Here is a 107208-nt window from a genome sequence, read left to right as displayed (position 1 = left end):
TGGCCCGCGACTACGAAACCCTTCCCACCCGCTCCGAAGCTTTGGTGAACCTCGCCATGACCGACCTCATGGCCCGCCGCCTCACCGGCGAGAACCCCATCTCCTGGCGCGACCCGAAGAAAACCGCAGAACACCCGATTCCGGGATGAAACATCGGACGAAAACGACCTCTTAGCCTGTGGTTCATGACTCTGGATGCCGAACTGAAGGCTCTTGCCGTCCAAGAGGATCTGCCCGCCGACCTCGTGTGGCGTTTGCTCGGGCATCCGGAGGCCCGGCGCTCGGCGGCTCTTCTGCGCAAGGACCTGACTCCGGAGCTGATGGAGGAGATCATCAGGCTCGGCTCCGCCCGCACCCTCGCCGCCAACGGCTTCGTGCCCGCCGTGCACAGGGCCCGTTTCGCGGACAGTCCGGAGCCGCCGGTCCGGGCTGCGGTCGCGGCGAGCATCACCGACGAGCCGGCCGGAGTGCTGGAACGCCTGGCGGCCGATCGGGATCCGTCCGTGCGCTGGTTCCTCGCGATGAACGAGCATCTGCCGCCCGAGCTGTTGGCGGTACTGGCCGAGGATCCGGAGCCGAGCGTGCGGGCGTCGGTCGTCAGTCACTGCCGGAACGTACCCGAGCCGGTGCGACGGGCTCTGCTCACGGACTCCGATCCGGATGTCCGCAGGGATGCCGCTTCGGTGTATTCGCCGCCGGCGGACCTGCTGCCCGCTCTCCTCGCCGATCCACAGACCCGTGCCGTCGCCGTCAGGTACGCCGGTCCGTCCGCGGAGCTGGCCGCCGACCCGGATCCCTGGGTGCGCACGGCCGTGGCCGGCCATCCGGACCTGCCCGCCGAGCTGCGGGACCTGCTCACGGGTGACCCGGACGTCTTCGTACGGAACGAGATCGCGGCCCGCTCGGACACTCCCGCCACGCTGCGCGACAGCATCGTGGGCACCCTGACGACGGACAGCCCCGTCGCCGACTGGTTCCTGTCCTTCCGCCGGAACACCCACACCTGCCCTCCGCGTGCGCCGGCTCCGCCCGGGCTCACGCGAGAGCAGGCGGAAGCCCTCCTCGCCCGTGCCGGCCTGTAGACGTGCGTACGCACGCATGCATGTACGTACAGGCGTACGTACGCGACGAAGCGGACAGGTGGGCCGGTTCATGCGGCGCCGAGGAAGCCCGGGTCGGCGCCGTGGAACCGGAGGCACGAGTCGCGGCCGAGGCCCAGGAGTTCCGCCATGGGCACCGCGCGACGGCTGGTCGCCGGCAGGTCCTGGCGGGCCTCGGCCGACCACAGCGGCGGAAAGAACGACAGCCCCTGCCTCCCGTTCAGCGCGGAGACCTCACCGCGCCAGCCGTCCCACCGCAGGTCCCCGTACAACTCCGCCAGTCCCCCGGCGAGGATCCAGGACAGCCAGGCCGAGTGGCCGGCGCCCAGGGCCTCCCAGCCGAGGGCCTCGGGGGCGAAGTAGACGACCTCGCCCGGCTCGCCGGGCCGGCCGGCCGCACCGGGATCGCCGCCGTTGAGGGCGAAGACTCCGCCCAGCACATCGTGCGCGACCACCAGGCCCGCCCCCGGCCGCCATGCGGGGTCGAAGGCCGAGGGCATCGCGTTGACCTCGGCCAGGCCGGGCAGTCCCCCGGCGCCGGGGGCGCCCGGACTCCCGAAGACCCGCAGCCACCCGCTGTCCACGAGCAGCCCGCCGCAGTTCAGCACGATCCCGCCCAGGTTCGACCGGGCAGAGACCTGCAGCTGCCGCAGGCCGGCGCGCCCTGCCTCGGCATCAGCGGGCAGCACCTCGACGGGAACCCCGGTACCGGACAGCTCCTCAAGGAGGACCGGCCAGGCCGGATCATCGACGTCGACCAGCTCATGGATCTCGCGCATCCCCGCATCCTCGCACCACCTCCACGCGGTACAAGGGCGAGCCGCTGCTCCGGGAAGAGCGCGACTCCCTGCTCCGGGCCGCCGGACTCGGCCCGACTCACGTCACCGGTCGAGCACCTCCGTGTTCTGGCAGGCCACCAGGAGCCACTGCCCGTCCTCCTTCGCCATCACGTAGAGGGGGGTGCCCGCGTTCCCGATCGGCTCCCCTCCCAGCGTGAGGTACTGCGCGTGCGCCTTGACGGCGGCGACGTCGGGGCGGATGAACAGCACGTCCACCACGTCGTAGGTCGCGGTCGCGTCCGTCATGGCGCCCGGCAGCACCTGATGGGTGAAGGACGAGATCTCGTCGCGACCGGTCAGGCGCTTGCCGTGGCCCGTCGTCCAGATCGCGTCGGCCCGGAACAGGCCGACGAACTCCTCGGGCAGCTCGTTCTGCTGCGAATGTTCGAGTCTGGCGATCACCTTCCTGATCGCCTCGATCTCGGCCGCGCGCGTCCACTGGTCCATCTGCGTCGTCTCCATGCCGACCATCCTTGAACCTCAACCACACTTGAGATCAACCCCCCGGCCCCAAGGACGATGGGCGTCTACCATGCGGGGTGGACTCTCTGACACGACTCGTACCCCCGCCGCCCGAGCCCCTCGACGCCCGCGGGGACTGGTCGGCCGCCGAGCGGGAGCTCGGCGTACGGCTGCCGGAGGACTACAAGGCCCTCGTCGCGACGTACGGGTGGGGCGAGTTCTGCGACTTCCTCTACCTGCGCACGCCCTTCGGCGACAGCCCGTACAACGGCCTGAAGTGGCAGAGCGGAGACCCTTCGGCCCCTCCCCGATGGGACGGGCAGGCGCGCTACCCCTACCCGCTGCACCCCGAACCGGGCGGTCTCCTCATCTGGGGCACCACGATGGACGCGGACCGGCTGTGCTGGCCGACCGCCGGCGATCCGCGCAGCTGGCCCGTCGTGATCTGGAGCCGGGACGGCGACTACGAGACCATCCCCAAGAGCGCGGCCGAGTTCCTCGAAGGCTGGAGCAGCGCGCAGCTCCGGTCCGACCTCCTGGGCGGCATGGAGCCGGACCTCGCACCCTGGTTCACCACCTACCACCCCCGCACCTACCGGTGCCTGCGCCTGTCCGAAGGCCCCCTCCCCCACCCCGAGCGCCTGCGCGCACTCCGCGACGCCCTGGCCCCCACTGCCGACCGCGGATCCTGGCGGGCGGAGGACGGCCGGTCGGGGCAGGACCACTTCGCGACCGTCGACACCGACTGGCAGCTGACCTACGACATGGCCCGGCCCCACCAGATCCGCGTCGCCTACCCACCCCACGACCACGAGCGGGCCCGGCGGGACCTGACCACCGCCGTCCACCGCATGGGCTGCGACATCCTGGAAATCAGCGCGTCGGACGGGACCCCCTTGACCGCCTGGGGCTCGCCCACGGACGACTGCAACTGACGATGGGGCCGTGTGCGGGGGATTCCGGTGCGCGACAGGCCGCTGAAGGCCTGAACTCGTGCTTGTGCCCCGGCTCCCGGTCGCGTTCGATGGCCGTCTCGGGCCGTGGAACACGAGGCGTGGGTCGGCCTCCTCGCCCGTCGGGAGGGGAGCCACCTTGAAGACGCGCCAGAAGGACCGGGGGGTGCCCGATCCTGATGCCCCCTGGAACGAGATCACAGCAGGACTGTGGATGGGCGGCCACCACTGGACCGATGCCCTGGGCAACGCCCACGCTGCGGTCGTCGGCACCGAGTTCGGGCTGGTCATCAGCTTGTTCAGCCGTCCCGGCCACGGACCCGGCCCGGGTGTCGAGCACCTGCTCGCCGAGATGCCCGACGCCCCGCTCACGGCCGGGCAGATCCACACCGTCCAGCAGCTCGCCCGGACCGCCGCCCGAGCGGTCCGCGCCGGGCGCACCGTCTTGGTCCGGTGCCACTCCGGCTACAACCGCTCCGGCCTCGTCGTGGCCCACGCTCTCATCGAGCTGGGCTGGGAGACGGCGACAGCCGTCGAGACCATCCGGAAGGAACGGTCCCCCATGGCCCTGAACAACCGGATCTTCGAGGAGTACCTCACCACCGGGCTCGATGTCGCGCAGCTCCTCAGCAGCTTGGACGCGCCCGCCTGACCTGACTCCGGGGAGGCGCGGGAGGCCATCAGCCCGTCGCGGAGGGCTGCCGGGCGGCGAGGAGGGCCAGGCCTCGGGCCGTGGAGGCGGAGGTGGCGGGGTCGGGGGCGGGCTGGTAGACCACGAGTTGCTGGCCGGGGGACGCGGATACGTCGAAGGCCTGGTAGGCGAAGGTCAGGGGGCCGGCGTCGGGGTGGTGGAAGTGCTTGGTGTCCGAGGTCTTGCCCCGGACGGTGTGGGCGGTCCACAGGTGCGCGAAGTGCGCGCTCCGGGTGGTGAGGTCGCGGACGAGGTGGCGCAGGGGTGCGCTGTCGGGGGTCAGGCCCGCCGTGTGGCGGAGGTGGGCTGCGACGGCCTCTGCCGTGTCGGCCCACCGGGCGTGGAAGCGCTGTGCCGCGGGGTCCAGGAAGACCATGCGGGCCAGGTTGTCGGCCGGTGTGAAGGGTGCGTAGAGGGCTCGGGCCAGCGCGTTGGCGGCCAGGACGTCCAGGGTCCGGCTGATCACGAACGCGGGGGCCGCTGTGTAGCCGTCGAGCATCTGCCGCAGGAAGGGGCTGATCCGCCCGCGGTCCACGGGGGCGGGCGGTCCCGGCAGGGTGGTTCCGGCCAGCCGGTGCAGGTGGGTGCGGGCGTCGGGCTCCAGGTGCAGGGCGCCTGCGAGGGCGTCGAGGAGCTGTGGGGAGGGACGGCGCTCACGTCCCTGTTCGAGCCGGGTGTAGTAGTCGGCGCTCATGCGGGCCAGGAAGGCGACCTCTTCGCGGCGCAGCCCGCTGACCCTGCGCCTGCCGTGGCTGGGCACAGCGGCGTCTTCGGGGCTCAGTGCCGCGCGGCGGGCGCGCAGGAACTCCCCCAGCTGGTTGTCGGGCATGCGGTCAGGTTAGGCGGTCGGGAGGGGTGTTGCCTGGGTGCGGTGTACCCAGGCAACACCCGTCCTGGCAGGCGGGCTGCCGGCTGCCCAGACTCGATGACGCCGACCGGTCCGGTCCGGTCGGGCCATACCCCGTTGTCGAGAGGGAGACAGCCAATGACAGAGGCAGCAGCCAAGGTCGTCGCGATCACAGGTGCGAGCAGCGGCATCGGTGAGGCGACCGCCCGTCGTCTTGCGGACGACGGCCATCACGTGTTCCTCGGTGCCAGGCGGACCGACCGGCTCGACGCGCTGGTCCGCGGGATCACCGCGCACGGCGGGAGCGCGGCCTTCCGCGCCCTGGACGTCACCAGCGCGGCGGACGTGCACGCCTTCGTGGCGGCCGCCCGCGAGCGCTTCGGCCGGCTGGACGTGCTGGTCAACAACGCGGGCGTGATGCCGCTCTCGCCCCTGGCCGCGCTCCGGGTCGACGAGTGGGACCGGACCCTCGACGTGAACGTCCGCGGAGTGCTCCACGGGATCGCCGCCGCGCTGCCGGTGATGCGCGCCCAGGGCGGCGGTCACCTGGTGAACGTCGCCTCCGTCGGGGCCTACGAGGTCTCGCCGACGGCGGCCGTCTACTGCGCGAGCAAGTTCGCCGTCCGCGCGGTCTCCGAGGGGCTGCGCCAGGAGTGCGCCGACGGCCGCATCCGGGTCACCCTCGTCTCCCCCGGGGTGACCGAGTCCGAACTCGCCGACTCCATCGGCGACCCGACCGCCCGCGAAGCGATGAAGGCCTACCGGGCCGTGGCCCTGCCGGCCGCGGCCGTCGCCGACGGCATCGCGTACGCCGTCTCCCGGCCGGCGGGCGTCGACGTGAACGAACTCGTGATCCGTCCCGCCGCCAGCGCCCAGTGACGTACGAGGACCTGCCGCGCCGCTTGCGGCGGGTGCCGGAGGGTTCCGGGTCAGGCGGGCAGCCGGCGTACGGCCGTGACGACGGCGGCCGCGCCGTCCTCCACCGCCATGTGCCGCGCGGCGGCTCCGGCGGCCCGCGCGTACGACGGGTCCGACGTCGCGGCGGCCAGCGCGGCGGCCAGCCGTTCGGCGGTGAGGCCGCTGAACGGGATCGGGGCCGGGGCCGCGCCGATCGCCGCGAGCCGCTTGGCCCAGAAGGGCTGGTCCGCGGCGACCGGCACGGTGACGGACGGGATCCCGGCGCGCAGGGCGGCCGCCGCCGTGCCCGCGCCGGCGTGGTGCGCGACGGCGGCCAGCCGCGGGAACAGCAGGGCGTGCGGGACGTCGCCGATGGTCAGGACGTCATCGCCCTCGGCGGCGAGTCCGGCGCTGCCCGACTGCAGTACGCCGCGCAGCCCGGCCCGGCGCAGGGCCCGCACGGCGATCCCGCTCAGCCGCTCTCCCTCGCCGGCGGCCATGCTGCCGAAGCCGATCAGCACCGGTGGCGGTCCTGCCGCGAGGAAGTCGTCCAGCCGTGCGGGCAACCGGTGTTCCGCGTCGACGTGCGGCCACCAGCTGCCGGTCACCCTCAGGTGGGGCGGCCAGTCGCGGGGGCGGGGCAGCAGCGCGGTGCTGAAGCCGTGGAGTACGGGCCAGTCGTGCCGACGCCGGTGGCGGCGCATGTGCGCGGCGGGCAGTGGGGGCAGTTCCAGGCGTTCGCGCAGGCGTTTCGCGGCCGGGGTGAAGACCCGGTCGGTCATGTGCTGGGCGAGGTGTCCGGCGGTCCGGTTGCCGATGCGGCCCAGTGAGCGGGTTCCCGTCACGGTGGGCGGGAAGTCGCCGGTCGGGTGGGTGGGCTGCAGGTAGACGCCGAGGCCCGGTACGCCGGTGGCCTCGGTGACGTGCCGGCCGAGCGGTGCGGTGGTGGCCGACAGCAGCATCAGGTCCGTGCCGCCGCCCTGGAGGACGGCGTCGGCGAAGCCCTCCCCCAGGTCGGTGACGAACGCGGACGCGGCCCGCAGCAGTTCGCGGCTGTTCCGGACGCTGCCGTGCGCCCGGGGGTCGGCGGGCAGCGGACGGAACTCCAGGCCGGCCGCTGCGGCCAGGGGTGCGAACGATCCGGTGGCGGCCAGGGCGACCTCGTGTCCGGCCCGGCGCAGGGCGGTCCCGAGCCCGGTGTAGGGGGCGACGTCACCCCGTGAGCCGGCCGTGGCGATCAGGATCCTCATGTGTCCTCCTGTGCGGGGGTGCTGGTGGGTGCGTGCGTATGTGTGACCGGGTGACGTGTGACGGGTGACGTGTGACGGGTGACGGGATGGCGGGACGCGTTGGCGTGGATCGCCCGGGCCAGGTACCCGGCCAGGCCCGGCCGCTGTTGTGCGGCCGGAACGACGAGGGCGAAGGCACGCGGGTCCGCGGTGAAGTCGTCGGCGATACGGCCGTGCATGTCGGGCGGGCAGGGTGTGAACCAGCGGGTCACGTGGAGGCGGTGGGCCTCGGCGACGTCCATGGCCCGTTCTCCGGCGGCCGGTTCGCCGTCGTCGAAGACGCACAGGAGTTCCGTCCGCCAGGCAGCCGCCTCCCCCATCAGCTGCTCCCAGTCCTCCTTCGTGTGGGCCGCCGCACGCGCCATGGCCTCCCGGTGTCCCGCGGAGTCCTGCCATTTCCGCTGTGCGTCGGTGGCGTAGCTGAGGTCGAAGGTGATCTCCCCGAACACCTCGAAGCGCTCCTGCGGCGTCAGGGACACGCCGGTCTGCTGGACTTCGATCGCCCGCTCGGCCACCGCCGTGAGGCGCTGCAGCCGGGCGATCTCCTGCGCCAGCTGCCGCTGCCGGGTCCGCAGCTGCTCCAGCGCGTTGGCCTGCGGGTCGGTGAGGATCTCGGCGATCTCGTCGAGGGTGAAGCCGAGCGCGCGGTAGAAGAGGATCTGCTGGAGCCGCGCGAGGTCGGCGTCGTCGTAGCGGCGGTAGCCGGCCCGGCTGCGGTCTCCGGGTGACAGCAGTCCCGTCCGGTCGTAGTGGTGCAGCGTGCGTACGGTCACCCCGGCCAATGCCGAGACCTGACCCACGGTGTAGCCCATGGACCTGCCCTTTCGTTCGGCAACAGCCTCAAGCCTGACGTAGGGGGAGGGTCAACCGGCGTGGTCGTTCGATGCCGCCGCCCACGAGTGACGGGCCGCCTCCCGGCTGCCTCCAGGCCGCCTCCCGCCCGGTCAGAGGTCGAAGAGGGTTTCCTTCTGGGGGGCCGAGTCGGGTGCGAGGACGGTGCGAAGGAGGGTGATGCTCTGCCGCCACTTCCTGCCGTCGGGTCCGTCGCGCCAGTGTTCGGCGAGTTCGGAGTCCTCGGCGAGGACCCGGTCGAGCGCTTCGACGGCCAGCGGCTGAAGGGCGGCGGCGAAGGGCGGCAGCGGTTGTTCAGGCCCGTAGCCCGTGCTGATGCGTTCGCCGCCCGGGTACTGCGCCGCGACGAGGGCGGCGGCCCCGACCGCCTCCTGGCCGTGGTGGCTTTCGAGGAAGTCCGGGACCCGGACGGCACGGTCGAGGGTCGCCCGCACGAGCTCCTCCCGTTCGTCCGGGGCCGCCTCGTCCAAGGCGAGGGCGAAGTCGGCGGCCTGGTCGTTGTCGAACGGGCCGACGTCCCAAGTCCCCATCGCGACCTCCTCGTCCTGGACGCGGGGCGCCGATCATCGCATCAGGCACTGACAAACGGCTCGTGGGGGCTCTTCGACACCGCTGTGCCCAGCAGGCGGACGTCGTACTCGGTCCAGCAGTCGGAGATCTCGACGCCGACCTCGCTGCCGCAGCGGGCGCAGAGCAGGTTCGGTCCGCCCAGTCCGTCCCGTCGGCAGCACCCGTAGAGCCGGGACGGGTCCGTGTGGGGCCGCAGCAGCACACCGTCGAGCGGGTTGATGACCCAGGTGGCGGCCGCGCCCGCGGGAGCGTACGGATCCGGGTCGCCGGAGAAGGAGCCGACCGGCACGGTCGACGGGCCGTACGTGTAGTGCTCCCGGCCGCTCACCGGCGGCTGCGGCGTCCACTCGCGCTGCTCCAGCGGGTTCGACAGGGGTGCGGTGCACGACCGACACCTGAATACGACCAGCACCCCTGAGACCTCTCCCGTCCGAACCGCGTCCCTCGTCGTCATCCGAGTCATCCGAGTCATCCAACCACCCGGGCCCCCGCCCGGAAACCAGGCCCCGCACCGGGGCACGGCGTGGCGCGGCGGTGCCGAGTAGGGTCGGCCGGATGACAGAGCACCAGACCCTCGTGGTGAACGGCGTCCGGCTGGCGTACCAGGTGGCCGGGCCGCTCGGCGGCGACCCGCTGCTGCTGTTGCCGGCCCTGGGCGAGACCGCGGACGACTGGGCCGCCGTACGGGACGTGCTCGCGCGGGAGCGCCGGGTGTACGCCCTGGACCTGCGGGGTCACGGCCGCAGCGAGTGGGCCGGCGCGTATTCGCTGGAGCTGATGCGGGACGACGTGCTGGGTTTCCTGGACGCCGTCGGCCTGGACCGGGTGGACCTCGTCGGGCATTCGATGGGCGGCGTGGTCGCGTTCCTCGTGGCGCAGCACAGCCCGTGGCGTGTGGTCCAGCTGGTGCTGGAGGACGCGCCTGCGCCCCTCCCCCGCGAGCCGCGCGCTCCGGTGCGGCCCGAGGGGGAGCCGGCCTTCGACTGGGCGGTGGTGCCGGCGCTCCGGTCCCAGCTGGACCGCCCCGACCCGGCCTGGCTGGAGGGCCTCTCCCTGATCACGGCGCCGACCCTGGTGGTGGCGGGCGGGCCGGACAGCCACGTCCCGCAGGAGGCGCTCGCCGAGCTCGCCCGGCGGATCCCGGACGCCCGGCTGACGACGATCCCGGTCGGCCATCTGGTGCACGCCGCCGCCCCGGAGGAGTTCACCGAGGCGGTCACCGCCTTCCTGGCCGACGTACCGGACGGCGAGGTCGCCCGGCGCTGGCTCGCCGAGGACGGCATCACGCAGACCGGCCCCGACGCCTGGTTCGACGCAGAGCCGCCCGTGCGGACGCTCACCGGGGAGGACCTGTGCAACGACCTCGGTTCGATGGCGTTCACCGATGAGGCGCTCGATCCGGCGGGCAGGTTGCGGGTGGCGCTCGGGCTGATGGACCTGCTCGGCGGTCACTTCCTGGTGACCTGGCAGATCCATTCGGCGCACCGCGGGCCCGAGGGGCCGCTGCCGGCGGAGCAGCTCTGGGACGGCTACCGCCGCAGGCTGGAGGCCGTCCGGGAGTACCCGGCGATCGGCGATTCGCTCTGGTTCGACTGGTTCGAGGTCTGGCAGACCGCCGAGGAGGCCTTCGCCGAGGTCCTCGGCAACGACCGCGACCGGCTGGAGGCCGGCGCCCCGGAACCGCTGCTGCGCCGGGCGCGCCGGGTCCTGGAGGTTTCGGGTCCGGTGCCGTGGAAGGCCAAGGCCGCCACCTGCGAGGCGGCGGCGCGGGTGCCCGAGCTGCACCCGGCCGTCTTCAGGGCCCTGCTGAGGGGCTACCACGATGTGTACGGGCAGCTCGAACCGGAACCCGCGCTCGCCCTGCTGGACCGGCTGGAACTCCCCGCCGGCACCGAGCACCGGGCCGCGCTGGGCCGGGTGCTCGCCGCCGGGCACCGCAATCACCACCGCAGCCCCGAGGCGTGGAGCGGGGCGCGGCAGCGCCCGGTGGCGGGGGCGTGAGCCGCTGAGCCGGTCGGCCTTGCGGGGCAGGACTACGACCATGGCCGCAGGCCGGCTGGGCCCCGGGTCGGATCCGGACGTCCGGCGCCACGGCATAGCGTGCTGACCGACCGACCGGATCACGTTGGTCCGTTCGCCGAGGAGGAGTCATGAGCACCATCACGCCGGTATCACTGGTCACCGGCGCCAACCGCGGCATCGGCCTGGAGACCGCGCGCCAACTCGCCGCGCTGGGCCACACCGTCCTGCTGTGCACCCGCCGCCCGGAGGACGCCGAGCAGGCCGCCGCCGGCCTTGCCCCCGGAGTGTCCGGCACGCTGCTGCCGCGCCGGCTGGACGTGACCGAGGACGAGGACGTCCGCGCCCTCGCCCGCGACGTGGAGGCGGAGTTCGGGCGCCTCGACGTGCTCGTCAACAACGCGGCCGTCAACTACGACACCTCCCGCCGCGCCGTCTCCGTCGACCTCGACGAGGTCGAACACACGCTGCGGACCAACCTCTTCGGCCCGTGGCGGACCGCGCAGGCGTTCCTGCCGCTGCTGCGCCGCTCGCCCCACCCGCGCCTGGTGAACGTCTCCAGCGAGTCCGGATCCCTGGAGGGCATGTCGGGCGGGACCCCCGCCTACGGGGTCTCGAAGGCCGCCCTCAACGCCCTGACCCGCAAGCTCGCCGACGAAGTGCGCGCCGAGGGGATCCTCGTCAACGCCGTCTGCCCGGGCTGGATCGCGACGGACATGGGCGGGCCGGGCGGCGGCCCCGTGGAGGAGGGCGCCGCCGGCGTCGTCTGGGCCGCCACCCTCCCCGACTCCGGGCCCACCGGCGGCTTCTTCCGGGACGGGAAGCCGCTCGCCTGGTAGGCCCGCGTCCAGCCCGTCAGGCGACCCGGGCGGCAGGGGCCGGCGCCTCGGCGCGCCCGGCCCGCTGCAGCGGGGGTCGGGGATCGGACAGGAACGGCTCGCGACCTGGGTCTGCTCGGGCCGCTCGGGCCGCTCGGGCCGCCATCATGTTCGGATGGCCCACGACATAGTGTTCTTCCTCGCCCTCGACGACGAGGCCGCCGCTGCCACGTACCGGGGAGGCCCTGGTCCGGACTTCGAGTCGGTGACCTGCCGCTTCATCGAGCCGGACAGCGCCATCGCCGAATGGGACATGTTCTTCGCGGCGCCCTCGGCCGAGGCCCCGCCGCTCGCGCGACTCCACGGATGGGCGTGGCCGGAGTACGTCATCGCCCCCGTGAACGACGGCGTCGAGATATTCGCCCTGCCGAAGCGGCTGACCCTGGCGCTGGCCGATGCGAGTTCCGCCGAACTCGACGAGCTCGCGGGCCGCTGGGGCAGGCGGCTCCGGGCCGAGGACGGCGACGGGATGACCGACGACGACCTGCCGGCGGTCCTGCGGGGAGTTGCCCGGCTCGCGGTGTCCGCGGTGAGCGCGGGCGGGGGCCTCTACAGCTGGAGTTTCTGACCACCCGCCTTCGAGGGGTCGTCGGGCCGCTCTACCGTTCGGCGGGGCCGCCGGCCCCGGTGTCGAGTTCGTGGATCCGCTCCTTGAGCCGTTCTTCGGCCCAGTCCAGGCCGACGTTCAGGTCGAACCAGTGCCGGTCCCTGCGGGGCTCGGGCGGTGCCAGGTTGACCGCCGCCCAGGAGAAGACCCCGAGGAGGACGGAGCGGCCGTGCTGCGCCGTGCGCACGGACAGTGCGAACGGCGCGGCGAGGGCGGCGCGGGTGAGCAGCAGGGTCTGTCCGTTCTCGGAACGGCGCCCGGCCGTGAGGAAGCGGGGCGTTTCGAGGATCTTGACCCACTCGACCACCGCGTCCGAGACCTGGGCGCGCAAGGACTCTTCGATGCCGGTCCGGACGGCGGCCGCGGGGTCCTCGCCCAGCCAGCCGAGCCAGTGGTCGGGGCCGGTCAGCTTGCCGAAGTCGTCCTGCGGGACCCCGTGACGGGGGTTCTCCCGGTACTCCCCCGTCAGCTTGCCGCTGCCGTCCACCAGCCACGCGCCGCGGACCGCCTCGGGAGGGACGTAGCCGTTCGGGTCGTCGACGTACGCCCTGTCGATCTCGGCGACGCTGCCGCCGGGATTCGCGGCGGCCTCGGCCGGCAGCGCGGGATCGTCCGGTATGCCCTTGCGTCGGCTTCGTCGGCCGAAAAGCCCCACGTGCCCCCACCCCTCACCGTCGGCCGTCCAGTCGCCCCGATTCTGCCGCACGGCGGCGGTCGGGGGGCGGCACGGCGCTGCCCGGCAGGCCCGCTGACGTGTGCACGCTGTACTGTTCCGCTGATCTTTACGCGGCGGTAACAGGACTGCGGTGCGGGCGAGGGGCGGACGAAGGATGAGAACGCGTGGATCGGGCGGCGAGCCCCAGCGCTTGGCCGTCCTCGACGGCATACGGGTGCTGGCCGCGCTGGCCGTGCTCTTCTACCACTACACCGTGCTGGCCAGCGCGTGGGGCCGGTCGACCACCGACGTCTTCCCGGTCGCCCGCCGGTTCGCCGTCTACGGCTGGCTCGGCGTCGAGGTGTTCTTCCTCGTGAGCGGGTTCGTCATCTGCATGAGCGCCTGGGGCCGCAGCGTGGGCGACTTCGCGGTGTCCCGGGTGACCCGGCTCTTCCCCGCCTACTGGACGGCCGTCGTCTTCACCTCGCTGGTGCTGTTCGCGTGGCCCGAGGTTCGGTCGTTCGCGGGGTACACCGATGTCCTGGTGAACCTGTCGATGCTGCAGGGCGGCCTCGACGTCCCGGACATCGACGACGCGTACTGGACCCTCTTCGTGGAGCTCAAGTTCTACGTGCTGTTCGCGGTCGTCGTCATGCGCGGGCTGACCTACCGCAACTGCGTGCTCTTCTGCGGGGTCTGGACCCTGGCCGGGGCGGTGGCCCCCACCATCGACAACGCGGTGCTGTCCTTCCTCGCGATGCCGTCCTCGTCCCCGTACTTCATCGCCGGCATGGCCTTCCACCTCATGCGCCGGTTCGGGCCGAACGCCGTGCTGTGGGCCGTCGTCGGCGTGCAGTTCCTCCTCGCGCAGCACCACGTGACCGCACGGATGGTCTCCAGCCTCGGCCAGTCGGCCGCGGAGCAGACTCCCTTCTGGCCGGCCCGCGCGATCGTCCTGATCGGCTTCGCGGTCATGGCCGCCCTCGCGCTCGGCACCCTGGACGGCATCCGGTGGCGCTGGCTCCGCCACGCGGGCGCGGTCACCTACCCCCTCTACCTGATCCACATGATGGTGGGGCTGACGGTCATCCACCACTTCCGCGACCGCGTCGCTCCCGTGCCCCTCGCCCTCGCCACCACGGCCGGGATGCTGGTGGTGGCCTGGGTGATCCACCGCTTCGTCGAACGCCCGCTGGGGCGGCGGCTGGGCGCCGGACTGCGCCGCGGGATCGAGGACATCCGGGCGGGGACCCCGCCCCGGCCCGTCCTCCACCGGGTGCCCGCGCAGCCCCTCGCGCCCGAGGCGGAACGGATCCCCACCCGCGGCCACTGAGCCCGAGCCCTCACTCCAGGAAGAGGGCTGCCAGGCGGGGCAGTCTGCGGCCCATTTCGTCGTCGTCGTCGAAATCGAAGTCCCAGGCGGGGTCGAGCTCCGGGTGGCGGATGGTGACGGAGCCCGCCGGGAGCCGGTCACCGGTCGCCGAGAGGTGCGCGTTCGAGGCGATGCCCAGCACGTCCTCGCCCTCCAGTTCCGTGCCGTCCTCCGCGCAGGCCCGGACGACGGGCAGTTCCGCCAGGGCGTCGGGGTCGGCGACCACGCGCTCGAAGACGTCGCGGCCCTGGGCGATCAGCCAGCCGCGGAAGTAGTCGAAGCCGTCGTCGGAGCAACCGCCGTTGGCGAGGTAGGCCGCGGCCCACAGGGGCTGCGTGTAGGAGTCGGCCATCAGGTCCCACAGCGCCTGCTCGGCGGCGACGATCTCCTCGACCGGCCGGGAGGCCAGCAGCGCGGTCGCCTCGCGCGCGACCGCCTCGCCCTCTGCCGGGTCGCCGTCTACCGCCTCGCCGTCTGCCGGGTCGCCGTCTGCCGGGTCGGATGCCTGATTGCGGGCCGCCTCGATGAGCTGCCAGAACTGCTGCTTGTCCATGGGTCAGAGCCTGCCACCCGGCACTGACAACGGACATCGGGCCGCTTCCGGGGCTGCGGGCCGCGGGCTGCGGGCCGCGGCCCCGCACGCCGTCACTTTATGATCTCGCTCCATGACCTTACGTTGCGTCCTGATCGGCTACGGCCGGATGGGGCAGTTGCATGCGAAGAAGTGGCGCGCCCTCGGGGTGGACGTCGTCGGCGTGGTCGATCCGCGGGCCGGTGAGCGGGCCGCGGCGGACGGGCTGCCCGTCGTCGGCTCCGTGGCGGAGGCGTTCGGTGCGGCTCCGGACCTGTGGGACGTGTGCGTGCCCACCGCGGCCCACGCCACCGTGCTCGGCACGGTCTGCGCCCTCGACCGGGACGCCGACCTGATCGTGGAGAAGCCGCTGTGCGCGCCGGCGGACGTGTCCCGCGTACGCGGTGTCCTCGCCGGGCACCGGGGCCGGGTGGTGGTGGGCGAGAACTACCACTCCTCGCATGTGGCCACCGCCGTCGCGCGGGCCGCCGCGCGGCTGGGGCTGACGGTGCGGCAGGTGGTGGTGGAGATGAGCAAGCACCGCGGTGCGGACGTGCGGGCGGGCCGCTTCGAGGACGAGTCCCTGGGCGCCCTCGGGTACGAAGGACCGCACCTGCTCGCCGTCCTCGCGGACTTCGGCGCCGCGGCCGGCACCGGGGTCTGGCCGGCCGGGGAGGCGGAGGTCGCCTTCCACGGGGAGCAGGATGCGGAAGACGGCCCGCCACGGTACGGCGTCGACATCCGGTACACCACCGCGCAGGGCCTGGACGTGGCCCTCGCCACCTCGGTCGCGGGCCGCATCAGCCACCCGCTCGGCCCGCACGCCCCGCGTCGGCGGCCGCTGCCCGTCGAGGACCGGACGACCCGGCACCGGGTGCTGGGCGTGCTGGGCACCGACCCCCGCGGCGACGCCTGGGAACTCGTCGGCACCTTCGAACCCGTCGCCGCCCTCCCGCGCGGCACGGCAACCGTCGCCGTCCGCCGCGCCGCCGCCGACGCCGTCACCGGCACCGCCGCCGGCGCCTGGCGGCCGGTGCGCACCCTCGCAGACGACAGCCTCGCCCGGCACCTCGCCCGGACCGTCGCCCACTTCACCGGGGGCGGGGACAACCCCGCGCCGCCCGACCGCGCCCTGGAACACCTCGCCCTGCTCCACGGCTGGTCCCGGCCCCGGTCCTCCCTCCTACTCCAAGGAACGACGCCATGACCTCCTCCCTCTCCCTGCCCGCCGGGATCGGCATGTCCCGCGTGCACGTCTACTCCAGCCAGGCGCCCGACGGGCAGTGCGGCGGCACCCCCCACATGCACCTGGCCTGCAGCGAGCTGTACGTCGCCCTCGAAGGGCGCGGCGCGGCCGAGTTCCTCACCCCCGACGGCGTCCGCCGCGTCGACCTGAACCCGGGCGACGCGGTGCAGTTCACGCCGGGGACCGTCCACCGGCTCATCACCGGTCCCGAGGACTCCCTGCGCATCCTGGTGGTGATGGAGAACGGCCACGTCAACGAGGAGGGCGACGTCGTCTTCACCTTCGCCGACTCCGACCTGGCCGATCCGGACCGGTACGCGCGGCTCGCCGCGGCGGACACGCCGGACGAGGCCCGCGCCCGCAGGGACCGTGCCGTACGGGGCTACACGGAGCTCGTCGAGGCCTGGCAGGCCTCACCGGCGCTGGGGCTGGAGCGGCTCCGTGCCTTCCACGGGCGCGCGGTCGGCCTGGTGCGCGGGCGCGCGGTGGCCTGGCCCCGGCTGATCGAGGAGGGTCCCGCCAGGATGCTGGCCGAGCTCACCGCCCGGGCGCGGGCCGTCGCCGCGGGCGACACCGGCCACCTCGAACGGGCGACCGTGACGCCGCTGCCCGCTCCCCGCCCCGAATCGATGGTCCCCCGCATGTGCGGCACCCTGTGGCCCTACCGCCCCTGACGCCGGTCCGCCGGTCCGCCGATCGTCCGGGCGGGCTGCGGCGTGCCCGGTGCGTCGGGGCGGGCCGGTTGTGGTGGGGTGGGGCGCGGAACAGAACGACCGCCGACCCGGGGCCGCCCATGTCCACAGCCATCACCGTCGCGCTGATCGCCGCCGCCCTCGTCGGCGGCCTGCTGGCGAACCACTTGCGGCGCCGTCATCACGCCGGGGAGCCGGGCGCGGACGCCGACGAGGCGTCGGTCAGCGATCTGGTCAGCCCGCTCGAAACGCTGGCCGTGCTGCTGGTCGCGTTCGTGATCGTCGTCGCGGCCGAGTCGTACGGTGAGGCCGGCGACGCGGTGGGCGCGGAGGCGCACCGGGTGGACCAGCTGTACGAGGTGGCGGACTACGCGCCCGAGCCCCAGCGCGAGCGGATGCAGGCGGCCGCGGTCTGCTACTCGCGCGCGATCATGACGTACGAGTGGCCCAGGATGGAGGCTTCGGGGACCAAGGCCCCCGAGGCGTCCGTCTGGTCGACCGACTTCCGCCGGCACTTCAAGGAGCTGGCCCACAAGGACGACAGCAGCTTCGCGCTGCTGGTGGAGGCGGACGACCAGCGGTCCGTGGCCCGGCAGGCCCGGCTGTCGGAGGCGAGTCCGGCGATCCCGGCGGTCGTGTACTGGTTCATGGTGCTGTCCCTCGCCGCGACCATCGGCGCCTTCGCCTTCGGGCTGCCGCGCAAGCGCGGGCCGGCGCACTTCGTGCTGCTGTTCGTGCTGGCGGGGCTGTTCACGGGGTCGCTGCTGCTGATCGAGGACATCGACAGGCCGTTCTCCGGAGCGATCAAGATCACCAGCGCGGCGATGGCGGACACGGCCGAGGACATCGGCGAGGACTACACCGTGGACCACCCGGGGCTCGCCCTGCCCTGCGACGAACACGGCGTCAGGACCCGCGTCCAGGCCGTCCAGGGGCTTGGACGGTGAGGTCTGCGCGTGGCGGTGACCTGGGGTGCCACGTCGGGCATCCACCCAACTCGCCCGTGATACCCGGCTGACAGATCGTCCCGGAGCTGCCTATGATGCCGCCGATGAAGAACTCCTCCTTTCTCGGATTGGGGGAATCGTCCGCGCAAGGTGAGTGCTGATGGCAGCTCACCTCGCGGAACCGGTTCCCGCCCGCCTGTTGATGTGGCAGCGCGTACGCGAGTACGCCGTGCCACCGTCCATGATCGAAATCGCGACCGCCCGCCGTGCGAACGGTGACTGGGCGGGAGCCTGCGCCGTCGCCCGGGTCGACGTCGACATCGATCTGCGCGCCGTGCGCCTCCGCCACGGCACCGACCTCGTCACCCGCCTCCGCGCGGACCTGCGCCGGCTCGCGCCGGACCTGCTGCGCTGGCACATGCCCCGGATCGCCCCCGACGGGCGGCTCCGGCCCGGCCTGACCGTGTCGCTGGCCCGGTACGGGGACCCCGGCGGCGCGGCACCGCACCTCGTCGTGCGGACGCCGCCGGCCTGGGCGGACGCGGGCCAGCGGATGTCCCTGGCGCTCTGGGAGGAATCCCGGGCGGACGCTCCCGGGCACCATCCGCACCCCCACCCCGACCGGCGCTTCCGGCTCGACCTGCACCGCCACCTCTGGGACGGCACCCGCAGCGCCGAACTGGCGCAGCGGTGCGGCGCGGACCCCGCCGGCCGCCGGGCGGCGGAGGCGGAGCTGCTGCTGCGGGCCGAGGGCCGCTCCCGCGGGGCCCTGACCGTACGGCTCGGCACGCGCAGCCGTGCCGTGCTCGAACTCTTCGCCCCCGACGACAGCCACGCCCCCGCGCTCCGGCCGGTACGGGAAGCGCTGTCGCCGCAGCGGATCGCGGAGCTCCCGGTGCTGCCGGAGGCCGCGGCGCGGACCCTTCCGGACCTGGAACTCCTGCGCGCCGGGCTGTTCCGCGCGGAACGGCTCCACCCGCTGGTCGCGGCGGCACTGCCGCCGTTCCCGCCGCCGGCCGCCGGACCCGGTCCGGACGCGGGCCCGGACCACGGGGCCGCGGACCCGCACCGGGTCGAGTGCCTGGGGCGGGAGCACCGGATCGCGCTGCGGGACGGGGTCCTCGCGGCCGTCGACCACGACCCGGCCCAGCTGGCCCGTGAGGAACTCCTCATGGCGCTGGGCGGGCCGGGGCTGCCCTGCCTGCGGGCGATCGACGCGGTGCACCACAGCCCCGAGGCGCTGCCCGCCGTCCGCGAGCGGCTCCGCCACGGTGACGTGACCGGGGCCCTGGCGGTGGTCGAGGGGCTGCTCGGCCCGGGCGCGGTCCTGCGCGAGGGGCCCCTGCGGGACGCCCTGGAGGACGCGGTGGCCGGCCGCCTCGGTCACGGGCTCTTCCGCTCGGGTCTGGTACCCGTCCACCCCGCGGCGGACGTGGCGGAGGAGGAGGGCCGCCGGCCACGGCCCGACCGCCGTCTGCCCCAGGAGCTGCGCCGCAAGCGCGGCAGCCGTACCCGGCCCCGGACCGGTCTGCCCGCCTGAAGGCCCCGTCGCACCCCGCACCGTACGCCTCTCGACCACGACGGGTCTCCCGTACCCGTACCCGTACCCGTATCCACGAACAGACCACCCAGGTGATGCCCATGACTTCCAGCACCCTCCTCTCCGTACCCGTACCTGTCGGCGTCCCCGTCGGCGCCCCCGTACCGCCGGCGGACGACCGGCCCCAGCTCGGCCTCGCCGAAGACCTCCTGACGCTCCTGCGCACGACCACCACCGAGCCGCGCCCCGACGAGCAGTTGGAGGCGCTGGCCCTCTCCGTCGCGGCGGACCTGCCCGTACTCCTGTGGGGTGAGCCCGGCATCGGCAAGACCGCCGCGCTGACCCAGCTCGCCGCCTCCCTCGACCTGCCCCTGACCACGGTGATCGCCAGCGTCCACGAGCCGACCGACTTCTCCGGCCTGCCCGTCCTGGGCGAGGACCCGGCGGTGAACGGGGTGCCCATGGCCCCGCCGCAGTGGGCCGTGGAACTGGTGCGCGCCGGACGGGGCCTGCTCTTCCTGGACGAGCTGTCCACCGCCACCCCGGCCGTGCAGGCCGCGCTGCTGCGCGTGGTCCTGGAGCGGCGGGTCGGGGCACTGCAACTGCCCCCCGGCGTGCGGATCGTGGCCGCCGCCAATCCCCGCGCGTCGGCCGCCGACGGCTGGGAGCTGAGCCCGCCGCTGGCGAACCGGTTCGTGCACCTGTACTGGGTGCACGACCGGGAGGTGGTGGTGCGCGGTCTCGGCGGGGTCTGGCCGCGCGCGGAGCTGCCCCGGCTGGACGCGGCCGCCCTGCCGGACGCGGTGGCGTTCGCCCGCCGCGCGGTGTGCGGGTTCCTGAACACCCGGCCGACGCTGATCCACCGGCTGCCGACCACCGAGACCCGGCGCGGCGGTGCCTGGCCCTCGCCCCGCAGCTGGGAGGCCGCGATGACGCTGCTGGCCTTCGGCACGGCCGCCTCCGTGTCCCGGGACGTGCTGGCGCTGCTGGTCCGGGGTGCGGTCGGGGACGGGCCCGGCCTCGAACTGCTCGCCCACATCGACCGGATGGAGCTGCCCGATCCGGACGTGCTGCTGGCCGACCCCGCCGCCGCCGAACTGCCCGGGCGCGGCGACCTGCGCCAGGCCACGCTGGAGGCGGTGGTGGCCGCCGTCGGCGCGCGCCCGGAGCGGGATCGCTGGGAGGCGGCCTGGAAGGTGCTGGTCCGGGCCTTGGAGACCGGTGCGCCGGATCTGCTGGTCGGCCCGGCGAAGGCGCTGGCCGCGCTGCGGCGCGACGGGTGGGAGGTGCCGGACGCGGTGGAACGCCTCTCCCCGGTGATCGGCCTCGCCCGGCGGGCGGAGGACTCGGTGGCCCGGACCCCGGGGGCCCGGACCGCCGCGGCCGCCGGCACCGGGAACGCGGCGGGCGGGTGCGCGTGACCGGGGCCGCGCGGCAGCCGAAGCCGCGCCCGGTGCCCGCGCGGGCGCGCCCGCTGCCCCGTCCGATGGCCCCTCCCCCGCCGCCGCGTCCGGTGCGGGCCGACGTGCCCGGTCCGCCGCCGGGGCCCGCCGTCCCGCTGGACACGGAGAAGCTGCTGGCCGCCCGGCTGCACGCGGTGGCGGTCCGGCCGTACCTGGCCAGCGCGCTGTTCGCCCTGCACGTGGTGGAGGACCGGTCGGTGCCGACCATGGCGGTGGACGCGTACTGGCGCTGCTACGTCTCCCCTGCGTTCGTGGCGCGGACCCCGCTGGAGGAGCTGGCGGGGGTGTGGGTGCACGAGGTCTCCCACCTGCTCCGGGACCATCACGGGCGGAGCGAGCGGTACGCGCGGGAGCACGGGCAGCAGGGGCAGCCCGGGCAGCGGCTCCGGCAGAACATCGCGGCGGACTTCGAGATCAACGACGACATCTACGGCGACGGCCTGCCCATGCCGGCGGGCGCGGTACGGCCGTCGATGCTGGAGCTGCCGGACGGGCTGCTGATGGAGGAGTACCTGCGCAGGTTCTCGATGGCGGGCCGTACTCCACGGCTGGCCTGGCTGGACTGCGGCAGCGGTGCGGACGGGCACGCGCGGCCCTGGGAGCTGGGGGCCGAGGGCGCGCACGGGCTGAGCCGGCAGGAGCGGGACGCCGTACGCTTCCGGGTGTCCGAGGCGATCACCGGTCGGCCCGGGGACGCCCCGGAGGGGTGGCGCCGGTGGGCGGACGAGGCGTTCCATCCCCCGCAGCCGTGGCGGCAGTTGCTCGGTGCGGCCGTCCGCGCGGCCGCGGGCGCCCCTGGCACGGGCGAGAACCACACCTACCGGCGCCCGTCACGTCGTTCGGCCGGCCTCCCCGGCGTCGTGCTGCCGAGCCTGCGGCGGATGCCGCCCCGGGTGTGCGTCGTGATCGACACCTCGGGGTCGGTGAGCGACGCGGAGCTGGGCAGCGCGCTGCTGGAGGTCGCGGCGATCTCCCGTGCGGTGGGCGGCCGGCGGGACCTGGTCTCGGTGATCTCCTGCGACGCGGCGGCGGGGGTCGCCGTACCGCTCTGCCGCGCGGAGAACCTCGAACTGATCGGCGGCGGCGGTACGGACCTGCGGTCCGGCTTCGCCCGGGCGCTGCGTTCGCGGACCCGCCCGGACGTGATCGTCGCCCTGACGGACGGGCAGACGCCGTGGCCGTCCGCACAGCCGCCCTGCCGCACGGTCGTGGGCCTCTTCCCGCGCCCGCTCCGACCGGTCGACGAGGACGACCCGGACTACGTCCCCGACGCCCCGCCCGCCTGGGCCCGGGTCGTGCCCATCGGGTAGTGGCCCCGCCCGGCCGGACTCGCCCGCCGAACCCCTTCGCCGACGGCGCCGGCAGGAGCAGGATGAGACCGGGCGGGGGGGCACACCGCCGGGTGGGGCGTGATCTCAGTGGGAAGAGGGGCAAATGGGCCGGCGGCACACTGACGTGGAGACCCTCGTGCGGCGGGGCACCGACGGGCGGCTGTACATGGCCGCGCAGGACGTCACCGCGCTGCTCCGCGACCTGGCGCGGACGTTCGACCTGCAGGCGAGTACCGGCGAGGCCGCCCCGACGGAGGGCCGGGCGACGCCGCGCCGCCTGGACGGGGACACCCTGCGCGCGGTCGCGGGCGTCCTGGACGCCCAGGCCGACGAAATGGACGTCCAGCTCATCGCGATGGCCGTACGGCGTTGAGGCGCCCCACGGCGGGAATCCGGAAGGGTCAGGCCGTCACGAGTTCCTCGGCGGCGAACCGTTCCACGATATCCCCGGCGCGCCGGTCGAGGTCGGCGTACTGCGCCTCCCGTTCGGCGCCCGCGACGGCCTCGCCGACCAGCAGGGTGCCGTCGGCGTCGAAGCTCTGCGGGCGCTCCTCCGCGTCGGTGAGCAGGCCGACGGTGGACCGGGAGAAGCCGCAGTAGTAGGCGATGCCCTCGCTCAGGTTGGTTTCGAGGAGGGTCCGCATGCCCTCCACGACGGGGTCGTCGGAGGTGGCTCCGGCCAGGGCCAGCCACAGCATGCGCTTGCCGGCGAGGCGGGGCTTGCTGCGGCCGTAGGCGAAGCCGTAGTTCCACACGCGGTCGATCCAGCCCTTGAGGATCGCGGGCACGTGCTGCCAGTACACCGGGAAGACGGCGACGACGACGTCGGCGTCGAGGATGCGCCGCATGTGGGCGTGCGTCTCGTCCGAGTACGGCTTCTCCCGGTCGCCCCAGTCCGGCTGGTCCGAGACGTTCATCCGCGGGTCGAAGCCCTCGGCGTGCAGGTCGAGCAGGTCGACGCGGTACCCGGCGGCTTCGAGCCGGGCGGCGGCCCGGCGGGCCGTGTGCGCGGTGAGGGAGTCGGTGCGGTGGTGGGCGACGACCACGAGGGCGGTCCTGGCGTCGTTGCCGTGCTGCGTCACGGTGTTCTCCTGACTGGGGGTTCGTCGGTGCGACGGGGTTCGGTGCGACGGGATTCCGTTCAACGGGATTCCGCTCGACGACTCCAGTACAGCCGTGGGGATGTGGATGATCCATGGGAGAAGCGCTCCGGAACATAGGAGATCGTCTACGCTGCGCCGCATGGACCCTCTGAGTACCCTCCTGAGCGGCATCCGGGCCGAGGGCTCGGTCGTCAGCCACGCCGTACTGACGGCGCCCTGGACCATCCGCTTCGCCGACGGCGCGCCGCTCACCATGATCACCGTGCTGCGCGGCGGCGGCACGCTGCTGCTGCCCGACGGCACCGAGCGGACCGTCGGCGCGGGTGACACGGCCATCGTGAACGGTTCCGCGCCGTTCCACCTCGCGGACCGTCCCGGCAGCGTCCACGGCGACCGTGCCGCGTACGAGATCGCCTGCTTCGGCCCGCGCGCCGAGTGCGCCGGCGAGGAACTCGCCGGCATCCACTGGGGGGCGGAGTCGCAGGAGGCGACCGCGCTGATCGTGGGCGCCTACCGCGCCTCGGGCCGCCGGCACGAGCCGCTGCTGCGCGCGCTGCCGCCCGCCCTGGTGGTGAAGGAGGACGCCGAGGTCTGCGCCTGGCTGGAGACGGCCGCCGCCGACGCCGCGCAGCTCTCGGCCGGTTCGCAGGCGCTGATGGACCGGCTCCTCGACTGGGCGCTGGTGTGCACGTTGCGCAGCTGGTTCGACCGGGCCGGCGCCGACGCGCCCAGCTGGTACCGGGGCCTCGCCGACCCGGTCCTCGCCCCCGCCCTGCACGCCTTCCACGACCGGCCGGCCGAGGCGTGGACCGTGGCGTCGCTGGCCACCCGGGCCGGCGTCTCGCGGGCGCTGTTCGCCAAGCGGTTCACCCGGCTGATGGGCCGGCCGCCCCTCGCCTACCTCACCGCGTGCCGCATGGACGAGGCCGAGGCGCTGCTGACCGACACCGACCTCAGCGTCGCCGAGATCGGAAGGGCGGTCGGCTACGCCGACGCCTTCGGCTTCAGTGCCGCGTTCAAGCGCCACAGGGGCCTGAGCCCGCGCACGTTCCGGGCCGCCGCGGCGGCCTGAGTCCCGCCATTTGCTTGAAATTTTTATGGATATGGCCGTGCTGGCCGGAAATCCTTGCTCAATTTGGTGACAGCCGCACTGATGTTTCATCATCGTGACTGCGCGTCATTTTCTGACGCGCAGTGAGGAGACGGGGCGCCGGGGGGTCCCCGTTCTCGCGCCCAGCGCGCCCAGCGCGCCCACCGCGCCCCGCCGTGGCTCCGTTCCCGCTTCCGTCACCTAGGCAAAGGCACATGTCCGCCCAGCAGCTCTCGGACCTCATACGTTTCGCCCGTCACAACTCGCCCTTCTACCAGGAGCTCTACGCGTCCCTGCCGCCCGACGTCGACCGCCTCACCGACCTGCCGGTGGTCGACCAGCGGGCGTTCTGGGAGGCCAACACCCTGCACGACAGCCGCGTCCTGACCGGCCCGCTCGGCGAGGCCACGGTCTACAAGACCGGAGGCACCACCGGGGCCCCCAAGTTCTCCGTCTACACGCGCGACGAGTGGCGCACGTTCGTCACCGCCTTCGGCCAGGGGCTCGTGGACACGGGCCTGCGCCCGGGACACCGCGTCGCCGACCTCTTCTACGCCGGAGAGCTGTACGCCAGCTTCCTCTTCGTCCTCGACTCGCTCGCCCACGCGCCCGTGGACAACGTCCGCCTGCCCATCGGCGGCGGCGCGCCGCCGGAGTCGACGATCCCCACGCTGCGCGACCTCGCCGCGCAGGTCCTGGCCGGGACGCCGACCACCCTCTGCCGGCTCGCCGAGCAGGTCGTCTCGTCCGGAGTCCGGCTCGACTCGGTGGAGTTGCTCCTCTTCGGCGGCGAGGCCCTCTTCGACGACCAGCGGCGCCTGCTGGCCACCGCGTTCCCGCACGCCGAGGCCCGTTCCGTCGGGTACGCCAGCGTCGACGCGGGCCTGCTCGGCCGCCCCGTACCCGGCCCGGACGCACGGGTGCACCGCGCGTTCACGCCGTACTCGGTCGTCGAGATCCTCGACGACTCCACCAGCGAACCCGTCACCGAACCGGGCCGGCCCGGCCGGGTCGTCGTCACCAGCCTGTTCCGCCGCCTCATGCCGATCATCCGCTACCCGGCGGGCGACCGGGCCGAGTGGACCGGCACCGGTCCCGGGCACTTCCGGATACTCGGCCGGGCCGAGGAGGGCGTACGGGTGGGCCCCGTCTCCCTCTACACCCAGGACGCCCAGGACGCCGTGGCCGCGGCGGACACCGCGGGGGACGTGGTCGGCATGCAGCTCGTCGTCCGCCGCTGGGACGGCCGCGACGGGCTGGTCCTGCGGCTGGCGACGGCGCCCGGTGCGCGGCACGGCCGGGAGGAGCTGGCCAGGGCCGTCGTCGCGGAGCTGGAGAACGTCCGGCCGCTGTATCCGGACAGCGTGCGCGCCGGGTTCGTGCACCCGCTGTCCGTGGAGTGGGTGCGCCACCGCGACCTCACCGTCAACCCGCGCTCGGGCAAGCTCGTCCGGGTCCTCGACGAGAGGCCGACCGCATGACCGCCACCGCCCCAACCGTGACGGAGATGGCGGACGGGACCGCCACGGAGCCCGAGACCGCGACCGCGACCGGGACCGCCACCGCGACGCAGACCGCGACCGGGGCCGCCACGGCGACCGGGGCCGGGCGGCGCCGTGCTCCGCTGGTCCTGCGCAACCGCGCCTTCGGCGCCGTGTGGCTCGGCCAGATCCTCACCCAGGCCGCCGTGCGGATGTTCCAGGTCGGCGTGGCCTGGTGGATCGTCGCCTACGCCGTGGACGACGCCCGCGGGCTCGCCTCCGGGCTGTTCATGGCCGCCTGCACCCTGCCCGCCGTGGCGCTGGCGCCCGTGGTGGCCGCGGCCGTCGCCCGGTTCGCGCACCGCTCGGTGCTGCGGACCTCCGCCGCCCTGGCCGGGACCGCCTCGGCGGGCCTCGCACTGTGGGCGTACGGCGACGCGCTGCCGCTCGCCGCCGTGTACGCCGCCGGTCTCGCCCTGGCTACCTGCCAGGCGTTCTTCGACCCCTGCCTGACCACCTCGGTGCCCGAACTCGTCGACGACGCCGACATCGAGACCGCCACCGGCTTCGAGCTGTCCACCCAGTCCCTGGCCGGCCTCGGCGGGGCGCTGCTCGGCGCCCTGACCGTCGACCGGGCCGGCGTGGCCGCCCTGGCCGCCGGCTGTGCGGCCGCCTACCTCGGCGCCGCCCTCCTCGTCGCCGGAGCCCGCTTCCGTACCGCCACGCCCGACGCCACGCCCGACGCCGCGGGCCACGCGCCGGACCCCGAGGCCGACGCGCCCGACCCGTCCCCGCGGCGGCGCACGCTGCGCGGCATCCTCGGAGAACTCCCGTACGTACGACGGATCCTGGTCTGCTTCACCGCGGCCAACCTCTTCACCACCGCCGTGTTCGTCGTCATCCCCCTCTACACCCGCTCGGTCCTCGGGGGCGGCGGCGCGACCGTGGCCCTGCTGGAGGCCTCCCTCGGCACCGGCGCGCTGGTCGGCGCCTTCACCGGCGCCCGCGTACCGGGGCGTCCCACGGTCGCCGGCGCCTGGTGCCTGGGCCTGATGGCCCTCGCCCTCGCGCTGCCGGGACTGTTCGCGCACCGGCCGGTCGCCGCGGGCGCTCTGGCCGTGGCCGGCTGGTGCGCCGGGGCCGTCAGCGTCCGCTTCGTGGCCCTCTTCCAGCGGCTGGTGCCGACGGCCGACAAGCCCGGCTTCTTCGCCGTGATGCAGGCCGTGCTGGGCGCCTCCCTGCCGGTGGCGTCCCTGGCGTTCGGCTTCGCCGGCGACTTCCTCTCCCCGCAGACCCTTTGCCTGGTGCAGGGCGCCGGCCTGGTCCCCGCGGCCTGTGCGCTGGCCCTGCTGAAGTCCCCCGCGGCCGAGCCCGCCGGAGGTGAGCGGTGAGCACCGTGACCACCCCCGTCATCACCCCCGTCATCACCCCCGCCGCCTGCTCGGACATCGCCGAACTGCGCCAGCTCTACTACGCCGTGTACGGACCGCACTACCCCGTGGCCCTCGGCACCGACCCGGCCGAGATGGCCCGGCTCATCGAGGACCCGTACTCCCTGTGGCTCGTCGGCCGCTGCCCCGCCACCGGGGCCCTGACCGCGTCCGCCGCCATCCACGGCGAGGCCGGCAGCCGCATCGGCCGCCTGGAGGGCATCGCCGTGCACCCCGAGCACCGCTCCGGCGGCCTGGCCGCCGCCCTGACCGGGGCCCTGTGCGCGGGCATGCTGGACACGGGGCGGCTGGACTCGGTGTACGCGACTGTGCGCACCGTCAGCGCCGGCCCGCAGCGGGTCGTCGCCCGCAACGGCTTCCGGCCGCTGGGCATCCTGCCCAACGCGGTGGATCTCCGCAGCCGCGAGAGCCTCGCACTCTACGCGCGTCACTCGGCCGGGGTGCTGGACCGGCGGATCCCCGTCACCGAAGTGCCCGCCCCCCTGCTGCCGTTGCTGCGCACCGCCGAGGCCGCGCTGGGCATCGGCTACCCCGGGGTGCGGGGCGTCCCGGCGGCGCCGGAGCCCAGGCCTCGGGGCGCCGCCGACCGGCTGGAGATGATCGAGGCGCCCGCCTTCGTACGGCGCCGCTTCCGCGAGCGGTTCCCGGGCGCCGAGGGCTGGTTCTACCCGCTGCACACCCCGAACGTGCTGCTCACGCCCGAGGACGGCCGGTTCGAGGTCTACGCCTACCTCAACCGCGCCGGAGGGTACTGCTCCCTGCTGACCGCCCACCCCGACCCGGCCGCCGCGGCCGCCTGCCTCGAACCCGTCACCCGGGCCCTGGCCCGCGCGGGCGCCGGCTACGTCGAGGCCCTGGTGCCGCTCGCGCACCAGGAGGTCCTCTCGGCCTTCCTGGCCGAGGGGTTCGTCGCCGGGGCCGTCTACCCGGCGATGCGCGCGGACGGCGACGGCTTCCACGACTACGCCGTCCTGTCCCGCTCCGGCGAGCGCATCGACTTCCGCGGCGTCGCCGTCGAACCGCCCCTCCAGCCCTATCTGGACTGCTACGTGTCGGCCTGGGCGTCGACGCACCTGCCCACCACATCCGAGGTCGCCCCATGAAACCCGTGAACCCCCATCTCGCGCCGGTCGCCGTACCCGACCCGGCCCTCCTGCCGCACGTACAGCAGCTGTGCGACCTGACCGACCCGTACGCCTTCGGGCCCGCGGAGGACGAGCTGTTCGCCGCCGCCATGGCGGAGACCAACGCCTGGCACGCCGAGCGCTCCCCCTTCTTCCGCTCCCTGTACGAAGCCACTCCCCCGGCGGCGCCGTACCGGACGCCGCTCGTCCACGCGAACTTCTTCAAGCGGCACGAGGTGCTCTCCGTCCCGCGCGAGGACGTCGAACTGCACCTGACCTCCTCCGGCACCACCGGCCAGAAGTCGCAGATGTTCTTCGACCACTGGACCATCCGCTCCGCCCAGCGGATGGTCGCCCGGATCTTCGAGCGCAACGGCTGGATCACCCCCGACCAGGACGTCAACTACCTCCTGTACAGCTACGAACCGGCCCCCTCCCTCAACCTGGGCACCGCCTTCACCGACAACTACCTGTGCGACTTCGCCCCGGCGCGCAGCGTCGAGTACGCCCTGCGCAACACCGGCGGCGACCACGAGTTCGACCCCTTCGGCTGCATCTCCGCCCTGCGCCGCTTCGAACGGGACGACGCCCCGGTCCGCATCCTCGGCTTCCCCGCCTTCCTCTTCTTCACCCTGGAGCGGATGCGGGCCATGGGGCTGCCCCCGCTGCGCCTGCCCGAGGGCTCCCTCGTCGTCCTCGGCGGCGGCTGGAAGGGGCACGCCGACCGGCGGATCGAGAAGGAGGAGCTGTACGCCCGCGTCACCGAGCAGCTCGGCATCCCGGGTGAGCGGATCCGGGACACCTTCGGGTCGGTGGAGCACTGCATCCCGTACATCGAGTGCGACCACCACCGGCTGCACGCCCCCGTCTGGTCCCGGGTGACGATCCGCTCCACCCGCACCCTCGAACCCCTGCCGTACGGGGAGCGGGGCTACCTGCACCTGGTGTCGCCGTACATCACCTCGGTGCCGGCGCAGAGCGTGGTCATGGGCGACCTCGCCTCGCTCCAGCCGGGCGACGCCTGCGGCTGCGAGCTCCGGACCCCCTGGTTCACCGTCCACGGCCGTGCCGGGGTGAGCCGCAACCGCAGCTGCGCGGTGGCCGCAGCGGAACTCATGAAGGGCATGGCGTGACCATGACGCAGACCACGACCGAGGCCGCCGCGTACGAGGAACAGGGCGACGGCGGCGCGCACCACTACTGGCAGGGCGCCTTCATCGGCGACGGGGAGGCCGGGCGGCGCCTGGCCGACCTGCCGGCCGCCGTCGAGGCCGCGCTGGCCGCGGTGCTGGAGACCGAGACCGTGCTGGCCGCCTGCGACGCCCTCGCCAGCGCCCTGCGCGACCCGGCCCACCCGGTGCGCGCCCGGCTCGCCGCGCACCTGCCCGCCGGGGAGGACCCGGCCGTCCTGGCCGAGCTCGGCGGCCTGCTGGACCGGCGGGAGCTGACCCGCAAGCTGCGCCGCGAACTGGGCAGCGCGGCTCCGGGGCGGCTGGACCGGGCCGACCCGCGCGAGACGGTCTACGAGGCGTGGGCGCCCGTCGGCCTGGTCGCGCACATCGCCCCCGGCAACGCCGCGACGGTCGCGCCGCTGAGCATCGTCGAGGGGCTGCTCGCCGGGAACGTCAACGTCCTCAAGACCAGCAGCGCCGACAGCCTCTTCACCCAGCACCTGATGGCCGAGCTCGGGGCCCTCGACCCCAGCGGCGCGCTGGCCGCACGGGTGGTCGTCCTGCGCTTCCCGTCCTCCCGGCAGGAGTGGCTGCGCCTGATGTGCGCGCCCGCGGACGCCGTCGCCGTCTGGGGCGGGGAGGGCGCCGTCGAAGGGGTCGCGGCGCACGTGCCGGCCGGGTGCCGGCTGGTGGAGTGGGGACACCGGATCTCCTTCGCGTACCTGACGGCCGACGCCTGGTCGGACGCCGGCACGCTCGACGCCCTCGCTGCCGACGTGTGCCTGCACGAACAGCAGGCCTGCTCCAGCCCCCAGGTGGTCTACCTCGACACCGAGGAGGAGGGGGAGGTGTTCGCCTTCGCCGAGCGTTTCGCCGCGGTCCTCGCGGCCCGCCCGCCGGCCGCGCCCGACGCCGCCCCGGGCGGGCCGGACCCCGCCGAGGCGGCCGAGGTGACCACCACCGAGCTGGTGGCCCGGCTGGAGGAACACCTCGGCCTGACCCGGGTGTTCGCCGCGCCCGACGGCTCGTGGCGGGTCATGGCCGACACCCGGTCGCCGCTCACCGCCTCGCCGCTGCACCGCAGCGTGTGGGTCAAGCCGCTGCCCCGCCAGCGGCTGATCGCCACCCTGCGCCCGATGCGCCGCTACCTGCAGACGGCGGGCCTCGCGGGCAGCCCCTGCGACATCGCCGAGCTCTCCCGCACCGCCCTGGCCGCGGGCGTCACCCGCGTCACGCCGGTCGGCGCCATGCTGGAGAGCTACGCGGGCGAACCGCACGACGGGGTCTACGCCCTCCAGCGCTACAGCCGCCGCGTCGCGGTCCAGGCCGACCCGGCCCGGTTCGCCACCACCGCCTGCCTCGACGACCTGGCGCGGCCCGTCGTACTGCCGCCGCCGGCGGGCCCGCTGCAGGGCAAGGAGGACGTGCAGGCACCGGCCCGGGAGCTGGGCCGGGCCGACGCCGAGCTGTACTTCCGCAGCGGCGGCAGCACGGGCGCCCCCGCCCTGTCGGTGTTCAGCTACGACGACTACGACACCCAGATGCACGCCGCCGCCCGCGGCCTGCTCGCCGCCGGCTACGACCCGGTCGGGGACCGCACCGCGAACCTCTTCTACTGCGGCGGCATGTACGGCAGCTTCATCAGCTTCTTCTCCGTACTGGAACGGCTCGGCGGCGTACAGCTCCCCCTGTCGGCGGGCCCCGACCACCGGGCGACGGCGCGGGCGGTCATCGACCACGGGGCCGACACCCTCTTCGGCATGCCCTCCTACCTGTGGCAGCTGCTGCACGCGGAGGCGGACGCGCTGCGCGCGTACGGGGGCCTGCGCAAGGTCTTCTACGGCGGCGAGCACTTCACCGAGGAGCAGCGGCGCACGCTGCGGACGGAGTTCGGCATCGAGACCGTCCGGTCGATCACCTACGGCAGCACCGACCTCGGCCCGCTGGGCTACCAGTGCACGGAGAGCTCCGGCGGCGTCCACCACCTGCACGCCGACCTCCACACGATGGAGATCGTGGACCTGGCCGAGGACCGGCCGGTGGCCCCGGGCGAGACGGGCCGGCTGGTCTTCACCACGCACGCCCGGCGCGGCCAGCAGCTGGGCCGGTACCTGATAGGCGACCTCGGCCGGGAGCTCCCGGGCCGCTGCCCGTGCGGCCGGCACGCGCCGCGCTTCGAGCTGATGGGGCGCACCGGGGACGTGATGCGGGTGGCGACGTACTTCCTCAACCACCGCCGCTTCCTGGCCCTGGCCGGGGAACAGGGGGGCCTGCGCGGCGAGATGCAGATCAGGCTCGACCGCACGGACGCGCGCGAGCGGCTGACCGTACGGGTGGAGCAGGCTCCGGCGACCGACCCGGAGAGCCTGCGGGAGGTCTTCCTGTCCGGCTACCCGGAACTCCGCTCGGCGGTGTCGGAGCGGCTGCTGGACCTGGTGGTCGAGCCGGTCGCCGGCGCCGCGCTGGACCGCAGCCCGACCAGCGGCAAACTCCTCGCGGTGGTGGACGCGCGCCACCACTAGGGAACCGTCCGCGAAGTCCCTCCCCCGGCTACCGCCGGGAGGTGCCCCCAGCCCCGCGACGCCCGGCCCGCGCTCTCAGCGCACCGGGCGTCGCGGCCGCCGTACAAGACGTTGCTCGTCCAGTGCAAGGCCACACGTACCCTGGCCAATACCGCCTGGGACGTCCGCGCCCATCACCCGTGCCCTGACCCGCCGCCCCGTCAAGGGAGCCCGCGTCACGGTGTGGGGCGCGGCGTTCAAGCCCGGCACGAACGACGTCCGCGAATCCCCGGCCCTGGCCCTCGCACACGCCCTCCAGCAGGCCGGCGCCACCATCACCGTCCACGACCCGCAGGCCGTGGCCACCGCCGTGATCCGCAACCCGGAACTCGACTACGCCGACGACCTGCCCGCGTCCCTGGACGGCGCCGACCTCGTCGTCCTGGCCACCGAATGGCCCGAGTACCAGCAGGCCGACCCCCACGCCCTCGTGGGCCGCCCCGGCACCCCCCTGATCGTCGACTGCCGCACCACCCTCGACCCCGAGGCCTGGCGCGCGGCCGGCTGGACCGTCCACCAGCTCGGACGCCCCGGCAAGTAGAACGCCTCCTTCGGTTGCGGGGCTGTCGCACGCCACCCGAGCGGCTCTGGCTCGCCCCGGCCCGGCGCGGACGAGGATTCGCCGACCGGGACCGCAGGGCGGTGCGGCAGGATGGGGGCGTGCAGACGACGGAGCTTGTCGGGAGGGCGGGTGCGCTGGCCGCCCGGGGTGGGCGGCGGGTGCTCGGGATCGCCGGGCCGCCGGGGGCCGGGAAGTCGACGCTGGCGGAGCTGGTCGCCGCGGCGCTCGGGCCGGAGCGGGCCGTGGTGGTGCCGATGGACGGGTTCCACCTCGCGCAGGCCGAACTCCGGCGGCTGGGGCGGGCCGACCGCAAGGGTGCCCCGGACACCTTCGACGCGGCCGGCTACGTCTGCCTGCTGCGCCGGCTGCGCTCCCCCGGGGAGGGCGTGGTGTACGCGCCCGCCTTCGACCGCTCGCTGGAGGAGCCGGTCGCCGGCAGCATCCCCGTCGGTCCTGCCGTACCGCTGGTGATCACCGAGGGGAACTACCTGCTGCACGACGCGGAGGGCTGGGCGCCGGTACGGCCCCTCCTGGACGAGGCCTGGTACCTGGCCCCGGACGACGCCCTGCGGGTGGACCGCCTGGTCGCCCGGCACGTGCGCCACGGCAAGGACCCGGCGGATGCGCGCGCGTGGGTGGCGCGTTCGGACGAGGCCAATGCCGCGCTCGTGGCCCGCGGCCGCCGCCGCGCCGACCTCGTCGTCGACTCCGCCTGGCGCTGACGGTCCAGCGGTGCTCGTCAGCAGTACTTGAAGGAGCTGATCTTGTCGTTGATCCACGACGGGACGGCCGGCCACTTCTCCCAGGGGCCGATCCTGAACTGCGCTCCGCCGTAGTCGTTGTGCTCGTAGAAGCAGATGGCGCTGCCCGTGTTGTTGAGCACCGACGACGTGATGTCCTGCATGCCCGACCACAGGCCGCCGCTCCGCTCCAGCTTCCCCATATCGGAGATGTTCTGGTTCGCCGCGATGGAGCCGTATTTGCCCGAGGGAGAACCACCGACGAAGTCGTGGTCGGCCCACAGGCAGACGTAGTTGCTGGGGCAGGCGCCGGGTCCCGTTCCGAGGCCGAGGATGGTGGCGGCACTGGCGGAGGTGGCCGCCGTCATGATCAGCCCGGTGACGGCCGCGGCGCACACCGCGAGCCTCAGCGTCTTCTTGCTCGAGTTCATCGGTCCGTTCCGTTCCTCAGCAGTACTTGAAAGAGCTGATCTTGTCGTTGATCCACGACGGGAGGGAGGGCCAGTGCTCCCCGGGGCCGATCCTGAATTCCAGGCCGCCGTAGTTGTTGTGCTCGTAGAAGCAGATGCCGCTCCCCGTGTTGTTCAGCACCGACGAGGTGATGTCCTGCATCCCCTTGTCCCCGCCGGGGTCGCGCTTCAGCTTCCCCATGTCGCCCACGTTCTGGTTCGAGCCGAAGGAGCCGAACTTGGCGTAGTTGACGAACTTGCCCTCGATGAAATTGCCTTCCGACCACAGGCAGACGAAGCCGCTGGGACACGACCCGGCTCCGTGACCGATGGAGAAGACACTGGCGGCGCTCGCGGACGTCGCCATGGTCATGATCAAGCCGGCGGCGGCCGCGACACTCAGCCCGAGCCTGGCCGTCTTTGCCGTGGAACGCTTCATTTTTCGGTTTCCCCTCTTCCGTTCAGCAGTACTTGAAGGAGCTGATCTTGTCGTTGATCCAGGACGGGACGGAGGACCACTTCTCCCTGGGCCCGATCCTGAACTCCAGGCCGCCGTAGTCGTTGTGCTCGTAGAAGCAGACGCTGTTCCCGGTGTTGTTGACGACCGAGGACGCCCGGTCCTGCATTCCCTTCCAGCGCGCCAGCTTGGCCTCGAAGAAGAAGTTCCCCATGTTGGAGACGTTCCCGTCCGAGCCCACGGCCCCGTAGTCGGAGCCGCCTCCCGGGTTCCCCCTGATGAAGTCGTTCTCGCTCCACAGGCACACCCAGTTGGCGGGGCATTTGCCGGGCCCGGTCGCGATGTCGGTCAGTACGTAGGCGCTCGCGCTCGTCGCGGTCGCGGCGACCACCCCGGTCACCGCTGCGGCGCCGACCGCGAGCCGCAGTGCCGTCCTGCGCAGTTTCGTCATTCTTCTCTCCGCCTTCTTCGTCCAGAGCACAGCCGGAACGCCCGTCCGAGCGTCACCGGTTGAAGTGGTGACGCAACCATGACAGCAACTCTCGTCACCGGTCAAGACGGTGACGTTCAGTCTGGGGCTCGGACGTCGTGAAACGCGGAAATTGAGTCATTCGACTGTGGTCCCCGACCGGTGGCCCGGACCATGCTGGGGCGGTCGCCCGGGTGCAGGTACACGGGCGGAGGGCATGCTCGGAGGGACCAGTGGTGGACCGTACGCCCGTCGTCTTCATCCACGGCGCATGGCTGCGCGCCTCGTCGTGGGAGTCATGGGCGGAGCGCTTCGCGATGCGCGGGTTCCGCACCCTGGCGCCGGCATGGCCCGGCGAGGGCCCCGGTGCGGGCCCGCCCGTGGCGGCCCCCGACGTGCTCGGCGGCGTGGGGATGGCCGCGCTGACGGACCACTACGCCGCCGTCGCCCGGTCGCTGGGCACCTCGCCCGTCCTCATCGGCCACTCGGTCGGCGCCCTGGTGGCGCAGCACCTCGTCGGCGCCGAGCTCGGCCGGGCCGCCGTGGCCATCGCCCCGGCCCCGGTGGGCGGCCTCGCCCTGCCGGCCGCCGCGGCCCGGGCGTGGAGGCCGCCCGGCCCGGCGGCCGGGCCGCTGGTGTCCCTGACGGCGGACCGGTTCCGCCGGGTCCTCGCGAACACGGTCGGATCCGCCGACTCCGACCGGCTGTTCACCCGGCACGCGATGCCCTCGCCGCGGCGGCTGCTCGCCGACCTCGCGGCGCCCGCCCCCGGAGCCCTGCCGGACACCGGGAACGCGGCCCGGGGCCCGCTCCTGCTGGTCTCGGGGCAGGAGGACCGGCTGGTGCCCGACTCCGTGACGCGTGCGGCCTACAAGCGGTACGGCGACTGCACGGCCGTGACCGACCTGAAGCAGTTCCCCGACCGCGGCCACTCCCTGGTCCTCGACGGCGGTTGGCGGTTCGTCGCCGACTACGTGCTGGCCTGGCTCGACGGACACGGCATCGGCGCGCGGCCCGCCCGCGCCGCCCGCTGAGCCGGCCGGCCTACTGGGCGGGAAGCCTGCCCAGGGCGTCGCGCAGGGCGGCGCGGGAGGTGATGCCGAGCTTGGGGAACACCCGGTAGAGGTGGGAGCTGACCGTGCGCGGCGACAGGTGCATGCGCGCGCCGATCTCCTTGTTGGTCAGACCGCCTGCCGCGAGGTCCGCGATCCGCCGCTCCTGCCAGGTCAGCGTGGGTGTCGGGGCCCCGCTCGCGGCCGCGGCCGGCCCGGCCGCGCGCAGTTCGGCCGCGGCCCGCTCGGTCCAGGCCGCGGCGCCCAGCCGTTCGAAGGCCTCCGCGGCCGCCGTCAGGGGCGGCCGGGCGGCCTTCCAGCCGTGCGTGTGCCGCAGCCGGACGCCGTGGGCGAGGCGGACCCGGGCGAGCTCGAAGGGGAAGCGGTCGGCTTCCGGGTGCGTGGTGGCGCGTACGTACAGGGCGTCCGCCTGCGCGGAGTCCGGGGCGGTCATGGCCAGGGCGCCGTACGTCAGCAGGGCCAGCCGGGGGGAGAGGGCCGGGAGGCCGGCCTCCTCGGCGGCGAGGGCGTGCCGGCGCGCCTGACCTGAACGGCCGGTGTGCAGGGCCGCTTCGACGAGGTCGAGGAGGGTGCGCGAGGCCTGGTGGACGCAGGGGGCGAAGGTCCCGGGCGGGGTGATGCCGATGGCGTGGAGGTACGCGGCTTCGTGGTCGCCCTCCCCGAGCGCGGCGGCGGTGCCGATGGCGTCGGCGATCTGCGTGAGGAAGCCGACCCCGCGCGGGCGCGCCCAGGCATCCACCACGGCCTGCAGCTCGCGGGCCTGCTCGGCGTCGCCGCGCAGGGCGGCCAGCAGTCCCAGATAGGCCCGGGTCTGATGGGTGAACAGGGCGTAGCCGTGCGACGTGGTCAGGTCCAGGCAGCGCTCACCGGTCCGCCGGGCCTCCTGCCATTCGCCGGCGGCGATCTGGTCCAGCATGATCAGGTGCAGCATGGTCATGCCGGTCGCGGCGGCGCCCGTCTCCACCTCGCGGTCCACGGTGCGCTCCAGGTGGGGGCGGAACCGGCCGAGGGTGTCGAGGTGGTAGGCGGAGACGGAGAGCCGGGTGAGGTCCCACGGTTCGAGGTCGCGCAGCCCGGTGTAGGCCTGTTCGAGCCGCTCGCGCGCGCCGGCGCCGCGGCGCACGACGTCGCTCCAGGTGTCCTCGTAGACGAGGGAGTCGCGCGGGACGCGGGTGTCCAGGGAGCGGAGCAGTTCGTGCGTGCGCCGCCACATCTCCTCGTCGCCGGCGTACTGGCTGATGGCCAGGAGCAGGTTCACCAGGCGGGCCGGTATCCCGTCCCGTCCGTGTGCTCCGCTCCCCTGCCGGCCGCGCCCGCGCAGCTCCTCGACGGCGGCGAGGACCTGGGGGTGCGTGGACCGGACGTCGCCGTCCTCGTAGAGCGCGGCGTAGGCCGTGGTGACCACGGAGGCGGCGGTGTCGGGGGTGCCGGACGCGGTGCCGGTGCGGACGAGTCTGCGGGCGTGGTCGAGGAGTCCGGCGTGCCCGGCCACGAACGCCGCGTCGCCCAGCAGCCTGGACCGCTCCTGCGGGGTCTCGCTCAGTTCGGCGGCCCGGGTCAGCCAGGCCACGGCGGTCACCGCGCCGCCGCGCCGGGTCGCGGACTCCGCCGCCGCCTCCAGCGCCGCGGCTGCCCTCGCGTCGGGGTCGACGGTCGCCGCGGCCAGGTGCGTGGCGTGCCGTTCCACGTCGTCCCGGTGCACCCGGGCGAGGGCCGCGTGGGCGGCGCGGCGCTCGTTGGGGGTGGCCATGCGGACCACGGTCGACCGCACCAGGGGGTGCCGGAAGACGAAGTCGCCGCCGGCCGGGTCGTCGTCCAGCAGGCCGCAGGCCGCGGCCGCGTCCACGTCCCGCATGCGGTAGCGCGAGCCGTGCGCCGGGCCGGTGGCCGTCCCGGCGCCGACGCCGTCCAGGGCGCCGCGCAGCAGCTCGGCCCGTACGGCGTCGTCGAGTGCCGCGACGCGCGTCCCGTACACGTGCTGGAGGCGCAGCGGCAGCTGGACGCCCGTGTACCCGAAGAGTTCCTGCGGGGTGCGTCCGGCGCGGCCGGCCCGTACGTGGGGCGGGAGTTCCAGCAGCGCGAGGGCGTTGCCCCGGGCCTCGTCCAGGACGAGGCGCCGGATCGGCGGGGCGAGGCCGGGGTGGCGCAGCTCCAGCAGCTGCTCGGAGGCCTGTTCGGAGAGGGCGTTCACGGCGAGTTCGGGCAGCGCGGCGGAGTCGAAGCCGGAGGGCACGTCCGAGCGCAGGGCGACCACGAGCTTCATGGAGCTGCCGGTGAGCCGGCGTCCCACGAAGCCGCAGACCTCGGTGCTGGAGCCGTCCAGCCACTGGCCGTCGTCGAGGAGCAGCAGGACGGGCTGTCGGGAGGCCACGAGCGAGAGCAGGTCGAGGACGGCGATGCCGAGCGTCATGACCGAGGGCGGGGTGCCCGCGCCCCGGCCGAAGACGACGTCGAAGGCCGGACGGTGGGCCTCGTCGAGCTGGTCGACGAAGGAGAGGAGCGGGTAGAGGAGCTGGTGCAGGCCGGCGAAGGGCAGCTGGGACTCGGCTTCGACTCCGGCCGCTCTGACCACCCGGTGCCGGGGCGCCGCCAGGTCCGCGACGTGGTCGAGGAGTGCGCTCTTGCCCACGCCCGATTCCCCGCGCAGGACGAGGGCCTGCCCCTCGGCGGCCGTCACGAACGCGGACAGCACCTCCCGCTCGCCGTCACGGCCGACCATCGACCGGGCGTTCAACTCCACCGTGCCTCAACTCCGTTCACCGCTGCCGCGGCGGACTCGGCCGGGCTGCGTGATCCAGAGCGTAGATGCCGTCCGGGGCACCGTCACGCGGCGGCCGGGCGGCCGCGGGGTGACGAGCGGCCGGATCAAGTCGGTGTGCGTGCCGCCGCTGGGTCAGCCCGGAAAGCGCGTCACCGTTTCGACGGGTGACTCCGCAGGATGGCAGGAGCGTGTGCCGAGGGAGGTCAGTGCCCGGCCGGGGCCGGGGAGGCCTTCCTGCGGGCGCGGTAGGCGGCGGCCTTGATCTTGTTCCCGCAGGACTCCATGCCGCACCACTGCCGCCGCATGCCGCGGGAGCGGTCGAGGTAGACGCGCGTGCACTCCTCGTTCCCGCACTCCTTGAGGAGGTGGACGTCGGGGCTGCTGAGCAGTTCGACGGTCTGCCGGGCCAGGGTGGCCAGTGCCTGCGCGGGCGTCGCGTCGGTGTGCCGTCCCGCCGGGGTGAGCTGGGGGGTCGCCGGGACCTGGCGCGCGGCCGCGTTGAGCACCCCGAGGGCCTGCCGGTCGAAGTCCTCGCCCAGACGGCCGTTGCCGACGAGCCGGTACACGGCCTCGCGCAGGGTGACCGCCTCCCTGACGTCGCCGTCCGCGGCAGGCGTGACCGTGTCCACGAGCCCGGAGTCCAGGTACCAGGCGTTGAGCCGGTCCGGGGCCACGAGCATCTCGAAGCGGGTCGACCGCCGGGCGCGCAGCGTCGCGACGAAGTCGAGGACCGGGTGCCCGCACACGAAGACATGGTCAAGATTCACATCACCATGCTGACAGGTGACGATGATGGGGGCAAGGCCGGCACCGCGGCGCCGGCGGGCGCCTGGGCCCGGCCCGGGTCAGGCGGACGCCGCCCCGGGCCCGTCGAGGAGTTCCCTGAGGAAGCCGTCCCAGTCCAGGCCGTCCGGCTCCGCCTCGGCCGGGACGGCCCGGTAGGTGGCCTCCAGCCAGGACGCCAGCCGCGCCGTCGGCACCTCGAACAGGGCCTGCGCCTCCGGCGACTCCAGCAGCAGCCACGAAGCCGGCCGCTCACGGGGCAGCGTCGGCCACATCCGCACCTCGCCGGATCCGCTCATCGCGGTGAGACCGCCGTGCAGCAGCTCACGGCCGATGTGCCGGACCAGGGCCCGCCCGCGTCCCGCCGCGAACTCGACCGTGACGACCGACGGCCGCGCCCGGTCGAACCGGAAGGTGGCCCGCACCGGCAGCCGGGTGAACTCGTCCGGCATCCGGTCCACCTCCAGGCACAGCGACGGCACCCGCTCGGGCTGCGGACGCACCGGCGTGTGCGACTGATCGGGATGCATGGCGGGGTTCCCTTCCGTAGGACGAAGCCTGCGCCGAGAACTCTCCGCCGGGAACCGGGGCCGCACATCCGTCACTTGACGGTGGACGGAGCCTGCAGTCGGGCGCGTGCGTCGCCGGCGCGTGCGTCGCCGGCGCGTCCGAGGCCGGCGCGTCCGAGGCCGGCGCGTCCGTCCAGCGCCGCCGGTCCATCCGCCCGGCCGGCCCCTCTCAGCAGCGCCTCCCGCAGCCGGTCGCGCGCGGCCGTCTGCGCTGCGATCCGCGCCTCCAGCACGGCGAGCCTCTGCCGGGCCACCGCCAGCCCCTTCGGGGAGGGCGGCCGGGCGGTGACGTCCCCGTCCAGGCACGGCAGGAAGACGCGTACGTCGTCCAGGGTGAGCCCCGCGTCCAGCAGGGTCCGGATGTTGCGGACCCGTACGACGGCACGCTCGTCGTAGACCCGGTAGCCGTTCGGCGCCCGCTCGGAGGAGATCAGCCCGGTGCCCTCGTAGTGGCGCAGGGCGCGGGCGCTCGTGGCGGTGGCCCCGGCCAGTTCCCCGATCAGCATGCGGCCATGCTCTCAGGCCACCGCCGCTCCCCCGTCGACCGGGACCACCACGCCGGTGAGGAAGGAAGCCGCCGGGTCCGCGAGCCGGCACACCGCCCAGGCGATCTCCTCGGGCCGTCCGACCCGCCCGAGCGGGGTCCGCGCCACCTGCCACGCCCGTACCTCGGCGGCTCGTTCGGGGCTGAGCCCCTGGTGCTCCCCGATCGGGGTGTCCACCGCGCCCGGTGCCACGGCCACGACCCGGACGCCGTGCGGGGCGAGCTCCACCGCCCAGCTGCGGGTGAGGGTGTCGAGCGCCGTCTTGGTGGCGGCGTAGACGGAGGCCCCGGGCCAGCCCCGCTGCCCCACGGCGGTGCTCACGTTCACGACGACCCCCGCCCCGGACGCCTCCAGCGCGGGGAGCGCTGCCCGGGTGAGCAGCACCGGCGCCACGAGGTTGACCCCCAGCTGCTCCGCGACGTCGTCCGCCGTCACCGCGCGCAGGGGGCCGGCGCGGACGATCCCGGCGTTGTTGACGAGCACGTCCAGCCGCCCGTGCGCGGCGAGCACCTCCCCGACGATCCGCTCCGGCCCGCCCGGCCCGGCCACGTCCCCGGCGAGCACCCGGATCCCCGGATGCCCGTCGGCCGTCCGCGCCAGCGGCCCTTCCCGCCGTCCGACGGCGACCACCAGGTCCCCGCCGGAGGCGAAGGCCCGGGCGGTGGCCCGCCCGATCCCGGTCCCGGCCCCGGTGACCAGGACGACGCGGCGGTCGCCGCTGCTGTTCGTGTCTGTGTCCATGCCCCCAGGGAACAACCCTGCCGCCAGTGGCAGGGTCAAGCCCCGGGCCGAGCCAGCCGACCGCTCCCCCGCCGCCCGGCCCCCGCCGTCGCCCCGGTCAGTGCAGTGCGCCGAAGGCGGCCGTGACGATCTCCATGCCGCGGTCGTCCCCCTCCCGGTCGCGGTCGAGCATCCGGTTCATGACGTAGGCCACCGTCAGGCGGGAGCCGGGGTCGCTCACGACGAGCGAACCGCCCCAGCCGCCCCAGCCGAAGGCGTCGCCGAACCTGCCGAAGCCCGCCGTCCAGGACATCGGGGTCCCGAGGACCCGGTCCTCGCCGCGGAACAGCTCCTGCCAGGCGGGCTCGCAGCCCCGGGCGGACAGCAGCCGCACCCCGCCGGCCGCGCCGCCGTTCGCCAGCACCGAGTGCAGGAGGGCGACGGAGCGGGCGTTGCCGAAGCCGTTCACCGCCGGGATCTGCGCACGGCGCCAGGCCGCCGAGTTGACGTCCTTGACCCGGACCACCGGGCCGACGGCCTCCGGGGTCACGCCGTCCGGTCCCGGTGGTGCGGTGGCGGCGTACTCGTCGGTCAGTGCCGGCGGCGGGACGAGCGGTGCGACGCGGTGGTCGTGCCGGGCGGGCAACCCGATGTGGAAGTCCGCGCCCAGCGGCCCGGCCACCTCCTCCGCGAGGAACGCGCCGATGCTGCGGCCGGTGACGCGGCGGACGATCTCACCGATGAGGAACCCGAAGGTGAGCGCGTGGTATCCGGCGGCCGTGCCCGGTTCCCATTCGGGGGCGCGTGCGGCCAGTCCCGCCGTGACCTTCTCCCAGTCGTAGAGGTCCTCGACCGCGGTCGCGGCGGGCAGGGCGGGGAGCCCCGCGCTGTGCGACAGCACGTGCCGTACGAGCACGCCCTCCTTGCCCGCCGCGGCGAACTCGGGCCAGTGGTCGGCGACCGGCGCGGCCAGGTCGAGCAGGCCCCGGTCGGCCAGGACGAGGGCGCACAGGGCGGTCATGTTCTTGGTGGTCGAGTTCACGGCGGTGAGGGTGTCGCGCTCCCAGTGGACGGAGCGTTCGGCGTCGACGTGACCTCCCCAGAGGTCGGCCACCGGCTCGCCGTCGAGGCGGACGGCGACGGAGGCGCCCACCTCGTGCCGGGCGAGGGAGGCGGCGAGCGCCTCGCGCACGGCTTCGAACCGAGGATCGCAGAGTCCTTTAACATCAGTCATGACCGGTACCTTCCGGCAGCGCGGGGCTTGCCGGCCCGACAGTTCCCGTACCGGTTCTGTCGGGCGGGGGAAGGACGCGGACGCGTGCTGGAGCGGCTGAACCGGGCGCTGGACCATCTGGAGGCCTGCCTCGACCAGGAGGTCGACATGGCCGAGGTGGCCCGGATCGCCGCGGTGTCCGAGTACCACTTCCGGCGGCTGTTCTCCGCACTCGCCGGGCTGCCGCTGCCGGTCTACGTGCGGCGGCGCCGGATGACGCTCGCCGGGGCCGAGGTGCTGGCCGGGGAGCTGACGCTGCTCGACGTCGCGGTGCGGTACGGGTACGGCTCGGCCGAGGCGTTCGGCCGGGCGTTCCGGTCGGTGCACGGCATCGGGCCGGGCGAGGCCCGGCGTACGGGTGCGGTGCTCACGGCGCAGCCGCGCATGTCCTTCCGCGTCGTGGTCGAGGGCAGTACGTCCATGCGGTACCGGATCGTGGAGAAGGAGCCGTTCCGGTTCGTCGGCAGGAAGGCCCGGGTGCCGCTCGTCCACGAGGGGGTCAACGCGGCGGCCGCCGCGCACCTGGAGGGGCTGGACGAACGGGCGGTCGTACGGATGAAGGAGCTGTCCGCCCGGTCCGACCGGCCGGAGCCGGAGGGGATCCTGTCGGCGGCGGTGTACCTGAACGACAGCCGGGAGGAGGGGGCCCTCGCGGACTACTGGATCGGTGTGGTGACCGCTCCCGGCACCGCGGCCGAGGACCTCGACGCCCTTGACGCCCTCGACGTCCTCGACGTGCCGGCCGGGACCTGGGCGGTCTTCGACGGCCGGGGACCCCATCCGGGCGCGCTCCAGGAGCTGTGGCGGGACGTGTTCACGCAGTGGTTCCCCTCCAACCCGTACACGAGCCGCCCGGGACCGGAGCTCCTGCGGACCAGCCCGGTGGAGGCGGACGCGGAGACCGACTCCCAGCTGTGGATCCCGGTCGAGCGGGTCCGCTGGAGCGCCGGGGCGTAGGCCGCCGCGTCAGCTCGTCAGGTCCTCGGCTCGTCAGCTCGTCAGCTTGTACGCGGCCGGGGCGGTCTTGTAGGGGGCGAAGTCCGCGTTGTCCTTGCAGCCGAGCTGCTGCCAGGTCTTCTCGTTGGTCACCGGGTCGGTGCCCGTCAGGCGGTACTTGCACGCGCCCTTGATGAAGTTGCCCCGCACGCCTCCGGGGAAGTCGATCTCCTTGTTCCACAGGTACGGCGACTGGTAGTTGTTCACCGCCGCCGTGGCGTTCACGTCGATGCCGCCCGGCGCGTAGATCTCGTAGACCCAGCCGGTCTTCTCCGCCCCGTACGTCGCGAACCGCTTGGCGACGCTCTGGTCGCAGCTGGTGCTGAGGTGGGCGCTGAGCTGGCCGCCGCCCTTGACGATGTACTCGGCGAGCGGGATGAGCTGGTCGCCGCGGGGGGTGAAGCCGGTCCGGAAGATCTCCTCGACGCTCTCCCTCGTGTCGCCGCGCCACAGGGTGTTGACGTCCTCGCGCCACTGCCAGCGCTCGTCGGAGGCGGTGGCGGCCACGGTGCGGGCGATCTCCGTGTTCGTCGTGGTGCGCCACCAGTCCCAGGCCCGGTACTCCACGACCGGGCCGCACGGGGCGCTGGTGTCCCCGTCGTCCGCCGCCGGCGCGGCGGCCGCGGCGGACGGCGTGACGGCGGCGGACAGGAGGAAGGCGGTGGCGGCGGCGAGGCGCAGAACGGCGTGCGGCATTGGATGACGACCCATCAGTCGAACGGCCAGGGGGCGAAACCCCCTCTTTATAGAGGGGGGACCGGCCGCCGGACCGCCGCGGAACGGTGATCCACCCGTGCGGGTGGATCAGTCGTACCGGGTAAAGGCTTCTGCGCCGCGGGGCGTTCGGCGGCCTTCGTCAGCCGGCCTGCGCCTGGGTGCGCCGGGCGTAGGCGCGGGCGGCGCGGGCGCGGTCTCCGCAGCGGGTGGAGCACCAGTGGCGGCGGCCGTGGCGCAGCAGGTAGCGGTTGCAGGGCGGGGAGGCGCAGGCCGTGAGGCGTTCGGCGTCGGGGCTCGTGAGGAGGTCCGCCGCGTCGGCGGCGAGGGCCGCGAGGGCGCGGTCGAGGATCTCGCTGGTGGGGCAGGGGGTCGAGCGGTAGGGGCCGTTCTTCTCGTCCCAGTGCAGCAGGGCGGCCGTGGGGGCCTTGCCCAGCGCGTCGTTGACGGCGGCCAGCGCGGCGGGCAGGGCGGGCAGGCCGTCGGCGCGGGCGGCGAACAGCGACCTGAGGTGCTCGCGCATCGAGCGGAGCTGCGCCGCGCACATCTCCCGCACGCCCGCGTCGGCGGGTGCGAGGCCGTGTGCGGTCAGCCACTCGTTCGCGCTCCCGGGGGTGCCGAGCAGGTCGGTGAACTGCCCTCCGGGCTGCGCGACGGCGCTGTTGACGAAGTCGAGGGAGAGGTGTTCCTCCGCCCCCGGCGCGGGTGTTGGCACGGATGCGCCGACCGGGATCTCACTCATGGGTCTCATGTTAAGCGTTGCGCCCATCCGTGAGACACCCCTATGATCATCACGGATCACCAACAACTCATCCGTGAGGTTCAGATGACTGACACCAGCACGCCCGTTGAGTCCATGCCCGTTGAGTCCATGCCCGTCCGCGTCTTCGGCGGGCCGACCGCCCTCTTCGAGTACGGCGGCCTGCGGTTCCTGACCGACCCCACCTTCGACGCACCGCGCGAGTACCCCGTACCGGGCGGCTCGCTGACCAAGACGGCCCCCGCCGCGGCCGCCCCGGCCGACCTGGGCCGGATAGACGTGGTCCTGCTCTCCCACGACCAACACCCCGACAACCTCGACGAGTCCGGCCGCGCCCTGCTCGCCGGCGTCCCCCTGACCCTGACCACGCCCGGGGGCGGTGAGCGCCTGGGCGCGGGGGCCAGGGGGCTCGCCGACTGGGAGTCGGTCGACCTCGACCGCCCCGGTGGCGGCACCGTCACGGTCACGGGCGTGCCCGCCCTCCACGGGCCGGGCGCGCGCGAGGAGGTCGAACCGTTCACCGGCCAGGTCGTCGGCTTCGTCCTCACCGGGCAGGACCTGCCCACGGTCTACGTCAGCGGCGACAACGCCTCCCTCGAACTGGTCGGGCGGATCGCCGAGCGGTTCGGGCCGGTGGACACCGCCGTCCTGTTCGCCGGGGCCCCCCGGTTCGCCCGCCTCTTCGACGGGGCGCTGATCGTCCTCGACAGCGCCCGGGCCGCCGAGGCCGCGAAGCTCCTCGGCGCCCGCCGGGTGGTGCCCGTCCACTACGACAGCTGGGGGCACTTCACCGAAGGACGGGACGACCTGGTCGCCGCGTTCACCGACGCCGGGCTGCTCGACCGCCTGGACCTGGGCGAACGGGGCTGAACGCCGCCGGCCGGGCGGCCTCGGGAGGAGGCCGCCCGGCCGGCGGGCGGGCGCGGAGGAAGGGGCGGCGTACCGCTGGGGGCGTACTACCTCGGGCAGGCGTCCTGGGTGACCTTGCCGCCCGACGTGGACGCGGTGGCCGGGTCCATGGACAGGCACAGGCCGGTCCAGTTGTTGACGAAGTAGTAGGCCGGCCGGGAACCGGTCGAGGTGGCGAGCTTGGTCGGCATGACGTTCCACATCTGGCTGCCGGAGAACCAGCGGGTCTCGCAGGGCCACCAGAACAGCTGGGTGCCGGCGGCCGGGGCGGTGCCGTTGTTGTACGGCATCGTCAGGCACTTGCCGTTGGCCGACTTGATCCAGAAGTAGCCCTTGCCGTCGAAGGTGTCCGGCTTGGTCGCCGTCCACTGGTGGCTGCTGGGCGGGCTCGACTGGCAGGGGCGCTGGGTGACCAGGCCGCCGTCCTTGGAGCCGTCGAACTCCGGACCGCGCACCATGCAGCGGTCCTGGTACTGGCTGTTGACGTACGTCTTGTCGGAGTTGACCAGCCAGATCGACCGCTGACCGCCCTTGACCATGTTGTCGTCGTTGTGGTCGATGATCGCGTTCACCAGGCCCCAGCCCGGGAAGTCCGTCATGATGATGCCGACGCGGCCCGCGCTGCTGTTGAGGTGCTTCATCAGGTTGTAGTTGACCGCGGGGACCTCGGTGTTCACACCGCCCCGGACCTCCCAGTAGCCACCGGCGACCAGGGTCGGGGAGAGACTGGGGAACTTGGACGCGGAGGAATAGGTCACGTACAGGTCATTGGCGGACCCGGTGATCGCCTTGTTGACGTTGCCCTTGACGTAGCCCCACTTCTCCCCGACGCTGTCCGGCTCCCAGTGGTCTTCCTTGCGGTCGTTGAAGCCCTTGAGACCGTAGGTGTCGTCGGCTCCGGCGTTGTCGAAGCTGCCCAGGACCACCTTGCCGCGGACCTGCCCGAGCGTGGGCACGCCCGCCCGGCCGCCACCCGACACCGAAGGCTGGTAGAAGAGACCGGGGTACTTCCGCACGTAGTCGTTGAAGATCGCCCGGACCGTGTCGGGGGTCGCCGAGTCCGGGTCGTTCTCGCATTCCGTGATGCCGGAGTCGCTCCCGTACACGCACTCGGCCTTCAGCCGCATCACGATCGACTCGGTCGGGTGCTGGCGGAGGAAGGCCTGCGCCTTGGTGAGGACGTCGTCGAAGTTGGCGTTCTGGTACTTCACGCCGTGGTGGATCGTGAAGGCGGCTCCCCCGGAGACGCGCGCCCGGATGTCGATGGCCCGGATGCCGCGGTCCAGCTGCGCGGCCAGGGTGTTCCCGCTGTCGCCGTAGTCCTCCTGCGTCGCCACCCAGGCCCCGCCGTGGATGGAGAGCGTGTCGTGGGTGCCGGGGATCGACATGTTCGAGAGCGCGGTGTCGCTCGCGATGCCCCACATCCACTCGGCCCGGTCCGCCTGCCCGAGGTTCTCGAAGGCGTCGCGGTTGGTCGAGCCGGCCGCCTCGGCGGTCCCGGGCGCGAGCAGTACGGCGCCCAGCGCGGCGCAGGCCGTCATCAGGGACGCCAGCCGGCGGGACCGCCGGCGCGGCGGAACGCCGGCGGCGTGGGGGGTGGTGCGGGACATTTCACTCCTGTGCGAGTAAGGGCGGCGATGCGATCCCCACCCTGACGGCCGCCCCTATCGTTCCGCTTACGTTCCGCTTACGTACGCGGCTGCCTCGTCCCGGACTCGGACGCGGAAGCGGAAGCGGACGATCCCGGATACGGGTCGGTCATCCGCGCCCCCCACGCGCCCAGGATCGTGCCCGTCGGAACGTAGCCGACGCAGGTCGCGGCGGTACCCGAGGAGTCCCAGGTGCCCATCCCGGAACTGATCATCCCGTGGCTGTTCACCCCGTACGCGGAGGCCCAGCTGAAGACCGGGCCGCCCTCGTCGTCGGCCGCGTACGCGGCGGACCCGTCGCGGGTGCACGCGGGGGTCAGCGTGACGTACGCGCCGTTGACCCACTTGCGCTGCGGCTGGCCGACGTACATCTCGCACCGGTACCCGGTCCGTACGCCGGTCTGGCACACCTGGTCACCGGGCTGGGAGGTCACCCAGCCCACGTAGGACTTCTGGTCGTCCAGCCTCCACAGCCTGCCCGCGGACCCGCCCGTGGGTGCGGTGTCGATGATGGCCGTGTCGATGTCCGGCAGCTCGTTGACGATCTGTCCGACGTCGTTGAAGCCGCTGTAGAGGTACGTACCGGGCGAGCCGCAGCGGCCGGACGTCACCATGTACCGGCCCCAGCCCGGCACGTCCATCGCGAAGCCGCTGGTGCACCAGAACTCGTGGCGTGTCTTGCTCAGGATGGCGCCGCCGAAGTGCGGTGCGTTGTCGTTCCAGCGGGAGGGGACGGCCTCGCGGGCGGCGGAAGGGGCCGCGGAGGGGGCGGCCGCGCGGCCGCCGGCGGTGCGGCGCGGGTCGTCGCGGTCGGGGGCGGGGTGCGCCTCCTCGAAGCGGATGTCCGCCGCGGCTGGTGCGTACCAGTGGGTCTCGTCGGGGTTCCGGCGCTCGTCGAGCAGGCGCCCGACCAGCGCGGCCGCCACCGCGGGCCGGTCGGCCGTGATCCGCAGACCGGCCCCGCCGTCGAGCGGGCCGAACTCGTCGATGGCCACCTCGCCGGACCGGCGCCAGGACTCGGCCGACCCCTTGATCCGGTCCATCGCCGCCTCCAGCTGCCCGCGGCTGTACTTGGCGGCTTTGACGACGACCCGTACTCCGGCCCGTTCCCCGGCGGGGGCCTCGCGCCGGGCCTCCGCCACCAGGGCGGTCGCACGCTCGGGGCGGGTGAGGTACAGGGTGACGGTGGAGTGCTCCGCGTCCACCTGGACCCCGCTGAAGGTGTCGGCGTACGAGCGGGCGGCGAGCCGCTCCAGGGAGCGGGCCATGCGGCCGGCGGGGGTGGCCGCGGTGCCTTCACCCGGTGCCGGTACCGCGTCCGCGCGCGACAGCGCGCCCGGAACGGGTGAGGGGCCGCTCTGGGCCCCGGCGGGCGTGACGAGCACCGAGCACAAGGCGACGGCCAAGGCCCCAGCGCGAAGGCCGTGGCGCCATGGCCTCCGCGCCGTGGACGAGGACGGGGACGGGGACGGGGATCCTGAGGGCATGTTCTTTCTCCCTGCCTGCGGAAGGTGGATGGAGAAGAGTTCTGCACGACCGGTGGGGCCGACGGCAGAGGAACCCTTTCAGCGACGAACAATTTTTCTTCGCCGCGGGAGCAATCTGGGGGCCCCAACTCCCCGACGTCAAGCCTGGCTTGACAGGAACAGGCCACGCTGGTGAAGGATTCTTCTCCATGGACCAGATCGTTGACCGGATCCGCTCCCTGGAAGCCTCGCTTCCCGAAGCGCAGCGGGCCCTCGCCGTTTTCATCCTCGACGATCCGGCGGGCGCCTCGGCCCGGACGATCCTCGAACTGTCCGAGGCGGTGGGGGTCTCCACCGGGAGCATCACCCGCCTGTGCCGGACGCTGGGGCTCGCCGGCTACTCGCAGCTCCGCCTCGCACTCGCCGCGGAGAAGGGCGCTCGGGAGGCCCGGGACGCCCAGGGAACGTGGCGGGACGACATCGGCTCCGGCATAGGCGAGCACGACCCGGTCGAGCAGGTGGCCGCCGCGGTGGCCCGGTCGGTGGCGGGCGTCGTGACGCGGACCGCCGAGGGCCTGGATCCGGCCGTGCTGGAAGTCGCCGCCGGAAGGATCGCCACCGCCCGCCGGATCGAGCTGTTCGGGGTCGGGGGCAGCGCCACCATGGCCACCGAGTTCCAGCAGCGGCTGTACCGGATCGGCCTGCCCGTCTGGTCCTGGAGCGACACCCACGTGGCGCTCACCGGCGCCGCCGTGCTCGGCCGGGGGGACGTGGCCCTCGTCCTCTCCCACAGTGGCGGGACCCGCGAGCCCCGAGAGGTGCTGGCGGAGGCCGCCTCCCGGGGCGCCACCACCATAGCCGTGACCAACGACCCGGAGTCGCCCCTCGCGGCTCACGCCGAACTCACCCTCGCCACCTGCGTACGGGCCTCCGGGCTCCGCGCCGAAGCGGTCCTCGCCCGGCACGCCCAGATGACCGTCCTCGACGTCCTCTACATAGCGGTGGCGCAGCGCACGTACGCTCGTACCACCGAAGCGATGGCGGCCACCCAGGAAGCCGTACGGCCCTACCGGGCCCAGCCCTAGGAGAGGAGCCCAGCGGATGGCGCCGACGACGCGGACGTCGCTGGTGCTGGGCATCGACGCGGGCGGCAGCGGGCTGCGGGCGGCCGTCGCCGCGGCGGACGGCGGGCCGCCGCTCGCCACGGCGACGGCCGGTGCGGGCAACGCGCGTTCCGTCCCGGAGCGGCTCCTGGAGGAGCGCCTGGCGCACGCCGTCGGCGAGGTCCTGGCCGACGGCCGGGCGGCGCGGGTGCAGTGCGTCGTCGCGGGCTTCGCCGGAGCGGGCGTCCCGGGCTCTCCGGGCCGGTCCGGCGACAGCGGCCAGGGCCCCGCGCGCCGGGCCCTGGAGGCCGCACTCGCGCGTCACGGCGTACGGGCCGCGGCCGTGCACGTCATGGCCGACTCCGAGGTGGCCTTCGCCGGAGCGCCCGGAACCCCGCCGGACGGCCTGGCGCTGGTCGCCGGAACGGGCGCGGCCGCGGTCCGGATCCGCGGCCACCGGCTGGCTGCCACCGCGGACGGCTGCGGGTGGCTCACCGGCGACGACGGCAGCGGCTTCTGGATCGCCCGGGAAGGCCTCCGCCGGGCCCTGCGCGGCCTGGACGGCCGCGGGCCCGCGACCGCGCTGCTGCCCCGGCTGGCCGCCGCTTTCGGCGCCGGGCCCGCACCTGCGGACCCGTACGCCCTGCGCTACGTCCTGATCGACGGCGCGCGTGCCGCGTCCGAACCCGCCCGGCTGGCCCGGCTCTGCCCCGTGGTGTTCGACGCGGCCGCGGACGGCGACCCCGTCGCCGAGGGGATCCTCGACGAAGCCGCCGGCCTGCTGGCCGAGAGCGCCGCCGCCCTCCGCCCCCGGCGCGGCGAACCCCTGGTGACGGTGGGCGGCCTGATCGGCCCCGCCGGCCCCCTCCTGCCCCGCCTCACCACCCGGCTCTCCGCCTGGGCCCTGACCCCCCACCCGGTCGCGGACGGCCTACCGGGCGCCATCGCCCTGGCCCGGGCGGGGGCGAACCCCGAGGCCGGCACCGCCACCTGACGCCCCAGCGTGCGGGCCTGACAGCTCGGGCCGGCCTGAGGGGCAGGCCGGGCTTCTCGGGCGGGTGCGGGAGGATGGGGGGATGCGTGCCGCCCGTCTGATCCGTATGGCGCTCCTCGTCCAGTCGAGCCCTGGGCTGACCGCCGCCTCCCTGGCCCTGGAGTTGGGCGTGTCCGAGCGTACGGTGATCCGCGATGCCCAGGCCTTGCAGGAGGCGGGGGTTCCCATCCGGTCCGAGCGCGGGCGCACCGGCGGCTACCGGCTGGCGCCGGGGTACCGGACGCGGCTGACCACGCTGCGGCCGGCCGAGGCGGAGACGCTGTACCTGTCGGGCATGCCGGCCGCCCTGCGTGATCTGGGGCTGTCGGGGGCGGCGGACTCGGCACGGCTGAAGCTGTCGGCGACGCTGCTGCCCTCGCTGCGGGCGGCGGCCGAGTCGTCGGTGCACCGCTTCCACCTCGACGCCCCGGCCTGGTTCCGCGAGCCGTCGGCACCGGAGCTGCTGCCGGAGCTGGCCCGTGCCGTCTGGGACGACCGCCCGGTCCGGCTCGCGTACGCGCGGCCCGGCGGGGAGGTGAGCCGTCCGGTGGAGCCGTACGGGCTCGTCCTGAAGGCGGGGGTGTGGTACGTCGTGTGCCGGGTACGGGGTGGGGCCGGCGCCTGGCGGACGTACCGGGTCGACCGTGTCACGGCGCTGTCGCCGGACCCCGGCGCCGAGGAACCCTTCGTCCGCGACCCGTCGTTCGACCTGGCCGCGTACTGGGAGGAGCACTCCGCCGCCTTCGCCCGCGCGCTGCTGCGTACGAGCGTCACCGTACGGGTGACGGAGCGTGGTCTGCGGCGCCTGCCGGCCGTGGTCGATCCGGCGGGCGCGGCCGAGGCGCAGGCGTCCGCGGGCGTGCCGGACGCCGCCGGGCGCGTCACGCTCGAACTGCCCGTGGAGTCGGAGGAGGTCGCCTTCGAGCAGTTGAGCGTGCTGGGCGCGGAGGCCGAGGTGCTGGCCCCGCAGGGCCTGCGCGCCCGCTTCCGCGAGCGCGCGCGGGCCCTGACCGCCCTGTACGGGCCGGAGGAGGATCAGCGGTAGTCGTCCGGGGAGGCGTCCTTCCCCCCGTACCAGACGTCCTCGAAGTAGGCCCAGGCGTCCGGCCGGCTGCCGTCGACGTCGGTCACGCCGTAGGCCTTGGCGAGGTCGGCGCTGGAGGCGGACCTGCCGTTCCAGCGGGCCGCGCGGTCCGGGTCGGCGGCGAGCGCGGCGACGCCGCGGGCGAGGTAGTGCGGTGACTCGGCGATGGCGAAGTGCGGTTCCCGGGCGACGGCGTCGCGCCAGTTCCGCTCCGTCACCCCGAAGTGAGTGAGCATCTGCTCGGAGCGCAGGAACCCCGGTGTGACGGCGACGGCCGTACCGCCGTACTCGGCCAGCTCCTGGCCCAGCCCGAAGGCGATGCGGATCGGTGCGTTCTTCGCGAGGTCGTAGTAGAGGTTCTCGCGGTAGCGGCGGTTGGAGCGCGCGGTTCCGTCGGTGACCTCCACGTGCAGCGGCGCCTCCGAGCGGATCAGGAGGGGGAGGGCGAGCGCCGCGGTGATCACGTGTGAGCGGACGCCGAGTTCCAGGATGCGCAGTCCGTCGGCGAGGGGGGTCTCCCAGCTCTTCTTGCCGAAGACGGAGCCGGCGGTCAGGTGCTCGCCGCCCCAGAGGTCGTTGACGAGGACGTCGAGCCTGCCGTGGTCGCGGTCGATCCGGCTGACGAGCGCCCGTACCCGGTCCTCCTCCAGGTGGTCGGTGGGCACGGCGATGCCGGTGCCGCCGGCCGCCGTGACGAGTTCGGCGGTCTCCTCGATGGTCTCCGTCGTCCGGCCGACCTCGCTGGCGCGTTCGCGGGTGGTGCGGCCGGTGACGTAGACGGTGGCGCCGGCGCGACCGAGTTCGACGGCGAGGGCGCGGCCCGCGCCGCGCGTGGCCCCGGCGACGAGGGCGATCCGGTCGGTGAGCGGGGTGGGGGTGTCGTTGTCCATGACTTCACGGTGCACGCCAAAGGTGACAGTTCCCGTCACCCTTTCTCCCTTGTCCTTCTTTCTTTCCTCTTCCATTCCCGAGGACCTCAGATTTATCACAGCGCTGTTATATTAGCGCTGTGACATCTTCCCCGAACCCCATGGACCCCATGGACCCCGAGGACCCCACCGCGCTGCCCGATCCCTGGCACGCCCTGCACGAGCTGCTGGCAGCCATGGACGCCGAGATCGAGCAGGTCTACGTCGAGCGCGGCATCGAGGGGGTGCGGCCGCGGTTCGCCTATCCGCTGATCCGGCTCGCCCACACCGGCCCGCTGACCATCCGCGAGCTCGCCGAGTCGCTGAACCGCTCGCACTCCGCGATCAGCCAGACCGTCGCCGCCATGCGCAAGGAGGACCTGGTCAGCTCCGAGCCCGGCCCCGACGCCCGGACCCGGCGGATCGACCTGACCGAGCGCGGCCGGGCGCTGGTGCCGTTCCTGGAGGCCGAGTGGCGTGCCACCCACGCGAGCGTCGCCGAGCTGGACGGCGAGGTCCCGTACGCGATGACCGCCGTCGTCGAGGAGGTGCGGCGGGCGCTGGAACGCCGGTCGATGCGGCAGCGGGTCCTCGGACACCTGGTCGAGCCACCGCGATGAGGGGGCGTGGCAGCGGCCGGTTCCTGGACACCCGGCCGCTGCGCGGCAGCAGGGCGTTCCGCGAACTGTGGATCGGCACCTCCGTGTCCCAACTCGGCGGGCACATGGCCAACGTGGCGGTCCTCGCCCAGGTCTGGGACCTCACCGGCAGCCCGCTCGGCACCGGCGCCATCGGGCTCGCGACCGCCCTGCCGATGCTGTTCTTCGGGCTGCTCGGCGGCACGCTGGCCGACGCCGTCGACCGCCGTACGGTGGTGCGGGCCACCACCACGGGCCAACTGCTGGCCTCGGCAGGGCTGTGCGCCCAGGCGCTGGCCGACAACCGCAGCGTGCCGGCCCTGCTCGCCCTCGTGGCCGTCGCGACGGGCTGCGGCGCCCTCGGCGCGCCCGCCCGGCGCACCCTCCCGGTCCGGCTGCTGCCCGGCGACCAGGTCGCGGCCGGTCTCGCGCTGGCCAACGTCTCCTTCCAGGCGGCGATGCTGGCCGGGCCGGCGCTGGCCGGGCTGGTCATCGCCCGCTGGGGCTTCCCCGCCGCGTACGCCGCTCAGGCCGCCGCCACCGCCGTCTCGGTCCTCATGGTGCTGCGCCTGCCCGCCATGCCGCCCGGGGGCACGGCCGCGCCCGGCGGCGGTCACCGGCCGCGGCGCGGCGGCTGGCGGTTCGTCCTGCGCCGCCCGACGCTGTGGGGCTCGATGGCCACCGACCTGTCCGCGACGCTGCTGGCCATGCCCATCGCGCTGTTCCCCCTGGTCAACGAGGTCCGCTTCGGCGGGAATCCGCAGACCCTCGGGCTGTTCCTCTCGGCCGTCGCGGTCGGCGGGATCGCCGCCGGCCTGCTCTCCGGCACAGTCACGCGCCGACCCCGCAGCGGCCTGGTGCAGCTGTCCGCGGCCGCCGTCTGGGGCCTGGCGCTGACCGGCTTCGGCCTGGCGGGGTCGCTGTGGCCCGCCCTCGGCTGCCTGGCCGTGGCGGGCGCCGCCGACACCGTGTCCGTCATCACCCGGAGCGCCCTGGTCCAGCTGGAGACCCCGGACCCGTACCGGGGCCGGGTGTCCTCCGTGGAGCACGTCATAGGCGTCGCGGGCCCCGAACTCGGCAACTTCCGCGGCGGCCTGCTGGCGTCGGCCACCTCGGCACCCTTCGCCCTGGTCCTCGGCGGCCTGACCGCCGCCCTGGCGGTCGCCGCCGTCTCCGCCGCCAACGCCCCGCTCCGCACCTACCGCACACCGGAGCCGTCCACCACCCCCGCGGGGTGCCGACCGTTGACCTCACCGGCAGGGAAGGAGCCACGCACATGAGGACACAGCCGGCCGAGCCGTACCACGACGTCGACCCCGAGCACGCCCTGAAGTACGCCGTCCAGCACATGGCGGGAGGGGACCGGGCCGAGGTCATCGAGGGGGTCATCACCCAGACGTCGCCGAGCTGGGGCCACGAAGGGGCCGCCGAGGACATCCGCGAACAGATCGGTGCCCGGGTGCGGGCGCTCGGCTGCCGGACGGGCTCGGGCAACGTGGACCTCCCAGGCAGTCCGAACTGGTACGTACCGGACCTCGCGGTCGTCCCAGCCGAGTTCTTCGAGCGGGACGCCAGGGCGGTCCTCCCCGACCAGACGCTCCTGGTCGTCGAGATCACGTCCCCCTCCAACGGGGAGACCGACCGCGTCACCAAGCGCAAGCGCTACGCCGAGTACGGCGCGCCGCTCTACCTCCTCGTGGACCGGCAGGAAGGCACCTGCACCCTCTTCTCGGAGCCGGGCCGCCTCGGCTACACCCGGGTCGCGGGACCGTACCCCTTCGGTACTCCCGTCGCGCTCCCGGAGCCCTTCGACCTGGCGCTCGACACCAGCGGCTTCTAGACGGGGCGGGTGTCAGTCCTCCGCCTCCGCCGGCGGGTCGGACGGGTCCGCCGCCATGACCAGCTGGGTGATGGTGAAGCCGTCCGGAGTGCGGACGTCGATGCGGTACAGGCCCGGGGCCGGGGCGGTCGCCGTGGCCGTGGCGGTGCCGTCCTCCCAGGCCGGGGTGAGGGGGACCGGGCGGGACGGGGGGTCGAGGGCCGTGAGGCGGCAGCGCAGGCCCGCGAGGGTGGCCACGTCCGTGAGGCGGAGCTTCCAGGGGCGGCCCGCCTCCACCAGGTCCGGGGCGGTCAGGCCGCAGCCCGCTTCGCCCAGCGGCGGGCCGGGGTTGACGTCGTCCCGGACGATCTCGGTGACGGCCTCCAGGGCGGTCCTCGCCCTGGCCACGTCCCCGTGTTGCAGGGGCAGGTGGGTGACGATGTCGGTGAGGACCGCCGACTCCTTGTAGACCGTGCCGTCCCCGTGGACCTGGAAATAGCGGACCCGGTCCTGCCGGTCCCGGACGAAGGTGCCGTCGGAGTTATGGCGGGCGCCGTCGAGGTGCGGCTCGACCGAGCCCGCGCTGATCGTCAGGTTCTGCCAGGTGGGCTGGTTGACGCCGACGACCGAACGGTGCCCGGGCAGGGCGACGGCCTTCTGCCGGTGGTGGAAACGGGCCGCTTCGCGGGCCAGTTCCGCGCTGCCGCCGATCCCGGCGACGTCGCTCGGCGTGAGGTGGCGTACGTCGTCCCCCGCGCGCACGGCCCGGTACTGCGGCAGCAGGTCGTGCAGTCCGGGCATCGTCGCGCACATGGCCCGCAGCTTGCGGTGCGGGAGGCGTACGGGGGTGCCGCGGCCGGTGGCGAGGATGACGGCGGCCTTCACCGAGCCATGGAAGGGGGTGCCGAGCGTGATCACGCCCCGGGTGTCGCCCTGGAGGTCGCCGTCGTAGCCGGGGTCGAGGGCCGCGCGGGTGACGAGCCCGCCCATGGAGTGGGCGACGAACACCAGCCGCCCCTCCCGCTGGTCGACCCGGTGCAGGCGCGCCTCGGCATGCGCGGGGTGGCGGCGCCACCCGGTCAGGTGGCGGCGCGCCGCATCGGCCAGCAGACGGCCGTTGACGGCGACCGGCAGCCGCCAGTCGTACGCGAACTCCAGGATCGCGGCGTCGTCGGCGACGCTGGTGCGGATCGTGTCGACCAGGTCGGTGTACGGCTCGCTGCCGGCCAGGTACGGGGTCCAGGCGGAGTGCCTGAGGAGGCCGGTCGCCTTGATGCGGCCGGTCTTGCCCGCCAGCTCGTCCTCGGTCATGGTCAGGGACTTCAGGCCCGAGGGCGTGGTCCAGGCCTTCAGCAGCCAGGAGATCCCGCCGATGCCCCAGACGTCCTTGCCCGTCGTCGTGTCGTGCAGGGTGCTGCCCATGATCCCGGGTACGACGACCACCGCGTCCTGCGTGACGTGGTCGGGTAAACCGCCGTCCGGGCCGCCGGGTTGGTGCTGGTGCCGGTGCTGCCGCATGTCCATGGGAGTGAAGAATAGGGACCGTGGACGGGGAGCGTGGCGAGATCGGCTTAGCCGATGCCGATGCCGATGCCGATGCCGATGCCGTGGACGAGGCCGATGCCGGTGCCGTGGACGAGGCGGTCGTCGCGGCCGGCCGGCCTGAGGCGGCAAAGGCGGCGGCGGAGGCGGCTGGGTCGTCCCCCGGGACCGTGTACGTGCTGCCCATGGAGGACGGGACCGAGGCGCTGCGGCAGGCCGTCGGCGCGCAGCTGGAGGCGGTGTCCCTGTGGTGGGAACGGCGGCCTCCGGAGGGGCCCGGCTTCGTGCGGGTGGCGCCCGGCGGGCCGGTGACGAGCCGTCACGACGTGGAGCGCTTCCTGGAGACGGCCGGCGTCCGGGAGGCGGAGCCGGACGTCCCGGTGGTGCTGTACGTGACGGGCCACGGCCTGACCGGAGGCGCGGGCCGGCACTTCGCGGTGCTGAGCGGCACCGATCCCGGCCGGCTCCTGGGCACGGGGCTGCGTACGACCGAGATCGTGATCGCCGCACTCGACTCGCACGCCCGGGACGTCCTGGTCATCGTGAACATGTGCGAGTCCGCCGCCGTCCGCCCGGAGGTGCTGGAGCTCGCGGAGAGCCTGGACACCGCACGCACCGAGCACGCCACGCTGAACGTCCTGACCACCGCCGCCCCCAAGTCGCGGGTGATGGGCGCCGAGTTCGCGCTCGTCCTGCGACGGGCCCACGAGTGGCTGCGCACGGCCGGCGGGATCACCCGCGCCCACCTGACGATGGAGGAGTTCAGCCGCGCCCTGTACCAGGCGGCGCAGGCGATCGGCAGGGAACAGGGCCGCAAGCCGTCCGTGGACTGCCGCGCGCTCACGGTCGGCAGGCAGCACGTCCCCACGGCGGCCCTGCCGAACCCGGGCCACCGGCCGGAGGAGGCAGCGGTGGAGGAGAGCAGGCAGGAGGTCGCGGCGAGCCTGGAGGACCTGGGCTACTGGCTAGAGAAGGCCAGCGGCCGCACCGGCGCCGACGACCCCGGCTGGTACTTCTCCGGCCGCAGGGAGCTGAACACCGCGGTGGCCTCCTTCCTGACGGGCGCGGCCGGCGTCCTGGTCGTCACCGGCATCACCGCGAGCGGGAAGTCCGCCATCCTCGGCCGGGCGGTGACCTTGAGCGACGCGCGGTTCCGGGCCTCGGCCCTGTACGCGGCGGCCGTCGGCCACTGCCCGCCGTACACCGTCCCGGAGGAGGGCGCGGTGACCATCGCGGTCACCGCGCACAACCGGGAGCCGCTGGGGCTGTTGAAGGTCATCGCGCAACGGCTGGGCGCCGCCCCGGACCCCTTGGGCAGGGACCACCTGAGCCGCTGGCAGCAGGGGCTGCGGGGGTTCCTCGACTCGCCCGGCCCGATGGTGACGGTCGTCGTCGACGCCCTCGACGAGGCGACCGACCCGGCCGCGCTCGTGCACCAGGTGCTGGTGCCGCTGGCCGGGCACCTCTCGCACCCGGCACCCGCCGGACCGGCACTGCCCGTGCGGCGCGGGGTGCGGCTGGTCGTCGCCGTACGCAGCAGCGACGGCGGCGGCAGCGCTGAGGGTGACGGTGACGGTGCGGGCGCTGACGCGGGCAAGGACGAGGACGAGAACGAGGACGTGGAGCTGCTGGGGCGGCTGCGGGAGGCGTTCCCCGGGGCGGCCGTGCTGCGGACCGACGGCGAGGGCATGAGCGCGGACGTCGCGGGATACGTACGGGCCCTCCTGGACGGGGAGGGCGGCTGGGCGGGGCAGGACCTGGCCGAGGTGTCGCGCACGGTGGCCGGGGCGGCCGGGCGGTCCTTCCTGGACGCGCGCGTGGCGGCGCACCAGCTGCGCGCCGAGGGGCCGCGGCTGCTGGCGGACGCCGACTGGCTGGAGCGGCTGGGCGAGGGCACGGCCGGGCTGTTGGAGGACGACCTGGTGCGGGCGGCTGAGGACGGCCTGGAAGCGGACGATGCGCTGGCACTGCTGCGCGCGACGGCCTTCGCCCAGGGGCGGGGCCTCGCCTGGGGCGAGGTGTGGCCGGCCGTGGCGTCCGCCGTCGCGGGCCGTGCCGTGGAGGACGCCGACGCCAAGATCCGGGTGCTGCTGGAAGGGCGTCTGGCTGGGTATCTCACCCGTGACGTCGAAGAGGACCAGCGGGTGTACCGGCCGGCGCACGACCGGCTGGCCGCGGTCCTGCGCGCCTGGCCCGTGGGGGGCCGGACGCCTGTTGGGGGGATGGGGATGACGGACGCTCAGGACGACCCTGCCGATAACACTGCCGACACGAACACTGCCGACACGACGGCCGGCCGGACCGCCGGCCGGACCGCGGATGCGGCGGATGCGGCGGATGCGGCGGATGCGGCGGATGCGGCGGATGCGGCGGATGCCACCGATACCGCCGATGCCGCCGTGCACGCCCGCATCGCGGAGGCGCTCGCCGATCTGGCCGCGCCGCACACCACCGGCGCCGCCGGCGCCGCCACCGCTCCGCACCCGTACGTACGGCGCCACCTCGCGCGCCACGCCCGCCTCGGCGGCGTCCTGGACGACGCGCACGTGCCGGCCGAGGTGCTGCCGTGGCTGACCGGCAGCCCGGTCCGCGGGCTGCTGGGACCGGGCCGGGGCCTGGAGGACCGACTGTGGCTGGAGGCGTGGGCGGCGGTGGAGCCGTACCTGCACCGGGCCGACCGCCCCTCGCGGCTGGCCAGCCTGCACCTGGCGCACACGGCGCTGCGCCACCCCGGGCTCCCGCGCCCGCGTACGCCGGGGGACGCGGCACCGCTGGCGGTGCTGTGGTCCCGGTGGGCGCCGCCGGTGAACGTGCTGGCCGCCCTCCGCACCACCGTGCGCTCCCTGGCGGCGGTGCCGGCACCCGACGGGCGCCCCGCGCTCGCCGCCGGTGACGACGAGGGCCGCATCGAACTGATCGACGCGGTCGAGGGCACGGCGGTCCGCGAGCCGATCGGCGCGCACGACGGCTCCGTACGCCACCTGCTGCTCGCACCGCGCCCGGCGCAGTCGCCCCTGCTGGTGTCCGGCAGCACGGACGGCACGCTGCGGCTGTGGGACCCGGCGACGGGCCGCCGCCTCGACCAGGTCCACGGGTCCGGCGGGATCTGGATCGCCGACGTCTGCGCGTACCGCGACGGCGGACACGAACTCGCGGTGGTCTGCCTCGACGGGAACGGGGCGGTGGTCTGGTGGAACGAGCGGATGGGCGCGCTGGACCTGTTCACCCTGCCCGGGGACACGCCGCGTACGACGACCACCGCGCTGGCGGCGGTGGAGGACCCGCCCGGACGGCCGCTGCTGGCGGTCGCCGACGACGCGCACCTGGTGTTCCGGGATCCGGAAGCCGGGACGGAGGTGGCCCGGTTCGAGTTCCCGGCCGACGTACGGGTGCTCGCGCCGACCACGCGGCCCGGGACGGTCGCGGCCGGCCACGCGGACGGGAGCGTCACCGTCTGGGGCACCGGCGGGCCGCTCGCCACCCTCACCGGCGCCGGCGGGCCGGTGACCGGCCTGGCCGCGCTCGCCCTTCGGGGCCGGGGGGACCTCGGGGGCCGGGGGGAACGGCACGTCCTCGCCGCCGGGGCGGGCAGCCAGATCGCCGTCTGGGACATATCCCGGTGGGACACCGCCGCGAAGGAACCGCCGGGGCTGCTGAGCGGGCACACCGCCGCCGTGACGGCCCTCGCCCCGGTCACGGTCCCGGACGAGGTTCCGAACGCGGACGGGGACGGGGACGCCGAGTCGGACGCCGAGTCGGACGCGGAGCTGCTCGCCTCCGCCTCCGCCGACGGCACGCTGCGCCTGTGGACCCGGGAGGTGCTGGAGCGCGCGCTCGACACCGCCCGGACGCCGGCCGGGCCGGCCCCCACGGGCGGGGCGCTGCTCCTGCCGGAGCGGCCGGGGGAACCGGCCGGCCCGGCGTGGTTCGCGCTCAGCGGCGGCCACCCGCACATCGACGTCCGGGACATCGGCACCGGGGACGCGGTCGCGCGGATCGACACCGGCCGGCCGCCGTCCGCGCTGGCCTGGGCCCGGCGGCGGGAGGGGCGCCTCCTGGTGTCGGCCGGGGACGGCGACCACGGCCTCCGGCTCTGGGACGCGGAGACCCGGCAGGTCCTCCCGTACGTCCTCGAAGGGCACTTCCTCCCCGTCCGCGCCCTCGCCGCCTGCACCACCACGGGCGGCCGGCACCTGCTGCTGAGCGGCGGGGACGACGAGACGGTGCGGCTGTGGGACCTGGACGCCCCGGGCCCGCTCGGCGCTTGGACCGGGCACGGCCTGCGGGTCCGGGCCGTGGCGGCCGCTTCGGGCGGGAACGGCGCAGAGCGTGGAGAGGGTGCAGAGGGTGGCGCGGATGGAGCGGGTGGAGAGGGCCGGGACTGGTTCGCGTCGGCCGGCTCCGACGGCACCGTACGGCTGTGGGACGCGGAGCAGGGACCGCTGGGCGCGCCGCTGCGCTGCGACCAGGGCCTGCTGCACGCCGTCGCCGTCAACCCCTCCCCCGGCGGCGGGCTCCCGCCGCTGCTGGCCAGCGGCGGCGACACGGGCACGGTCCGGCTGTGGGACCTGTGCGAGCGCCGCCCGCTGGGCGGGCCGCTGACCGGGCACAACGCTGCCGTCCTCGCCCTGGCCGTGTGGAACGCGAGGGACGGCGCCGGCAGCTTCGTCGCCTCGGGCTCGGCCGACGGGACCGTCCGCGTCTGGGACGCCGCCACGGGCCGGTGCCGGCTGCTGCTGGCCGCGGGCAGCCCCGTACGCGGCATCTCCGCGCATCCGGCGGCGGACGGCGGGCGCGTGGTGCTCTCCCTGACGGGGGACGCCGGGGCCGTCGTGGTGGAGGTCGATCCGGCCCGCTGGCGAGGGGCGGGTGGGGCCTGATCATCCCGGCATGCGCCCCCCGTGTTCCTTCGTGCGCCCCCGTCGGCCACCGCAACCCGGTCGCTTCGGTCGTACCCGAGCACCAAAATGATCGTTCGGCACGTGTCACGGACCAGTGCGCCGCCCGGCGGCCGCGATCCGAACATGAACTGCCCCTCACATGAACACATCAACACCCCTCATGTGCACCACACCATCAGAAGACCGGCTCTCCCGGCGGCCGGACCGCCCGCGTCCCGCGGGCCCGGCCGCCGGAGAACCATGAGCATCACCGGCCGCGACCCATGGAGGGCGGCCGGAGCAAGGAGAGCGGCCGTATGAGCCAGGACACCGCACAGCTGGACGTCGCCCTCGTCCCGGCGCCGGAACACGGCATCTGGCGCCTGGGAAAGCACAAGGAGCCGGTCAAGTACGAAACGATCAGCCAGGAGGACCACGCGCGTACGGGCGGGAACCGCTGGAGCCTGGTCAGTTACGGCACCCTCTACTGCGCCTCCGAGCACGACGGCTGCTTCGCCGAGGCCTTAGCCCCCTTCCGCGTGCACCCCGCCATGCGGGAGGTCATCGCGGACGACTGGCCGGAGCCGGCCTTCATGACCCCCGGGAAGATGCCCCGCGACTGGACCACCAGCCACATCCTGGTCCGCCTGCGGCCGCCCCGGGACGCCCGCTTCCTCGACGTGGACGACGAGCGGACGCTCGCGACGCTCTCGCGCGAGCTCAAGGACAAGCTGGCGGAGCAGGGCGTGGAGCGGCTCACCACGGAGCACATCCAGGGCTTCAACCGCCGGATCACCCGCCAGATCTCGGCATGGGCCATCACCCAGCGCACCGGGCCCGGCGGGCAGGAGCGCCTCATCCACGGCATCGCCTACCGCTCGCGCTTCGGCATGCGCCAGTGCTGGGCCGTGTTCAACGACGTGGAGCTGACGCAGGAGGAGTCCACCTTCATCTTCCCCCAGTCGGACGCCCTGCTGCGGGTGGCCGAGGAGTACGGCCTGACGATGCTGTAGCCCCCACCCTCGGGAATCCCACCCTCGGGAACCCCACCCCGGGAACCCCGCCCCCGGGAACCCCACCGCCAAACCAACCGTGAAACCAACCTGAGAACAACCACATCCGCATCGTCCGAAAGGACGAAATCAACCCGGCTTTCCTCCTCCCCCGGTCCACCGGCCCTCCCCGGGCCGGTGGACATCACCACAGGTCATGGACTAAGTCGGCGTCGAAACCCCTAAGTTGACGGTCTGTCGACAACACGGCGGATTCTGCCAAAGAGGTGGAGTTGGCAGGTGATAATGGGTAACGTAGCCAGTACACCGACCAACTTGGAGCATGTGGGGGATCGCATGAGTGACACCGGTTGCGCCGTCAAGGCGCCCTTACGCATCGGGCTCGCGTCGCCGTCCACGGCACCACCGCCCGACACGAGCGTCACGCCCCCGGACCTGCCCAGCAGCCCATGCCTCAGCCCCAGTCACCCATGTGCCGGATCCCCGTGGACCGGAATACATCGATGGTGAACGCCGACCGCCAGCCGGTCGGCCCACTCCGCCCGCCCTGGTAGACGCTTCCCGGCGGGCCGGGAACACAGCAAGAAGCGTTCGCAGCTCGCCGAGACCGAGCGTCCCCTCCGTGCCGCCCTCACGGCAGCACGCGACAGCCGGATCCCGCGGGCGCACACACCTACACCCGTCGCCTGAGCACGCGACCCGCCGCGAACGGGCGCGCAGTCAGGGCAACGAGGGAGACCCGATCATGCCTTCTGACACCACCACGTCCCCTGTCGCCGTCGCCGTGCCCGTTGCGAAGAGCGTCGCCAGCGCCGAGCGCGCCCACGCGGCCTCCGTACGCATGGGCATCAGCGAGATCGCCCGCTTCCTCCAGGAGAACCTGGGGCAACGCCTGACCGCGCGGATCGCCAACATCAACGACCCCAAGCAGGTCGGCAAGTGGGCCTCGGGCGCCGCAGAGCCGCGCCCCGAGGCCGAGGAGCGCCTGCGCGCCGCACTCCAGGTCTTCCAGCTCATCCACGACGCCGAGACCCTCCACACGGCCCGCGCCTGGATGATCGGCATGAACCCGCAGCTGGAGGACGAGGCGCCGGCCCAGTGCATCGCCGACGGCCGGCGGCGCGACGTGATGGTGGCGGCCCGCGCGTACGTCGACGGCGGCTGACCGCGCGAACGCGGTGGCGGCGGCCCCCGCCCGTGCGGAAGGATCCTCCGCATGGAAGCGACGGGGACGGCAGTGACGGGGACGGTAGTGCAGTGGGTCCGCACGTCATGGACGAAGCAGTCCCGCGGCGGACCCGCCGCCGCCCTCAGGAACCGGGCCCCCACAGCCTTCCCCCTGCCGCCGCGGACCCCGCCCTTCGTCCACAGCGTGCTCATGCACGAAGCCGACGGCTTCCGGCCCCGCTCCGAAACGCTCGAAGGCCCGGCCCCCGACGTACTGCTCCAGGAACACGACGGCCTGCTCCGGGTCCTGCCGACCGGCACCCCCTTCGGCATGCCGCGCAGGTGGCGACGCCCGCCGGCAGTCCGCCTCGCCCGCGGCGAATGGGTCCGGTGGCAGATCAACCACCGCTTCGCGAACCCCTGCGACGGTGAATGGACCTACCGCCTCGACACCCTCAACATCGCCCACGGCCCGGCCCCGGCCAACCTCTTCCTGGGCCCCCCGCCCCACTGTGTGGACGAACGCGCCACCCTCCGCTGACCGCCCCGGGGGCCACCGCACACGACGTGCGTGCGGCAGCCCTCGGGTCACTGACGACGCGTGAAGGCCCTTACGCCCTCGGCATCGCCCTCACCCGGGCTGGTCGGCTCGACGAGGCCCTGGACCAGCTCGGCGAAGCCCTGTCCCTCTTCCACGACAACCGGCAGCGCCTCTGGGAGGGCGTCACCCACTTCCGGCTCGCCGAAGCCCACCTGGCCGCGCACCGCCCCGCCCAGGCCGTCGCCCACGCGGAACCGGTGCGGCAGCTACTCGGGCCGTCGACAGTCTCCTTCGCCGTCTGACCCGGAGGGCCTTCCGAGCACCCGAACGGAATCAGGATGTCCGGTTTCCACACCCCGGTGGCCGGTTGATGCCTGGTACACGCATATCCCCTGTGCAAATGTTCGTGATCCGTACGGACGAGCCTCCGCCGGCCGTCCGTTCCGCTTCACTCCCCCCGCACAGGTGATGGAATGACGTTGAAGCTCCTGCTCGCGAACGCCCCCAACCCCACGGACAACCGGAACGCCTCGAACTACGCCTGCTACCCGCACATCGGCATCGTCCAGCTCGCCACGGCGACGCGGGAAGCACTGGCCGACCGCGTCGAGATCCGGGTCGTCGACGGCGGCATCAGCAACACCGAGACCGTCCAGCGCGCCGTCCGGGACTTCGCGCCCGACGTCGTCGGCATCAGCGCGCTGACACCGACCTACTCAGAGGCCCTGAGGATCGCCGACACGGCCAAGGCGTGCGGGGCCCGCGTCGTCCTCGGCGACGACCACGCGATCTTCTTCCCCGAGATGATCCTCCGCAACCGGCCGCAGATCGACTACGTCATAGCCAACGACGGCGGCGAAATCCCCTTCGTGGAGCTGATCCGCGCGTTACTCGAGGGCGGCCGCCCCCTGTCAGAGGTCTCCTCACTCGCCTACCGGCACGACGGCGCGATCCGCGTCAACCCTGCGCCCAAGTACGCGCTCTCCCTGCGCAACACGATTCCCGACCTGACCTTCATCGACGACGTGCTCGACGTCTACGCGGAGAACTACCGGGCCCAGTTCGGCCACCTCCACGGCCATCAGGTGCGACCGGTGACGGTGAACAACGCGCGCGGCTGCGAGAACGGCCACAAGCGCTGCACCTACTGCTCGATCGCGGACCTGACCGTCAACACGGGCGATCCCCGCGGCTTCTGGAAGACGATCGACCAGTACAACCGCGAGCACGGCATCAACCTCTTCTTCGAGGTCTACGACAGCTTCACGGCCAGCCCCCGCTACGTGGACGCCCTCATCGACTCGACCCCGCCGCACCTGAAGCGCCGCATCGACGACGGCGAGCTGCAGATCATGGTCTACGCGCGCGCCCTGGGGCTGACCAAGCGCAACAACGTCGACAAGCTGCGGCGGCTCGGCGTCACCCGCGCCAACATCGGGCTGGACGCCGCCGACCCCGAGATGCTCGAAGCCCAGCGGAAGAACAAGACGACCGGCGAGACCAACCTCGAAGCCATCCGCATGCTGAACAAAGCAGGCATCTCGGTCCACGCCTCCTACATCGCCGGCGCTCCGGGAGAGCGGCCGGAGACCCTGGACCGCACCATCGCCGGGATCCGGCAGATGCTGGGCGAGGTCGAGCTCTCCTCGGTGGAGTTCTCCCGGTTTATTCCGTTGCCCAACAGTCCGGCGTGGGATCTGCTGGTCGACTACGAACGGCCGAACTTCTTCAGGAACAGCGAGGAGATCGACCGCTACCTGACCTCCCTGGGCATCACCGCGACGCGGGAAGACCGGGAGGAGATGTTCGCCAGGTTCGGCGACCAGGACTTGCTGGACATCGACGAGCTGGGTGCGTTCTGGGCGGACAACTTCACGCACATCAGCGAGAAGTACGCGCTGGAGCGGATCAGCGAGGTCGACGAGATGGTGAGCGCGCACAACGTGCGCACGGGGAACAACGTCGGTTAGCCGCCGGGAAAGGTGCCGGAATGCTGGGAGTTCAGAACCTGCTGACCTATGCCTTGGGGGCGCTGCTGATCATTCTGCTGCCGGGGCCGAGTTCCCTGTTCACGCTCTCGGTCGCCGCGCGGCTGGGGGTCAGGGCCGGATATCGCGCCGCGGCCGGGATGTTCCTGGGCGAGACCCTGCTGATGGTGGCGACGGCCGCCGGGCTGGCTTCGCTGCTCCAGGCCAACGAGCTGGTGTTCGGCGTGGTGAAGTACGCGGGCGCCGGCTATCTGACCTGGATCGCGGTGGGCATGATCCGGGCGGCCCGGGCGATGTGGCAACGCCGTGACGACAACACCGCGGAGACTGCCCCGGACACGGCCGCGGACACGGCCGACGCCGGCGCGGCGGCGGCGGGCAGCAGACTCTTCCGCCGCTCGCTGGTGATCACCGTCCTGAATCCGAAGGCGATCTTGTTCTTCCTGTCGTTCTTCGTCCAGTTCGTCGATCCCGGGTACGCGTACCCGGGGCTGTCCTTCGCCCTGCTGGCCGTCGTCTACCAGGCCATCAGCATCGCCTACGTCACCGTGCTGATCTTCAGCGGTACGTACCTCGCCTCGCAGTTCCGCCGCCGCCGAAAGCTGTCGGCGGGCCTCACGACCGGGGCCGGAGCGCTGTTCCTCGGCTTCGCGGCGAAGCTGGCCACGACGGGCAACTGAGCGCCGGCCTCACGCCGTTGCCGTCGGCCAGAGGCGGGTCGCGGTGCGGACGAGGTCGGCGACGGCTTGGGACCTGCTGTGCGGTGGCCAGGCGATGACGGTCGTCACGGCCGGTGCGTCCGGCACCGGCACCGTCGCGTGACCACCGCGCAGGTGGGCCCGGAGGGACTCGGGCACCACCGCGCAGGCCCGTCCGAGCGCGATCAGCTGGAACAGCTGGGTGTGGTCGCGCACTTGCGGGCCGGGTCCGTCCGGATAGCCCCCGTCCCGTCGGGGCCAGCGCGGCAGGGGCAGGTCCGTCAGGGCGGCGACCTCGGCCATCGACATGCGGGGCCGGTCGGCCGAGGGGTGCCCCGCGGGCAGGACCACGACCTGCTGTTCGGTGCGCAGGTCCTCGCTGTCGAGTCCGGCCGTCGTGTCGAAGGGCCGCTGGAGCAGAGCGACGTCCGCACGCCCGTCGCGCAGCAGCCTCTCCTGCTCGCCGGGCCCGCACAGCATCACCTCGACGGCGACCGCGCCGGGCTCGGCGGCGTAGGCGTCCAGCAGCTCGGACAGCAGTTCGCCGGCCGCTCCGGCCTTCGTGGCCAGCACCACACCGGGCGTCCCGGCAGCCGCGCGGCGGGTGCGGCGCTCGGCGGCTTCGACCGCGTCGAGCGCGGCCCGGGCCTCCCGCAGGAGCACCGCCCCGGCCCCGGTCAGGGCGACCGCGCGAGCAGTGCGGTCCAGCAGGACCACTCCGAGCCGCCGCTCTAGCTGCTGGATCGCCCGCGACAGCGGTGGTTGCGCCATGGCGAGCCGCTGCGCCGCGCGCCCGAAGTGCAACTCCTCCGCGACGGCGACGAAATAGCGCAGCTCCCGCGTCTCCACCGCGTCATCGTATCCGGCGCTCACCTGGCCCGATATCCGTGAGGTATCACCGCCCACCCAGTCGGTCTTGGACGCCCCACCCGAGTCCGCGCCAGGCTTGCCGACATGAGCGAACAGAAGATCGCACTGGTGACCGGTGCGAACAAGGGAATCGGATACGAGATCGCGGCGGGCCTGGGCTCCCTCGGCTGGCGGATCGGCGTGGGCGCGCGGGATCGGCGGCGCCGCGACACCGCGGTGGAGAAGCTGCGCGCAGCCGGGGCCGACGCCTTCGGCGTTCCGCTCGACGTGGCGGACGACGCGAGCGCGTCCGCCGCGGCCGAGCTGATCGCCGACCGCGCCGGAGGACTCGACGTCCTGGTCAACAACGCCGCGATCACCGGCGGTATGCCGCAGACGCCCACCACGGTCGATCCCGCGACCGTACGGACGGTCGTGGAAACCAACGTGATCGGGGTCGTCCGCGTCACCAACGCGATGCTGCCCATGCTGCGCCGCTCGGCATCACCGCGGATCGTGAACATGTCCAGCAGCGTCGGCTCGCTCACCCTGCAGACCACGCCCGGCATCGACATGGGCCCCGTTCCCGCCGCGTACTTGGCGTCCAAGACCTTCCTCAACGCCCTCACCGTCCAGTACGCCAGGGAACTGAGCGACACCGACATCCTGATCAACGCCGGCTGCCCCGGCTTCACCGCCACCGACCTCAACGGCTTCCAGGGCACCCGCACTCCCCACCAGGGCGCGGCGGTAGCGATCCGCCTCGCGACCCTGCCCGACGACGGACCGAGCGGCGGATTCTTCGACGACGGCGGAACGGTGCCCTGGTGACGGGCCGAACGCGGGCGTCCTCCCCTCACAATCCAGGTGCCGGAAGACCGGCGCCCTGCGAGCATCGAAGCCGCGGCGCCACGTGGGGAAGGCGCCCCGGAACGGGAGGCGAGGTCCGGAATGCCGATCCATCAGCCACAGGATGCCGAGTACCGGCGCGTCATCGACCGCTACATGCTGGCGATGGACTCCGGCCACCCCCGCTACCTCGAACTCGGCAACTGGCGCGTCCTGCGGCCGCAGTGGCCCCACCGGGAACGCTTCGCCCGCGGCCTGATCGCAGACGCGGCCTCCATCCCCGACGCCGACCTGGAGACCCTCCTCGAACGCGGCTGGCGGCCGCGGGTCACCGCCGCCTGGCTGATCGGCGTGGGCCTGCGCACCGCGTTCCGCGAGCGCATCGGCACCCTGCTCCTGGACAGCGAGGTCTGCTACGCCGGCAGTGGCTACTGCTTCGCCCTGGCGCGCTTCGGCACCGCGGAGGACGCCGGGATCCTCACGGCGTACCTGGACCGCTACCTGCCGCAGACCGGCCTCGACTACGACCAGGGTGCCGCCCTCGGCGCCCTCCTCCACCTCGACGCCCGCCTCGGCACCGACCACGCCGGGCGCTTCACGCGCCCCGACGGCCCCTGGGACCGCTGGGCCCGGGCCCGCGGCCCGGCCTACGCCCCCGGAGCCGACGACGTCCGGGGCGAGATGCGCCGCTGGATCAGCAGCTGGTGCGACTTCGCCAACGGCTGGACGCACCCGTAACGCACCCCACCGAGGAGAACGATGACCGACGACGCCCCCGAGAAGGGCATCTCCGTCACCCACCAACTGGAGCCGTACGACTGGTCGGGCGAGGAGACAGCGGCCTACGAGGCCGCCGTCGAAGCGGTGAACGGCGCCGTCGGCGCGTACAGCGCGCTGATCGCCGCCGAGGAGGGCAAGGCCGAGCCCGACCAGGGTGTGATCGGCCGCGCGCACGCCGCCCAGTTCCGGCTGGCCCGGGAACGCGAGGGGCTGCGACCGGGCGACTCCCACCAGATCGGCACGGCCCGCAGGCACTACGCGCGCCTGGCCCGCGAGGTCCTGGACGGCAAGGCGTGATCGACTCCGACGAGGTCGAACGCCACCGCCTGTCCCCCGGGGAGAACCGGCGGATCTTCCACGAGCGCATCGTCCCCCACTTGCTGGAACGTGCCGTGCCGCGCCAGCACCCCACCGTGGTCTTCGTGGTCGGCCAGCCCGGCGCCGGCAAGAGCCGCATCACCGAAATGGTGGCGCACGTCCTCAACCGGCTCGGCGGCTTCGTCGACGTCGACAGCGACCTCTACAAGCCCTACCACCCTGCCTACGCCGCCCTCATGGCCCGGGACGACACCCTCATGGCCGCCTGCACCCGGGCCGACGGCCGCGCGTGGATGGCGCGGGCCGAGGAGTACGTCCGCGCGCACAGGCTGCACGCCATCGTCCAGGAGACCTCCCAGGACGCCTCGGCCGTGGAAGGCAAGATGCTGGCCTACCGGCGGGCCGGGGCACGCCTGGAGGCGCTGTTCATGGGCGTCCCGCAGGCCGTGAGCAACCAGGGCATCGCCGCCCGGTACGCGGAGCAGCTGGCCGACCGCGGACAGGGCCGCCTCACCGTGCAGGCCAACGCCGACGAGTCCTACCGTGGCGTCCTCGAACTGGCCGACCGGATCGACGCGGGCGTGCTGGTCGACCTGGCGACCGTCTACCGGCACGGGGAGAGCAGGCCCCGCTACAGCAACACCGGGTCCGAAGCCGCCTGGGCCGGCCCGCCGTCCCTCCGACGCGCCATCGAAGCGGAACGGACCCGTCCGTGGACCCCCGCCGAAAGCGGGGCGTTCGTCGCCGCGCAACAGCGACTCCGCGAGGCCATCGGCGGCCTCGGACCGGAGTGGCCCGAGCGCCTCACCCGGATCGAACAGCAGGCCGCACCGCTGCTGACCCCGTCCAAGCACTCCGCTCAATCAACCCGTCGGAGATGATGGCGGCATGCTGGTCAGGATTGAAGCCGTACCACCCGCCGCCTCGAAGATCGTCCGGGTCCACTCGACGCTGGGCGGCGTTGCGGTGCTCTGGCAGGGGGCCCCTGAGGCAGTGGGGCGGGAACACCACGTGGAGTGGACCGTGGACGAGGACCTCGTCTGGACGGTGAACGCCTGGCCGAGCGCCGCTACTTCTGCGGAACTACGGGAGGACGGCGACGACCACATCGTCTTTCGGGGACGGCTGCGCCTCTTCGAAGACGGAGGGGCCGCCCTGGACGTGGGCGGCACCCCGATCCTGTTCGATCTCGCCGGACCACCACCGCCGGAGAGCGTCACAAGTGGGGCGTGGGTCGAGATCCGGGTGCCACGAGACCGCGTCAGTCTCTGGCCGTACGCACTCTGACTGCCGTCGGACGGTCGGACCTCTCAGCCCTGAGCCGACAGCGACTGGACCAGCTTCCAGCGGGCACCCGCCTCTCGCCGGAGACCCTCACGACGACGAGCCCGCCGCCTTCGAAGGCGATGCGATCGCCGACGGCCAGGAAGAACGGGGCGGCCGGCTCGAACGCATAGCCGTCGTCGGTCTCAAGGCATTCGACCAGCACCATCCGCGGGATCGGTGTGGCTCCGTCAGCTGTCAGTCGCATAAGGCCCCATTCTCACCGCACAAGACGGGCCCCCGCCCCTCGCGCTACCTCCGGCACCGCATGCACCCGCCCGTAGGATCGGCGGATGAGCAGACGGCAGCCCTCCCCCTCCGTGTGTGTCGACGTGCCCGACGGGCACGGCGTCATCGAAGTGACCGGCGACGCGGGTGGCAGTCTGCTCCTCCTCGTCGGTGATCCGGTGTTCCTGGAGGGCAACGACGGTTGCGGCAGCGTGGGTTGGCTGGCGGCCCGGGCGGGTGCGGGCGGGCCCGGGCTCGCCGAGGTCAAGTACCTCGGCGAGTGGCTCAGCGCGCCCGGGCTCGTCCCCGATCCTCGTACCGGGCGGGTCGAGCCGCCGGATCCGGAGTGCCTGCGGCCGCTGCTGACGCTGCTCGCCCCCGGGCGCTACGTGATGCGGGCCGAAGTCGCTCCGCACCACCTGCGGGTGGTCCACCCGCGTGCCCTCAAGGTCCAGCACTGGTACCCCGACGAGGACTTGGCGCTGGTGACCACCGACACGTGGCCGCCCCGCGACCACCGGGCGGTGCGCGGCTACCGCGACCGGATCCGCGCCGGGGGCGACCTGCCGGCGTTGGTCGCGCTGTTCCCCACCGCCGACAGCTGGGTGGGCTACCTCCTCGACGGGCACCACAAGCTCGCCGCGTACCGGCAAGCCGGGGTCGCCCCGCTGGTCATCCGGCTGACCCCCCACGTACCGAGCCCCGTCCGGCCCGACGACGTCGACCGCGCCCGGGCGGCGTTCTCCGACGGGGCGGCTCCGAGCCAGTACCAGGACGAAGCACTGGGCAGGGTCTTCGCCTACATGCGGGCGGAATCCGTCTGACGACGCCGCCGCCACCAGTGCCCAGTCATCACCACTCCCCCGGGACGCCGCTCCAGACTTTTGTCCGCGGACAAAAGTCGGCCCGCCCCCACGGCGCACCCGTGGACAGCCAAGCCCCGGACAAGAAGCCCGACTTTTGTCCGCGGACAAAAGTCGGGCGTCAGGCAGGAGCGTGTGCCCGGTCAGCCCGACTCCGGCCGGCGCCGCAGCGCCCGTCGTCGGGAGAGGGCGAGCCTGCGGTGCTGCCGGTCCACCTCCGTGACGACGACCCGGAACTCGTCCCCGACCCGGACGATCTCCTCCGGCGTCTCGACCGGTGACCAGGCGAGCTCCAGCAGGGGAACCAGTCCCTCGATGCCCTTGGCGACCTCGACGAAGGCTCCGATGGGAGCCAGTTTGGTGACCCGCCCCGGCAGCGTCTGCCCGACGCTGGTGTCGTCGGCGAAGATCTGGAACGGGTCCGGCTGCGTGGCCTTCAGGGACAGCCGGGCCTCTCCGTTCCAGGTGTCGAACTGGAGGAACTCACACGTGACGCGCTCCCCCACCCGGACGATCTCCGTGGCCGCGTCGAAGCGCTGCCAGGCCAGCTCGGCGTACGAGATGAACCCGACGCCCGGGTAGACCGGGTGGGCGGGGCCGTCGTCCAGGGCAACGAACACACCGAAGGATTCGATGGAGGCGACGCGGCCCGCGATCCGCTCGCCGAGTTCGAGGGAGCTGAGGAACTCCCAGAGCCCCGGTGTCTCTGCGATGTCCATGGCCCGCCACCCTATGACCCGTGTCACGGACCCTGACGGGCGGGGCACCCACAACGGCCTCGCCTACCGCCCCCGACTTTTGTCCGCGGACAAAAGTCGGGGGTCAGCGCTCGGCCGGGGTTCGGCCTCCAGCGGGCTCGGGTTCGGGTACGGGTTCGGGTACGGGTACGGGTACGAACAGGCTCAGTCGGTACGTGGTCGGGTGGATCAGGCGCCCGCAGAAGGTGTCCACGCGCACGGCGCTCCAGTCGAGCTCCGGATCCGATTCCCGGAGTTGCCGGACGTGCGCCTGGAACTCCGAGGCGTCCTGGGTCTCGAAGAGCACGTCCCACCGGCCCGCGCCGGGTGCGAAGCGCGCGGCCACCCGCTTCGCCTCGTCCTGACGCTGCCGCTTCCTCTTCCGTTGTCCTGGCATCGCCCCAGCATCCTCGACCCCAGACCGGCGGGACAAGGCCCCCACTGGCCGCCGGCGAGCGACCCCGACTTTTGTCCGCGGACAAAAGTCCGCGCTCCGCGGAGGTAGGTACTCGCTCCGTGCGCGGCCGGCATACGGACATCGCGGCTCATGACGACGGCCCGACTTTTGTCCGCGGACAAAAGTCGGGCCGTCGTCATGGGGGAGCAGGCGGGCGGTCAGCGGTTGCCGGTCGTCCTGCCGTTGCTGTCGATGAGGAGCATGGTCAGCTCCGCCCGCTGCCTCGGCGGCATGTGCTGGCGGATCGCCTCGAAGACCGCCTGGGGGTCACCCCACGCGACCGGGGCCGCCGCCGTGCCCTTCGCCTGGACCGGGATCGCCATCTCCGGCTCGCCTTCCGTCTCCAGCTCCAGCTCCGTCTCCGTCTCCGGCTCCGTCTCCGGCTCGGCTACGGCGATGACGGGCTCCGGCGGGGGAGTGGGGCTCACCGCGAACGGAGCCGGGGCTTCCACTACGGCTGCCGTCAGCGGTTCCGGGGCCGTCTCCGGCTTCGGCTCCGGGTCCCGACTTTTGTCCGCGGACAAAAGTCGGGGCTCCGGGTCGGCGACGACCGAGGGGCCGGGCTCGGCGGGCACCGCCGCCGGGACGGGTGCCGGGACGGGTGCCGGCACGGGGGCCGGCACCGGCACCGGCGCGGAATCACGGGCCTCGCGCAGGATCTCCCGCTGGGCCGCCTTCGCCCGGGCCTCCTGCGACTTGTTCTCCTGGAGCAGGTCCAGCAGGGAAGCCGCGTCCGCGCCCGGCCGGTCCTTCGCCGCGCGCGCCAGCAGGCGCCCGTCCCGCTCCGGCATGTCACCGGAGCTCAGCATGGCCTGGATCTCCTCGGGGAGTTCCAGCAGCACCAGCTGGTTGGTGATCCACGACGGCGACTTCCCCAGCCGTTCCGCCGCCCGCGACTTCGCCCCGTGCTCCCGGCCCTGCTCCGCGCAGCTGTCGACGAGCTGCTGCACACCTCGGGCGCGCTCGATGACGTCGAAGTCCTCGCGTTCGAGGTTCTCCGCCAGGAGGTGGTCGATGAAGTCGGTGCGGGACACCGCCAGGTCGTCGCGCACGACGAAGTCCAGCGACTCCAGCCCCACGTGCACGGCGCTGCGGAAACGGCGCTCGCCGTTGATGAGGACGTACGCGGCCGCCCCGATCCGCGACGCGTGGTCCGGCCACAGGCCGAGGTAGGCCTCGCGGCCGACGACGACACAGGCCGAGAGCTGCGCCTGCCGCAGCTCCTCGCCGAAGCGGGCCTTGTCCTCGTCCGTGCCGAAGTTGCGGCGCGGGTTGAGGGGGGTGGGGGAGACCTGGTCGAGGGGGACGCGGATCAGTTCGTACGCCGGTACGTCGCCCTGCGCGATGGCCTTGGCCCGCCCGCGCTCGCTGCGGCCGCCGGCGCGGCGGGCGTTGCTGAAGGCCGCGCCGGTACCGAGGAGGTCGCTCTTGCTCATACCGCGATCCTCCGGGCGATCTCACGCATGGCCTCGGACTGCTCGCAGTCCGGCGCGTAGTGCAGCAGGGGCAGCTTGACGCGCACGGCCTCGCGCTGCTCCTTCAGGTCGGAGATGACGGTGATGACGGGCGGGTCCCCGAACTCCTTCCAGCTGTTGAGGGAGGAGGTGACGACGTAGCCCTTGCGGCTGTCGTAGAGGTTGACGACGAAACCGAGCTGCGCGATGTCGATATCGAGGTCGTCGATGAGGTCTTCGAGCTGCTCGCTGAGCATGTCGTACGCGTCGGCGGAGGTGTCCTCGGCCTGGACGGGGACGACGATGCCGGAGGTCTTCGGGGCCTCGCCCTCGCGGGTGCGGGCGTAGTAGAGGGCGGTGTCCATGGTGTAGCCGAGGCTGGGCGGGCAGTCGACGACGATGTAGTCGAACTCCTTCTCCAGCTCTTCGAGCGCCTTCTCCAGCGCCGTCTCCTTGGTGCGCACGTGGCGGGTGGTGGCCAGCCTGGCGTCGAGGAGGAAGGCGTCCTTGCAGGACGGCAGGAGGAAGAGGCGGCCGGCGAAGACGCCGTGCTCGATGGGTACGAGGAGGTCCCGGACCCGGCCCTCGATCTCCCCCAGCATGTGCTTGGCGAGGCTGGGCTCCTTGATGCCGAGCATCTCGGCACCGAGGTGGCGGGTGAGGTGGCCCTGGGGGTCGAAGTCGATGACGCAGACCCGCGCGCCCGTCTCGGCGAGGGCCTGGGAGAGGCCGTTGCTGATGGCGCTCTTGCCGACGCCGCCCTTCTGGTTGCAGACCACGACCCGGCGGGCGCCCTCGTTGGCCGGCCGGCGGCGGCCCATGGGGGAGGGGTGGGTGTCGAGCCAGAGGCGGATCGACTGGGCGACGCCCTGGTTGTACGGGATCTCCCGCGTACGGCAGTCGTCCTTGAACTCCCCGTACAGGCCGGTGGGGAGGTAGGTGGAGAAGGAGGAGGAGCCGGAGGTGTCCACGGGGGTGGCGGCCGTTGCGTCGGCGCGCCAGGCGTGGATGCCCTCGGTGACGGCGTCCTGGATGTCCACGCCCAACTGGGCTGCGCGGACCTTGAGTTCCTGCCTCAGGGACGCCGGCAGCTTGGCAACTACCTTTTCCCTGACTTCCGGATCGTATGGGGCGGTCATGCGGGTACCTTACTAACCTTCTGACGGGAAGGCGAAGAGGCACACCGAAATATGTTGCCCTGGTATAGGGCGGATTGCTGTTAAAGATCACCGGTTACCTTGCCCTGGAGGCCCGTCGCCGACGGGGCGCGGGCGGCGGCGGGGATGCGGCCGCGAGAGTCCAGGGGGCGTGATGGGTACGGTGCTCAAGGGCATGGACCGGATCGGGTGGCACGCGCTGACGCACGCGTACGGATCGGCCGAAGGCGTCCCGGGCCGGCTGTCGCGGGTGGCGTGGGGTGACGCGAGCACGGCAGCCTCGGCCCTGTGCGACCTCGGCCTGTGGCTCGGTGAGCTGGCCGTCTTCAACGCGACCGCCGCCGCGGTCCCCTTCCTGTGGGATCTCGCGGCGTCCGAAGCCTGCACCGCCCGGCCGGGCGTGATCGAGCTGCTCGGCACCATCCTCGACAACGGCAACGAGCCGCGCCCCGCGATCCAGCACGCGGCCCACCGGGCGGTGCTCGACGGCCGTGTCTGCGTGACGGCTACGCCAGACCCAGAGCGTGCGACCAGCGGACGGGGTTCTCCTCGGAACCGCCGGTGAGCCAGGAGCCGTCGCCCAGGGGCACCACTTCGTACGGATTGGGCGCCTCGACGACGAGCTCGCCGTCGAGCGTGCCCGTTTGCACGTCGATCAGGTGGTGGCGGAACCACTCCTCCTCGCCCTGCCCCTCACCGCCGAGGGTGACGACGGCCAGTTCGGGGGAGAGGTAGCCGCCGCTCCACTCCACGAACGACTCCTCCGGGTCGTACCCGAAGGCTTCGACGGGCAGGGTGAAGAGCACGTCCCCGCTGGGGTGGCGGTGGAAGGCGACATCGGCCTGGCCGTGGTCGACGGTCATGAACTGCTCCCCGTCCGGCGACAGGCCGATCAGGCAGCGGTCCCACCACGGATAGGTCACGAACTCCGGCTCGCCGTCGGCCCCGGGCGCAGCTCTGCAGATGACGGAGCCGTCCTGGCCCTCACCGATGTCGAGGTAGATGCTGCCGTCCACCGGGTGCACGTGGTGGAAGGCACCGTGCCCGACGGTCTCCAGCTCCCGGCGGGCGATCACCGCCCCGCTGTCGGCGTCGTGCACGACCCACTGGTCTCCGCCCCCGCGTCCTGCCATCGCGTCCGGCCGGTAGACCCACACGTTCCGCCCGTCCAGGGACAGCGCACAGCCAGGCCGGTGGCCGTGGGGCTGCTCCGATCGCGGCTCGAAGGCCACCGTCCACACCACGTCACCGGCGCGCGTGACGCACACGACGTCGTTCAGCGTCGTGTACACGACGCGCTGCAGATCGGGCCGGACCACCGACTCCACGACCTCGTCGCCGGGCCGCGGGCGGAACACCGCGACGGGCTCCAGCGTGCCCGCCCCGGCGGAGTCCGTGACGTACGCATGGATCGCCCCGTCACGGTGACGCGTGATCACCTTCGGAGGCCGCACAGAAATCATGCGCCGAGACTAACGCGGCCGGCTCCGCCGCCTCTGCTCCGTCGAGGTGACGCCCGCGGCCCCCAAGGGCCCCTGAGGGGCAGCGGACCTCGCCAAAAAGCCCTGTGCGGCCCGCTGGCGGCCTGTGAGCGCCGGGAAGGTCGCGGGACACCGGGGGAGTTGGGATCGGCGCCCAGAGGGGCCGTTCTGTCGGCCGTTTTTTGTCCGTTGCGCCGGAAAACGGGCCGTGTCGCTGCATTGGTGTGCCCGTGAGCATCCGGGGGAGGTGTCCGCCGGTCAGACCGCTTCCTGGCGCCCGGGTGCCTTCCGCGTCTTCACCCCGCCGACGACGAGTGCCAGCCCCACGGCGATGACACCGAGGTAGGCGGTGGAGGGCAGGTCGACGATCTTGTGCATCCAGCCCCACTCCGTGCCGAAGAAGGTCTGCGAGGCGAAGCTGACGAGCCCCTGCGCCCCGATGACGTAGCCGATGCTTTCAATGGTGTATCCGATGGTTGTTCGCACGGACCAACCCTCTCGCGGCCGGGGCCGCCAGAGCGTCCTCCACAGGACCGAAAACCCAGTACGCCGAAGGATGCAGTCTCAGCCGCAGCCGGCTAGCCGCGGTCCTCCCAGTCCGGCGCGAAGAAGCGGGCCCCGCTCACGACGGTGTCCCCGGCCCTGGTGGCCCGTACGTACATGTTGAGCTCCTCCGGACCCGGGCCGCCGTCGCAGTAGACCATCCAGCCCAGGCCGCGTTCCTCGATGCTCCGGACCACCTCCGCGTCGACCTCGGAGACGGGCCGGCCGATCAGCCGGATGCCGTCCCAGTCGACCTGGGGCCCCGTACGCCCGTCCACGGTGACGGCCGCCAGGGTGGGAGGGCCTTCCGGGGACCAGTAGTGGGCGGTCACCCCGGCCCCGTCGAACTGTTCCTCCCTCAGGTGCCACTGTCCGGCGCCGCGTCCGGCCCACGGGTTCCATCCCCGGCGGATGGCCGGCGCCTCGCCGCCCAGTGCGGCGGACACCTGGTTCACGGTCATCCCGAACCGGAGCGGTCCGACCCCTTCCCGCGGCGTCCAGGCCCAGCGGTGCCGCTCCTGCGGAGTCAGCGGTGCGGCCCCGGGGTTCGTCCTCGCCTCGCGGACGTCGTGCCAACCGACCACCGGTGCGGTCGCGTACGGGTCCGCGGCCAGCTCGGGGCCGACCAGCAGGGCATCCGTGATCACCCGGTCCTCACGCGTCCACTCCTCGGACGGAGACCCCCAGTCCTGCGCGGCCCCCATGGACAACCCCCAGGCCGTCACCTCCGGATCGCCGTTCCAGTTCGACCTCACCGAGACCCCCGCGCGCCGGGCGAGACCGCGGAGGTCCGCGCGGACCTCGGAGGGAAGACGGCCCATCAGCTCGACCTGCTCCAGCCGTACCAGCGGCCCGCACCACGGATCGACCGCCACCGCGGCCAGGCACGGCCCGGATCCGGGGCCGCTTCCAGGCCCGTGCTGGTAGATCGCGGTCACGCCCACGTCCGGGTACCGCTGCCAGGCCAGCCTGCCGCCCGAGGTCTGGGACGGCGATACGCGCGCCCCGTCCAACGCCGCCCGAACCTGCTCGGGGTCCATCCCGAAGCGCAACGGCCCGACGCTCAGCAGGGGTTCGAGCACCCACCGGGCCCGTTCCTCCAGCGGCTTCCTCGTCCACCAACTCACCAGCGCGTCCCCCGATCCCGATCTCGTCGGCCACCCTACGCGGCCCCTCTGACACGGCCCTCCGGGCTCTTGCCGGGGTTCTTCCCGGGGTTCTTGCCAGCGCTCTTGCCAGTCGTCGGCTGCGGGTCGTCGATCCCAGGGGCCAGCCCCTGGACCCCGCCAGCGCCTGGCCGCGCTGGACCGGCCGCAGCATGGGGGGCTGCTCGCCCCCCAGACCCCCTCGCCAGGCGCTCCGGCGCCCTGGACCCGCTCCCCCTCGCGCCCTGCCCCGGCTCCCTGACGGTCGCCGGTGCACCCCTCGGGCGCTGGGCGCCCTCACTGGGCACGAGGGCAGGGGCAAACCGGGGCCGATGCCGGACGTGGCCGGGGTGGGGGAGGCCGGGGCCGGCATGCCGCCTGCGGGCACGAGGTACTGAGGGTGCGTCGGCGGAGGCATCAGGGCAGCTGTGAGGGAAGGGAGGGGGAGCGGAAGTGGGGGGCCGCTGCCTGTAGGTCGAGGGAGGGACTGGACTGGACTGGACTGGACTGCACTGGGCGCCGTTCGGAGGGTTGCTCTTTTAGTAAGAGGCGGCCGCGTTTGCGGGGCCCTGACCTGGGGTTTTGGTCGAGGGTGTGTGTCCCCCAGGGCACATTCGGGGGCGTCGAGTGTGTACCCGGCGGACACATTCGGCGGAAAACTCAAGCACAGCTTGATTTTTGACGGGCGCCCGGCAACAGGGCGGAGCCGCAGGTCAGCGCGCTGGGCCGGGGAGCCCGGACTGCCCGCCGACATGCGTGGCAGCTGCACGTACGTGCCGTCATCGCGGCAACCGAAATCAAGCAGGCGTGTACTTCCGGCGGCCGCGGGCTCAAAAACTCCAGCCCCCGTGTACTTTCGGCGCCGCGTTCGAACAGGACGGTGCCCACAGGTCACCTCCGGCGCGTCGCCGCGTCAAAAGACAAGCACACGTTGATTTTCTGGATACTCTCGGACCGCCTGAGTAACGAGGAGGTCACGTGACATCTGATCCGCCCGCCCGTCGCCGGCGCGGGCCCCGGGCCGTTCCCGCACCCACCTCCGCGGGAAACGAAGCCGAGTACGGAGACATCCTGGCCGTCCTGGGCCAGCAGCTCGGGGAGAAGGTCGCCGAGGTCGCCGCGACGGCCGACCCCGGGGGGCGCCGACGGCTCAAGGGCGTCCACTTCGAGTACGCGGCCGATCCGAAGGCCGTCCACGACATGGCCGGTGGCTCCGGCTACAGCCTGGCCAGCAACTGGTTCACCCAGCTGCTCGCACAGCTCGCCGTCGCGAACAGCATCACCAAGTCCCAGCTCTGCGTCTTCCTCTTCGTGGCCGGCGGCCAGGTGCCGGGGACCGGCGTCACCCCGTACACGCAACAGGAGATCACCGACGGGCTGAACAAGATCGCCGCTCAGAAGGGCGGCAAGATGATCACGCGTTCCACGGTCAACCGCGCCGTGCAGGCGCTGTGCGGCTACAACTGGGTGGAGAAGGCGGGCAGGGGCCGGATCCAGCTCAACGTACGCCTGTGGTTCCACGGCAACAGCACCGCGCAGCACGACGTACTCGCCGAGATCGCCGGCCGGCACGAGCACGACGTCGAGGCCTTCCCCTACGCTGTGGGCCCTCAGGGTGCCCATCAGGAGGAACTCGACCTCGACTTCGGGGCGGCAGCCGACTACCGCGGAAGGAAACGTACCGGGTGATAGTGCTGCCAGGCCCGTCCTCCACCAGGGACCACCGCCACCGCTCACGAGGAAGGCTCTCCCATGGCTAACGTCATGTCTCCGATCGTCGCGGAGCGCATCTGGGCCCTGCCGTTGTCAGGGTCCGCCGTCAAGTTCCTCCAGTACCTGGTCTCCCGCAGCGACTTCGGGGGAGCGCTGGCGGTCCGGCAGAAGGACATGGCGGCCGAGTACGGGGTCACGCCGCAGGCCGTCAGCGGGCTCATGGCGCCGCTGTGCGAGCTGAACATCGTGCTGAGGCCCCGCAGCGAGGAGCGCAACGGCAACTCCTACCGGCTCCACCCGCTGGCGGCGAAGTACGAGAGCCCCGAGAGCATGGAGGCCGCTTTCCGCGCGGCCCTCGTCCGCATCCAGGCCGGCGACCTGCCCAACCTGAAACTGCCCACGTACCACCAGGCCCCGCCCACCCCGACGACGGGCCGCCCGAAGCTCCAGGTGGCCTGAGCCACCGCCTCGGCGGCCGTCGGCCGGGCACGAACAAGACTCCGGGCACAAGAGCTCCGGGCACAAGACGAGGGGCCCTCCACATCGTGGAGGGCCCCTCGCGCCTGAGTAACTCGTCCCCCCACTATATCCGCCGCGCCCCGGCCCGCGACAGCGGAACGGGGCAGCGAGCCGCTCACCGGTTGGCTGCTTTCGGCCTGTTCGGGACTACCGGGGCCCGCCCTACGCTGGCCCATGCCGTGGATGACGCTGGCCAGTGCCGTAGTCGGTGCCCTGATCGCGACCGCTTCCGCCGTCCTGCTCGACCGCAGCCGCTGGCGGCGCGAACAGGACGACCGTCTCCTCGCCGTGCGGCGCGTCCTGTACGGCGACTACCTCACGTCCCTCTCCGAAGCCCGCAACGCCTTCCGCAGCCTGGCCCGTGACACGGAGACGGCCCCCGCCGACCGGGCCCGCTCCGCCCGCGAGAGCTTCGCGCCCTGCTACGGCCTGCGCTACCAGATGTCCATCACGGCCGGGCCGGACGTGCTCGCCGCCTCCGAGGCCGCCTTCCGGCGCCTGCGCGACGTACGGGACCTCGCGGCGAGCGGCACCCGTGCCGAGGACGAGGCGTACGCCGACGGCCGTGCCGACTACGAGACCGCGCTCGCCCGCCTGCGGGAGGCCATGCGCCTCGACCTCGGAACCGGCCCGGCGCAGCCGTGATTCCTTCCCGCTGTGCCGACCGCTGACCGCCGGCCGCCCCTTCGGTCCCTGAGCCCTGTCGGTCTGTCGGTCGGTCCGTCCGTCCACAGGGACCGAAGCTGAGGCTCCCTCGAACCGGCTTCCCGCTGGGGGTCTCTGGACCCTCACCTCCGACCGCTTTCGGTCCCTGAGTCCCTGAGTCCCTCAGTCCCTCTACGTTTTCGCAGGTCAGAGGCCATCCACCGAGAAGGGCAGGGACTGAAGGGACTGAGAATTCACTCTTCCAGCCTTTACGTGCGTGTGTGTATGCGCGGGCGTAAGGAGTAACAGGTTCATATTCGCTTCATAACTAGAAAATTGAGTCCCTTCGGTCCCTGTTCAGTCCCTCCGGATCCAGAGGCAGACCGCTTGACCTGCAGGTTTGTCAGTGACCGAAGCGACAGGGACCGAACAGGGACTGACGGCCGTTCCGCCCCTGTTCCGGGGGAGCCGGGGAACAGGGGCGAGGGGGCCTCCAGACCTCGCGGGGCTTCAGTCCCTGAGTCCAGGCTCGGGCATAAGCGGCAAACCTCAGCAATCCGCCGCGCAGGCGCTCCGACCCGCCCTCCGGCCGGCCCTCCGCGGCCACTCCACCCGGAGGGACTCAAGGGACTGAAAAATCAAAACAGTCGCAGCAGCCTGCGCCGCTTCGGCGTGTCGCTGCGCTAGGCTCCGGCATTGTGAAAGTTTGGTCCCTTCAGTCCCTGCCGGGACCGGGGCCAACGCCCGGACCAGCCCACACAGTCGAACCAAGTCCAGCCGCACCGCCGAGGAAGACACACGTGCCAGCCCACAGCGCAACGCCGCCACCAGCGGCAGCCGTCGGCACGGGCACGGAGCACGGGCAGGGCCTTGAGGTGGCGCTCTGGCTCGCGGCCAAGGGCATGCCCGTCCATCCCCTCGCCCCAGGGACCAAGACGCCCGCCGGGAACTGCGCCGCCTGCCGGGAGCAGCAGCACGCCCCGGCCGACTGCCCCTGCACGGCGCGCGGGCGGTGGTGCCACGGCTTCCACGCCGCGACCACGGACCCGGCCGTCATCAGGGACTGGTGGAGGCAGGAGCCCCGGTTCGGCGTCGGCGTCTCCTGCGGCCCGGCCGGACTCGTCGTCATCGACGTCGACACCCACCCGGCCGAGCTGCCGGAGCGGGGGCGCCTGCTGCCCGGCATCCCGATCGACGACCGCGTCGACCTGACCGGGCTGAGCTCCGGCTACGACACCCTCGCCCTGCTGGCCGCCGTACGCCGTCGGCCCGATCCCGCCCGGGACAGCGGGACGCTGCGCGTACGCACTCCCAGCGGCGGCCTGCACATCTGGTACCGGGCCCCCCTGGGAAGTCCCGCCGTCCGCTCCTCCACCGGCACCGGGAGCCGTACGGCCCTCGCCTGGCAGGTCGACGTACGCGCCACCGGCGGCTACATCGTCGCGCCCGGTACGCGTACGCCCCACGGCACCTACGAGGCCCTGCCCGGCGCCCGGACCCCCGCGCCCCTGCCGCTGTGGCTGGGCGCCGAACTCGCCCGCACCGGCCACCATCCCGCCCTCCCGCAGCCGAAGCACGAACCGAAGCAGGAGCGGAAGCAGGAGCCGAAGGGCCGCCGGGCCGCCGGGGCCGCCGTCGGCGGCGACGACGCGCACCGCATCCTCGGCCCCCTCCTCGCCGAAGTCCGGGACTGCGCCCACGCACCCTCGGGCACCGCCTTCGGCGAGAAGCTCAACCGGGCGGCCTTCACCGCCGGCGGCCTCGCGGCCGGGGGCCACATCACGCTGCCCGAATGCGTCGGCCTCCTCGCCGAAGCCGCGGACGCGGCCCGCCCGGCCCGGGCGGGCCGCAACCGGCTCGTCATCGACTCCGCGCTCCGCGCCGGCAGCCACCGCCCCATCCACCCCAAGGGACGTTCATGAGCAGCGCAGGAAGCACGGGCTTCGACGCGCACGCCGCCGCCGAGCAGCTCGCGGTCTTCGCGGCCGAGACGGGAGCCGGGACGGCCGGGAGCCCCGGAACCACGGCCGGGGGAGCCGAGAGCGCCCAACTGCCCGCCCAGCAGGTCTCCACGCCCGCGACCGCGTCAGCCCGCGCCGACGACTTCGTACAGGCCGGCCTGCTCGTCAACCTCACCGACCGGGGCAACGCCAAGCTCTTCGCCCACCTCCACAACCACCGCTTCCGCCACGTCGAGGGCCTCGGCTGGTACGTGTGGGACGAGTACCGCTGGAAGCGCACCGGCGGCGAGAAGGCGGCGATCTGGGCCGCCGGCGACATGGCCGAGGAGATGCCGCTGCACGACCCGCGCGGCCACTTCACCGACCGCGAGCTCGCCCAGCACCGCAAGCGCGCGATGTCGACCTCCGGGGTCAAGGCCATGCTGTCCCAGGCCAAGGCCTCCCCGGAACTGGCCCTGGACCCCGACACCCTCGACGGCGACAAGTACGCCCTGTGCACCCCGGCCGGCGTCGTCGACCTGCGCACCGGCGAGCTCCGCAAGCCCGACCCGCTCAGGGACCTGCACTCGCGCGCGACCTACCTCGCGCCCGAGGCCAGCCCCACGCCCCGGTTCGCCCGCTTCCTGACGGAGACCTTCGGCGACGACGACAAGGGCAAGGAGATGATCACCTTCGTCCATCTCCTGCTCGGCTACTCCATCACCGGCGACGTCGGCGGCCAGGTCCTGCCGTTCCTCTACGGCATCGGCGCCAACGGCAAGTCCGCCCTCATGGACATCGTCATCAAGATCCTCGGCGACTACGCGGACGTCGCCCCGCCCGGCTTCCTGATGGAACGCGGCAAGTTCAACGAGCACTCCACCGAGCTCACCGAGCTCCACGGCCGTCGCCTGTTCGTGTGCAGCGAGCTCAAGCCCCACGACAAGTTCGACGAGGCCCGCGTCAAGCTCCTCACCGGCGGCGACCGCCTCAAGGCCCGCCGCATGCGCCAGGACTACTTCAGCTTCGAGCCCACCCACAAGCTCTGGCTGCTCGGCAACCACCGTCCCGAAGTCGGCACCGGCGGACACGCGTTCTGGCGGCGCATCCGCCTCATCCCGTTCGACAAGGTCGTCCCCGACCACCGCAAGATCGACAACCTGGCGGAGGAACTCGTCAACCACGAGGGTCCCGGCATCCTCCACTGGATGATCCAGGGCGCCATGGCCTACCTCCGGACCAAGCCGTCCCTCACCGGCCCCACCGTCGTGCGCACCGCCACCCAGGCCTACGCCACCACCGAGGACCACATCGGCCGCTTCCTCGCCGAATGCTGCACCAGCGGCGACGGCGGCGAGGAGCCGCGCGACTTCAAGGTCGAGCAGGGCGCCCTGTACCGCGCGTACAGCACCTGGTGCCAGGAGGGCGAAGGCCTGCGCCCCGCGACCACCCGCGCCTTCGCGACCCGCATCCGCGCCGAGGTCGGCATCTCCTCGCCCGGCGAGATGCTCCGCTCGAACGGCCAGAAGTTCTACCCCGGCCTCGCCCTGCTCGCGGACGAGTCCGGATGAGCCGGTACGAGGCGGACGCGCGCGCCCGGCGAACGGGGCAGCCCGGGGGTGAACCGCCCGGGCCTACTGTCCGCCACCGCATCCAGCCACCTACCATGGACACGCAACGAATGAGCCGGCCACAGGACGCCGCCCCGCATACCGCGATAGCCCGTGCCCGGCGCCCGGTAGCGTGGTCACTCCGGACCGCGCAACAGGTACGTCGTCTACGTCGTCAGACCGAGAAGGGACCAAGGCCATGAGCTCGCTACTTCAAGCAAGCGATCTCACCCACGAGGACAAGGTGGTGTGGCTGGAAGACCCCGCACAGCTCGACTACGTACGCCAGGCCCTCGACAAGACCCCGCGCAGGCGCGGCAAGCCCCGCTACTACCGCGACGGCCGCATGGTCGGCTTCGCCGAACTCTGCGACAGCGCGGAGGCCGACCCCGACAGCGGGCTCCAGAAGCGGCGCGTCTTCTACCTGCTCCCGCACGACCGCGACGCGGAACCGGACGGCCTGTACCGGGCCGGCGCCCCCGGCGAGGCGGTGGACCCCCGTACGGTCGAGCCGCGGCACGTCGGGATGAAGACGGAGCGCTCCCAGCGCGGGGCCGCGGGCGCCGCGACGCGCACCGTCGCCTGACGCGGGCCCGCCCGCCCGTCTGTACGTACGCATTTCGAAAACTCGGTCCCTTCAGTCCCTGGGCCGCCGCTGCCGGCGCTCTGACCTGCACGAACGGGCAGGGACTGAAAGGGAACGCCAGGGTCCGGGTCCCGGTCCCCGTCCGGGTCCCGGTCCGGGCCAGGGCCGCAGGGCGAAGCAGCGCACGCAGCCGGCCCCACCCGTCAGCGCGAGCCGTGCCTGGCCCCGGCCTCCTTGGCGGACGCCTCCAGGCGGTTGCGGTGGTCCTGGTACCAGGACTCGTCACCGCCGCCCATGTTGCTGTCGTCCTTCCGCGTGCCGGCCTTGCCGTCGATCAGCTCGCGGACGGTGTCGGCGTGGCCGGCGTGCCGGTTCGTCTCCCCGGCATCTTCCGGCGCCTGCCGGGGAGACGGACCGGCCACCCGCGCTGACGGTGTTCAGCCGGTGCAGCCGGGGACGCTGCCCGCCGGCGCGCAGTTGTCCGGGTGGTTGTCCCGGACCGGGGTGCCGTTCAGGGTGACCGTTCCGGACGCCTCGAAGATCCCGCCGCCGTCGGCTGCGCGGTTGCCGGTGACGCTGCCCTTCGCCAGGGTCGTGGATCCCACGGCGCTGAAGACGCCGCCGCCCTGGGAGGTGCCCCCGTCGGGGGCCTCGGCGGTGTTCTGGGTGATGTGCGACCGGTAGGTCCGTGCGGTGCCGCCGGTGGCGTTGCTCATGCCGCCTCCCCGGGCCGTGCCGCCGGGGGCGTGGGCGGTGTTGCCCCGTACCGTGCTCTCCCGCAGGGTCACCTCGCCCGTACGGCCGATGTGGATCCCGCCGCCCCGCGCGGTGCCGCCGGGGGCGGTCGCGGTGTTGTCGACGACACGGGTACGGACCAGCTTCACGGGGAAGTTGGTGCCGAGTCCGCCGCCGAGGGCGGTGCCCTTCGGGGCGCTGGTGGTGTTCCCGGAGATGGTGCTGTCGGTCACGGCCAGGGTGGTCTCCTGGCCCGGGAGCGGGTCGCCCGTGGCCAGTGCGCCGAGCGCCGTGCCGCCGACGGCCCTGGCGCGGTTGCCGCTGATGGTGCTGTGGTCGATCTTCGTGAGGCCGAAGGCGGCGTGGCCGGAGCCGAACGCGAAGCTGTCGTTGCCGTCGGTGACGGCGATGCTGTTGTCGGTCACCCGGGTGCGGTTGAGCGTCAGCGTGCCGTCGTTGGCGATCCCGCCGCCCTCGGCACTGGACGGGGTGGGGCCGGAGTAGGTGGCGGAGTTGTGGCTGATCTCGCTGTCGTTGACGGTGGCCGTGCCGTCGCTGTCGATGCCGCCGCCCTCCGCGAAGACGTCGGCCGAGGCGGTGTGGGCGGCGTTGTGGACCACCCGGCTGTGGTTCACCGTCAGACTGCCCTGGCTGTAGATGCCGCCCCCGCAGACCCCTTGGCCGGGGAACTGCGGGCAGTCCGTCGCCCGGCCGCCGCTGATGGTCGTCCGGTTGAGCGTCAGGGCGCCCGTGTCGGGGCCCACGCGCAGGATCCGGAAGTCCGGGGCGGACGCGGCGCGCTTGATCGTCGCACCGTCGCCGTCGATGGTGATCTCGCTGGTGATGACCGGCAGCCCGTCGGCGGGGCTGTCCGGGTCGGCGGTCACGAGCTCGTAGGTGCATGTGCGGGCCAGCCGGATGGTGTCGGCTCCCGGGGTGCGGTTGGCCCGTTGGATCGCCCGGACCAGGTCCGGCACCGAGCACCGCACGGTACTCGTGACGGGAGTGGGAGTGGGGGAGGGGGTGGCGGCGGCCTGGGCTGCGGGGCCGGGAAGCGCGAGCCCGGCCGCGACGGCCAGACCGGCAGCCGACAGGAGCCGGCCGGGCCGCGACGGTCGCCGGACACCGCGAGGGGAAGGGGTCGCCCGCAGGTTCTGCTGCTGGTACATCCAGCGGCTCCTCAGTCTCGGTCGGGGGAGCGCCCCGTACTGCTACTGCGGGCGGCCCGTGGCGTCCAGCCGGCCGCCCCGTCGCGGGGCCTTCGGCGCGGAGCGCCGGAAGCAGCCGATCACGACCGCCCGTCGCCGGCCGCGCGATCCGGGCCGGGACCGGCGGTGTCCACCGGACCGGAGCAACCGGTCCCTCAGCCGTCGGCGTTGTCGCAGTTGTCGTCGGTGTCGTCGTTGTCGTCGTGCAGGCGGTGGTCGAGGTCGGTGGCCCAGTCCAGCGCCCACGCGCGGACCGCGGCCGTCTCGGGCTCGGTGAGGCCGTAGGCGGTGAACTCCTCGTCGTCCGTCCATTCGGCGCCCGCGAGCCGGTCGCGGAGGTCGGCGAGGCGGAACTCGTCGCGGCCGTGCCGTTCGCCGAGCCCTTCGAGTTCGCCCCGGGTGCGGTGCCTGGAGGCCGCGTGGACGTCGATCAGGTCGCGCGCGGTGCCGCGGTCGGCCAGGGCGCGTACCTTCGTGCCGATGACGGAGTCGAGGGCGAGGACGGGCCCGTACTCGGTCCGGGCCGGCGGGGCCCAGAAGTGCTCCTTGAGGACGTCGACCTCGCAGCGCTCACCGGTGGCGGGATCGCTGACCACGAGGCGGGCCGAGAGCGGGTCCACCGCGATGGTCTCCACCCGCCAGCCGCGCGCGGCCAGGCCGTGCTCCAGGCCGGCGGCGATGTCGGCCATGGGGGCGGGGTTCTCGGTGGCGACGTCGAGGTCCTGGCTGACGCGGTCGGCCAGGCCGTGGGCCTGGACGGCGTACCCGCCGGCGAGGACGAGGGGGTACGGCGAGCCGATGTCGATCACGGCGTCCAGGAGCCGGCGGTGCAGACCGCTGAGCCTCACGCCGCCGCGGGCCCGGCTGCCGGTGCCGGTGCCTGGCTCTGGCTCTGGTTCTGGGCCTGGGCCTGGGCCTGGGCCGGGGTCTGGGCCAGCTCGGGGAAGGCCTCTTCCCAGACCTGCCGGACGTGCCGGCTGACCAGCGTGCGCAGCACCGGCCACTGGGCGGCGAGCAGGTCGCGGTTCAGGAGCTTGACCAGGTCCTCGTGCTGCCCCTCGGCCAGGACCGTCCGGTACAGGCCCATGCGCAGGCGCGGCCGGTCCAGGTCGTACGAACGCAGCCCGGACCAGGCGACGTGCAGGGGCAGCTCGACCACGCCGTGCTCGGGCCCCGCCAGCTCGTCGAGGGCGCCGGGCAGCCTGCCCGCGTACCGGGCGCGCAGCACCTCGGCCGCCGACGGACCGGGGGTGGGGGAGTACGGCGTGACCATGCCCCCGATTATCCCGCGTCCCGCCCGCCCCCGGTACCGCAGCCGCGTCATACCACCCACTGGTGGCCCCGACGGGACACCACCCCCTGGCCCCGTCCCTCCAGCCCTCGCCCCGCTTCCCCGTGTCCGGCCCCTGGTCCCGCGGCGGCGGACCAGGTCGACCGGCAGCAGCGTCTTCGCCCCGCTCGCCAGGCCGGCGCGGGGCGTCCACTCGCACACCACCCGGGCGAGGGCGTCCCCGGGGCACGGAGCGGTGGTCGGCAGCGCGGTCACGGGGCAGTCGGGGGCGACCTCGGCGGCCGGGCCCACCGCGGCGACGGGCAGCGGCTGCTCGACGTGCCACAGCTCGATCGCCTCCATCACCGCCAACAGCGCGGTGGCGCCCTTGCCCTGCGACGTGGACAAGGTCTCCGACGCGGGCCGGATCGCCGTCCACACCGGCAGCCCGATCACGTCCAGGCCCGTCAGGTCCGCGACGCGGGTAATGCCGAACTCCTCCAGGCGGCCGGCCACCGCCTCCCACGTCTCCTCCGGCGTCCGGGCCCGTACGGTGCCGGGCAGCGCCACCAGCTCGTCAGCGCCCACCACGGGCCGTCTCCATCCTCTTGGTCTCTTCCCGAACCCGGGCCGGCTGCGCCGAGCCCAGACGAGGGCCTCGGCGTACCGGGCGACCGCGCGCCGGTCCTCGGCGCTCTCGCCGCCCGGCAGCAGCGCCACGGTCTGCCCGTCGCGCAGATCGACCGCCGGGCGGAACACACGGTCGGCGGGCAGGTCCCCCACGCCTGCCCGGGCCAGGCGCTCGGCGAGCGGCAGCCCGGGCCCGCCGTCGGCGGGGTGGAGGGAGTGGTGTTCGAGGTAGGCCGCCCACCGCTCGCCGAACGCGGGGTCGAAAACCTGCTGGTACACGAGGCGGTCCTCGGTGGACAGCACCATCCCGTCCACGCACCCGCGCGCGGCGGCGTTGGACCAGCGGCGGAAGTAGGCCGTCTCCCACCTCGGCACGACAGCAGCCTTGTCCGTCGCCTCCGCGGTGCCGTCGAGCGCGGTCCGTACGGCGGTGAGCGCGTCGGCGCGCTTGAGGTCACCGAAGTGCCGGTCCTGCTCGCGCCGCTCGGTCAGCCAGTCGGCGAACGCCGTCTCGCCCTGGCGGCGGCACACGGTCCGTACGGCGGCCCACGTGCGCTGCGGGTAGTACACCGCGCGCAGCGCCTGAAGGAGCCCGGCGGCCCGATCGTCGTCGAGCACGCCGGTCGAGACGGCCAGGTCCAGCACGTGCCGGAGGTTGACCACCGGCCAGGTCAGCGCGTCCCACGCACCGTCCGGGGCCTGCCCAACCGCCACCTCGTCGTCGCCGTCGATGTCCCCACGGGCGTAGGCGGTGTAGATGCGGCCGACGCCGAGCATTCCGTACGGCGCCAGTTCGGCCGCCCGCAGTGCGCCGATGCTTGCCGCCCCGACCACCCCGACGCCCCGGCCCATCGCGGCGAGGATCTCCTTGTGCCGCAGCGCCGGCGCCTGGTGATACACGCCGTCGATGAGGACGACCGTGTCACCGCCTTGGATCGCGGTGTCGAACAGGTCGCCGTGCCGCGCCGGCGGCCAGACCCGCACCCCCGGCGCGGCGAGCTGCGGCTCGGACCTCGGCAGCGTCGGCCCGACGAACACGTGAAGGGCCCGGGGGTTCTGGCCCCAGTGGGCCCGGCCTGCCCACCCCTGGCCGGGGCGGGAAGCTGCTAGGCGGGTTGGACGTTGTCGACGGCGGTGGTGAACTCCCGGCCGGACGCGTTCCGGATGTACGCGAGCTCCATCCAGCGCTCGATGCCGGTGTCTGAGACGTTCTCGTTGATCACGGCCATCAGCTCGCCCTCGATGCCGGACGCGATGTCGCGGACCCGCTTCCGGAGGAGACGGTGAGGCTGGTAAGCGTACTGCTCACTCACCGGGGGCCTCCTTCGAGGTGCTGAGGAAGCGCTCCCAGCCGGCACGGGCCCGGTCGAGCAGGGCCGGGCTGAGCCCAATCCCGGTGGCCACCCGTTCCTGGGGGCCGTCCGGGAAGTCGTCACCGAGCGCATCGCCGGCGCTGCGACCGTGCAAGACGCCGAGCTTGTGCCAGCCGCGATTCGCTCGCGCCATCAGGGCCGGCGAAGGCTGGCCGTACGCTGCGGTGATGTTCGCCGGGACAGCGAACGCAGCCCAGGGGATGCCCTCACTGGGCTGTTCCTGATTCTGGCGAGGGACGGGCTCGGCCATGGCGCGCTCCTCGGACGGAGGATGCAGCCGACTTCGAAGGAGGAAGGAGGAAGGCGGAAGCCGGCTGCCTGCTGGACCACTCCAGGGTGATCGCGCCGCTGCATTGAGTGAAGAGCGGGTGTGTGGCACTACGGGAATCGAAGTACGGCGGGGGTGCTACGCCCCGTATCACTTACGCGAGGGCAGCCCCGATGATCTTCGCGATCTTCCGGGACCGGGAGGTGGTGGCATACCCGGCCCGCTGGGCGATGACGCCAGGCAGTGTCTGGTGACGCACCCAATCCGGATGCTCCTCACACACCGTGAGAAGGGTGTCCAAGCAGGAGTCGTACTGCTTCGTGTCGCACTGGGCGAGGGCAATATCGAGCTGAAGCCGGTTTCGCGCGGCCTGGTGGAGAGACGACGTGTCGTGCAGTCCCTGGGCAAGCTGGAGAGCCTTCCCGGGCTTCCCGGTGGATACGGCAATGCCGATGGCCTGGGCAGTAACGGCGGAGGGGCCGAACGCCGTGCCGTTGACCATGACGTCCTGACCAAGCCGGGCGGCGACGGCGGAACCCTGGGAGAGCAGGTCTTTGGCAGCGTCGGGATCGCCCTGGCGGGCCGCTACGACGGCGGCGAACGTAACGTGCCAGCCGTAGGTGGCCAACAGCACGGGATCACGATTGCCGTACGTCGGCTCGATGCTGGTGTAGGAGATGGCTGCGGTCTGCTCGGCATCCTGGAGTCGGGCGTCCCGCAGGTAGATCCACGAGCGCCCAGAGGCCACGGACGCCTCCCGCACAGGGTCTCCACCCTTTCGGGCCTGGATGGCTGCGTGACCGATGGCGGCGTATGCGAGGTCTCGGGCCCCGAGTTGGTTGGCGACATATGAGGAGAGGCGGTAGGCGTCGGCGAGCACCCCATGAGCGGCCATGCGGTGGTTTTCAGGGGCACCGGCAAGAGCCGCTGCGGCGTCCTTCACGCAAGACGTCGCGAACTGGCCGGCTACGTCCATGCGCCCGGCCCGATATGCGTCCCACCCTGCCGCGAGGTCTGCGGCAAAGTCAGCCGGCTCCCGGTCGATGCCGAGCCCCGCTGCGGTGTCGTGGACCGTGCGCGACAGTTCCCGCAGGGTGGTTCGGTCGTTCGCGAGCAGTGCCCTCTTGGGGGGCTGCTGGCCCACGACCACGGAAATGTCGGTGCCCAGAGCGTGGGCGAGTCGCAGAAGTGTGGGCAGGGAGAGCTGTCCCCGGCCTTGCTCGGCCTTTCGGACAGTGGAGACGGCCAGGTCAGCGGCCTCAGCGAGTTGTTCTTGCGTGATGACTCCGCGAAGCAGTTTGATCCGCTGACCGGTGGTGTGCTCGTGCCACTTCATAGCGTCCCCTTCGTCTACTGGGACGTTACCCGCCGACGGAGGCCGGGTGGAGCCCTGGCCGGATGCCGGTCGGGGCGCTCGCGTTCATGAGCACAGGCCAACGTGCTCAGGAGCGCAGCCAGGGCTTGGCGCCGGTTTCCGTTCCGATGTTCCTCAGGCTGGTGGAGGTCTCGCGCAGCAACTTGTAGGCGGTTCGTGGCCGGCCCTCCAAAGCCGCAACTGGCTCAGACGGGCGGCCAGGTGAGCCAAGGCGCCGCGACCCTGATCACCCGCTGCCGAGGCTCCCGAAGACACGACTCACCCACTGGTCCATCCTGGTCGCGAAGTCCGCCGCCGAGGTGATCCCCAAGGCCGGCAGGCAACCGGAGTCGTCCAGGTCAGCGACGAAATCCACATCGGCCCATCCGCCACGGAACAGCACAACCGACAACACGGCTTCAGCCGGACCGGATATGACCAAGCCAACCGAGTCCGGATCCTGAACCCGAGTCCTGTCGGTCTCCAGTGGTTGAGGCCAGGTCGCCTCGGCATCCCGCCAGGTCGCCCGGCCCACTTCAAGGCCGACCGACGTCCAGCCCACGGACCGCTGGGCCAGAACGGCAGCCGCCCCGTCAAGATCAACAATTCTGTCCATGAGGGGATCCTCCCTCACGGACAATCTCCGGCGGCCAGGACCCCGAAGCCCGACAACGAGACGACGGCCCCCTGTTCCTACTTCTGAGGCTCTGGTCCACTTCTTGTGGAGGCTCACGGACGGTGATGCCAGTGGCGTGTGGTGGGATGGCCGGACTCTGCCGTTGATCTTCTGGGAGCCCTTCGTGACGTCCTCGTACCCGTCCCTGACTCGTGCCTTGGCCGAGGCTCTGGTCGATGTGCTGTGGTTCATCGAGGGGTGCGAAGACGAGCAGATGGACCCGGACGACGCGGTCAAGGTTCTGGAGGGCGTTGCCCACGTGGTCGGCACGCTGCCGACTGATCAGCAGCAGGAGCTGATCGAGCTGGTCGGGGAGATGGCAGCCTCTGAGACGAATCCGGCTCGCCGCGAGCTCTTGGAAGGGTTCCCCGAGGGCTTCGGTCTCATCGACGATCCGTCCTGAACAGCCTTTTCAGGAGTAGAGCAGGACGCGCTTGCGGAGGAGCTCGAAGCTGGCGCGGCCGAACATCTGGCGCTTCAGCATCTTGATCCTGTTGACATGACCCTCGACGACTCCGGAGTTCCACTGCTGCGAGAGTCCGGCCGTGACGGCGTCGAGATCGCGCTCCAGGTGCCGGGCGAATCGTTGGAGGCTGGGCAGGTCGGTGGTGGTAACGGCTTCGATCCAGGCCGTCAGATGGTGGCCCTGCAACTGGGTGAGCATGTGGGCGAAGGAGCGCACGTGACCAGCGAGTGCGTCCAGTTCAGGGCAGTTCGCCAGCACGGTCTTGAGCTGGAGCCGGTCGCCTTCGGCCAGGGCGTCGGGGTGGGTGAGGATCCAGCGGGTGACGGCGCGGGCGGACGGCGGCCGGGGGCCGATCGGCTGGGGCTTGCCGCGGAGATTCTGGCTGACGTAGGCGCGAACGCTGCTGTAGCCGTCCGGGTAGCCCTGTTCCTTGTTCTCCTCCCACGGCTTCCAGGCGTTGGTGCAGCCCTCTTGCCATCGCTGGTCGAGGTAGGGCTTGAAGGCATCAAGGCTGGTGGGGCGGCTTTGCCACTGGCCGGTGAACAGGTGTTCCGGCTCGGCGGCATGGGCATAGCGGAGGACCGTGCTGAAGCCCATGCCGAGCTGGCGGGCGATGGACCGCTTGCTGTGGCCGGCGGCCAGGAGCGCGTGGACGGTGGCGTGCTTGGCGCGGGTCCGTTCAGCGAAGCGGTGCCCGGTCGGCCACGGCGACGACGCGGGCGGTTCCGAAGCCGGCTGGGACTCCGGCGGTGGCGTGCCGGTCGCAGGCATCCGCGGTGCCGGTAGACGCACTTCTCGGCTGCCTCGCTCATGTTGTGCCAGAGGTGCCATCTGTCGGCGACCTGGAGGGCCTGTGGGGCGCCGCGGGTGGCTCCTTCGGCGTAGAAGCGAGCGTGGTCCCGGCAGATGATCTCGATCCCGGGCCTCTCGGACAGCCAAGCAGCTAGTGTGTCCGCCTCCCGGTTCGGCAAGAGGTCCACGGGCCGGCGGGTCTCGACGTCGACGAGCACGGTTCCGTAGACCCGGCCCTTGCGCTGAGCGTATTCGTCCACGCCCACCACCCGCAGGGTGGCGGTGGGCGGATCCGGCAGCGAGGTGATCAGCCGCAGCAGAGTGTTCCGGCTGACTCGCTTCCCGAAGGCGTCCGACATCCGGGCGCCGGCCCGTCCCGCGAGCGCGAGACCGACAGAGACCAGCGTCGATCGCAGCCGCTCCGTCCGCCGACCAAACCGACGCGTGAGCCCCGGCACCTGCTCGGCGAACGTCTTGCGCGGGCAGGACACCTCCGCGCATACGAACCGGCGCACCCGTAACGACACCACAACCAACCTGCCAGCGGTCGGCAGGTCACGGGGAAACCGCAGGTAGGAACCATGACTTCGCCTCGATCAACTACCGCAGCCGGGACAGGCCGCCCCACTGGTCCTTGTCTGGGCCGCCACACGCACGACAGTGTCAGCCACCTCGACCGACTCCACCGACACGCTGTCCACCGACCAGAACAGCAGCTCTTCCAGCTGCGGCCGTACTTCGTTCACGGGGCAGAACCGTCGACCCCGCTCCACCCGGGCAGGACGATTTTCGGGCGACCTCGACAGCGATCTAACGACGAACAACAGTCACGCTGCGTACGCGACCACAAGAAGTGGACCAGAGCCGCTTCTGCCCTACGCAGCCACAGGAGCCGATCTCGCGGTGCCGCCACTCGCCGACCATGTGCACCAGGTTCTTCAGGTAGCGGCTGTAACGGTCGAGCGCGGGGACCACGGGTGTGAGTAGTTGGCGTACAGGAAATCCCAGTGAGAACGATCATGCTCGGCCCCCGGGCCCCGGCCGGCGTGGGGCGGGGGCGGCGCAACCGGCCGCTCGCCGTCCCACGTCTCATGGGCATGACCGCTGCCCCGTACCGCCGCACCGCACCGGACGCACCGTCATGGCCGCACTGCGCCGATGCCCTGCCGGGCGGCGCCGGATGCCGGGGTCGGCGGGTCGAGCCGTACGCCGGATGCCTGGCCCACCTCCCCGGCGCCGAACGCGCCGCCCACCTCGCGGGACTGCGGCCCGGCGCCGACCTCGACCACCGCGGCACCCCCTTCACCGAAGGGCTGCTCGGGGAACTCCTCACCGCGCTCACGGAGCCCTCCACGCCCGGGCCCCGCATCGGCCAGGCCCGTTTCGAGGAGGCCGTGTTCCACGGCGCCCTGTGCTTCGACCTGGCGCGGATCGACGGCGACGCCGTGTTCGACGGGGCCGAGGTCGCCGGCGACGTCTCCTTCGACCGGGCCGAGATCGGCAGCCGCGCCCTCTTCCGGCAGGTGAGGATCCGAGGGGACGCCCGCTTCGACCGGATGACGGTCCGCCGGCGCGCCGTGTTCGAGGGAACGGAGGTCGGCGGCAGCGCCTCGTTCGAACGGATGCGCGTGGGCGGCCGTGCCGTCTTCGACGGACTGAGGACCGGGCGGGACGCCGGCTTCAAAGGGATGGAGGTCGGCGGCTTCCTCGCCCTCGACCGGGCCCGCATCGGCGGTGACGGCCACTTCGACCGGGCCAGGATCAGCGGCGTCACCACGCTCCGCGGGCTGACGGCCGGCGGCCGGGTGTCGTTCCCGGGAGCGGCGTTCGAGGGCTCCGCACGGGTCGGCCCGCTGGTCTGCGCGGGGACGCTGGACCTGTCCGAGGCGGTGTTCGGCTCCGCCATGACGCTGGAGGCCGCCGCGGCAGCCGTACGGTGCCGGCGGACGCGGTGGACCTCCACGGCGGCGCTGCGGCTGCGGTACGCGGCCGTGGACCTCTGCGACGCGGTCGTCGAGAGCCCGCTCGGCATCACCGCCCGGCCCCGGCCGTTCGCCGTGGACGGCGAGGAACTGGATGAACCAGGTCTTTCCGGTGGACCCGGCCGCCCGGACCCCGGCGTGCGGATCCTGTCGTTACGGGGAGTGGACGCCGCGCACCTGGTGCTGACCGGCGTGGACCTCACCGAGTGCCTGCTCGCCGGAACCGTCCACCTCGACCAGCTCCGCCTCGAAGGGAGGTACGTCTTCGCCGCCGCACCCGCAGGCCTCCGCCGACGCGGGATACGGCCCGCGCGCTGGACCCCGCGCCGGACGCTCGCCGAGGAGCACCACTGGCGGGCCGCCCGCGGCCGGGCGGCCGACGGCTGGACGCCCGCGCCGCCGGGGGAGGAGGTGCAGGAGCCGGCGGCACTGGCCCCGGTGTACCGGCAGCTGCGCAAGGCCTTCGAGGACGGCAAGCACGAACCGGGTGCCGCCGACTTCTACTACGGCGAGATGGAGATGCGCCGCCACGCCGACGACATCCCCCGGGCCGAGCGGAGCCTGCTCACCGCGTACTGGGCGCTGTCCGGCTACGGGCAGCGGGCCTCGCGCGCCCTGGGCTGGCTCCTGGCGGCCATGACCGTCACCGTGCTGGCGATGATGCTGTGGGGCCTGCCGCAGAACGACCCGAAGCCGAGGACCACCGGCACGGTGGCCGGCCGCAGCATCACGATGACCACCGACGTACCCGGTCCGGCGAACCCGGACGGCCCCTACCGCGAACGCCTGACGACCGACCGGTTCGAGAAGTCCCTGAGGGTGGTCGTCAACTCGGTGGTCTTCCGCTCCTCCGGCCAGAACCTGACCACCGCCGGCACCTACACCGAGATGGCGTCCCGCCTCACGGAGCCGGCCCTCCTCGGACTCGCCGTCCTGGCCGTCCGCAGCCGGCTGAAGCGCTAGCCGGCCGCTACGAGAGGGACGTGGGCTTCCGGGGCGGCGGCGGTACGGCGCGCAGGAGTTCCCACAGGGGGCGGGACCCGCCGGCCCACTGGGCGAGCAGGTTGCGGTCGACGAGGTGGAGCCGCTGGGACTCGGCGAACTCGCGGGCGGGGCCGGAGAACCGCCCGTTGGTGAGCATGACCAGGACGTCCCCGCCGTGGACCTGGCGGCCGGTGCCGTTCAGGACCTGGAGGTCAGGGGTGCCGACCGCGGACCCGGACCAGCCGGCCTTGCGGTGCTTGCACTGGATCACCCAGCGGCGCCCGTAGGGGTCGGTGGCCTTCACGTCCGCGCCGTTGTCGCCCCGGCCGCCCACCTTCTGCGCGTCGGAGCAGCCGTCGCGGTGCATGAGGTCCCGCACGGCGAACTCGAAGTCGTTGTAGTGGAGGCCGTCGAGCTGCTCGACGGCGTAGCGCAGCCCCTGGGCCCGGACCCGCGCCCAACGGGCGGTCTCCCGCCGCCGCAGCCACCACACCCAGCCGGCGCCGGCCGCGGCCGCCGAGAGCAGGACCAGGACCCAGAGATGCGCGGCCAGCCATGACAGCACCGCCGCGATCAGGCCGAAGACCACCGCCGCCAGCAGCCCGAGCACCCACAGTTCCTCCGAGCCGCCGCGCCTGCGGGGCCTGCGGCGCCTCACGGGCCGACGCCGGGTCACCGGCCGCCCACCGGGCTGGGGAAGACGATCGGGTACGAGACCGTCGGCTCCGGCCGGGCGCCCGGAGGCAACCGGAAATGACCGCCGACCTTGGTGCCGTCCGATTTCACGTACGTGTTGATCCAGGGCACAGCCGCATCCCCCTCGGTGGTCGCGTCGCGCCTCCCCGCGCGACTGATCCATGAAAGCAGACGCCGCTGACAGCACGTCACCATTCGGTCGCTGCTCGTGATCATCATCTGATCGGACCGTGACGCCTCCCCCGCGCGGGGGAGGCAGCTCGGTCCCGGCGGCCGACGTGCCCCAGGGGCCCGGCAGGCAGAGTCTTCCCAGACGGGACGCGCCGGCGTGCCGGACGAGAACCAGAACCAGAAGCACAAGCAGAACCAGGACCTCGGGGGAAGACATGACGACGGCCACGACGACAGCAGTACGGCAGGCCTGGGCGGGCTATGTGGCGGCGGGCGCGGCGCTCGCGTACGCGGCTCCGCACTTCTGGTGGGGCGCCGGAGTCGGCGCGACCTTCCCCGGGGACTTCGCCTCCGCACCGCACGGCACCTGGGAGGCCGCCATCGGGTACTGGGTGATGGGCGCCGTCGCCGTGGCGGGAGCCGCCGTCGCGCTCGCCCTGGTCCGGCCCTGGGGGTGCCGGCTGCCGCGCCGTACGCTCTGCGCGCTGTCCCTCACCGCCTCGGCCGGCATGACCCTGTGGGGCTTCACCTACTTCGCGATGCAGGGCCTGCTCGCCGCCGGCCGGGTCGTCTCCGCCCCCGCCTTCGCCGCCAAGGACGCCCACCCCCAGGCCGCCTGGGGCCTGTTCTGGTACGGGCTGTTCGTCCTGTGGGGCCTGATGCTCGGCCTGGCCGCCTGGAAGAGACTGCGCGGGGACCGATGACCCCGCCGGCTCAGGGCGACCGCGGCCGGTCGGCAACGGCGTCGATGCCCGCTGCCCGCAGCCTGCGGGCCAGGAGCTCCATCTCGGGCAGCGTGCCCGAGTGGGTTCCCGCCAGCACCTCGCCCAGCACGGTCTTGACCTCGGCCAGCCCGACGCGGAGCTCCGTCCGCAGCACCCGCATGACCACCGCGTTCCGCTCCAGGCCGCCACCCAGGGTGGCGGCGTAGTCCTCAGGTGTGGATCGGGAAGGACGCCTGGAACGCCAGGCGTGCGTCGGCCTCGTCGCCGATGCGGGAGAGGATCTCGTCGAGCGCGAGGAACTCCTCCCACTCCGGCCGGCCGGTGGCCTCCGCCAGCCTGGCCACGACGAGGTCCTCCAGGTCGGGAACGCGCTTGTTCTTCCAGATCTTGTCGGCGAGGCTCACCAGAAGGTCCTCCAGAACGACGTCCGATCGCGTCCACGACGCGTGGGTCGCGGCGAAGCGGGCGAGCTCTTGGCTGACGCCGCGTTCGAGTAGCAGGGCCCGCCCGGTCTCCTCATGCGCCGCCCCGGGTCCGGAGAGCTCGGCCAGGTGCACTGTCTTGCCTATGTCGTGCGTCGCGGCCCCGAACAGCGCCGCCTCCCGGTCGATCGCCACGGAGGGATAGCGCTCCGCTACCCAGTCGATCAGCTGATGCGCGACGTCGTGGACGGCGCGTAGGTGGGCCGCTAGCCGAGGCGGAACGCCCAGCACCGACAGTAGCGCTGCGACACGATCTGGCAGCGGGAGCAGGGGGAGGTCGACGGTGCCGCTCACGGCTCTCAGGAAGACGGTGTCGGTTGTCACCGCGTCAGGGTACTGACCGAGGTCGTCGATTGTGTCCGATGGAGGAACCCTCAACGGACAATCATGATCTTGCCCGGCCGGGATGGCCGACCTGCGCCGACGGCGTCTCATTCAGGGTGTCCGGTGAAATGTACGCTGAGCGGGGGCTTACCGTACGCTCCGGGCATGAGCGAACGCGTCGGCTACGCGAGATGCAGTCTGGACAAGCGGGACCTCACCGCCCAGCGCGGGATCCTGCTCGGTCTGGACGTCCCGGAGGACCGGATCCACCTGGACCACGGGCTGACCGGAACGAACCGCGACCGGCCCGGCCTGGCCCAGGCCCTCGCGGCGGTCCGCGCCGGCGACACCCTCGTCGTCCCCAAGCTCGACCGCCTTGCGCGCTCGGTACCCGACGCCCGCGACATCGGCGACTCCCTCACCACCCGCGGCGTCAGGCTCTCGCTCGGCGACACCCTCTACGACCCCGCCGACCCTATGGGCAAGATGTTCTTCAACATCCTGGCCACCTTCGCCGAGTTCGAGGTCGATCTCCTGCGCATGCGCACCCGTGAAGGCATGGCGGTTGCGCGGGCCAAGGGCAAGCTCAAGGGGAAGCAGCCCAAGCTCACCGCCCGCCAGCAGAGCCACCTGGTCCGGCAGCACCAGTCCGGCGAGTACACCATCGCCGACCTCGCCGAGCTCTTCTCCGTCAGCCGCGCCACGGTCTACCGCGTCCTTGAACGCCACCAGAACGCAGCCACGCCGTCGACTCCCGGTGGGCAGTGACGTGCTGCCCTACGTCTATCAGGTCACCAAGTACGACCCCGCCGATCGCGACCAGCACGGCCACTACGCCGGCACCGAGGACACGACCAGCGACCACGGGCCGGTCGAAGCCGCCTACCTGCAGGCCGTCGCCGCCTTCGCCCAGGACAGCGGCGTCGACCAGCTGGCCATCCGCGAGCCGCAGCTCGGAGGCTTCGTCCACTTCGGCCTGGAGCCACCGGTCGACGGCTACGGCCTGGCCGGCCTCTTCCCCGCCGGCTCCGCCGGGTTCCACGACGGGGCGCTGGTGCCGATCGGTGTCGGCTTGGAACTTGTCCGAGCGATGCTCCGCGACAACGGGGCCTGGTGCCGCCTGGAGGTCGAGGGAGAGTTCACGGTGCACGTCGGCTGGGACCAGTACCTCTACCTCGGCAGCAGCCGGCCCTGCGAATCCGCGCTGACCCGCACCCGAGCGCTCGGCCTGTTCACGCAACGCCTGGACGCATCGCCGTACGACTTCGCCCCCGACGACCCCGCATACGTGCAGCGCCCGGCCGACGCCGACTTCTGGGCCCGCCTTGGCTGGACCGTCAGCGCCCACCGCGCCACGTTCCTGGAGGAGACCTTCGCCTCCAACGCCTCCCGGTGGCACCGCCTGAGCCGCGACAACATTGCGACCGTGCGCTCCCGGCTGACCCCACGCGCACAGTTGGCCGTCTGGCCGGACCTGCTCACCGATGTCGACACCGCTGTGGCCGCCCTGCCCGACGAAGGCCTCGTGGAAATCATCTGCGAGAAGGAAGACGGGCAGATCACCAGCACGGTCGTGGACGAGACCCAGTTCGAGGACGTGCCCTCGCAGCTTGCCGGCGCGCGTGCTGCCGGCGTCGTATCCATGTACGCCGGTGAAGATCTCCCGCTGTTCACCGCTGTGCTGCCCGACAGTGACGGGGTACTCCGCGCGCGCTGGCAGACCGAGCCGACACCCAGCGACCGGGACTGGGCGTTCCTGAAGACCCTGCGCCGCGGCCAGGTCGTCACCGGCACGGTGACGACCATAGCCAGCTTCGGCGTCACCTTCGTGGACATCGGCGGCTTCACCGCGATGATCAACATCCCGGAACTGTCCTGGCGTCCCTTCAACGACCCATCCGACGTCGTCAGCGTCGGCCAGGAGGTCACAGCCGAGGTCCTCGACGTCGACATGGTCCGGGAACGGGTGCCGCTGTCGCTTCGATCAGTGCAGGAAGACCCATGGCCGCAGGTAGCTGAGAGAATCGGCCAAGTGGTCACAGGGCCGGTCACCAAGATCGTGCCGTTCGGCGTCTTCGTCCGCATCGAAGACCGAGAGGACGGCTTTGAGGGGCTCGTGCACACCGACGAGCTGGATCAAGCGCCGCAGGACGTCATCGAGGTCGGCGACACCCTCACCGTGAAGATCATGGATGTCGATCTCGTACGGCGCCGCATTGCCCTGTCGCAGAGGCAGGCCGACCGGTGACGACGTGGATGCGGTGCTTCTGGGACGAGGAAGCCATCTGGTTCTACTTCGAGGTCGACGCCGGCGGCTGGGTGACTCGACAGGTCGAACTCCAGGGTTCCGAACTGACCCCGATCGCGGCTGCGTCCCTGGACGAATGGCAGCGTGCCCAGCAGGCAGGGGGTCTGGCCGAGTACGAAGAAATGTTCGGGGCTACTGCCGAGCTCCCTGTCTCACAGTGGGAGGGACACGAACCCGATCAACTGACCGCGCAAGAATTCGAGGCGGTCTGGGATGCCGCCCGTCGTGCGATCACAGCCCGCTAACCCGACTGACACCGGCCCTCGCGCCCGACTCAGCCGCGAGCATCACCCTGCGCTGCATGTCCGTTTGCCGTAGCCATACGAGAACAGGGCCGCCCAGCACGCGACGGACTCGATGACCGTCCGTTCCATCCCCGTATCCCCGCCCCTCCCCGTTTCCGGGGCATGAGGTTAGCGGTGCCGGGCGGGTCGACGGCCACCGGGCCGCCTACCGCGCACCCGCAGCGCGCCCGGCGGAAGGGCACTTTCCGTGTTCCGCGTCCACCGCCGACGGCGCCCCGGTAGCGTGGCGCCGCCCGCACGGACCGGCACTCCGCCCCGACCGGGAGACGACCGGGAGCCGATCGGGAGGCTGATCGTGGAAGTCACCGCATGAACCCGAACGAGCGGCCGACCCGGCCGGCCGTCGCGGCCGAGCTGCGCCGACGCGCCGCCCCCGTCCAGGACCCGGAACGCCTCGACGAGCGCCGCGCGGCCATGGGGCTGGAACCCGCGGCCGCGTACGCCCCCACGGAGCAGGAGACCCCCGTATGACCGGCACCTGGCTGCCGCCCGAGCAGTACGTCAGGACCATCGCGAACGCCACCAGCTACGCGGCGTTCTACTTCACCGACACCGCGGGCCGCCCGATCCAGCTCCGCGCCACGGGCGACGTGGAGACCTGGCAGTGGCCGGGCGGCAACATGGACCACGGCGAGACACCGTGGGAGTGCGCGGTGCGGGAGTGCTTCGAGGAGACCGGGATCTCCTTCGAGGGGCCGCAGAAGCTCCTCGCCGTGCACTTCATCACCCAGGGCGCGCACTGGCCGCTGAACAAGTTCGGCGTGGTCTTCGACGGCGGCCACCTCACCGAGGAGCAGATCGGCCGCATCACCCTCGACCCGAAGGAGCACACCGAACTCCGCGTCCGCACCCTCGGGGAATGGGAACGGACCATGCGCCCCGCCGGCTTCGCCCGCCTCAAGGCGACGGACGCCGCCCGCCGCACGGGAACCGTCGCCTACCTGGAGTGGTAGCCCCGCCGCCACCGGCCGTTAGAGTTCTCGCCTCGGACCGTCGATGTGGGAGGGGTGGGGGCCGTGGCCGTCGAGGATCGGGTACGGACGCGCGTTTCGGCGTACGCCGTCGCGGTGGACGACGATCGGCTGCTCCTGACCCGGCTGTCGGACGAGTCGCCGGTCTTCACCCCGGGGCTGTGGCACCTGCCGGGCGGCGGGATCGATCCGGGCGAGCAGCCCGTGGAGGCCCTGGCCCGTGAGCTGCGGGAGGAGACGGGACTCGGACTCGCCGCCGCCCGGCTGCTCGACGCGCGGACGTACGCGGTCCGGCGGCTGGGCGTGAGCTGGAGCCTCACCGCGCTCTTCTACGCCGTCGAACTCGACGCGGGGGCGCCGACGGTGGTCGAGGCCGACGGTTCGACCGACGCGGTGCGCTGGATCCCGGTGGCGGAGCTGCGGGAGTCCATGCTGTCGCCCGCGGCCGCCGACGCCCTGCGCACGGCCGGGGTGACACGGGCGGTCCGGCCGTAGCCGTCCGCGCAGGGCCGCCGGAGCGCCGTCACGGCCGACCGGCTCAGGAACCGGTGGTCCCGCCGTCCGTCCCGGACACAACCGGCCCGGCCCCAGGCCCAGGCCCGGCCCCGGCCGTCCCGCCCCGGCCGGCGTCGTGCGACCGGCTCAACGCCAGCTGGTCGTTCGCCACCAGCACCTGGGCCAGCCGGGCCGCCGCGGAGACCACGGCGGACCAGCCGGGCGAGTCCAGGTAGACCTCGTCACGGGCGGCGGCGCCGACCGCGTCCTGCACCGCCCCGTAGGCGGTACCGAGACGGGCCATGAGCTCGACCTCCTCCTCGCTGCGAAGGCTCTGCCCCAGCCAGGGCAGAGGCTCGTCCGCATCGCAGAAGTCGTCGAAGAGCACGCGCACGGTGTAGTCGAGGTCCTCGAACCGATCCGGGTCGAGCCACACCTCCCGCTGCCACGTCGGGCTGGCCAGCGCCACGACCGCCGGCACGACGTGGAGGCGGTAGGCGGGCAGGGCGATGCCGTGATCGATCACGGGCCAAGCGTACGCACCGCACCGCACCCGCGTCCCTCAGCCGGCGAGGGCCCGGACCACCGACCGCAGCAGGCGGTCGTTCTCCGGGGCCGCGCCGCCCGGGAAGGCGTACCGGCGGCGGGTGTAGCCGTACGCGAAACCCTGCCGCGGGTCGGCGAGGGCGAGGGAGCCCGCGGCGCCGCTGTGCCCGAAGGCGCCCGCGCCGAGCGCGGGGAAGTTGGGGCCGTAGCTCTGGAAGCCGAGACCGAACGCCTTGGCCGCGCCGCTGACGAGGTCCTTGCCCTCGGAGTGGATCCGGGCGAACTCGGCGGCCGTGTCCGGTTTCAGCAGGGGCCCCTGCCCGTCCAGGCCGAAGGCGGCGGCCGCGTACATGCCCGCCAGACCGCGCGCCGAGCCGATCCCGCCCGCCGACGCCTGGCCCCCGGCCCGCACGGCACGCGAGTTGGGGAACGCGTACAGGTCGACGTTGCCGGGGGCGTGCTTGTTGAAGGCGATCCCGCCCAGGCCGTACGGGCTCGCGGCGCCCGCCTCGATCTCGGCCGCCTGCTCCGGCGTCGGCAGCATCGGCAGCGTGCTCAGGACGCGCGGCTCCTCGGACTCCGGCAGCCCCAGCCACAGGTCCAGCCCGTACGGAGCCCGCACCCGCTCCTCGAACCAGGCCTGCAGCGTGCGCCCGGTGGCCCGGAACACCACCTCGCCGACCAGGGCGCCGATCACGACGGCGTGGTAGCCGAAGAACCGTCCCGGCTGCCAGAACGGGCGCTGCCCCGCCAGACGGGCCGCGATCGCCCGGTCGTCGGCCAGCTCCGCCATCGTGAACCCGGCGTCCAGGCCGATCACCCCGGCCCGGTGGGCCAGCAACTCGCGCAGCGTGACCCCGCCCTTGCCCTCCGCGGCGAACTCCGGCCAGTACGAGGCGACGGTCCGGTCCAGGTCCAGCAGGCCGTCCTGCACCAGCAGCGCCGTCACCAGGTACGCCGCGCCCTTGGTGGACGAGAACACGCCGAGGAGGGACTCGGCGCCCACCCCCTCCGACCACAGGTCGACCACCCGCTCGCCGCCCCGGTACACCACCAGCTGCGAGCCGGGCGCGTGCTCCTCGCCCGCGAGGAAGCCGGCGAACTCCGCCCGTACCCCTTCGAAACCGGCGACCACCGTGCCCTGGACCGCTGTCATGCCCCGCCCCTCCCGAACCACATGTCGATCTTGCAGTCCGGGCAACCCGCCGCCCGCGCCCCCTATTCCCGCTGTTCCCGGGAGGGGACGCCTCGGCGGACGGCTCCTCAGAAGGCGGTCGAGAGGGACGTCCGGCGCCACTGGTCGAGCTCACGCCGCACCAGGTCCAGCTTCGCCTCGACGCGCTCGACCGCGTCCGCGCCCAGCTGGAGGCGCAGCGGCGGCTCCGCGGCCTCGGTGACGTCGACGACGGCCTCGGCGCACTTGACCGGGTCGCCCGGCTGGAGCCCGTCGTTCGCGGCCAGCGCCTCGCGCACCGGCCCCGCGCCGGCGGCGTAGTCGGCGATGGCCGCCGGTTCGACGCGGAGGCTGGAACCGCTGAGGAAGTCGGTGCGGAAGCCGCCCGGCTCGATGACCGTGACGCGGATGCCGAGCGGGGCGAGCTCCCCGTGCAGCGCCTCGGTGATGCCCTCCAGGGCGAACTTCGTCGCGCCGTACAGGCCGACCGCCGGGGCGGTGGCGAAGCCGCCCACGGAGCCGATGTTCACGACGTGTCCGGACCGCTGGGCGCGCAGCGTCGGCAGGGTCGCCCGCAGGGTGTTGAGCACGCCGAACACGTTGACGTCGAAGAGGTCCCGGGCGGCCCGGTCGGAGGTCTCCTCGATCGCGCCGACGAGTCCGTAGCCGGCGTTGTTGACCACGACGTCGATCCGGCCGAACTCCGCCAGACCTGCCTCCACGGCGGCCGCCAGCTGTTCCGGCTCGGTGACGTCCGCGGTCACCGCCAGCAGTCCGTCCGGCTTCTCCGGGAACGCCTTGAGCAGCGCCGACGCGTCCCTCGCGGTGGCGATCACGCTGTGCCCCCGGCGCAGCGCCTCACGGGTGATCTCCGCGCCGAGCCCGCGCGATGCCCCGGTGACAAACCAAACGCCCATGTTCTCCCACAATCCGATCGTCCGACGTGCCGACTGGCTGATGGTCC

Annotated in this window: 106 protein-coding genes and 6 pseudogenes; 62 read left to right on the top strand and 50 right to left on the bottom strand. The window is 73.1% G+C overall.

All coding sequences use genetic code 11. The annotated features are described in order from the left end of the window. Both ACQKM2_RS16310 and ACQKM2_RS16305 read left to right on the top strand, forming a co-directional pair. Positions 1–149, top strand: a pseudogene (locus ACQKM2_RS16310) (IS5 family transposase); the annotation flags it as partial. 36 nt (positions 150–185) lie between these two features. Beyond that, positions 186–1082, top strand: coding sequence for a hypothetical protein (locus tag ACQKM2_RS16305; RefSeq protein WP_427710248.1), 897 nt, complete (start codon positions 186–188; stop codon positions 1080–1082). 68 nt (positions 1083–1150) lie between these two features. On the opposite strand, the gene ACQKM2_RS16300 is transcribed toward ACQKM2_RS16305, so the two are convergent. Both ACQKM2_RS16300 and ACQKM2_RS16295 read right to left on the bottom strand, forming a co-directional pair. Further along, on the bottom strand, positions 1151–1879 hold the full coding sequence (locus ACQKM2_RS16300) for a DUF2625 family protein (RefSeq protein WP_427710246.1): 729 nt from the start codon (positions 1877–1879) through the stop codon (positions 1151–1153). Between the two features lie 102 nt (positions 1880–1981). Next, the gene (locus ACQKM2_RS16295) at positions 1982–2410 is read right to left on the bottom strand and encodes an SgcJ/EcaC family oxidoreductase (protein WP_427710244.1); all 429 of its coding nucleotides are present in this window, start codon (positions 2408–2410) and stop codon (positions 1982–1984) included. Positions 2411–2478: 68 nt separating this feature from the next. Between ACQKM2_RS16295 and ACQKM2_RS16290 the strand changes: the two genes are divergently transcribed. Together ACQKM2_RS16290 and ACQKM2_RS16285 are read left to right on the top strand one after the other, a co-directional pair. After that, positions 2479–3336, top strand: a complete 858-nt coding sequence (locus ACQKM2_RS16290; protein ID WP_427710242.1) for an SMI1/KNR4 family protein — start codon at positions 2479–2481, stop codon at positions 3334–3336. Between the two features lie 184 nt (positions 3337–3520). Further along, on the top strand, positions 3521–4006 hold the full coding sequence (locus tag ACQKM2_RS16285) for a protein phosphatase (protein WP_427710240.1): 486 nt from the start codon (positions 3521–3523) through the stop codon (positions 4004–4006). Between the two features lie 28 nt (positions 4007–4034). Here ACQKM2_RS16285 and ACQKM2_RS16280 read toward each other — a convergent pair whose 3' ends face one another. Beyond that, the gene (locus ACQKM2_RS16280; protein WP_427710238.1) at positions 4035–4874 is read right to left on the bottom strand and encodes a helix-turn-helix transcriptional regulator; all 840 of its coding nucleotides are present in this window, start codon (positions 4872–4874) and stop codon (positions 4035–4037) included. Positions 4875–5030: 156 nt separating this feature from the next. Between ACQKM2_RS16280 and ACQKM2_RS16275 the strand changes: the two genes are divergently transcribed. Further along, positions 5031–5771, top strand: a complete 741-nt coding sequence (locus ACQKM2_RS16275) for an SDR family oxidoreductase (protein ID WP_427710236.1) — start codon at positions 5031–5033, stop codon at positions 5769–5771. A gap of 50 nt (positions 5772–5821) precedes the next feature. Here ACQKM2_RS16275 and ACQKM2_RS16270 read toward each other — a convergent pair whose 3' ends face one another. The 4 genes from ACQKM2_RS16270 to ACQKM2_RS16255 all read right to left on the bottom strand — a co-directional run bounded on the left by ACQKM2_RS16270 (position 5822) and on the right by ACQKM2_RS16255 (position 8912). After that, on the bottom strand, positions 5822–7039 hold the full coding sequence (locus ACQKM2_RS16270) for a glycosyltransferase (protein WP_427710234.1): 1218 nt from the start codon (positions 7037–7039) through the stop codon (positions 5822–5824). Continuing rightward, positions 7036–7890: a MerR family transcriptional regulator gene (locus ACQKM2_RS16265; RefSeq protein ID WP_427710232.1), complete on the bottom strand. Its 855-nt coding sequence runs from the start codon at positions 7888–7890 to the stop codon at positions 7036–7038. The genes ACQKM2_RS16270 and ACQKM2_RS16265 overlap by 4 nt, the downstream gene beginning before the upstream one ends. Positions 7891–8022: 132 nt before the next feature. Beyond that, positions 8023–8460, bottom strand: coding sequence for a DUF4259 domain-containing protein (locus ACQKM2_RS16260; RefSeq protein ID WP_427710231.1), 438 nt, complete (start codon positions 8458–8460; stop codon positions 8023–8025). 41 nt (positions 8461–8501) lie between these two features. Beyond that, on the bottom strand, positions 8502–8912 hold the full coding sequence (locus ACQKM2_RS16255) for a hypothetical protein (protein ID WP_427710229.1): 411 nt from the start codon (positions 8910–8912) through the stop codon (positions 8502–8504). Between the two features lie 143 nt (positions 8913–9055). On the opposite strand from ACQKM2_RS16255, the gene ACQKM2_RS16250 reads away from it, so the two are divergent. The 3 genes from ACQKM2_RS16250 (at position 9056) to ACQKM2_RS16240 (ending at position 11965) form a co-directional block, all read left to right on the top strand. After that, positions 9056–10501, top strand: a complete 1446-nt coding sequence (locus ACQKM2_RS16250) for an alpha/beta fold hydrolase (protein ID WP_427710227.1) — start codon at positions 9056–9058, stop codon at positions 10499–10501. A gap of 149 nt (positions 10502–10650) precedes the next feature. Continuing rightward, positions 10651–11358, top strand: a complete 708-nt coding sequence (locus ACQKM2_RS16245; protein ID WP_427710225.1) for an SDR family oxidoreductase — start codon at positions 10651–10653, stop codon at positions 11356–11358. A gap of 154 nt (positions 11359–11512) precedes the next feature. After that, positions 11513–11965: a hypothetical protein gene (locus ACQKM2_RS16240; RefSeq protein WP_427710224.1), complete on the top strand. Its 453-nt coding sequence runs from the start codon at positions 11513–11515 to the stop codon at positions 11963–11965. A gap of 31 nt (positions 11966–11996) precedes the next feature. Here the strand turns inward: ACQKM2_RS16240 and ACQKM2_RS16235 are convergent, their stop codons facing one another. After that, entirely contained in the window at positions 11997–12659 is a 663-nt protein-coding gene (locus ACQKM2_RS16235; protein WP_427710222.1) for a hypothetical protein, read from the bottom strand. 175 nt (positions 12660–12834) lie between these two features. Between ACQKM2_RS16235 and ACQKM2_RS16230 the strand changes: the two genes are divergently transcribed. Then, positions 12835–13992: an acyltransferase family protein gene (locus ACQKM2_RS16230; RefSeq protein WP_427710221.1), complete on the top strand. Its 1158-nt coding sequence runs from the start codon at positions 12835–12837 to the stop codon at positions 13990–13992. Between the two features lie 10 nt (positions 13993–14002). Here the strand turns inward: ACQKM2_RS16230 and ACQKM2_RS16225 are convergent, their stop codons facing one another. Continuing rightward, the gene (locus ACQKM2_RS16225) at positions 14003–14584 is read right to left on the bottom strand and encodes a DUF4240 domain-containing protein (protein ID WP_427710219.1); all 582 of its coding nucleotides are present in this window, start codon (positions 14582–14584) and stop codon (positions 14003–14005) included. Positions 14585–14696: 112 nt separating this feature from the next. Between ACQKM2_RS16225 and ACQKM2_RS16220 the strand changes: the two genes are divergently transcribed. The 7 genes from ACQKM2_RS16220 (at position 14697) to ACQKM2_RS16190 (ending at position 22194) form a co-directional block, all read left to right on the top strand. Further along, positions 14697–15809, top strand: coding sequence for a Gfo/Idh/MocA family oxidoreductase (locus tag ACQKM2_RS16220; RefSeq protein ID WP_427710217.1), 1113 nt, complete (start codon positions 14697–14699; stop codon positions 15807–15809). Further along, positions 15806–16522 (top strand): cupin domain-containing protein, encoded by a 717-nt coding sequence (locus ACQKM2_RS16215; protein ID WP_427710215.1) that lies wholly within the window; start codon positions 15806–15808, stop codon positions 16520–16522. Before ACQKM2_RS16220 ends, ACQKM2_RS16215 begins: the two co-directional genes overlap by 4 nt. A 119-nt stretch (positions 16523–16641) precedes the next feature. After that, the gene (locus tag ACQKM2_RS16210; protein WP_427710213.1) at positions 16642–17487 is read left to right on the top strand and encodes a hypothetical protein; all 846 of its coding nucleotides are present in this window, start codon (positions 16642–16644) and stop codon (positions 17485–17487) included. 160 nt (positions 17488–17647) lie between these two features. After that, positions 17648–19027, top strand: coding sequence for a hypothetical protein (locus ACQKM2_RS16205; RefSeq protein ID WP_427710211.1), 1380 nt, complete (start codon positions 17648–17650; stop codon positions 19025–19027). Positions 19028–19128: 101 nt separating this feature from the next. After that, the gene (locus ACQKM2_RS16200) at positions 19129–20448 is read left to right on the top strand and encodes an AAA family ATPase (protein ID WP_427710209.1); all 1320 of its coding nucleotides are present in this window, start codon (positions 19129–19131) and stop codon (positions 20446–20448) included. Positions 20449–20513: 65 nt separating this feature from the next. Next, positions 20514–21800 (top strand): vWA domain-containing protein, encoded by a 1287-nt coding sequence (locus ACQKM2_RS16195; protein ID WP_427710207.1) that lies wholly within the window; start codon positions 20514–20516, stop codon positions 21798–21800. Between the two features lie 124 nt (positions 21801–21924). Continuing rightward, positions 21925–22194: a hypothetical protein gene (locus tag ACQKM2_RS16190; protein ID WP_427710205.1), complete on the top strand. Its 270-nt coding sequence runs from the start codon at positions 21925–21927 to the stop codon at positions 22192–22194. Between the two features lie 28 nt (positions 22195–22222). Here the strand turns inward: ACQKM2_RS16190 and ACQKM2_RS16185 are convergent, their stop codons facing one another. Further along, on the bottom strand, positions 22223–22903 hold the full coding sequence (locus ACQKM2_RS16185; RefSeq protein WP_427710204.1) for an NAD(P)H oxidoreductase: 681 nt from the start codon (positions 22901–22903) through the stop codon (positions 22223–22225). 160 nt (positions 22904–23063) lie between these two features. On the opposite strand from ACQKM2_RS16185, the gene ACQKM2_RS16180 reads away from it, so the two are divergent. The 8 genes from ACQKM2_RS16180 to ACQKM2_RS16145 all read left to right on the top strand — a co-directional run bounded on the left by ACQKM2_RS16180 (position 23064) and on the right by ACQKM2_RS16145 (position 33087). Next, positions 23064–23996: an AraC family transcriptional regulator gene (locus ACQKM2_RS16180; protein WP_427710202.1), complete on the top strand. Its 933-nt coding sequence runs from the start codon at positions 23064–23066 to the stop codon at positions 23994–23996. A 233-nt stretch (positions 23997–24229) separates the two neighbouring features. Next, complete coding sequence (locus ACQKM2_RS16175) at positions 24230–25495, top strand: phenylacetate--CoA ligase family protein (RefSeq protein WP_427710200.1); 1266 nt, start codon at positions 24230–24232, stop codon at positions 25493–25495. Further along, positions 25492–26886, top strand: a complete 1395-nt coding sequence (locus tag ACQKM2_RS16170) for an MFS transporter (RefSeq protein WP_427710198.1) — start codon at positions 25492–25494, stop codon at positions 26884–26886. The genes ACQKM2_RS16175 and ACQKM2_RS16170 overlap by 4 nt, the downstream gene beginning before the upstream one ends. Continuing rightward, on the top strand, positions 26883–28049 hold the full coding sequence (locus tag ACQKM2_RS16165) for a GNAT family N-acetyltransferase (protein ID WP_427710196.1): 1167 nt from the start codon (positions 26883–26885) through the stop codon (positions 28047–28049). Before ACQKM2_RS16170 ends, ACQKM2_RS16165 begins: the two co-directional genes overlap by 4 nt. Next, the gene (locus tag ACQKM2_RS16160) at positions 28046–29203 is read left to right on the top strand and encodes an acyl-protein synthase (protein ID WP_427710194.1); all 1158 of its coding nucleotides are present in this window, start codon (positions 28046–28048) and stop codon (positions 29201–29203) included. The genes ACQKM2_RS16165 and ACQKM2_RS16160 overlap by 4 nt, the downstream gene beginning before the upstream one ends. A 2-nt stretch (positions 29204–29205) precedes the next feature. Next, entirely contained in the window at positions 29206–31764 is a 2559-nt protein-coding gene (locus tag ACQKM2_RS16155; RefSeq protein ID WP_427710192.1) for an acyl-CoA reductase, read from the top strand. Between the two features lie 220 nt (positions 31765–31984). Next, positions 31985–32344, top strand: a complete 360-nt coding sequence (locus ACQKM2_RS16150; protein ID WP_427710190.1) for a UDP binding domain-containing protein — start codon at positions 31985–31987, stop codon at positions 32342–32344. A 101-nt stretch (positions 32345–32445) separates the two neighbouring features. Then, positions 32446–33087 (top strand): nucleoside/nucleotide kinase family protein, encoded by a 642-nt coding sequence (locus ACQKM2_RS16145; RefSeq protein ID WP_427710189.1) that lies wholly within the window; start codon positions 32446–32448, stop codon positions 33085–33087. Between the two features lie 17 nt (positions 33088–33104). On the opposite strand, the gene ACQKM2_RS16140 is transcribed toward ACQKM2_RS16145, so the two are convergent. Genes ACQKM2_RS16140 through ACQKM2_RS16130 form a run of 3 tightly spaced genes read right to left on the bottom strand, consistent with a single transcriptional unit; the run spans position 33105 to position 34462 of the window. Beyond that, entirely contained in the window at positions 33105–33536 is a 432-nt protein-coding gene (locus ACQKM2_RS16140) for a peptidase inhibitor family I36 protein (protein WP_427710187.1), read from the bottom strand. Between the two features lie 16 nt (positions 33537–33552). Continuing rightward, positions 33553–33993, bottom strand: a complete 441-nt coding sequence (locus tag ACQKM2_RS16135; protein ID WP_427710185.1) for a peptidase inhibitor family I36 protein — start codon at positions 33991–33993, stop codon at positions 33553–33555. 22 nt (positions 33994–34015) lie between these two features. Further along, complete coding sequence (locus ACQKM2_RS16130) at positions 34016–34462, bottom strand: peptidase inhibitor family I36 protein (RefSeq protein ID WP_427710184.1); 447 nt, start codon at positions 34460–34462, stop codon at positions 34016–34018. Between the two features lie 254 nt (positions 34463–34716). On the opposite strand from ACQKM2_RS16130, the gene ACQKM2_RS16125 reads away from it, so the two are divergent. Next, positions 34717–35514 carry an alpha/beta hydrolase gene (locus ACQKM2_RS16125; protein WP_427710183.1) on the top strand — a complete coding sequence of 266 codons (798 nt, stop codon included), beginning with the start codon at positions 34717–34719 and terminating at the stop codon, positions 35512–35514. Positions 35515–35524: 10 nt separating this feature from the next. Here the strand turns inward: ACQKM2_RS16125 and ACQKM2_RS16120 are convergent, their stop codons facing one another. The 6 genes and pseudogenes from ACQKM2_RS16120 to ACQKM2_RS16095 form a co-directional block, all read right to left on the bottom strand. Further along, positions 35525–38272: an AAA family ATPase gene (locus ACQKM2_RS16120; RefSeq protein WP_427710252.1), complete on the bottom strand. Its 2748-nt coding sequence runs from the start codon at positions 38270–38272 to the stop codon at positions 35525–35527. Positions 38273–38517: 245 nt separating this feature from the next. Next, the gene (locus ACQKM2_RS16115; protein ID WP_427710181.1) at positions 38518–39081 is read right to left on the bottom strand and encodes a CGNR zinc finger domain-containing protein; all 564 of its coding nucleotides are present in this window, start codon (positions 39079–39081) and stop codon (positions 38518–38520) included. A 78-nt stretch (positions 39082–39159) separates the two neighbouring features. After that, positions 39160–39627: an SsgA family sporulation/cell division regulator gene (locus ACQKM2_RS16110; protein WP_427710179.1), complete on the bottom strand. Its 468-nt coding sequence runs from the start codon at positions 39625–39627 to the stop codon at positions 39160–39162. A gap of 191 nt (positions 39628–39818) precedes the next feature. Then, a pseudogene (locus ACQKM2_RS16105) lies at positions 39819–40172 on the bottom strand (MerR family transcriptional regulator); the annotation flags it as partial. 12 nt (positions 40173–40184) lie between these two features. After that, a complete protein-coding gene (locus ACQKM2_RS16100; RefSeq protein ID WP_427710177.1) occupies positions 40185–40952 on the bottom strand; it encodes an SDR family NAD(P)-dependent oxidoreductase in 768 nt (255 codons plus the stop codon). A gap of 97 nt (positions 40953–41049) precedes the next feature. Next, positions 41050–42165: a serine hydrolase domain-containing protein gene (locus ACQKM2_RS16095; RefSeq protein WP_427710175.1), complete on the bottom strand. Its 1116-nt coding sequence runs from the start codon at positions 42163–42165 to the stop codon at positions 41050–41052. A gap of 84 nt (positions 42166–42249) precedes the next feature. Here ACQKM2_RS16095 and ACQKM2_RS16090 point away from each other — a divergent pair, with 84 nt between their 5' ends. Beyond that, positions 42250–43161, top strand: coding sequence for an AraC family transcriptional regulator (locus ACQKM2_RS16090; RefSeq protein ID WP_427710173.1), 912 nt, complete (start codon positions 42250–42252; stop codon positions 43159–43161). Positions 43162–43194: 33 nt separating this feature from the next. On the opposite strand, the gene ACQKM2_RS16085 is transcribed toward ACQKM2_RS16090, so the two are convergent. Beyond that, positions 43195–43896, bottom strand: coding sequence for a scabin-related ADP-ribosyltransferase (locus ACQKM2_RS16085; RefSeq protein WP_427710171.1), 702 nt, complete (start codon positions 43894–43896; stop codon positions 43195–43197). 160 nt (positions 43897–44056) lie between these two features. Continuing rightward, positions 44057–44656, bottom strand: coding sequence for a CGNR zinc finger domain-containing protein (locus ACQKM2_RS16080; protein ID WP_427710169.1), 600 nt, complete (start codon positions 44654–44656; stop codon positions 44057–44059). 84 nt (positions 44657–44740) lie between these two features. Between ACQKM2_RS16080 and ACQKM2_RS16075 the strand changes: the two genes are divergently transcribed. Next, on the top strand, positions 44741–45544 hold the full coding sequence (locus ACQKM2_RS16075) for an MBL fold metallo-hydrolase (RefSeq protein WP_427710167.1): 804 nt from the start codon (positions 44741–44743) through the stop codon (positions 45542–45544). Between the two features lie 86 nt (positions 45545–45630). Here the strand turns inward: ACQKM2_RS16075 and ACQKM2_RS16070 are convergent, their stop codons facing one another. Together ACQKM2_RS16070 and ACQKM2_RS16065 are read right to left on the bottom strand one after the other, a co-directional pair. Beyond that, positions 45631–47193: a phosphatidylinositol-specific phospholipase C domain-containing protein gene (locus ACQKM2_RS16070; protein ID WP_427710166.1), complete on the bottom strand. Its 1563-nt coding sequence runs from the start codon at positions 47191–47193 to the stop codon at positions 45631–45633. Between the two features lie 77 nt (positions 47194–47270). Continuing rightward, positions 47271–48638: a hypothetical protein gene (locus tag ACQKM2_RS16065; RefSeq protein WP_427710164.1), complete on the bottom strand. Its 1368-nt coding sequence runs from the start codon at positions 48636–48638 to the stop codon at positions 47271–47273. 269 nt (positions 48639–48907) lie between these two features. Between ACQKM2_RS16065 and ACQKM2_RS16060 the strand changes: the two genes are divergently transcribed. The 3 genes from ACQKM2_RS16060 (at position 48908) to ACQKM2_RS16050 (ending at position 51879) form a co-directional block, all read left to right on the top strand. Continuing rightward, positions 48908–49783: a MurR/RpiR family transcriptional regulator gene (locus ACQKM2_RS16060; RefSeq protein ID WP_427710162.1), complete on the top strand. Its 876-nt coding sequence runs from the start codon at positions 48908–48910 to the stop codon at positions 49781–49783. Between the two features lie 16 nt (positions 49784–49799). Further along, the gene (locus ACQKM2_RS16055; protein ID WP_427710160.1) at positions 49800–50795 is read left to right on the top strand and encodes an N-acetylglucosamine kinase; all 996 of its coding nucleotides are present in this window, start codon (positions 49800–49802) and stop codon (positions 50793–50795) included. A gap of 82 nt (positions 50796–50877) precedes the next feature. Next, positions 50878–51879 (top strand): helix-turn-helix transcriptional regulator, encoded by a 1002-nt coding sequence (locus tag ACQKM2_RS16050; RefSeq protein ID WP_427710158.1) that lies wholly within the window; start codon positions 50878–50880, stop codon positions 51877–51879. Here the strand turns inward: ACQKM2_RS16050 and ACQKM2_RS16045 are convergent. Then, entirely contained in the window at positions 51870–52808 is a 939-nt protein-coding gene (locus tag ACQKM2_RS16045; RefSeq protein ID WP_427710156.1) for an SDR family oxidoreductase, read from the bottom strand. The genes ACQKM2_RS16050 and ACQKM2_RS16045 overlap by 10 nt on opposite strands. 119 nt (positions 52809–52927) lie before the next feature. Here ACQKM2_RS16045 and ACQKM2_RS16040 point away from each other — a divergent pair, with 119 nt between their 5' ends. From ACQKM2_RS16040 to ACQKM2_RS16030, 3 genes are read left to right on the top strand one after another with little or no spacing between them, the layout of a single operon-like run. Next, positions 52928–53446 (top strand): MarR family winged helix-turn-helix transcriptional regulator, encoded by a 519-nt coding sequence (locus ACQKM2_RS16040; RefSeq protein ID WP_427710154.1) that lies wholly within the window; start codon positions 52928–52930, stop codon positions 53444–53446. Then, positions 53443–54744: an MFS transporter gene (locus ACQKM2_RS16035; RefSeq protein WP_427710152.1), complete on the top strand. Its 1302-nt coding sequence runs from the start codon at positions 53443–53445 to the stop codon at positions 54742–54744. Before ACQKM2_RS16040 ends, ACQKM2_RS16035 begins: the two co-directional genes overlap by 4 nt. After that, positions 54741–55304, top strand: coding sequence for a Uma2 family endonuclease (locus tag ACQKM2_RS16030; protein ID WP_427710150.1), 564 nt, complete (start codon positions 54741–54743; stop codon positions 55302–55304). The genes ACQKM2_RS16035 and ACQKM2_RS16030 overlap by 4 nt, the downstream gene beginning before the upstream one ends. A 12-nt stretch (positions 55305–55316) precedes the next feature. Here the strand turns inward: ACQKM2_RS16030 and ACQKM2_RS16025 are convergent, their stop codons facing one another. Continuing rightward, positions 55317–56807: an esterase/lipase family protein gene (locus ACQKM2_RS16025; RefSeq protein ID WP_427710148.1), complete on the bottom strand. Its 1491-nt coding sequence runs from the start codon at positions 56805–56807 to the stop codon at positions 55317–55319. A gap of 20 nt (positions 56808–56827) precedes the next feature. Here ACQKM2_RS16025 and ACQKM2_RS16020 point away from each other — a divergent pair, with 20 nt between their 5' ends. The 7 genes and pseudogenes from ACQKM2_RS16020 (at position 56828) to leuE (ending at position 67094) form a co-directional block, all read left to right on the top strand. Next, positions 56828–61705 carry a hypothetical protein gene (locus ACQKM2_RS16020; protein WP_427710146.1) on the top strand — a complete coding sequence of 1626 codons (4878 nt, stop codon included), beginning with the start codon at positions 56828–56830 and terminating at the stop codon, positions 61703–61705. A 317-nt stretch (positions 61706–62022) separates the two neighbouring features. Continuing rightward, complete coding sequence (locus tag ACQKM2_RS16015) at positions 62023–62718, top strand: RES family NAD+ phosphorylase (RefSeq protein WP_427710144.1); 696 nt, start codon at positions 62023–62025, stop codon at positions 62716–62718. Positions 62719–63463: 745 nt separating this feature from the next. Continuing rightward, complete coding sequence (locus tag ACQKM2_RS16010) at positions 63464–63883, top strand: XRE family transcriptional regulator (RefSeq protein WP_427710142.1); 420 nt, start codon at positions 63464–63466, stop codon at positions 63881–63883. 51 nt (positions 63884–63934) lie between these two features. Beyond that, positions 63935–64426 carry a hypothetical protein gene (locus ACQKM2_RS16005; protein ID WP_427710140.1) on the top strand — a complete coding sequence of 164 codons (492 nt, stop codon included), beginning with the start codon at positions 63935–63937 and terminating at the stop codon, positions 64424–64426. A gap of 65 nt (positions 64427–64491) precedes the next feature. After that, positions 64492–64701: pseudogene (locus ACQKM2_RS16000) on the top strand (tetratricopeptide repeat protein); the annotation flags it as partial. A gap of 198 nt (positions 64702–64899) precedes the next feature. Beyond that, positions 64900–66396 (top strand): B12-binding domain-containing radical SAM protein, encoded by a 1497-nt coding sequence (locus tag ACQKM2_RS15995; RefSeq protein ID WP_427710138.1) that lies wholly within the window; start codon positions 64900–64902, stop codon positions 66394–66396. A gap of 20 nt (positions 66397–66416) precedes the next feature. Then, positions 66417–67094, top strand: a complete 678-nt coding sequence (leuE, locus tag ACQKM2_RS15990) for a leucine efflux protein LeuE (RefSeq protein WP_427710136.1) — start codon at positions 66417–66419, stop codon at positions 67092–67094. 9 nt (positions 67095–67103) lie between these two features. On the opposite strand, the gene ACQKM2_RS15985 is transcribed toward leuE, so the two are convergent. Continuing rightward, the gene (locus ACQKM2_RS15985; RefSeq protein WP_427710134.1) at positions 67104–67961 is read right to left on the bottom strand and encodes a LysR family transcriptional regulator; all 858 of its coding nucleotides are present in this window, start codon (positions 67959–67961) and stop codon (positions 67104–67106) included. Positions 67962–68066: 105 nt separating this feature from the next. Here ACQKM2_RS15985 and ACQKM2_RS15980 point away from each other — a divergent pair, with 105 nt between their 5' ends. The 6 genes from ACQKM2_RS15980 to ACQKM2_RS15955 all read left to right on the top strand — a co-directional run bounded on the left by ACQKM2_RS15980 (position 68067) and on the right by ACQKM2_RS15955 (position 72283). Next, positions 68067–68792 (top strand): SDR family NAD(P)-dependent oxidoreductase, encoded by a 726-nt coding sequence (locus ACQKM2_RS15980; protein WP_427710132.1) that lies wholly within the window; start codon positions 68067–68069, stop codon positions 68790–68792. A 120-nt stretch (positions 68793–68912) separates the two neighbouring features. After that, positions 68913–69548 carry a DUF6000 family protein gene (locus ACQKM2_RS15975; protein ID WP_427710131.1) on the top strand — a complete coding sequence of 212 codons (636 nt, stop codon included), beginning with the start codon at positions 68913–68915 and terminating at the stop codon, positions 69546–69548. 21 nt (positions 69549–69569) lie between these two features. Continuing rightward, complete coding sequence (locus tag ACQKM2_RS15970) at positions 69570–69887, top strand: hypothetical protein (protein WP_427710129.1); 318 nt, start codon at positions 69570–69572, stop codon at positions 69885–69887. Then, the gene (locus tag ACQKM2_RS15965) at positions 69884–70789 is read left to right on the top strand and encodes a zeta toxin family protein (protein WP_427710127.1); all 906 of its coding nucleotides are present in this window, start codon (positions 69884–69886) and stop codon (positions 70787–70789) included. Before ACQKM2_RS15970 ends, ACQKM2_RS15965 begins: the two co-directional genes overlap by 4 nt. A 7-nt stretch (positions 70790–70796) precedes the next feature. Beyond that, positions 70797–71195 carry a hypothetical protein gene (locus ACQKM2_RS15960; RefSeq protein ID WP_427710125.1) on the top strand — a complete coding sequence of 133 codons (399 nt, stop codon included), beginning with the start codon at positions 70797–70799 and terminating at the stop codon, positions 71193–71195. A 329-nt stretch (positions 71196–71524) separates the two neighbouring features. After that, positions 71525–72283: a hypothetical protein gene (locus tag ACQKM2_RS15955; protein WP_427710123.1), complete on the top strand. Its 759-nt coding sequence runs from the start codon at positions 71525–71527 to the stop codon at positions 72281–72283. 182 nt (positions 72284–72465) lie between these two features. Here ACQKM2_RS15955 and ACQKM2_RS15950 read toward each other — a convergent pair whose 3' ends face one another. From ACQKM2_RS15950 to ACQKM2_RS15935, 4 genes are all read right to left on the bottom strand, one after another. Further along, on the bottom strand, positions 72466–73041 hold the full coding sequence (locus ACQKM2_RS15950; protein WP_427710121.1) for a S1 RNA-binding domain-containing protein: 576 nt from the start codon (positions 73039–73041) through the stop codon (positions 72466–72468). A 103-nt stretch (positions 73042–73144) separates the two neighbouring features. Then, on the bottom strand, positions 73145–73456 hold the full coding sequence (locus ACQKM2_RS15945) for a hypothetical protein (protein WP_427710119.1): 312 nt from the start codon (positions 73454–73456) through the stop codon (positions 73145–73147). A gap of 218 nt (positions 73457–73674) precedes the next feature. Next, positions 73675–74952: a ParB/RepB/Spo0J family partition protein gene (locus ACQKM2_RS15940; protein ID WP_427710117.1), complete on the bottom strand. Its 1278-nt coding sequence runs from the start codon at positions 74950–74952 to the stop codon at positions 73675–73677. After that, positions 74949–76109 (bottom strand): ParA family protein, encoded by a 1161-nt coding sequence (locus ACQKM2_RS15935; RefSeq protein WP_427710115.1) that lies wholly within the window; start codon positions 76107–76109, stop codon positions 74949–74951. Before ACQKM2_RS15935 ends, ACQKM2_RS15940 begins: the two co-directional genes overlap by 4 nt. Before the next feature lie 172 nt (positions 76110–76281). Between ACQKM2_RS15935 and ACQKM2_RS15930 the strand changes: the two genes are divergently transcribed. Further along, positions 76282–76692 (top strand): hypothetical protein, encoded by a 411-nt coding sequence (locus tag ACQKM2_RS15930; protein ID WP_427710113.1) that lies wholly within the window; start codon positions 76282–76284, stop codon positions 76690–76692. On the opposite strand, the gene ACQKM2_RS15925 is transcribed toward ACQKM2_RS15930, so the two are convergent. From ACQKM2_RS15925 to ACQKM2_RS15915, 3 genes are all read right to left on the bottom strand, one after another. Continuing rightward, positions 76634–77590 carry a hypothetical protein gene (locus ACQKM2_RS15925; RefSeq protein ID WP_427710111.1) on the bottom strand — a complete coding sequence of 319 codons (957 nt, stop codon included), beginning with the start codon at positions 77588–77590 and terminating at the stop codon, positions 76634–76636. The genes ACQKM2_RS15930 and ACQKM2_RS15925 overlap by 59 nt on opposite strands. A 276-nt stretch (positions 77591–77866) precedes the next feature. After that, positions 77867–78094: a hypothetical protein gene (locus ACQKM2_RS15920; RefSeq protein WP_427710109.1), complete on the bottom strand. Its 228-nt coding sequence runs from the start codon at positions 78092–78094 to the stop codon at positions 77867–77869. 92 nt (positions 78095–78186) lie between these two features. Then, positions 78187–79278, bottom strand: coding sequence for a hypothetical protein (locus tag ACQKM2_RS15915; protein WP_427710107.1), 1092 nt, complete (start codon positions 79276–79278; stop codon positions 78187–78189). Between the two features lie 996 nt (positions 79279–80274). On the opposite strand from ACQKM2_RS15915, the gene ACQKM2_RS15910 reads away from it, so the two are divergent. The 6 genes from ACQKM2_RS15910 (at position 80275) to ACQKM2_RS15885 (ending at position 86309) form a co-directional block, all read left to right on the top strand. After that, positions 80275–80985, top strand: coding sequence for a hypothetical protein (locus ACQKM2_RS15910; RefSeq protein WP_125605454.1), 711 nt, complete (start codon positions 80275–80277; stop codon positions 80983–80985). A 63-nt stretch (positions 80986–81048) separates the two neighbouring features. Continuing rightward, positions 81049–81468 carry a hypothetical protein gene (locus tag ACQKM2_RS15905; RefSeq protein ID WP_362467517.1) on the top strand — a complete coding sequence of 140 codons (420 nt, stop codon included), beginning with the start codon at positions 81049–81051 and terminating at the stop codon, positions 81466–81468. A 234-nt stretch (positions 81469–81702) separates the two neighbouring features. After that, on the top strand, positions 81703–82173 hold the full coding sequence (locus tag ACQKM2_RS15900; RefSeq protein ID WP_427710105.1) for a hypothetical protein: 471 nt from the start codon (positions 81703–81705) through the stop codon (positions 82171–82173). A gap of 875 nt (positions 82174–83048) precedes the next feature. Beyond that, complete coding sequence (locus ACQKM2_RS15895; RefSeq protein ID WP_427710250.1) at positions 83049–84095, top strand: bifunctional DNA primase/polymerase; 1047 nt, start codon at positions 83049–83051, stop codon at positions 84093–84095. Next, positions 84092–85684 carry a DNA primase family protein gene (locus ACQKM2_RS15890; protein WP_427710103.1) on the top strand — a complete coding sequence of 531 codons (1593 nt, stop codon included), beginning with the start codon at positions 84092–84094 and terminating at the stop codon, positions 85682–85684. Before ACQKM2_RS15895 ends, ACQKM2_RS15890 begins: the two co-directional genes overlap by 4 nt. 238 nt (positions 85685–85922) lie before the next feature. Continuing rightward, positions 85923–86309, top strand: a complete 387-nt coding sequence (locus tag ACQKM2_RS15885) for a DUF6009 family protein (protein WP_042804613.1) — start codon at positions 85923–85925, stop codon at positions 86307–86309. 203 nt (positions 86310–86512) lie between these two features. Here ACQKM2_RS15885 and ACQKM2_RS15880 read toward each other — a convergent pair whose 3' ends face one another. The 9 genes and pseudogenes from ACQKM2_RS15880 to ACQKM2_RS15840 all read right to left on the bottom strand — a co-directional run bounded on the left by ACQKM2_RS15880 (position 86513) and on the right by ACQKM2_RS15840 (position 93763). Then, complete coding sequence (locus tag ACQKM2_RS15880; RefSeq protein ID WP_427710101.1) at positions 86513–86731, bottom strand: hypothetical protein; 219 nt, start codon at positions 86729–86731, stop codon at positions 86513–86515. Positions 86732–86746: 15 nt separating this feature from the next. Further along, positions 86747–88213, bottom strand: a complete 1467-nt coding sequence (locus ACQKM2_RS15875) for a hypothetical protein (RefSeq protein ID WP_427710099.1) — start codon at positions 88211–88213, stop codon at positions 86747–86749. A 194-nt stretch (positions 88214–88407) separates the two neighbouring features. Continuing rightward, positions 88408–89100 (bottom strand): nucleotidyl transferase AbiEii/AbiGii toxin family protein, encoded by a 693-nt coding sequence (locus ACQKM2_RS15870; protein WP_427710097.1) that lies wholly within the window; start codon positions 89098–89100, stop codon positions 88408–88410. Between the two features lie 59 nt (positions 89101–89159). Continuing rightward, positions 89160–89525 (bottom strand): annotated as a pseudogene (locus ACQKM2_RS15865) (hypothetical protein); the annotation flags it as partial. 1188 nt (positions 89526–90713) lie between these two features. After that, positions 90714–91052: pseudogene (locus ACQKM2_RS15860) on the bottom strand (TfuA-like protein); the annotation flags it as partial. A 206-nt stretch (positions 91053–91258) separates the two neighbouring features. Continuing rightward, the gene (locus ACQKM2_RS15855; RefSeq protein ID WP_427710095.1) at positions 91259–91465 is read right to left on the bottom strand and encodes a hypothetical protein; all 207 of its coding nucleotides are present in this window, start codon (positions 91463–91465) and stop codon (positions 91259–91261) included. Further along, the gene (locus tag ACQKM2_RS15850) at positions 91458–91775 is read right to left on the bottom strand and encodes a hypothetical protein (protein ID WP_427710093.1); all 318 of its coding nucleotides are present in this window, start codon (positions 91773–91775) and stop codon (positions 91458–91460) included. Before ACQKM2_RS15850 ends, ACQKM2_RS15855 begins: the two co-directional genes overlap by 8 nt. Positions 91776–91947: 172 nt before the next feature. Continuing rightward, a complete protein-coding gene (locus ACQKM2_RS15845) occupies positions 91948–93129 on the bottom strand; it encodes a helix-turn-helix domain-containing protein (RefSeq protein ID WP_427710092.1) in 1182 nt (393 codons plus the stop codon). A gap of 265 nt (positions 93130–93394) precedes the next feature. Then, on the bottom strand, positions 93395–93763 hold the full coding sequence (locus ACQKM2_RS15840; RefSeq protein ID WP_427710091.1) for a hypothetical protein: 369 nt from the start codon (positions 93761–93763) through the stop codon (positions 93395–93397). A 217-nt stretch (positions 93764–93980) separates the two neighbouring features. On the opposite strand from ACQKM2_RS15840, the gene ACQKM2_RS15835 reads away from it, so the two are divergent. After that, the gene (locus tag ACQKM2_RS15835) at positions 93981–94226 is read left to right on the top strand and encodes a hypothetical protein (protein ID WP_427710089.1); all 246 of its coding nucleotides are present in this window, start codon (positions 93981–93983) and stop codon (positions 94224–94226) included. Positions 94227–94247: 21 nt separating this feature from the next. On the opposite strand, the pseudogene ACQKM2_RS15830 reads toward ACQKM2_RS15835, so the two are convergent. Continuing rightward, positions 94248–95617 (bottom strand): annotated as a pseudogene (locus ACQKM2_RS15830) (transposase); the annotation flags it as partial. A gap of 471 nt (positions 95618–96088) precedes the next feature. Here ACQKM2_RS15830 and ACQKM2_RS15825 point away from each other — a divergent pair. Next, positions 96089–98026: a pentapeptide repeat-containing protein gene (locus tag ACQKM2_RS15825; RefSeq protein ID WP_427710087.1), complete on the top strand. Its 1938-nt coding sequence runs from the start codon at positions 96089–96091 to the stop codon at positions 98024–98026. 7 nt (positions 98027–98033) lie between these two features. On the opposite strand, the gene ACQKM2_RS15820 is transcribed toward ACQKM2_RS15825, so the two are convergent. Then, entirely contained in the window at positions 98034–98705 is a 672-nt protein-coding gene (locus ACQKM2_RS15820; RefSeq protein WP_427710085.1) for a restriction endonuclease, read from the bottom strand. Positions 98706–98719: 14 nt separating this feature from the next. Further along, positions 98720–98854: a hypothetical protein gene (locus tag ACQKM2_RS15815; RefSeq protein ID WP_427710083.1), complete on the bottom strand. Its 135-nt coding sequence runs from the start codon at positions 98852–98854 to the stop codon at positions 98720–98722. A 275-nt stretch (positions 98855–99129) separates the two neighbouring features. On the opposite strand from ACQKM2_RS15815, the gene ACQKM2_RS15810 reads away from it, so the two are divergent. Next, positions 99130–99618 (top strand): DUF3995 domain-containing protein, encoded by a 489-nt coding sequence (locus tag ACQKM2_RS15810; protein ID WP_427710081.1) that lies wholly within the window; start codon positions 99130–99132, stop codon positions 99616–99618. 10 nt (positions 99619–99628) lie between these two features. Here ACQKM2_RS15810 and ACQKM2_RS15805 read toward each other — a convergent pair whose 3' ends face one another. Continuing rightward, positions 99629–99799, bottom strand: a complete 171-nt coding sequence (locus ACQKM2_RS15805) for a hypothetical protein (protein WP_427710079.1) — start codon at positions 99797–99799, stop codon at positions 99629–99631. 49 nt (positions 99800–99848) lie between these two features. Continuing rightward, a complete protein-coding gene (locus ACQKM2_RS15800) occupies positions 99849–100445 on the bottom strand; it encodes an HD domain-containing protein (protein WP_427710077.1) in 597 nt (198 codons plus the stop codon). Positions 100446–100610: 165 nt separating this feature from the next. Between ACQKM2_RS15800 and ACQKM2_RS15795 the strand changes: the two genes are divergently transcribed. The 6 genes from ACQKM2_RS15795 (at position 100611) to ACQKM2_RS15770 (ending at position 104524) form a co-directional block, all read left to right on the top strand. Further along, positions 100611–101213: a recombinase family protein gene (locus tag ACQKM2_RS15795; RefSeq protein ID WP_427710075.1), complete on the top strand. Its 603-nt coding sequence runs from the start codon at positions 100611–100613 to the stop codon at positions 101211–101213. A 1-nt stretch (position 101214) separates the two neighbouring features. Then, on the top strand, positions 101215–102693 hold the full coding sequence (locus tag ACQKM2_RS15790; protein WP_427710073.1) for a S1 RNA-binding domain-containing protein: 1479 nt from the start codon (positions 101215–101217) through the stop codon (positions 102691–102693). After that, positions 102690–102998 carry a hypothetical protein gene (locus tag ACQKM2_RS15785; RefSeq protein ID WP_427710072.1) on the top strand — a complete coding sequence of 103 codons (309 nt, stop codon included), beginning with the start codon at positions 102690–102692 and terminating at the stop codon, positions 102996–102998. The genes ACQKM2_RS15790 and ACQKM2_RS15785 overlap by 4 nt, the downstream gene beginning before the upstream one ends. Positions 102999–103367: 369 nt before the next feature. Further along, positions 103368–103529: a hypothetical protein gene (locus ACQKM2_RS15780; RefSeq protein ID WP_427710070.1), complete on the top strand. Its 162-nt coding sequence runs from the start codon at positions 103368–103370 to the stop codon at positions 103527–103529. Further along, complete coding sequence (locus tag ACQKM2_RS15775; RefSeq protein WP_427710068.1) at positions 103526–104011, top strand: NUDIX domain-containing protein; 486 nt, start codon at positions 103526–103528, stop codon at positions 104009–104011. The genes ACQKM2_RS15780 and ACQKM2_RS15775 overlap by 4 nt, the downstream gene beginning before the upstream one ends. A 63-nt stretch (positions 104012–104074) precedes the next feature. Further along, positions 104075–104524 (top strand): NUDIX hydrolase, encoded by a 450-nt coding sequence (locus ACQKM2_RS15770; RefSeq protein WP_427710066.1) that lies wholly within the window; start codon positions 104075–104077, stop codon positions 104522–104524. Positions 104525–104567: 43 nt separating this feature from the next. Here ACQKM2_RS15770 and ACQKM2_RS15765 read toward each other — a convergent pair whose 3' ends face one another. From ACQKM2_RS15765 to ACQKM2_RS15755, 3 genes are all read right to left on the bottom strand, one after another. Then, complete coding sequence (locus ACQKM2_RS15765) at positions 104568–105050, bottom strand: SCO4402 family protein (RefSeq protein ID WP_427710064.1); 483 nt, start codon at positions 105048–105050, stop codon at positions 104568–104570. Between the two features lie 36 nt (positions 105051–105086). After that, positions 105087–106226 carry a serine hydrolase domain-containing protein gene (locus ACQKM2_RS15760; RefSeq protein WP_427710063.1) on the bottom strand — a complete coding sequence of 380 codons (1140 nt, stop codon included), beginning with the start codon at positions 106224–106226 and terminating at the stop codon, positions 105087–105089. Positions 106227–106333: 107 nt separating this feature from the next. After that, positions 106334–107161: an oxidoreductase gene (locus ACQKM2_RS15755; protein WP_427710061.1), complete on the bottom strand. Its 828-nt coding sequence runs from the start codon at positions 107159–107161 to the stop codon at positions 106334–106336. Positions 107162–107208 lie beyond the last annotated feature (47 nt).

Source organism: Streptomyces sp. NPDC004126, assembly GCF_050275515.1.
Lineage (GTDB): Bacteria > Actinomycetota > Actinomycetes > Streptomycetales > Streptomycetaceae > Streptomyces.
Note: the sequence above shows the minus strand (reverse complement) of the source record. Positions and strands in the feature narration are given on the sequence as shown.

Bases quoted from the DNA above. Each gene is read 5' to 3' on its own strand.
- ACQKM2_RS16140 (WP_427710187.1), bottom strand. From the start codon at position 33,536: ATGAACTCGAGCAAGAAGACGCTGAGGCTCGCGGTGTGCGCCGCGGCC.
- ACQKM2_RS15760 (WP_427710063.1), bottom strand. From the start codon at position 106,226: ATGACAGCGGTCCAGGGCACGGTGGTCGCCGGTTTCGAAGGGGTACGG.
- ACQKM2_RS16205 (WP_427710211.1), top strand. From the start codon at position 17,648: ATGGCAGCTCACCTCGCGGAACCGGTTCCCGCCCGCCTGTTGATGTGG.
- ACQKM2_RS15850 (WP_427710093.1), bottom strand. From the start codon at position 91,775: ATGGCCGAGCCCGTCCCTCGCCAGAATCAGGAACAGCCCAGTGAGGGC.
- ACQKM2_RS16200 (WP_427710209.1), top strand. From the start codon at position 19,129: ATGACTTCCAGCACCCTCCTCTCCGTACCCGTACCTGTCGGCGTCCCC.
- ACQKM2_RS16275 (WP_427710236.1), top strand. From the start codon at position 5,031: ATGACAGAGGCAGCAGCCAAGGTCGTCGCGATCACAGGTGCGAGCAGC.
- ACQKM2_RS16170 (WP_427710198.1), top strand. From the start codon at position 25,492: ATGACCGCCACCGCCCCAACCGTGACGGAGATGGCGGACGGGACCGCC.
- ACQKM2_RS16160 (WP_427710194.1), top strand. From the start codon at position 28,046: ATGAAACCCGTGAACCCCCATCTCGCGCCGGTCGCCGTACCCGACCCG.
- ACQKM2_RS15995 (WP_427710138.1), top strand. From the start codon at position 64,900: ATGACGTTGAAGCTCCTGCTCGCGAACGCCCCCAACCCCACGGACAAC.
- ACQKM2_RS16130 (WP_427710184.1), bottom strand. From the start codon at position 34,462: ATGACGAAACTGCGCAGGACGGCACTGCGGCTCGCGGTCGGCGCCGCA.
- ACQKM2_RS15940 (WP_427710117.1), bottom strand. From the start codon at position 74,952: ATGAGCAAGAGCGACCTCCTCGGTACCGGCGCGGCCTTCAGCAACGCC.
- ACQKM2_RS15905 (WP_362467517.1), top strand. From the start codon at position 81,049: ATGGCTAACGTCATGTCTCCGATCGTCGCGGAGCGCATCTGGGCCCTG.
- ACQKM2_RS16295 (WP_427710244.1), bottom strand. From the start codon at position 2,410: ATGGTCGGCATGGAGACGACGCAGATGGACCAGTGGACGCGCGCGGCC.
- ACQKM2_RS15780 (WP_427710070.1), top strand. From the start codon at position 103,368: ATGAACCCGAACGAGCGGCCGACCCGGCCGGCCGTCGCGGCCGAGCTG.
- ACQKM2_RS16260 (WP_427710231.1), bottom strand. From the start codon at position 8,460: ATGGGGACTTGGGACGTCGGCCCGTTCGACAACGACCAGGCCGCCGAC.
- ACQKM2_RS15980 (WP_427710132.1), top strand. From the start codon at position 68,067: ATGAGCGAACAGAAGATCGCACTGGTGACCGGTGCGAACAAGGGAATC.
- ACQKM2_RS16210 (WP_427710213.1), top strand. From the start codon at position 16,642: ATGTCCACAGCCATCACCGTCGCGCTGATCGCCGCCGCCCTCGTCGGC.
- ACQKM2_RS15890 (WP_427710103.1), top strand. From the start codon at position 84,092: ATGAGCAGCGCAGGAAGCACGGGCTTCGACGCGCACGCCGCCGCCGAG.
- ACQKM2_RS16045 (WP_427710156.1), bottom strand. From the start codon at position 52,808: ATGGACAACGACACCCCCACCCCGCTCACCGACCGGATCGCCCTCGTC.
- ACQKM2_RS16190 (WP_427710205.1), top strand. From the start codon at position 21,925: ATGGGCCGGCGGCACACTGACGTGGAGACCCTCGTGCGGCGGGGCACC.
- ACQKM2_RS16085 (WP_427710171.1), bottom strand. From the start codon at position 43,896: ATGCCGCACGCCGTTCTGCGCCTCGCCGCCGCCACCGCCTTCCTCCTG.
- ACQKM2_RS16010 (WP_427710142.1), top strand. From the start codon at position 63,464: ATGCCTTCTGACACCACCACGTCCCCTGTCGCCGTCGCCGTGCCCGTT.
- ACQKM2_RS15960 (WP_427710125.1), top strand. From the start codon at position 70,797: ATGCTGGTCAGGATTGAAGCCGTACCACCCGCCGCCTCGAAGATCGTC.
- leuE (WP_427710136.1), top strand. From the start codon at position 66,417: ATGCTGGGAGTTCAGAACCTGCTGACCTATGCCTTGGGGGCGCTGCTG.
- ACQKM2_RS16055 (WP_427710160.1), top strand. From the start codon at position 49,800: ATGGCGCCGACGACGCGGACGTCGCTGGTGCTGGGCATCGACGCGGGC.
- ACQKM2_RS15925 (WP_427710111.1), bottom strand. From the start codon at position 77,590: ATGATTTCTGTGCGGCCTCCGAAGGTGATCACGCGTCACCGTGACGGG.
- ACQKM2_RS16075 (WP_427710167.1), top strand. From the start codon at position 44,741: ATGACTGACACCAGCACGCCCGTTGAGTCCATGCCCGTTGAGTCCATG.
- ACQKM2_RS16240 (WP_427710224.1), top strand. From the start codon at position 11,513: ATGGCCCACGACATAGTGTTCTTCCTCGCCCTCGACGACGAGGCCGCC.
- ACQKM2_RS16270 (WP_427710234.1), bottom strand. From the start codon at position 7,039: ATGAGGATCCTGATCGCCACGGCCGGCTCACGGGGTGACGTCGCCCCC.
- ACQKM2_RS15840 (WP_427710091.1), bottom strand. From the start codon at position 93,763: ATGGACAGAATTGTTGATCTTGACGGGGCGGCTGCCGTTCTGGCCCAG.
- ACQKM2_RS16225 (WP_427710219.1), bottom strand. From the start codon at position 14,584: ATGGACAAGCAGCAGTTCTGGCAGCTCATCGAGGCGGCCCGCAATCAG.
- ACQKM2_RS16060 (WP_427710162.1), top strand. From the start codon at position 48,908: ATGGACCAGATCGTTGACCGGATCCGCTCCCTGGAAGCCTCGCTTCCC.
- ACQKM2_RS16015 (WP_427710144.1), top strand. From the start codon at position 62,023: ATGAGCCAGGACACCGCACAGCTGGACGTCGCCCTCGTCCCGGCGCCG.
- ACQKM2_RS16110 (WP_427710179.1), bottom strand. From the start codon at position 39,627: ATGCATCCCGATCAGTCGCACACGCCGGTGCGTCCGCAGCCCGAGCGG.
- ACQKM2_RS15875 (WP_427710099.1), bottom strand. From the start codon at position 88,213: ATGTACCAGCAGCAGAACCTGCGGGCGACCCCTTCCCCTCGCGGTGTC.
- ACQKM2_RS15805 (WP_427710079.1), bottom strand. From the start codon at position 99,799: ATGCGGGTGCTGCGGACGGAGCTCCGCGTCGGGCTGGCCGAGGTCAAG.
- ACQKM2_RS15975 (WP_427710131.1), top strand. From the start codon at position 68,913: ATGCCGATCCATCAGCCACAGGATGCCGAGTACCGGCGCGTCATCGAC.
- ACQKM2_RS16265 (WP_427710232.1), bottom strand. From the start codon at position 7,890: ATGGGCTACACCGTGGGTCAGGTCTCGGCATTGGCCGGGGTGACCGTA.
- ACQKM2_RS16035 (WP_427710152.1), top strand. From the start codon at position 53,443: ATGAGGGGGCGTGGCAGCGGCCGGTTCCTGGACACCCGGCCGCTGCGC.
- ACQKM2_RS16005 (WP_427710140.1), top strand. From the start codon at position 63,935: ATGGAAGCGACGGGGACGGCAGTGACGGGGACGGTAGTGCAGTGGGTC.
- ACQKM2_RS15810 (WP_427710081.1), top strand. From the start codon at position 99,130: ATGACGACGGCCACGACGACAGCAGTACGGCAGGCCTGGGCGGGCTAT.
- ACQKM2_RS15970 (WP_427710129.1), top strand. From the start codon at position 69,570: ATGACCGACGACGCCCCCGAGAAGGGCATCTCCGTCACCCACCAACTG.
- ACQKM2_RS15755 (WP_427710061.1), bottom strand. From the start codon at position 107,161: ATGGGCGTTTGGTTTGTCACCGGGGCATCGCGCGGGCTCGGCGCGGAG.
- ACQKM2_RS15885 (WP_042804613.1), top strand. From the start codon at position 85,923: ATGAGCTCGCTACTTCAAGCAAGCGATCTCACCCACGAGGACAAGGTG.
- ACQKM2_RS16155 (WP_427710192.1), top strand. From the start codon at position 29,206: ATGACGCAGACCACGACCGAGGCCGCCGCGTACGAGGAACAGGGCGAC.
- ACQKM2_RS16050 (WP_427710158.1), top strand. From the start codon at position 50,878: ATGCGTGCCGCCCGTCTGATCCGTATGGCGCTCCTCGTCCAGTCGAGC.
- ACQKM2_RS15950 (WP_427710121.1), bottom strand. From the start codon at position 73,041: ATGGACATCGCAGAGACACCGGGGCTCTGGGAGTTCCTCAGCTCCCTC.
- ACQKM2_RS15775 (WP_427710068.1), top strand. From the start codon at position 103,526: ATGACCGGCACCTGGCTGCCGCCCGAGCAGTACGTCAGGACCATCGCG.
- ACQKM2_RS15945 (WP_427710119.1), bottom strand. From the start codon at position 73,456: ATGCCAGGACAACGGAAGAGGAAGCGGCAGCGTCAGGACGAGGCGAAG.
- ACQKM2_RS16245 (WP_427710225.1), top strand. From the start codon at position 10,651: ATGAGCACCATCACGCCGGTATCACTGGTCACCGGCGCCAACCGCGGC.
- ACQKM2_RS16195 (WP_427710207.1), top strand. From the start codon at position 20,514: ATGGCCCCTCCCCCGCCGCCGCGTCCGGTGCGGGCCGACGTGCCCGGT.
- ACQKM2_RS15845 (WP_427710092.1), bottom strand. From the start codon at position 93,129: ATGAAGTGGCACGAGCACACCACCGGTCAGCGGATCAAACTGCTTCGC.
- ACQKM2_RS16025 (WP_427710148.1), bottom strand. From the start codon at position 56,807: ATGGACATGCGGCAGCACCGGCACCAGCACCAACCCGGCGGCCCGGAC.
- ACQKM2_RS15930 (WP_427710113.1), top strand. From the start codon at position 76,282: ATGGGTACGGTGCTCAAGGGCATGGACCGGATCGGGTGGCACGCGCTG.
- ACQKM2_RS16080 (WP_427710169.1), bottom strand. From the start codon at position 44,656: ATGAGTGAGATCCCGGTCGGCGCATCCGTGCCAACACCCGCGCCGGGG.
- ACQKM2_RS15795 (WP_427710075.1), top strand. From the start codon at position 100,611: ATGAGCGAACGCGTCGGCTACGCGAGATGCAGTCTGGACAAGCGGGAC.
- ACQKM2_RS15955 (WP_427710123.1), top strand. From the start codon at position 71,525: ATGAGCAGACGGCAGCCCTCCCCCTCCGTGTGTGTCGACGTGCCCGAC.
- ACQKM2_RS16175 (WP_427710200.1), top strand. From the start codon at position 24,230: ATGTCCGCCCAGCAGCTCTCGGACCTCATACGTTTCGCCCGTCACAAC.
- ACQKM2_RS16305 (WP_427710248.1), top strand. From the start codon at position 186: ATGACTCTGGATGCCGAACTGAAGGCTCTTGCCGTCCAAGAGGATCTG.
- ACQKM2_RS16230 (WP_427710221.1), top strand. From the start codon at position 12,835: ATGAGAACGCGTGGATCGGGCGGCGAGCCCCAGCGCTTGGCCGTCCTC.
- ACQKM2_RS15935 (WP_427710115.1), bottom strand. From the start codon at position 76,109: ATGACCGCCCCATACGATCCGGAAGTCAGGGAAAAGGTAGTTGCCAAG.
- ACQKM2_RS16220 (WP_427710217.1), top strand. From the start codon at position 14,697: ATGACCTTACGTTGCGTCCTGATCGGCTACGGCCGGATGGGGCAGTTG.
- ACQKM2_RS16100 (WP_427710177.1), bottom strand. From the start codon at position 40,952: ATGGACACAGACACGAACAGCAGCGGCGACCGCCGCGTCGTCCTGGTC.
- ACQKM2_RS16070 (WP_427710166.1), bottom strand. From the start codon at position 47,193: ATGTCCCGCACCACCCCCCACGCCGCCGGCGTTCCGCCGCGCCGGCGG.
- ACQKM2_RS16215 (WP_427710215.1), top strand. From the start codon at position 15,806: ATGACCTCCTCCCTCTCCCTGCCCGCCGGGATCGGCATGTCCCGCGTG.
- ACQKM2_RS16180 (WP_427710202.1), top strand. From the start codon at position 23,064: ATGGACCCTCTGAGTACCCTCCTGAGCGGCATCCGGGCCGAGGGCTCG.
- ACQKM2_RS16030 (WP_427710150.1), top strand. From the start codon at position 54,741: ATGAGGACACAGCCGGCCGAGCCGTACCACGACGTCGACCCCGAGCAC.
- ACQKM2_RS16300 (WP_427710246.1), bottom strand. From the start codon at position 1,879: ATGCGCGAGATCCATGAGCTGGTCGACGTCGATGATCCGGCCTGGCCG.
- ACQKM2_RS16280 (WP_427710238.1), bottom strand. From the start codon at position 4,874: ATGCCCGACAACCAGCTGGGGGAGTTCCTGCGCGCCCGCCGCGCGGCA.
- ACQKM2_RS15900 (WP_427710105.1), top strand. From the start codon at position 81,703: ATGCCGTGGATGACGCTGGCCAGTGCCGTAGTCGGTGCCCTGATCGCG.
- ACQKM2_RS16120 (WP_427710252.1), bottom strand. From the start codon at position 38,272: ATGGTCGGCCGTGACGGCGAGCGGGAGGTGCTGTCCGCGTTCGTGACG.
- ACQKM2_RS16135 (WP_427710185.1), bottom strand. From the start codon at position 33,993: ATGAAGCGTTCCACGGCAAAGACGGCCAGGCTCGGGCTGAGTGTCGCG.
- ACQKM2_RS16095 (WP_427710175.1), bottom strand. From the start codon at position 42,165: ATGACTGATGTTAAAGGACTCTGCGATCCTCGGTTCGAAGCCGTGCGC.
- ACQKM2_RS16250 (WP_427710227.1), top strand. From the start codon at position 9,056: ATGACAGAGCACCAGACCCTCGTGGTGAACGGCGTCCGGCTGGCGTAC.